General features: G+C 62.2%; 91 protein-coding genes, 1 tRNA gene and 2 riboswitches (2 of these 94 running past the window's edge). Of the genes, 52 read left to right on the top strand and 40 right to left on the bottom strand.

The annotated features are described in order from the left end of the window. Window positions 1–1659 carry the 5' portion of a potassium transporter Kup gene (locus tag JAO85_RS02760; RefSeq protein ID WP_012838282.1) on the bottom strand. It extends 255 nt beyond the left edge of the window, so the window shows 1659 of its 1914 coding nt (coding positions 1–1659); the start codon lies at window positions 1657–1659; its stop codon lies off the left edge, out of view. A 218-nt stretch (window positions 1660–1877) separates the two neighbouring features. Here JAO85_RS02760 and JAO85_RS02755 point away from each other — a divergent pair, with 218 nt between their 5' ends. The 3 genes from JAO85_RS02755 to JAO85_RS02745 all read left to right on the top strand — a co-directional run bounded on the left by JAO85_RS02755 (window position 1878) and on the right by JAO85_RS02745 (window position 4293). Next, a complete protein-coding gene (locus tag JAO85_RS02755) occupies window positions 1878–2660 on the top strand; it encodes a type 1 glutamine amidotransferase (protein ID WP_039048713.1) in 783 nt (260 codons plus the stop codon). 126 nt (window positions 2661–2786) lie between these two features. Then, window positions 2787–3551, top strand: coding sequence for a YwqG family protein (locus tag JAO85_RS02750; protein WP_202787398.1), 765 nt, complete (start codon window positions 2787–2789; stop codon window positions 3549–3551). Window positions 3552–3588: 37 nt separating this feature from the next. After that, on the top strand, window positions 3589–4293 hold the full coding sequence (locus JAO85_RS02745) for a ribosomal protein L7/L12 (RefSeq protein WP_202787397.1): 705 nt from the start codon (window positions 3589–3591) through the stop codon (window positions 4291–4293). A gap of 55 nt (window positions 4294–4348) precedes the next feature. On the opposite strand, the gene JAO85_RS02740 is transcribed toward JAO85_RS02745, so the two are convergent. From JAO85_RS02740 to JAO85_RS02710, 7 genes are all read right to left on the bottom strand, one after another. After that, window positions 4349–5797: an efflux transporter outer membrane subunit gene (locus JAO85_RS02740; RefSeq protein WP_202787396.1), complete on the bottom strand. Its 1449-nt coding sequence runs from the start codon at window positions 5795–5797 to the stop codon at window positions 4349–4351. Beyond that, the gene (locus tag JAO85_RS02735; RefSeq protein ID WP_202787395.1) at window positions 5794–7017 is read right to left on the bottom strand and encodes an HlyD family secretion protein; all 1224 of its coding nucleotides are present in this window, start codon (window positions 7015–7017) and stop codon (window positions 5794–5796) included. Before JAO85_RS02735 ends, JAO85_RS02740 begins: the two co-directional genes overlap by 4 nt. Window positions 7018–7033: 16 nt before the next feature. Continuing rightward, window positions 7034–9214 carry an MFS transporter gene (locus JAO85_RS02730; protein WP_202787394.1) on the bottom strand — a complete coding sequence of 727 codons (2181 nt, stop codon included), beginning with the start codon at window positions 9212–9214 and terminating at the stop codon, window positions 7034–7036. 5 nt (window positions 9215–9219) lie between these two features. Beyond that, window positions 9220–9768: a TetR/AcrR family transcriptional regulator gene (locus tag JAO85_RS02725; RefSeq protein WP_054074182.1), complete on the bottom strand. Its 549-nt coding sequence runs from the start codon at window positions 9766–9768 to the stop codon at window positions 9220–9222. A gap of 85 nt (window positions 9769–9853) precedes the next feature. Further along, complete coding sequence (locus JAO85_RS02720) at window positions 9854–10771, bottom strand: pseudouridine synthase (protein ID WP_202787393.1); 918 nt, start codon at window positions 10769–10771, stop codon at window positions 9854–9856. An 85-nt stretch (window positions 10772–10856) separates the two neighbouring features. After that, window positions 10857–11852 (bottom strand): tripartite tricarboxylate transporter substrate binding protein, encoded by a 996-nt coding sequence (locus JAO85_RS02715; RefSeq protein WP_202787392.1) that lies wholly within the window; start codon window positions 11850–11852, stop codon window positions 10857–10859. Window positions 11853–11880: 28 nt separating this feature from the next. Then, the gene (locus JAO85_RS02710; protein ID WP_202787391.1) at window positions 11881–12996 is read right to left on the bottom strand and encodes an aryl-sulfate sulfotransferase; all 1116 of its coding nucleotides are present in this window, start codon (window positions 12994–12996) and stop codon (window positions 11881–11883) included. A 113-nt stretch (window positions 12997–13109) separates the two neighbouring features. Here JAO85_RS02710 and JAO85_RS02705 point away from each other — a divergent pair, with 113 nt between their 5' ends. Continuing rightward, window positions 13110–14060: a LysR family transcriptional regulator gene (locus tag JAO85_RS02705; protein ID WP_202787390.1), complete on the top strand. Its 951-nt coding sequence runs from the start codon at window positions 13110–13112 to the stop codon at window positions 14058–14060. Window positions 14061–14309: 249 nt separating this feature from the next. Continuing rightward, window positions 14310–16547: an AsmA family protein gene (locus JAO85_RS02700; protein WP_370552194.1), complete on the top strand. Its 2238-nt coding sequence runs from the start codon at window positions 14310–14312 to the stop codon at window positions 16545–16547. A gap of 161 nt (window positions 16548–16708) precedes the next feature. Here the strand turns inward: JAO85_RS02700 and JAO85_RS02695 are convergent, their stop codons facing one another. Beyond that, window positions 16709–17605 (bottom strand): LysR family transcriptional regulator, encoded by an 897-nt coding sequence (locus tag JAO85_RS02695; RefSeq protein ID WP_054074179.1) that lies wholly within the window; start codon window positions 17603–17605, stop codon window positions 16709–16711. A 130-nt stretch (window positions 17606–17735) separates the two neighbouring features. Here JAO85_RS02695 and JAO85_RS02690 point away from each other — a divergent pair, with 130 nt between their 5' ends. Together JAO85_RS02690 and JAO85_RS02685 are read left to right on the top strand one after the other, a co-directional pair. Continuing rightward, a complete protein-coding gene (locus JAO85_RS02690) occupies window positions 17736–18896 on the top strand; it encodes an agmatine/peptidylarginine deiminase (protein WP_237734673.1) in 1161 nt (386 codons plus the stop codon). A gap of 6 nt (window positions 18897–18902) precedes the next feature. Continuing rightward, window positions 18903–20000, top strand: coding sequence for an agmatine deiminase family protein (locus JAO85_RS02685; RefSeq protein WP_202787389.1), 1098 nt, complete (start codon window positions 18903–18905; stop codon window positions 19998–20000). Window positions 20001–20161: 161 nt separating this feature from the next. Here JAO85_RS02685 and JAO85_RS02680 read toward each other — a convergent pair whose 3' ends face one another. From JAO85_RS02680 to JAO85_RS02640, 9 genes are all read right to left on the bottom strand, one after another. Continuing rightward, window positions 20162–21712: a methyl-accepting chemotaxis protein gene (locus tag JAO85_RS02680; RefSeq protein WP_202787388.1), complete on the bottom strand. Its 1551-nt coding sequence runs from the start codon at window positions 21710–21712 to the stop codon at window positions 20162–20164. A 395-nt stretch (window positions 21713–22107) separates the two neighbouring features. Continuing rightward, entirely contained in the window at window positions 22108–24243 is a 2136-nt protein-coding gene (locus tag JAO85_RS02675; protein ID WP_370552188.1) for an autotransporter-associated beta strand repeat-containing protein, read from the bottom strand. A 181-nt stretch (window positions 24244–24424) separates the two neighbouring features. Next, a complete protein-coding gene (locus tag JAO85_RS02670; RefSeq protein ID WP_202787386.1) occupies window positions 24425–27835 on the bottom strand; it encodes an error-prone DNA polymerase in 3411 nt (1136 codons plus the stop codon). Further along, window positions 27828–29324, bottom strand: a complete 1497-nt coding sequence (locus JAO85_RS02665) for a hypothetical protein (RefSeq protein WP_202787385.1) — start codon at window positions 29322–29324, stop codon at window positions 27828–27830. Before JAO85_RS02665 ends, JAO85_RS02670 begins: the two co-directional genes overlap by 8 nt. A 1-nt stretch (window position 29325) precedes the next feature. Continuing rightward, window positions 29326–30249, bottom strand: a complete 924-nt coding sequence (gene imuA, locus JAO85_RS02660; protein ID WP_202787384.1) for a translesion DNA synthesis-associated protein ImuA — start codon at window positions 30247–30249, stop codon at window positions 29326–29328. A gap of 283 nt (window positions 30250–30532) precedes the next feature. Then, window positions 30533–31885, bottom strand: coding sequence for an HD-GYP domain-containing protein (locus tag JAO85_RS02655; RefSeq protein WP_202787383.1), 1353 nt, complete (start codon window positions 31883–31885; stop codon window positions 30533–30535). A gap of 196 nt (window positions 31886–32081) precedes the next feature. Then, window positions 32082–32720, bottom strand: a complete 639-nt coding sequence (locus tag JAO85_RS02650) for a 3-oxoacid CoA-transferase subunit B (RefSeq protein WP_012838252.1) — start codon at window positions 32718–32720, stop codon at window positions 32082–32084. Between the two features lie 30 nt (window positions 32721–32750). Next, window positions 32751–33227 (bottom strand): DUF3806 domain-containing protein, encoded by a 477-nt coding sequence (locus JAO85_RS02645; RefSeq protein WP_202787382.1) that lies wholly within the window; start codon window positions 33225–33227, stop codon window positions 32751–32753. Window positions 33228–33230: 3 nt separating this feature from the next. Further along, window positions 33231–33929, bottom strand: a complete 699-nt coding sequence (locus JAO85_RS02640; protein ID WP_003079441.1) for a CoA transferase subunit A — start codon at window positions 33927–33929, stop codon at window positions 33231–33233. Between the two features lie 74 nt (window positions 33930–34003). Between JAO85_RS02640 and JAO85_RS02635 the strand changes: the two genes are divergently transcribed. Next, window positions 34004–34546: a PAS and helix-turn-helix domain-containing protein gene (locus JAO85_RS02635; RefSeq protein ID WP_003055436.1), complete on the top strand. Its 543-nt coding sequence runs from the start codon at window positions 34004–34006 to the stop codon at window positions 34544–34546. A gap of 342 nt (window positions 34547–34888) precedes the next feature. Beyond that, window positions 34889–37090 (top strand): catalase/peroxidase HPI, encoded by a 2202-nt coding sequence (katG, locus tag JAO85_RS02630; RefSeq protein ID WP_012838250.1) that lies wholly within the window; start codon window positions 34889–34891, stop codon window positions 37088–37090. 106 nt (window positions 37091–37196) lie between these two features. Here the strand turns inward: katG and JAO85_RS02625 are convergent, their stop codons facing one another. Then, window positions 37197–37445: a hypothetical protein gene (locus JAO85_RS02625; protein WP_012838249.1), complete on the bottom strand. Its 249-nt coding sequence runs from the start codon at window positions 37443–37445 to the stop codon at window positions 37197–37199. Window positions 37446–37600: 155 nt separating this feature from the next. Here JAO85_RS02625 and JAO85_RS02620 point away from each other — a divergent pair, with 155 nt between their 5' ends. The 5 genes from JAO85_RS02620 (at window position 37601) to JAO85_RS02600 (ending at window position 43489) form a co-directional block, all read left to right on the top strand. Then, window positions 37601–38071, top strand: coding sequence for a CopD family protein (locus tag JAO85_RS02620; RefSeq protein ID WP_039048689.1), 471 nt, complete (start codon window positions 37601–37603; stop codon window positions 38069–38071). A gap of 219 nt (window positions 38072–38290) precedes the next feature. After that, window positions 38291–38866, top strand: coding sequence for a MarR family winged helix-turn-helix transcriptional regulator (locus JAO85_RS02615; protein WP_202787381.1), 576 nt, complete (start codon window positions 38291–38293; stop codon window positions 38864–38866). A 60-nt stretch (window positions 38867–38926) separates the two neighbouring features. Further along, window positions 38927–40411: an efflux transporter outer membrane subunit gene (locus JAO85_RS02610; protein WP_202787380.1), complete on the top strand. Its 1485-nt coding sequence runs from the start codon at window positions 38927–38929 to the stop codon at window positions 40409–40411. Between the two features lie 150 nt (window positions 40412–40561). After that, window positions 40562–41872 (top strand): HlyD family efflux transporter periplasmic adaptor subunit, encoded by a 1311-nt coding sequence (locus JAO85_RS02605; RefSeq protein WP_202787379.1) that lies wholly within the window; start codon window positions 40562–40564, stop codon window positions 41870–41872. A 15-nt stretch (window positions 41873–41887) separates the two neighbouring features. Then, complete coding sequence (locus JAO85_RS02600; protein ID WP_237734671.1) at window positions 41888–43489, top strand: DHA2 family efflux MFS transporter permease subunit; 1602 nt, start codon at window positions 41888–41890, stop codon at window positions 43487–43489. A gap of 69 nt (window positions 43490–43558) precedes the next feature. Here JAO85_RS02600 and JAO85_RS02595 read toward each other — a convergent pair whose 3' ends face one another. Then, entirely contained in the window at window positions 43559–43888 is a 330-nt protein-coding gene (locus JAO85_RS02595) for a hypothetical protein (RefSeq protein WP_202787378.1), read from the bottom strand. A gap of 150 nt (window positions 43889–44038) precedes the next feature. Here JAO85_RS02595 and JAO85_RS02590 point away from each other — a divergent pair, with 150 nt between their 5' ends. The 16 genes from JAO85_RS02590 (at window position 44039) to JAO85_RS02515 (ending at window position 62738) form a co-directional block, all read left to right on the top strand. Next, a complete protein-coding gene (locus JAO85_RS02590; protein WP_202787377.1) occupies window positions 44039–45121 on the top strand; it encodes an MBL fold metallo-hydrolase in 1083 nt (360 codons plus the stop codon). Between the two features lie 13 nt (window positions 45122–45134). Then, window positions 45135–45725, top strand: coding sequence for an energy transducer TonB (locus tag JAO85_RS02585; RefSeq protein ID WP_202787376.1), 591 nt, complete (start codon window positions 45135–45137; stop codon window positions 45723–45725). An 88-nt stretch (window positions 45726–45813) separates the two neighbouring features. Beyond that, a riboswitch (glycine riboswitch) is annotated at window positions 45814–45924 on the top strand. A 19-nt stretch (window positions 45925–45943) separates the two neighbouring features. Continuing rightward, window positions 45944–46069, top strand: a riboswitch (glycine riboswitch). A 64-nt stretch (window positions 46070–46133) separates the two neighbouring features. Continuing rightward, the gene (gene gcvT, locus JAO85_RS02580) at window positions 46134–47270 is read left to right on the top strand and encodes a glycine cleavage system aminomethyltransferase GcvT (protein ID WP_202787375.1); all 1137 of its coding nucleotides are present in this window, start codon (window positions 46134–46136) and stop codon (window positions 47268–47270) included. Window positions 47271–47392: 122 nt separating this feature from the next. Further along, window positions 47393–47767, top strand: a complete 375-nt coding sequence (gene gcvH / locus JAO85_RS02575) for a glycine cleavage system protein GcvH (protein ID WP_012838239.1) — start codon at window positions 47393–47395, stop codon at window positions 47765–47767. 47 nt (window positions 47768–47814) lie between these two features. Then, window positions 47815–48363: a MolR family transcriptional regulator gene (locus tag JAO85_RS02570; RefSeq protein WP_202787374.1), complete on the top strand. Its 549-nt coding sequence runs from the start codon at window positions 47815–47817 to the stop codon at window positions 48361–48363. Between the two features lie 90 nt (window positions 48364–48453). Next, window positions 48454–51357, top strand: a complete 2904-nt coding sequence (gene gcvP, locus JAO85_RS02565) for an aminomethyl-transferring glycine dehydrogenase (protein ID WP_202787373.1) — start codon at window positions 48454–48456, stop codon at window positions 51355–51357. 242 nt (window positions 51358–51599) lie between these two features. Then, window positions 51600–53780, top strand: coding sequence for a PAS domain-containing sensor histidine kinase (locus JAO85_RS02560; protein ID WP_237734669.1), 2181 nt, complete (start codon window positions 51600–51602; stop codon window positions 53778–53780). Window positions 53781–53800: 20 nt separating this feature from the next. Continuing rightward, window positions 53801–54463 carry an RluA family pseudouridine synthase gene (locus JAO85_RS02555; RefSeq protein WP_202787372.1) on the top strand — a complete coding sequence of 221 codons (663 nt, stop codon included), beginning with the start codon at window positions 53801–53803 and terminating at the stop codon, window positions 54461–54463. A 351-nt stretch (window positions 54464–54814) separates the two neighbouring features. Continuing rightward, the gene (locus tag JAO85_RS02550) at window positions 54815–55936 is read left to right on the top strand and encodes a branched-chain amino acid ABC transporter substrate-binding protein (RefSeq protein WP_004340660.1); all 1122 of its coding nucleotides are present in this window, start codon (window positions 54815–54817) and stop codon (window positions 55934–55936) included. Window positions 55937–56032: 96 nt separating this feature from the next. Continuing rightward, a complete protein-coding gene (gene livH, locus JAO85_RS02545) occupies window positions 56033–56956 on the top strand; it encodes a high-affinity branched-chain amino acid ABC transporter permease LivH (RefSeq protein WP_004340658.1) in 924 nt (307 codons plus the stop codon). After that, entirely contained in the window at window positions 56956–58194 is a 1239-nt protein-coding gene (locus JAO85_RS02540) for a high-affinity branched-chain amino acid ABC transporter permease LivM (RefSeq protein WP_004340655.1), read from the top strand. Before livH ends, JAO85_RS02540 begins: the two co-directional genes overlap by 1 nt. 55 nt (window positions 58195–58249) lie before the next feature. Further along, window positions 58250–59017 carry a high-affinity branched-chain amino acid ABC transporter ATP-binding protein LivG gene (livG, locus tag JAO85_RS02535; protein ID WP_003079486.1) on the top strand — a complete coding sequence of 256 codons (768 nt, stop codon included), beginning with the start codon at window positions 58250–58252 and terminating at the stop codon, window positions 59015–59017. Continuing rightward, on the top strand, window positions 59017–59730 hold the full coding sequence (locus tag JAO85_RS02530) for an ABC transporter ATP-binding protein (protein ID WP_034352393.1): 714 nt from the start codon (window positions 59017–59019) through the stop codon (window positions 59728–59730). Before livG ends, JAO85_RS02530 begins: the two co-directional genes overlap by 1 nt. Before the next feature lie 92 nt (window positions 59731–59822). Further along, window positions 59823–60587, top strand: a complete 765-nt coding sequence (locus JAO85_RS02525) for an SDR family NAD(P)-dependent oxidoreductase (protein ID WP_202787371.1) — start codon at window positions 59823–59825, stop codon at window positions 60585–60587. Window positions 60588–61111: 524 nt separating this feature from the next. Continuing rightward, window positions 61112–62095 (top strand): tripartite tricarboxylate transporter substrate binding protein, encoded by a 984-nt coding sequence (locus JAO85_RS02520; RefSeq protein WP_179626144.1) that lies wholly within the window; start codon window positions 61112–61114, stop codon window positions 62093–62095. 85 nt (window positions 62096–62180) lie between these two features. Continuing rightward, window positions 62181–62738 carry a bacteriohemerythrin gene (locus tag JAO85_RS02515; protein ID WP_229228666.1) on the top strand — a complete coding sequence of 186 codons (558 nt, stop codon included), beginning with the start codon at window positions 62181–62183 and terminating at the stop codon, window positions 62736–62738. Window positions 62739–62805: 67 nt separating this feature from the next. Here the strand turns inward: JAO85_RS02515 and JAO85_RS02510 are convergent, their stop codons facing one another. The 4 genes from JAO85_RS02510 to pobA all read right to left on the bottom strand — a co-directional run bounded on the left by JAO85_RS02510 (window position 62806) and on the right by pobA (window position 66217). Beyond that, the gene (locus JAO85_RS02510; RefSeq protein WP_034352575.1) at window positions 62806–63243 is read right to left on the bottom strand and encodes a universal stress protein; all 438 of its coding nucleotides are present in this window, start codon (window positions 63241–63243) and stop codon (window positions 62806–62808) included. 157 nt (window positions 63244–63400) lie between these two features. Further along, complete coding sequence (locus JAO85_RS02505; protein WP_087865579.1) at window positions 63401–63874, bottom strand: hypothetical protein; 474 nt, start codon at window positions 63872–63874, stop codon at window positions 63401–63403. A 189-nt stretch (window positions 63875–64063) separates the two neighbouring features. Continuing rightward, window positions 64064–64843 (bottom strand): 2OG-Fe dioxygenase family protein, encoded by a 780-nt coding sequence (locus JAO85_RS02500; protein ID WP_202787370.1) that lies wholly within the window; start codon window positions 64841–64843, stop codon window positions 64064–64066. A 198-nt stretch (window positions 64844–65041) separates the two neighbouring features. Beyond that, the gene (gene pobA, locus JAO85_RS02495) at window positions 65042–66217 is read right to left on the bottom strand and encodes a 4-hydroxybenzoate 3-monooxygenase (protein WP_012838227.1); all 1176 of its coding nucleotides are present in this window, start codon (window positions 66215–66217) and stop codon (window positions 65042–65044) included. Between the two features lie 180 nt (window positions 66218–66397). Between pobA and JAO85_RS02490 the strand changes: the two genes are divergently transcribed. Next, complete coding sequence (locus JAO85_RS02490; RefSeq protein WP_012838226.1) at window positions 66398–67186, top strand: IclR family transcriptional regulator C-terminal domain-containing protein; 789 nt, start codon at window positions 66398–66400, stop codon at window positions 67184–67186. A 145-nt stretch (window positions 67187–67331) separates the two neighbouring features. Here JAO85_RS02490 and JAO85_RS02485 read toward each other — a convergent pair whose 3' ends face one another. After that, a complete protein-coding gene (locus tag JAO85_RS02485) occupies window positions 67332–68243 on the bottom strand; it encodes a LysR family transcriptional regulator (protein ID WP_003055493.1) in 912 nt (303 codons plus the stop codon). 188 nt (window positions 68244–68431) lie between these two features. Here JAO85_RS02485 and JAO85_RS02480 point away from each other — a divergent pair, with 188 nt between their 5' ends. Further along, window positions 68432–69430: a tripartite tricarboxylate transporter substrate binding protein gene (locus tag JAO85_RS02480; protein WP_003067198.1), complete on the top strand. Its 999-nt coding sequence runs from the start codon at window positions 68432–68434 to the stop codon at window positions 69428–69430. 117 nt (window positions 69431–69547) lie between these two features. Here the strand turns inward: JAO85_RS02480 and JAO85_RS02475 are convergent, their stop codons facing one another. Next, window positions 69548–70888, bottom strand: coding sequence for an MFS transporter (locus JAO85_RS02475; RefSeq protein ID WP_012838225.1), 1341 nt, complete (start codon window positions 70886–70888; stop codon window positions 69548–69550). Window positions 70889–71226: 338 nt separating this feature from the next. On the opposite strand from JAO85_RS02475, the gene cyoA reads away from it, so the two are divergent. The 9 genes from cyoA (at window position 71227) to JAO85_RS02430 (ending at window position 79156) form a co-directional block, all read left to right on the top strand. Beyond that, window positions 71227–72282 (top strand): ubiquinol oxidase subunit II, encoded by a 1056-nt coding sequence (cyoA, locus tag JAO85_RS02470; protein ID WP_039048674.1) that lies wholly within the window; start codon window positions 71227–71229, stop codon window positions 72280–72282. Between the two features lie 62 nt (window positions 72283–72344). Continuing rightward, on the top strand, window positions 72345–74351 hold the full coding sequence (gene cyoB, locus JAO85_RS02465; RefSeq protein WP_012838223.1) for a cytochrome o ubiquinol oxidase subunit I: 2007 nt from the start codon (window positions 72345–72347) through the stop codon (window positions 74349–74351). Continuing rightward, on the top strand, window positions 74344–74976 hold the full coding sequence (cyoC, locus tag JAO85_RS02460) for a cytochrome o ubiquinol oxidase subunit III (protein WP_003055501.1): 633 nt from the start codon (window positions 74344–74346) through the stop codon (window positions 74974–74976). The genes cyoB and cyoC overlap by 8 nt, the downstream gene beginning before the upstream one ends. Next, window positions 74977–75402, top strand: a complete 426-nt coding sequence (cyoD, locus tag JAO85_RS02455) for a cytochrome o ubiquinol oxidase subunit IV (protein WP_003067192.1) — start codon at window positions 74977–74979, stop codon at window positions 75400–75402. Between the two features lie 8 nt (window positions 75403–75410). Further along, window positions 75411–76193, top strand: a complete 783-nt coding sequence (locus JAO85_RS02450; protein WP_202787369.1) for an SURF1 family protein — start codon at window positions 75411–75413, stop codon at window positions 76191–76193. A gap of 121 nt (window positions 76194–76314) precedes the next feature. Next, window positions 76315–77616 (top strand): ATP-binding protein, encoded by a 1302-nt coding sequence (locus JAO85_RS02445; RefSeq protein WP_012838221.1) that lies wholly within the window; start codon window positions 76315–76317, stop codon window positions 77614–77616. Window positions 77617–77631: 15 nt separating this feature from the next. Beyond that, window positions 77632–78168 (top strand): response regulator transcription factor, encoded by a 537-nt coding sequence (locus JAO85_RS02440; RefSeq protein WP_003069919.1) that lies wholly within the window; start codon window positions 77632–77634, stop codon window positions 78166–78168. Between the two features lie 156 nt (window positions 78169–78324). Further along, window positions 78325–78753, top strand: a complete 429-nt coding sequence (locus JAO85_RS02435; RefSeq protein WP_012838220.1) for a hypothetical protein — start codon at window positions 78325–78327, stop codon at window positions 78751–78753. A 151-nt stretch (window positions 78754–78904) separates the two neighbouring features. Continuing rightward, the gene (locus tag JAO85_RS02430; protein WP_012838219.1) at window positions 78905–79156 is read left to right on the top strand and encodes a hypothetical protein; all 252 of its coding nucleotides are present in this window, start codon (window positions 78905–78907) and stop codon (window positions 79154–79156) included. A 351-nt stretch (window positions 79157–79507) separates the two neighbouring features. Here JAO85_RS02430 and clpA read toward each other — a convergent pair whose 3' ends face one another. The 3 genes from clpA to dnaE all read right to left on the bottom strand — a co-directional run bounded on the left by clpA (window position 79508) and on the right by dnaE (window position 85992). Continuing rightward, window positions 79508–81832 (bottom strand): ATP-dependent Clp protease ATP-binding subunit ClpA, encoded by a 2325-nt coding sequence (gene clpA / locus JAO85_RS02425; RefSeq protein WP_012838218.1) that lies wholly within the window; start codon window positions 81830–81832, stop codon window positions 79508–79510. Between the two features lie 62 nt (window positions 81833–81894). After that, window positions 81895–82260 (bottom strand): ATP-dependent Clp protease adapter ClpS, encoded by a 366-nt coding sequence (gene clpS, locus JAO85_RS02420; RefSeq protein ID WP_034349666.1) that lies wholly within the window; start codon window positions 82258–82260, stop codon window positions 81895–81897. Window positions 82261–82458: 198 nt separating this feature from the next. Next, window positions 82459–85992, bottom strand: coding sequence for a DNA polymerase III subunit alpha (gene dnaE / locus JAO85_RS02415; protein WP_202787368.1), 3534 nt, complete (start codon window positions 85990–85992; stop codon window positions 82459–82461). Window positions 85993–86232: 240 nt separating this feature from the next. Between dnaE and JAO85_RS02410 the strand changes: the two genes are divergently transcribed. Further along, window positions 86233–87024 carry an outer membrane protein assembly factor BamD gene (locus tag JAO85_RS02410; RefSeq protein WP_003069900.1) on the top strand — a complete coding sequence of 264 codons (792 nt, stop codon included), beginning with the start codon at window positions 86233–86235 and terminating at the stop codon, window positions 87022–87024. Between the two features lie 56 nt (window positions 87025–87080). Here the strand turns inward: JAO85_RS02410 and JAO85_RS02405 are convergent, their stop codons facing one another. Continuing rightward, entirely contained in the window at window positions 87081–89159 is a 2079-nt protein-coding gene (locus JAO85_RS02405) for an ATP-dependent DNA helicase (RefSeq protein WP_202787367.1), read from the bottom strand. A 136-nt stretch (window positions 89160–89295) separates the two neighbouring features. Between JAO85_RS02405 and JAO85_RS02400 the strand changes: the two genes are divergently transcribed. Next, on the top strand, window positions 89296–90069 hold the full coding sequence (locus JAO85_RS02400; RefSeq protein WP_202787366.1) for a PP2C family serine/threonine-protein phosphatase: 774 nt from the start codon (window positions 89296–89298) through the stop codon (window positions 90067–90069). A 106-nt stretch (window positions 90070–90175) separates the two neighbouring features. Here the strand turns inward: JAO85_RS02400 and JAO85_RS02395 are convergent, their stop codons facing one another. The 5 genes from JAO85_RS02395 to JAO85_RS02375 form a co-directional block, all read right to left on the bottom strand. Continuing rightward, window positions 90176–90937 carry a hypothetical protein gene (locus tag JAO85_RS02395; protein WP_202787365.1) on the bottom strand — a complete coding sequence of 254 codons (762 nt, stop codon included), beginning with the start codon at window positions 90935–90937 and terminating at the stop codon, window positions 90176–90178. Between the two features lie 67 nt (window positions 90938–91004). Further along, window positions 91005–92102, bottom strand: a complete 1098-nt coding sequence (gene zapE, locus JAO85_RS02390; RefSeq protein ID WP_003069887.1) for a cell division protein ZapE — start codon at window positions 92100–92102, stop codon at window positions 91005–91007. Between the two features lie 152 nt (window positions 92103–92254). Continuing rightward, entirely contained in the window at window positions 92255–93682 is a 1428-nt protein-coding gene (gene lpdA / locus JAO85_RS02385) for a dihydrolipoyl dehydrogenase (protein ID WP_034352346.1), read from the bottom strand. An 81-nt stretch (window positions 93683–93763) separates the two neighbouring features. Then, window positions 93764–95005: a 2-oxoglutarate dehydrogenase complex dihydrolipoyllysine-residue succinyltransferase gene (gene odhB / locus JAO85_RS02380; RefSeq protein ID WP_034352343.1), complete on the bottom strand. Its 1242-nt coding sequence runs from the start codon at window positions 95003–95005 to the stop codon at window positions 93764–93766. A gap of 63 nt (window positions 95006–95068) precedes the next feature. Next, window positions 95069–97948 carry a 2-oxoglutarate dehydrogenase E1 component gene (locus JAO85_RS02375; protein ID WP_012838210.1) on the bottom strand — a complete coding sequence of 960 codons (2880 nt, stop codon included), beginning with the start codon at window positions 97946–97948 and terminating at the stop codon, window positions 95069–95071. A 220-nt stretch (window positions 97949–98168) separates the two neighbouring features. On the opposite strand from JAO85_RS02375, the gene JAO85_RS02370 reads away from it, so the two are divergent. The 8 genes from JAO85_RS02370 (at window position 98169) to JAO85_RS02335 (ending at window position 109087) form a co-directional block, all read left to right on the top strand. Further along, window positions 98169–99344 carry an AI-2E family transporter gene (locus JAO85_RS02370; RefSeq protein ID WP_039048665.1) on the top strand — a complete coding sequence of 392 codons (1176 nt, stop codon included), beginning with the start codon at window positions 98169–98171 and terminating at the stop codon, window positions 99342–99344. A gap of 233 nt (window positions 99345–99577) precedes the next feature. Next, window positions 99578–102643: a formate dehydrogenase-N subunit alpha gene (fdnG, locus tag JAO85_RS02365; protein WP_144267307.1), complete on the top strand. Its 3066-nt coding sequence runs from the start codon at window positions 99578–99580 to the stop codon at window positions 102641–102643. Window positions 102644–102655: 12 nt separating this feature from the next. Further along, a complete protein-coding gene (gene fdxH, locus JAO85_RS02360) occupies window positions 102656–103585 on the top strand; it encodes a formate dehydrogenase subunit beta (protein ID WP_034352334.1) in 930 nt (309 codons plus the stop codon). Further along, window positions 103582–104208 carry a formate dehydrogenase subunit gamma gene (locus JAO85_RS02355; RefSeq protein WP_003066500.1) on the top strand — a complete coding sequence of 209 codons (627 nt, stop codon included), beginning with the start codon at window positions 103582–103584 and terminating at the stop codon, window positions 104206–104208. The genes fdxH and JAO85_RS02355 overlap by 4 nt, the downstream gene beginning before the upstream one ends. An 82-nt stretch (window positions 104209–104290) precedes the next feature. Then, window positions 104291–105256 carry a formate dehydrogenase accessory protein FdhE gene (gene fdhE, locus JAO85_RS02350; RefSeq protein WP_003066497.1) on the top strand — a complete coding sequence of 322 codons (966 nt, stop codon included), beginning with the start codon at window positions 104291–104293 and terminating at the stop codon, window positions 105254–105256. An 89-nt stretch (window positions 105257–105345) separates the two neighbouring features. Then, window positions 105346–106785: an L-seryl-tRNA(Sec) selenium transferase gene (gene selA, locus JAO85_RS02345; protein ID WP_202787364.1), complete on the top strand. Its 1440-nt coding sequence runs from the start codon at window positions 105346–105348 to the stop codon at window positions 106783–106785. 96 nt (window positions 106786–106881) lie between these two features. Then, complete coding sequence (gene selB, locus JAO85_RS02340) at window positions 106882–108807, top strand: selenocysteine-specific translation elongation factor (RefSeq protein WP_202787363.1); 1926 nt, start codon at window positions 106882–106884, stop codon at window positions 108805–108807. 184 nt (window positions 108808–108991) lie between these two features. Beyond that, window positions 108992–109087, top strand: a tRNA-Sec gene (locus JAO85_RS02335). A gap of 17 nt (window positions 109088–109104) precedes the next feature. Here the strand turns inward: JAO85_RS02335 and JAO85_RS02330 are convergent. Then, a complete protein-coding gene (locus JAO85_RS02330) occupies window positions 109105–110793 on the bottom strand; it encodes a long-chain fatty acid--CoA ligase (protein WP_039048661.1) in 1689 nt (562 codons plus the stop codon). Between the two features lie 182 nt (window positions 110794–110975). Here JAO85_RS02330 and JAO85_RS02325 point away from each other — a divergent pair, with 182 nt between their 5' ends. Beyond that, the gene (locus JAO85_RS02325) at window positions 110976–111488 is read left to right on the top strand and encodes a pyridoxamine 5'-phosphate oxidase (protein ID WP_202787362.1); all 513 of its coding nucleotides are present in this window, start codon (window positions 110976–110978) and stop codon (window positions 111486–111488) included. Here JAO85_RS02325 and JAO85_RS02320 read toward each other — a convergent pair. The 4 genes from JAO85_RS02320 to JAO85_RS02305 all read right to left on the bottom strand — a co-directional run. Continuing rightward, the gene (locus tag JAO85_RS02320; protein WP_237734667.1) at window positions 111485–112027 is read right to left on the bottom strand and encodes a hypothetical protein; all 543 of its coding nucleotides are present in this window, start codon (window positions 112025–112027) and stop codon (window positions 111485–111487) included. The genes JAO85_RS02325 and JAO85_RS02320 overlap by 4 nt on opposite strands. A gap of 53 nt (window positions 112028–112080) precedes the next feature. Next, window positions 112081–113481 (bottom strand): MBL fold metallo-hydrolase RNA specificity domain-containing protein, encoded by a 1401-nt coding sequence (locus JAO85_RS02315; RefSeq protein WP_202787361.1) that lies wholly within the window; start codon window positions 113479–113481, stop codon window positions 112081–112083. Between the two features lie 197 nt (window positions 113482–113678). Further along, window positions 113679–115142, bottom strand: coding sequence for an efflux transporter outer membrane subunit (locus JAO85_RS02310; RefSeq protein WP_202787360.1), 1464 nt, complete (start codon window positions 115140–115142; stop codon window positions 113679–113681). Between the two features lie 13 nt (window positions 115143–115155). Beyond that, window positions 115156–115343 carry the final stretch of an efflux RND transporter permease subunit gene (locus tag JAO85_RS02305; RefSeq protein ID WP_202787359.1) on the bottom strand. The gene runs 3043 nt beyond the window's last position, so 188 of the gene's 3231 nt are visible here — the last part of the coding sequence; the start codon falls outside the window, past its right edge — the gene reads right to left on this strand; it ends in the stop codon at window positions 115156–115158.

Raw genomic sequence — 115343 nt, 5'->3', positions numbered from 1 at the left:
GCCGAAATGCATGTCCAGTGCCCAGACCCCATTGCACATGGGCTTCAGCTGCAGGCGCTCGCCATCATGCACATAGGGCGTGTTCTCGTTGATCACGTGGAGAAACACCGTCTGCTCATGCATGACCTTGAAATGCTTGAGATTGTGGAACAGCGCATTCGGCACAAGCTTGGGGTCGGAGGTCAGATAGACGGCCGTGCCGGACACCACCGGCACGCCGCTCATGGGCGAGCTCATCAGATCGCTCATGGGGATATCGAGGCGACGGCGATGTTCGGCCACCAACTGGGTACCGTCGCGCCATGTGGTCAGCGCGATGAAGATGATGGCGCCCAGAGTCAGCGGCAGCCAGCCGCCCTGCTCCAGCTTGGTCAGGTTGGAGGCAAAAAAGCCTATCTCCAGCACCGCAAAACAGGCCAGCGCCGCCAGTGTCACGGCTCTTGCTCGGCTGCGCCCCAGATAGACCACAAAGCCCACCAGCATGGTGGTGATCAGCATGGTGCCCGACACGGCAATGCCATAGGCCGCCGCCAGCGCTCCCGAGGACTTGAAGGCCAGCACCAGCGCGATCACGGCCAGCAGCATCAGCCAGTTCACGCTAGGGATATAGATCTGGCCCTGCTCCTGATCGGAGGTATGCAGCACGCGCACACGCGGCAGATAACCGAGGCGGCTGGCCTGCAGCGTCATGGAATAGGCCCCCGAGATGGTCGCCTGCGAAGCAATCACCGTGGCGGCCGTGGCCAACACCACAAAAATCAGCAGCCAGGACGGCGAGGCCAGCAAGAAAAAGGGATTGCTGGCCGCAGTCGCATCGCGCAACAGCAAGGCGCCCTGGCCGAAGTAATTGAGCATCAGAGCCGGAAACACCAGTCCATACCAGCCCAGACGCACGGCCCGGCTGCCGAAGTGGCCCATATCGGCATAAAGAGCTTCGGCACCTGTCATCGCAAGAAACACTGCCGATAGCAGAAAGAAGGCCTTGTCCGTGTGTTGCACGGCGAAGCGAAGCGCATGCAGCGGGTTGACGGCCTGCAGCACCATGGGCGTCTGCACAATGCTGGCCACGCCCGCCCAGGCAATGCAGAGGAACCAGACAATGGTGACCGGGCCGAACAGCTTCCCCACCACACTGGTGCCCTTCATCTGAATGGAAAACAGTCCGATCAGTATGCCTATCGTGATAGGTACGATGAAATGCTCGAACTCCGGCGTGGCAATACTCATACCCTCCACGGCAGAGAGCACGGAAATCGCCGGCGTGATGATGGCGTCCCCATAGAACAGTGCGGCCGCAAACACGCCGGCCCCGACCACAAAGCGCGAGCGGCGCGACTGATCGCCCATCACGCGGTGGGCCAGCGCCGTCAGCGCCAGCACGCCGCCCTCGCCATCGTTATCGTGGCTGAGCACCACCCACACATATTTGATGGCGACGATGACGATCACGGCCCACAGCAGGGCCGAGAGCGCAGCCAGCACATTATCGGGACCCACCGTCAGTCCATGGGCGCCGGTAAAAGCCTCCTTGAACGCATAGAGCGGGCTGGTACCGATATCGCCAAACACCACCCCCAGAGCCGCCAATGTCAGTGCCGACTGGCTGCTGCCCTGCCCCGTATTCCCAGCCCCCTGAAGCCCGTGTTTGCTTTGTGACATAGCCATGCTTTTGCAGTGATAGAGGCCGCCGCAGTCGGGCGGCGGCAGCCCAGTATGGCACGCTGACGGAAATTGGAAAGCCTGGATGACGCCGGACCGAGCTGTCTTTCTTTATGCAATCTTGATAGCAGCAGCCACAATCCATACCAGGGCTTGACGCCTGATTTTCTAGATTCAAGGCTTCGCAACAACCGGCTTGCCCTTCAAGCCCGCCTCCCATGAAGCCTGTCGCCATCCTCCAGCATGAAGCATCGCAAGGCCCTGGCATCCTGCTCGACCATCTGCGCCAGCAAGACATTGCCCATGTGCTGATAGATCCCTGTGCCGAAGGCGCGGCCCCGGCCAATGCGCGCGACTATCGCGGCATCATCGTGCTGGGCAGCAACCATTGCGCCAACGAGCAGTTGCTCTGGATCGATGAAGAGCGCTGCCTGCTGCAAAGTGCCCTGCAGTACGACATCCCCGTGCTGGGCCACTGCTTTGGCGCGCAGATGCTGGCCCGCGCCATGGGCGCAGGCGTCTGGCGCAACCCCTGCGCGAATATCGGCTGGAGCGAAGTCCGCATCACCCCCTGCGCTCAGCAACTGATGAACCTGCCCGCGCAAGCCACCATCTTCAACTGGCACTACGACACTTTCGACATTCCGACGGCCGCCAGGCGCACCATGTATGGTCAGCATTGCCTGAACAAGGGCTTTATCCACGGCCGGCAATGGGCGTTTCAAGGCCATCTGGAAGTGACCGCAGACAGCGTGCGTCAATGGTGCGGCGAGGGCCACGATGAGCTGCTGCAGGCCCGGGGCCCGGCCGTTCAGAGCGAGGCCCAGATCCTGGCCCGACTGCCGCAACACATAGGCCAGTTGCATGCCATGGCACTGCGCACCTACAAGGCATGGACCGATCAGCTGGACAGGCCGGTTTCTGTTTCGTGCAACAGCCTTTCGGAGACTGTGAGCCGATTTCGCCTCAAATCCAATGAGTACTTGCACATGCAGCGATGAATTCGCAAGCATCAGCCTCCAGCAATGCAACGAACAGACGTTTTGTTGCATCTAGAGGACAGTCTCTGGCAAGGCAGGGCCGCCGTCTGGGCCAGAATGGCCTGCAAACTCACTGCCCCAAGCTTCATGGACTTCACAACGCTTGAAAAACACCTGGATGCCTCGCCGCTGTTGAAGGCGCACAAGCACTACTTCCTGAATCTGGCCCAGCCCGCCGTCGCCATTCGCCTAGGCCCCACCATGGGCGAGCCCTTGCAAAGCCGCTTTGGCGGCCAGCCCATGGTGCCAGCGGGCTTTGTCTGGCCCGAGCATCCGGACGGCCACTACCTGTTTGTCGGACAGATCAACTTTGCCGAGCTCCCCGGCGGACCCGGTCGCCCTGCAGAGCTGCCGGCCAGCGGCCTGCTGTCGCTGTTCCACGGCTTTGACGAGGACGACGCCATCTTCTGGCGCGACCAGGACTATCTCAAGGCGTTCTACTGGCCGGACATCAGCGGCATGCATGAAATCCAGGCTCCCCACCAGTGGGTCACGGACAACCGTGCGCTGCAGTTTGAGAACGGCATCGACCTTCCTCGCCACGAGGAGCTGTGCAAGGACTGGCCCGTGGAGTTCAATGAACTCCAGGACTGGCTCCATGGGCTTGAGGAAAGCGGCGATCTGCCTCGCGACTATCTGCTGGGCCGCCCCTCCTGGGACAGCCTTGGCTACGACCCCACGCCCGACGCCGAGGAATACCCTGGCAGCTCGCACTGGCGCTCGCTGCTGACGCTGCAGTCGCACGAGGAATTCCACTGGTGCTGGCAGGACAGCGCACGGCTCATGGCCTTTATCGAGGATGCCAGGCTGCACGCCAGGGACTTCAGCCACCTGCAAGTGGACTGCGGCTAACGCCTGGTTCAACAGCCACAACCTTGAAGAGCAGCCCATGCCCACACAGATTCCACAAGAGATCCTCAAGCACTGGCAAAACGGTCACAAGATCGAAGCCATCAAACAACTGCGCGAACAAGGCGGGCTGGGTCTGCAGGAGGCCAAGGACCTGCTGGAAGCCAGCGACGAGTCGGACTTTGTCCAGCATGGCGCTGCAGAGCAGACGCAGGCAATACAGCAGTTACGCGAGCAGCTAGAAAAACTGGGCATGAAAGATGCCACGTTGCTGCTGGACCAGCTGAATCGGGACGACGCCGCGCCCGGCAGTTCCTTCTCTTCCATCAAGACCACCACCACGACCGTCAATGGCAAGACCACCACCAGCGTCACCGTGAGCGGCGATCATGCAGAGGCCATAGAGGCGTTGCTGTCCGGCGCAAACGCAGTGCCTGCAGAGACCAGGGCCGAGGTGGAAGACGCCATGGCACGCGGCAACAAGATCGAAGCCATCAAGCTGCTGCGCGAGGCCACGGGCCTGGGTCTGGCCCAGGCCAAGGAACATATCGATGCGGCCATGGATGGCATTGCGCTGGACTGGCAGATCCTGCAACGGCAATCGGTGCGGGCCAGCGCGCAAACCGACTCTCGGGCCACGGCAACCGCGCCCGGCGAAGTCCCCAAAGGACAAGATCAATATCTGTGGCTGCTGGTACTGGCACTGGCTGCTGCCGGCCTTTGGTACTACTTCAAGATGCCCTAAAACCCATAACAGACAAGCGAAGAAAGCTCACTTTTCAGGAGCTTTCGACTCGAACTCAAGGTTGCGGGGCGGTCGTATCCGCTAGTTGCCAGCCGCCACCCAGCGCCTGGTACAGCGCCACGGCGTTTTCGAGCTGGCTCTGGCGCAGGCGCAGCACTTCCTGCTGCACGGCAAACAGATTGCGTTGGGCATCCAGCTCCTCCAGATAGCTGGCATAGCCGGCCTCATAGCGATCCTTGGCAAAGCCCAGCGTACGACCCAGCACTTTTTCGCGTTCCTTGGCATGCTCCCACTGGGCTTGCAACTGCTGGGAACTGACCAGAGCTGTTTCCACGTCGCCAAAGGCCTTGATGACCACACCGCGATAGGCGTAGGCAGCCTGATCGCGCTGCGCAGATGCCGCATCGAACTGGCCCTGCAGGCGACCGCCATTGAACAGCGGCGCCAGAATGCTGCCGCCCAGAGACCAGACCCGGGCCGGGTTGTAATCCAGCGCGTTGATGAACAGGCTGCCGAAGTTCGCACTCAGGCTCACCTGCGGCAAAAAGGCCGCGCGCTGTGCCGCAAGATTGCTGTCGCTGGCCGCCAGCAGCAGCTGGGCGCGTGCAATGTCGGGGCGGCGCTCCAGCAAGCCCGACGGCAAGCCAGGTGCAGGCATGGCGGGCAGGCTCATGGACTCGAGTCCGGCATGGACGCTCAAGCTGGAACGGGCCAGGGCCTGTGCCTGGCCATCACCGCTTCCGCCCGCCAGCTGCATCAGTGCTATGCGCTGGCGCTGCAGCGCCAGAGACAGCTGCTGCACCGATTGCCGCACGCTTTCCAGCTCAGCCAGCGCCTGGCTTTGCTGCAGCTGCGAGATATAGCCCACACGCACCTGGTCAGTGAGCAGACGCACCGCGTCCTCGCGCGACTTCACCGTGTCCTCGGCCACGGCCAGTTGGGCCTGCAGCGAGCGCAGAGCGATATAGGCCTGCGCCACGGTCGCGGCCACCGTCAGACGCATCGCGTCGCGATCCGCCTGGCTGGCCTGCAGGCGCTGATCGGCGGCCCGGCTCAGACTGCCCAGGCGATCCCAGAGATCCAGCTCCCAGCTCGCTTGCAGCACGGGCTGAGCCGAACGCACATGCACCATCTGGCCGGTTCGTGCGCTCAGGCTGCGGTTGGCCGAGCCCGGTGCGCTAAGCGACAGCTGAGGCGCAGCTGCCGAGCCCGTCACATCGAGATTCGCACGTGCCTCCTCCACCCGGGCCAGGGCGGTGAGCACATCGTTGTTGCGCGCAAGCGCCAGCTCCACCCAGCGACTCAGCTGCGCATCACCAAAGGCCTGCCACCAACCGGTCTGAACTGCGCCGGCAGCACCTGCGGCCCGTTCCGTGCTCCAGCTGGCCGGCACCGCAGGCTGAGCGCTGTCCGGGGCCCGGGTCAGACTGGGCACGCTGCAGCCAGCCATCAGCAATGCAAGCGCCAGTGGCAAGGCACGCACGGTATGGAAGGCGTTCTTCATGGCTTGGCCTGTTCGGATGCGGAAACTGCGGGCGCTTGAGATTTTTGAGCCAAATCGACCTCAATCGCTTGATGGGTCTGCGCTGAATGCTCTACTTTTTGTGCAGTATCGAGGCGCACGATGACCGACATCCCAGGGCGCAGGCGCGCCGCATCGGCCTGGCCCTCGTCGATGGCAATCTTGATGGGCAAACGCTGTACGACCTTGGTGAAATTACCCGTGGCGTTGTCGGCCTTGAGTACGCTGAACTCCGAACCCGTGGCCGGCGCAATCTCCAGCACATGGCCCTTGAGGCGCAAGCCGCCCAGCGCGTCCACGCTGAAGCTCACGACCTGGCCGATCTGCACCCGGGCGGTCTGGGTTTCCTTGTAATTGGCCACCACCCAGTAAGTGGGCGGCACCACATACATGAGCTGCGTACCGGCCGCCACGTACTGGCCCTTGCGTACCGATACCTCGCTGACCTGTCCATCGCTGGGTGCATGGACCACGGTGTTGTCCAGATTGATCTGTGCCTGGCGCAGCAGCGCCTCGGCCATCTGCACCTGGGCCTTGAGAGAGTCACGGCCCACGATCGTGGCCTTGATCTTTTCCTGATTGATCGCGATGTCGGCCTGGGCTTTGGCCACATTGGTCGCGGCCAGGCGCGAGGTGGTACGCACCTTGTCGCGTTCGTTCAGAGACACGGAGCCTCGCTCGGCCAGCTCCTGCACACGCTTGAGCTCCGCCTGCGAACGCTGGGCCTCCGCCTCCACGGCAGCCAGACCGGCGCGGCTGGCACTCAGCGTGGCACGGTTCTGGGCCTGTGTCTGTTCGGAATTGCTCAGCTGCGCCTGGGCATTGGCCAGTTGCGCCTGGGCCTGAGCGACGGCCGCTTCATAGCTGCGGCTATCGATGCGCACCAGCGCCTGGCCGGCCTTGACCTGCTCGTAATCCTTGACCAGCACCTCGGTCACATAGCCATTGACCTGCGGAGCCAGCACGGTGACGGCACCACGCACATAGGCATTGTCCGTGGTCACCACAGAGCTGTTGAAAGGCCACAGATTCCAGGCCCGCAACACGAGCAGCATGCCTGCAAGGGCCACGACCAGCATGATGAGCACGCTGCGCAAAGAAGGCTTGATCTTCTTCGGCGTGGGAGGCAATGCTGCAGCGGGTGAAGGGGCAGCTGTCGCCGCAGAGGCTGCGGGGGAATGGGGTTGTTGACTGTCGCTCATGCTCAATCTCTTGCTGTTATCGGTTTGAGTTCCTTGTCTGGTGACCGGAGCCATCCCGGCCGCCATCACCGGCCGCAGGGCTGCTGCGGGCGTTTTTGTCGATTTCCTGCTCCAGTTCGGCCTCGAGTTCGAGCGCCTGGGCGTTGTCCTGCAGGGGATCGCGGCTGGCCAGCACGGCCTGCTCGCGAGTCTCGGCAGCCTGCGCCGCGGCAGCCAGGCGCCTGGCCTCCACGCCTTCGATCACCACGGTGCGCGCCGGACTGGCGGACTCGGTCCGAGCGCCCTCTTCCACATCGCCATAGGCATCGGTGGCCGTGGGCTGCACCACCACCGTGACACGCTGCGATACATCGGGCTCATGGGCGTTCGCTGCCTCAGGCTCTACAACCGGCGCCACCGAAGGTGCGCGCTGGGGCGTACCGTCGGTCCCGGCGGCTGCCGCCACCTGGTTGCCGCTTTGCCTTGTCATGGCGCGCACCATGGCGGCAGCCTGGCGCACGCGCGCCGAGGCTCCCAGGCTCCAGAGCAGATACAGCAAGGCGATGGCGGCCGTCAGCGCAAACACATCGTTATAGGCCCTGACATTGGCTTCGCGCCGCACGATCTGCGACAGCTGCAGCGTTCCCTGGTTGGCGCGCATGGCAGGATCGGGCGTCACCTTGCCGTAGATCTGGTTCTGTATCTTGAGCCGCTCGGCCACCACGGGGTCGGTCGGGTCCATCTGCGCCACCAGGGCCACGGAGTAGATCTGCTCGCGGTAGGTCTGGTAAGTGCTCAGCAAGGCCGAACCCAGCAAGCCGCCCATGGCCTGCGTCATGGAAATCGTGACCACGGCGGTGAGCATGTGGTTGGCGCCGAACTTCAGTCCCTGGATGATGCCGGTCAGCATCAGCGGGCCCATGAAGACGCCCGAGCCCACCGCCAGCAGAAACTGGCTGAAGAAAAAGTCCGAAGGACGGTCCACGCTGCTGCGGTGGTGATCGAGAAACGCTGCCACGGCAAACAGCGCAATCGCCACCACGATCTGCTTGCCCATATTGGGAACACCAAAAGTAATAGCAGACAACGCAATGCCTATAATCGTCCCCAGCAGAATCACCATGAATAGCGGCTGCATCTGGTCGGATGTCATGCCCAACGTGCGCATCAACCCCACCACGCCGTAACTTTGCTCGGCCGTAAGAAAGCGCAGCAAGATGGCTCCGATCACGAAACGGATCGTCGGCATCTGCGCGAACCAGCGCGTGTGGAACATGGGGTTGGCACGATGGTGTTCGATGTAAAGCGCGACGCTGAGCAGCGCGATCGCCGCCACCAGCATCCAGGCCAGCCCCGGCGTATCGAACCACCAGCGCGAGTAGCCCTGGACCAGCACCGCAATCAACAGGCCCAGACCCGGAACCATCAGGCAGAAGGTGACGAAGTCCAGCTTCTCGAAGGTCTTGATGTACAGGCCCGAGGGCAGCTTGAGCAGCACCACGGCGGCAAAGGACATCAGCGCCAGACCGGCTTCAAACAGATAGAGGTTGTGCCACTCGCTTTTATAGAGCAGACCCGGCGACAGAATCCAGGCCAGCGGCGTGGCCAGCTGGACCACGCCCACGCCGATCACCAGCATCTTGAGCACATAGGTGCGCGGTGCCGACTGCAGCATGTAGAGCGTGCTCAGCGAGGAGCACGTCGCCGCTGCCAGGCCGCTGGCCGCACGCAGCAGAATCAGGCTGTCGTAGCTGCCCAGCAGCAGATGCAGCACGCTGAGCGTCGCGTAGCAACCCAGGCCGATCTCGGTGAACAGGCGCATGCCGAACTGCTGGCGGAATTTATAGACCAGCAGATTGGCCGTCATATTGAACATGACGTAGGCGCCCGTCAGCCAGGCGGCCTCGACCGAGGTCAGCCCCATCTGTCCCTGAATCGTGGGCAAATTGGCGGTGAACAAGGCATTGCCCAGGCCACCGGTCAGCCCGACCAGGACCGCAATCAGCCCATAGCAGACGCGGATCCAGGGCTCGTGATGGGGCATGGCCGGCGAGCCGGGCAGCGCGGGCTTTTCATGCTCGGCCCAGTCCGGCGGGCGGCGCAGCAGGATGACGGGCCCCTGCGCAATGGCTGGAGAAGCTGAAGCCTGGCTGCTGGGAGGTTTCGGGCCTTCTTGATTGGCTTGAGCCCCAGTGGCTTGTGCTGCAGCTTGACTCATAAACCTCAGGCCTTGATTCCGTCCAGAATGATTTGCAAGGCACGACGCGCCAGTTGCTTGCGTTGGGCAGGAGTTTCGCCACGCAGGGCACCGCCCAGCATGCCGAACACCAGAGACAAATCCTTGGCATTCAAGGTCTGCTTGCACAGGCCCTTGGCCACCGCACGCTTCATGGGCTCTTCGAACACCAGCCACATCTGCTGGCGGGCATGAATGACTTCTGCATCGCTCTGGTCCACCGTACGCCAATAGTCCACCAGCGTGGCGGACACAGCAATGCGCTCGCCCACCAGAGCCAGCAGCTTGAAGAAGGCCTGGTCGTCGTCCTTCCAGGCGGCTGCGGCGGCGCGGGTCTTCTCGACCGAGCGCTCCAGCAGCGCCAGCATGATGGCGCGACGGTCCGGAAACTGACGATACAGCGTGGCACGGCCCACCTGGGCACGCTCGACGATGAGATCCAGGGGTGCGGTCACGCCATGCTCGGCAAACACGGCATCGGCCGCGTCCAACAACTGGGCGCGGCGTTCGGCGGATGGAGGACGGGTGGTGGACATGGCGCCAATTATCGGACAGTTTTGTCCGATAAACTGCAGCACTCGGCGTTTCCCCTGACCTGGCAAGGGTCGGACAAGACTGCGCTCAGTCGCGCGGCAGCGCCTGCAGGCTGCGCCGGCTGGTGAACTCGCGCCGTTGTCCAGTCAGGGGATCATCGAAGGCCAGGCTGCGCGCCAACAGTTGCAAGGGCCTGGAATAGTCGCCCGGCTCCGGGTCGTTGACCACGGGATAGAAGGCATCGCCCCTGAGCGGCAGACCCAGCGCCGCCATATGCACACGCAGCTGATGGCGCTTGCCCGAGACCGGACTGAGCCGGTAGCGTGCCCAGGCGCTGTTGTGCTCGATGATTTCCATCAAGGTGCGGCTATTGGGTTCGCCAGCCACCTCATGCATGCGAAAGAAATGCCCACTCTCCTCCATGCGGCTCGCGTGCTCGCGCGGAAAGCTCAGCTCCGCGCGGTAAGCCGCCACGGCCTCGTAGACCTTGTGAATGGCCCTGTCCCTGAACAGCCCTTGATAGATGCCGCGTGTGGCGCGCTGCACCGAAAACACCACCAGCCCCGCAGTGTCGCGGTCGATGCGATGAATCGGCGACAGCTCGGGCAGGTCGAACTCGCGCCTGAGCCGCACCAGCAGCGTGTTCTGCAGATAGTGGCCGGCCGGCACCACAGGCAGAAAATGCGGCTTGTCCGCAACGAGCAGATGCGCATCGCGATGGATGACTTCAGCCGCGAACGGAATCTCTGGCTCGGCCTCCAGTTCGCGATAGTAGTAATAGCGCAGCCCCGGCATGAATGCAGCATTCGGACCGGCCTTGTCTCCCGCTTCGCTGACCACTTGACCAGCTGCCATGCGGCGCAGCCAGTCTGCGCGCCCGACAGCGGGCAAGCGTTCGCACAGAAAGTCGATCAGCAGGCCCCCGCCCTGGGAGGGCAAGACCACACAGCTGGGGCTGACGCCATCGCGCACCGGCAGAACCTTGGGATCGTGGGAGTTATGCATGGCGCGGGATTTTAGTGGCTGGCCCGGCTCCTGGCTTTCGTTGCCCCACGGGCCCTGGTCAGACCGTGATGCGACTTCGCGCCGGCTAATCTGTTCGGATATTGGCTTTGCGAATGGTGTTCTCCAGAACTCTTTTCTCCTGCTCCAGATAGGCCAGGAACTGAGGATGCCCCATGCGCATGGGCTTGAAGCCTGCTTCCGTCAGTTTTCTGACCATCTCGGGGTCCGCTTGCAGGATCGCGACTTCATCGGCCAGACGCTTCACGATACGGGCATCCGTGTGCACGGGAGCCAGCAAGCCTTGCCAGGCCTCGACTTCCAGATTGCGAAGGGCCGGCGTCTCCGAAAGATTTGGCGCCTGGGGCAGCGTGGCCAGGCGCTGGCGGGATGTCACACCCAGTGCCTTGACCTTGCCCTCCAGAACAAACGGCTGCGCCAGCGCAACAGGCAGAACGGCAAGGTCGATCTGACCACCTGCCAGCTCGGTCAGCACCTGCGGGCCAGATCTGTAGGGAACATGTACCAGATCGATACCGGACATCTGCTGAATCAGCTCCCCCGTCAGGTGCAGGCTGGTTCCGATGCCATCGGTGCCCAGGGTCAGTCGCCCCGGCTTCTGGCGCGCAAGTTCAATGAGATCGTCCGCACCGCCCGCAGCTAGTCCCCGGCGTGCGAGCAGCACAAAGACCGAAGAGGCTACAGGTGCCACGGGCTTCAGCTCCTGCAGTCCGTCGTAGCGAAACTTGGTCGGCGAGATCAGCGGCGCGACCAGCACAGAGCTGGCCACACCGAAGAGCAAGGTATAGCCATCGGGTCTGGCCTTGATGACACGCTGCGTTGCAATAGTCCCCGATGCCCCGACCATGTTCTCTATGATCACGGGCTGGCCCAGGCGCTCTGCCAGACGCGGCATGACCAGTCTGGCAGCCACATCCACACTGCCGCCCGGTGCGAAGGGCACCACCACCGTCAGTGCCTGGGCAGGCCAGGCCTGTGCCGTCGCCTGGCTAGCCAGTGGCAGTTGCTGAAGCAGTGGAGCGCCCAGCGCCCAGGCTGCAAACTGTCTGCGTCGTATTTGCATGATGATCTTTCTGCGGGATCGCAAGGGTTCAGCGGGACAGCCAGGGCAGTTGCTCTGCCTGATAACGCCAGGTCTGGAACACCGTGTTCACGCGCCCCGGGCCTGTGCGGCGTGCAGCAGCATCGGGGTACTCGCCGAACCAGGGCAGAATGAACTCCCAGACCACCTCGCCCTGCGGCGTCACTTCAAACAATCGCCCCGTGGCCGACTCTGTGATGTGCGTGTTGCCGTTCCAAAGCCGCTGCGCGCTGCCCATGAAGGCGGTGTAGAAGGCGTTGACCATCTCGTCCTGGTAGCTCCATGCGATCTCGTGGGAAACAGGATCTATCTCCAGCACACGCGAGAAAGCCACATGGGCTCCCTGGCGGAAGTTGCCGTTGTCAAAGGTCAGGACATGGCCGTTTGCCAGCGGAACCGGAGCATGCTGGTGCGAGACCACCGAAGGTGGGATATGCAGCTTCACTTTGCCGCTGGACTTGTCCACGCCAATGATTCCCGAGGTCGTGCGCAGACTCATGAGCACCGTGCCATCGGCGGCCAGCCCGAGTCCGTTGACCAGGGGCCAGTGATAGCGGCCGAAGCCCGGGTGAATGGGGAAGTCCTCGGGCTCCAGATGCTCCCAGGCCTTCCATTCCCAGACCAGCCGGCCCGAGCGGTCCACTTCCCGGATCACATCACCATACATCAACTCATCAGCACCAAGCGAGCTGCCGCCCGGCACGCGTTCTGCAAAGCCTTGGGGCACAGGGGCGCAGGCTGCATAGAGCAGATGACCATTGGACAGCCACTGTGCATCATGGTGGTGTGTCGGGTCTTCATAGCGCCAGACCACCTCCCCGTCGGGCCTGACCTCGTAGAAATCACCGCCATGCCACATGGACCAGGGTGCATAGAGATCAGGCGATTCACGGTGGTTGCCGTTGTAGCCGAGATTGCCGTTAGGCAGGATGACGGCATGGCGGCCGGCGCGCACGGGCAGCTTCCACTCATGCGCCACCTGACCGTGGATATCTATGAGGTAGACATGTCCATCGGCCGTCTGGGGGGCGATCAATGTGTAGCCGCCGGCGCTGAGAGCGCTGTCATGAGCGATAAGACCTGTGCCGCGTCGGCGTTGGGTGACCTGGTCAACGGTGGTAGCCATGGGGTTCTTTCTGTGACTTGAGGGATTGATGGCTGCCACTCTAGGAGTTCGTCAGCGTCAGGAATAGCTGATTGTTTTTTAAGAGGTGTCAGAAAAAACTTTACACTTAGCCCATGCCAGCGATTTCACAAGCCTTTCGATGCTTTGACGAGGTGGCGCGCCGAGGCTCGGTGCGAAAGGCCTCGGCAACGCTGCACCTGACCGCCGCAGCGGTCAACCAGCAGATCCTCAATCTCGAAGCGCAGGTCGGTCAGCCTCTGTTCGACCGGTTGCCCAGAGGCATGCAGCTGACCGTGGCGGGCGAGATCGTGCTGGCAGCGGTCAGGCGCAGTCAGCGAGACTTTGACAATGCCCTGGCCCAGGTCGAAGATCTGAATGCCTTGCGACATGGGCATGTCAGCGTGGGTGTTCCCCACGCGACGGCCGAATACCTCGTGCCTCAGGTGATTGCGGCAATGCATCAACGCTATCCCGATATCACCTTCAGCGTGCGCGCCGGAATCGGTGAAGAGCTGCTGCGCCATGTGGCTCAGGGCGAGACCGATGTGGCCTACTGCCTGCGCCGAACACCTCCTGCCGGTGTCGAGGAGATGCGCTCCTGGGCACAGCCCCTGGGCGTGGTGATGGCTCCGGATCACCCTCTGCGGATGCGTCCGCGACTGCTGCGTCTGCGTGACTGCCTGGCCTATCCGCTGATCATGATGACTCCCGACATGGAGTTGCGCAGCATGCTCGAACGTCTGGGCGACGGTGCGCTGAGCCGGATCCAGCCGCTGGTGGAGACCAGCAGCATCCCCATGGCCCGTCGCCTGGTGGCAAGCGGCCAGGCACTGGCCTTCATGCTGCCGGACAATGTGGCGGAAGACATGGCAGCCGAGCGTCTGAGCTGGCGTGCGTTGCACGATGCCGGTTCGCTGCTGCACAGCTGCGCTTATCAGCGAACCGGCTATGCGATGGCAGCCGCAATGGAAATGTTTCTGACCGAGCTGGAACATGCAGCGGACGAGCTGAAGGCGAACTTTGATACCGGTGTTTCCTGGTCCATCGGCAATCTTGCCGTTTGACTGCACTGGTACGACGTGCGCTGGAGAAGCACAAGCGCCAGAAAGTCGATGCTGAAGTCTTTGCGGAGTGGAGCTGCATTTCTTGAAGCGCTGTAGCCATTGCTTCAGACGATTGCGCCCACAACACAAGGAGGCTTCGAGCTGCTGCACCGTTTCCTCGACCGGTGTGGAAACTTCTGAACTCATAGCATGCGGACCTGCATGCGTCAGGCAATTGGATGACGAGGCAGTACCTCTATGCGTAATAGCATGTGGCAAAAGGATGCAACCGCCATGGTCGATAACGCCAGCACTTCAGCCTCTGAACCCAATCCTGCACATCAGCGCCTGACGCGCCACTGGCTGCGCTGGGCGGCCATTGCGATGGCGCTGCTGCTGGCCTTGATTCTGGCAGCGGCACTGCTGATTGCCTTCATGGACTGGAACAAGCTCAGGCCATGGATCAATGAAAAAGTCAGCACTTCCGCGGGCCGCGACTTTGCCATCAACGGTGACCTGCAGCTGCAATGGACCTGGCCACAGCCCCTCGATACGGGCTGGCGCCACTGGGTGCCCGGAGTGGTGCTGCATGCCAGCGATCTGACACTTTCGCAGCCCCAGGGCTGGCTGGTTCGGCAGGCACCTGAAAAAGCTGATGACAAACAGCCGGTATTGCCTGCGACACCCAAGGAGCTCAATAACGGTCGCCTGCCCGAGCAAGACCAGGTAGCGAACGAGAAAAAGACGAGCGTAGATGACGACGACGCCATAGCAGATGCCGGCCGGCAACCGCCCGAGCGCGATGCTCGCACCATGATCACCGCAGCAAATGCCACGGCCAGCCTGCGCCTTTGGCCACTATTGGCGCGCCATGTACAACTCGACTCCTTGCTGTTGCAGGCTCCGGATATGGTGCTGGCCCGCAACGACAAGGGCGAGAACAACTGGACATTTGACAAGCCCGCAAGCAGCGGCCCGAAGTGGAGTTTTGAAATAGGCCAGCTGCGCATCAGCGACGGCGTTCTGGGCTGGTCCGACGCCGTCAAGAACATGGCCGTGCGCGCCCGTTTCGACACGCTGCGCAGACCGGTCAGCGCCGATCAACCTTATGGTGTGCGCTTCGGCCTCGCCGGCTATCTGCATCAAGGCAAGACCCGCGCGCAGATTCAGGCCCAGGGTCTGGCGGGACCGGTACTGGATCTACGTCAGGACAGGCTGCGCTTTCCGCTGCGCATATCGGCCAAGGCCGGCAGCCTGCAAGCGTTTGCCGAGGGGATTCTCGACAATCCCAAGACACTTGACGGACTGGACTTTCAAGTTCAGATACGCGGCAAGAGCATGGCCGACCTGTTCGAGCTCAGCGGCCTGTTGCTGCCCGCCACTCCGCCGTTCGAAACCAGCGGCCGTCTGATCGGCAGCCTAGCGCCGGGCAAGGCCGTCTGGCAGTACGAAAAGTTTCAGGGTAAGCTGGGTCAGAGCGATTTGCGTGGCGATCTCCAATACCGCTCCGCCCAGCCTCGGCCAAAGCTGACGGCACAGCTGCACTCCAAACAACTGCGACTGGTGGATCTGGGACCGGTCATAGGCGCAGCCCCGTCCGGCAGCCCCGACAAGCCCCAACCCGTCAACGGCAAGGTACTGCCACAAGTCCGGTTCCAGACCGAGAACTGGGACAAGATGGATCTCGACCTGCGCTATGAAAGCAGCCATATTCTGCGGCCCGAAGCTCTGCCCCTGCAAAACCTCAGCGTGCATGCGCTGCTGGACAACGGCAGACTCACCCTCTCGCCACTGAAGTTCGGCCTCGCCGAAGGCACGCTGAATATCGATGCCAGCGTGGACAGCCATGCCAAGCCCGTTGCTGCCAAACTCAACGCACAGGTGCAGTCGCTCAAGCTCTCCGCGCTGTTTCCCACGATTGAAAAGATGAAAAAAAGCCTGGGCCGGCTCGATGGCGCAGTCGCGCTCACCGGACAGGGCGAGTCGCTGGCACAGTGGCTGGGCACGGGCAATGGCTCGCTACGCCTGTTTGTACGCGACGGCACTTTCAGCTCGCAACTGCTGGACCTCGCGGGGCTGAACGTAGGCTCCATCGTCATCGCCAAGCTGTTTGGCAGCGACAAGGAAGTTCAGCTGCGCTGTGCCGTGGCCGACTTCAATGTGCAACAAGGCATTGCCCGCCCACGCATGGCCAAGCTGGCCACCACAGAAGCCGTTGTTGAGGCCACGGGCGAGATCAATCTGGCGCAGGAACAGCTCAATCTGCGCATCGTCCCCGAATCGCTGAAGTGGAAGTTCTTTTCGTTGCGCACGCCACTTTATGTGCGCGGCAGCTTTGCCAAGCCCGATGTGGGCCTGGAGCCAGGCCCCCTGGCAGCCCGTGCCGGTGCTGCAGTGGCTGCTGCCGTTTTTGCACCAGCGGCACTGGCTTTGGTACCGCTGACCGTACCTGCCGCTGACGACGATGTGAACTGCAAGCAGTTGCTGACTCAAGTACGCCGTCAGTAAACGAAGGCAAGAGCACGCCGCTGGCTCACGACTTCGAGCCGGAGCTCATTGGTATTTGCTTGTCTGCGCACGAGCAAATTCAGTCATCAACGCACTTGGACTCAGTGGCGGTCTTCATTGTGGAACATCATCGGATGCATCAAATCTCGAATGCCCCAAGCCTAGGAATGAAGCTCAGCACTCTGGGCACGTAACCACTCGAATACCTGCAGGACAATTTCCGAACGCGCCTGCTTCTCCATCCCCGACAACCACCAGGTAGCGCCAGGCAAGCGCGGATATTCCGAAAGTATTTGCAGTTGACCGCGTGCGAGGCTGGCGTCTACCAATAGACGCGGCAGGCAAGCAATACAGCCACCTTCCAGAACCGCCTCGATCATGAGTCGAGCGTCGTCATAAATGGCTCGCTTCCTGAAGCGTGCTAGCGGCCCCAGGAACAGCGGAGCAGTCACGTCACTCGTCAGACTCTCTTCCAGACAGATCAGATCCGCATGCAAATGATGCTGTGTCTGCGGCACTATGGCTAACTTCCGTGCCAGATCGGTGTTCGCGACGAGTACCCATTCATCGTGCAATAGTGGTATTTCCTGCAAGCCAGGCTGCAAAAGAGGCCTGTTGCCGATAGCGATATCAACATCGATTTCGTCGACAAAACGGGCACTCTCATCCACGGACAGCAGCAGACATAGCTCGGGCAGTTGAGCTTGCAGTTCTCGCAATCTTGGCTGCAACCAGCCATGTAGCAAGGGTGCCGGGCATACCAGCACCACCAATCCCGGATCCAGGTACGTGGCGATTCTTCCAAGGCCACTGCGCAAAACGGTCAGTGTACGTTGAACGCTGCGCAGCAGCACTTCACCTGCGACGGTTAGTTCCACTCCCCGCCCTGCCCGGCGGAACAACGGCTGCATGACCTGCTCTTCCAGCTGCTGCACCTGATGGCTGATTGCCGACTGTGTCACATGCAGTTCGTCAGCCGCACGCGAGAAACTGCCATGTCGGGCTGCAGCCTCAAACCCCATCAACAACTTCAGAGAAGGAATGCGATGCTCTGACATATGAGAAAACTTAATACATTTACCAAAATCATATCATTTGTCCTCATGAAACCACCCATCCACAATGCCGTCCATTGCGATGCGGAGGCAATTTCCCTGCATTGATTCTTTTGATTAATAAGGATGGGTGATGAGTACACGTCGATATTTCATGCGTGGTTGTGCATCGGGTGGCGGCGCAATGGCGGTATTGGGTTTGCTAGCGGCGTGTGGCGGAGGTAGTGATAGCGGTCCAGACACCAACCTGGTCACTCCGCCTTTGGACAACGGCAGCACCAGCAATCAGGGCCAGGAGTGGCATATGCCCGACGAGGCTGAAGCACACAAGGCGACTTGGATGGCGTATGGCGCCTCGACCGCCATCTGGACACGTGCGCAAGTACCGCAGGTTCAACTGGCACTGGCGCGCATCGCCAACGCCATTGCAGCCTACGAACCCGTCAACATGCTGGTTCGCCAGAGTGAACTCGAAAATGCGCGGCAGTTGCTTGATCCGCGTGTCACGCTTATTCCCGCCAAACTTGACGATCTGTGGATGCGCGACACTGGCCCCGTCTTCGTACGCAAGCCCAATGGCGAGCGGGCCTGTGTGAAGTTCAATTTCAATGGCTGGGGAAAAAAGCAGCAGTTTGACCATGACGGTCTGGTCGCCGATGTGGTCAGTGCCCATGTGAAATTGCCGCTGCTTGCCACACGCCTGGTCCTTGAGGGCGGAGCATTGGAGGTTGACGGCAAGGGAACGGCCATCATCACGGAAAGCTGCGTACTGAACAGCAATCGCAATCCAGGCTGGAGCAAGGCCGATTGCGAAGCAGAGTTACGCCGTTTGCTGGGTATTCGCAAGGTCATCTGGTTGCCCGGCATCAGGAACAAGGACATCACTGATGCCCACACGGACTTCTATGCTCGCTTTGTACGTCCCGGCGTGGTGGTTGCTCACCGCGACATGAACCCTGACTCCTATGAGTATGCGTTGACCAGGCAACACCTGGATATCTTGCGAAGTGCCACCGATGTCGACAATCAGCCGCTAAAAATCGTCGTTGTTGATGGACCCGGCCAGATTCGCCCGGGAAATAATCCGGACACTTTCGCTGCTGGCTACATCAACTACTATGCAAGCAGCCGCGCCATTTTCTTGCCCGAATTCGGGGATGCGAAAGCTGATTCGATTGCCAAGGAAATATATGCGCAGCTGTACCCAGGACGCGCAGTGATCCAGATCAATATCGACCCGATCGCTGCCGGTGGCGGCGGCATCCATTGCACCACGCAACAGGAAATCATCTAAGACTGGGTGAGCCATATGCAACGACGACATTTCCTGAATGCAGCTCTTGGCCTGACAGCGGGCACAGCCTCTGGCATGCATGGATTGCCAGCTCTGGCGGCCGGTAGCTGGCGCATGCCTGACGAAGGGGAGCGCCACTCTGCCACCTGGATGGCCTTTGGCGCCAATGACGACGTGTGGGGCAAACGTCTGAAATCGGGCGCGCAGGCAAACCTGGCACGCATCGCACAAGCGATTGCCAATGTTGAACCCGTTCACATGCTGGTCAATGAGGAAGACTACGACCTAGCGGCGCGGTTGTGCGGCAACAAGGTCAAGCTGGTGGTGCAGCCCATAGACGACCTCTGGATGCGCGACACGGGGCCAGTCTTCGTGAAAGAGGCTGGCGGATCATTAGCCGGTGTGAACTTCAACTTCAATGGTTGGGGTGAAAAGCAGGACTACGAGGACGATGCGCTGGTGGCGGGCTTCGTCGCAGGGCGCGCGGGCGTCCCCGTTCTGGAAAGCTCCCTCGTGCTGGAAGGAGGCGGAATCGAAGTCGATGGCCACGGCACGGCCATCATTACGGAAAGCTGCGTTCTCAACGCCAACCGCAACCCTGGCGTAGGCAAGGCGCAATGTGAAAAAGAGCTGCGCCGAGTGCTGGGCATCGAGAAAGTCATCTGGTTGCCCGGTATTGCCGGTCAAGACATCACCGATGGCCATACCGACTTTTATGCCCGCTTTTGCGCGCCCGGTGTGGTGGTGGCTGGCTATGAAAGCGATTCGTCCTCGCCCGAGCACACGGTCACCAGGCGCCATCTCGAAATCCTGCGCAAGGCCACGGATGTGCGCGGTCTTCCATTAAAGGTCGTGACCATGCCAGGGCCTGACCATGTTCGACCGCAGTATGAGAACAAGGACTTTGCCGCAGGCTATATCAACTTTTATGTATGCAATGGCGCGGTGCTATGCCCTGAGTTTGGTCATGCGCAAGCCGATCGCAACACGAAAGCGATCCTGCGTGAGCAATTTCCCGGGCGCGACATCGTGCAACTCAATATTGACGCAATCGCAGCAGGCGGTGGCGGCATCCACTGCACTACACAGCAGCAGCCGGCCTGAAATGTTCAATAGACCTGTCCAGAATGCTTTAAGGCAAGATGGTGCTGGATTGTTCCAGCCATTTACTTGAATGCCAGCGATCGGCGGCAGCCAGAAGGCATACAGCCTCCTGTACTGCCGCGGACAGACCTTTAGGCCTCGGCCCCGGTCGTTCTTCAGAATCAGGCGCTCTTGAGGCGGAAGACGCTGACCATCTGCGACAGGTCGCTGGTCTGCTGCTGCATGGATTGCGCAGCAGCGGTGGACTCTTCCACAAGAGCGGCATTCTGCTGGGTCACCAGATCCATCTCGGCCACAGCGCGGTTGATCTGCTCGATGCCGCTGGTCTGCTCATGGCTGGCGGCTGTAATCTCACCCATGATGTCCGTCACTCGCTGCACGCTGCTGACGATTTCATCCATGGTCTGACCGGCCTGGCTGACCTGCGCGCTGCCCTCTTCCACCTTGGTGACCGAGGCCTGAATCAGCTGCTTGATTTCCTTGGCCGCTTCAGCGCTGCGACCGGCCAGAGAGCGCACTTCCGATGCCACGACGGCAAAGCCGCGACCTTGTTCGCCGGCACGGGCCGCTTCCACGGCGGCGTTCAGCGCCAGGATATTGGTCTGGAAAGCAATGCTGTCGATCACGCTGATGATGTCGGAAATCTTGCGCGAGGACTGGCTGATGGCCCCCATGGTCTCCACCACTTGCGACACCACCATGCCGCCCTTGACGGCCACATCGGAGGCTGACAGCGCCAGCTGATTGGCCTGACTGGCGTTATCGGCGTTTTGCTTGACCGTGGAAGTGAGCTGCTCCATGGAGGCAGCGGTCTGCTGCAAGGAACTGGCCTGCTCTTCCGTGCGCGCAGACAGATCATGGTTGCCCGCCGCAATCTGGCCCGACGCTGTGGCAATGCTGTCCGTGCCCTGACGCACCTGCCCCACCAGCCTATCCAGGCTGGTATTCATATCGTGCAAGGCCTGCATGAGCTGCCCGGTTTCATCGCTGCTGCTCACATGGATCCGGGCCGTCAGATCACCATCGGCCACGCGGCGGGCCACGCTGACCGCATGCTTGAGCGGAGCGGTGATGCCTTGCGTCAGACGCCAGGCGCTGACGGTACCGATGGCCAGAGCCAGCAAGGCCAGAACCAGGAAGTACGTCCTGCTGCTGCTCTCGATCTGCTCCACCTCTGCCGCCTTGGCGTCAAGGCTGGCGCGCTGCAGGTTCAGCAGCTCGCCGAGCAGCTTCAGATAGCCCTGGGCGGCCGGCACATAGCTGTTGATCAGCGTGGACTCAGCCTCTTCGGCCATGCCGTCGGCCTTGAGCTGACTGACCTTGTCGCGGCTGGCAATATAGGTTTTGCGCACCTGCATGATCTTGTCCAGGATCTCGCGTTCCGCAGGCTGGGTGATCAGGGGCTCGATCTGCTTTAGAACATTGGCCGTGCTCTTGGTAGTGGCAGCCGCATCCGCCGCCAGAAACTGCACCAGACTTGCGTCGCTGCTCTTGGCGATGGCCGTGGTGCGAGCCACTGCCACGCTGACATTGCTGTTCCAGTCGCTGATCAGGCGTTCCTTGGTCAGTGGCTCCTGCATCATCTGCTGCGTGGCCTTGCCCACCGAGTGCAGCTGCCAGATGCCGATAACCGTGATCACCACGGCAAATGCCAACACCACTGCGAACCCCAGGCCCAGCCGGGCACCAATGTTCAGCTTGGTCAATCTCATCGCTTTCATCCATTCCATAGAAAAGTAAATAGCCGGCAAAGCGGCCACTCCGATACATGAAATGGGGCCACCGCTTGCTGCGTCGCTCGCCTAGCGCAAATAGCAACACAATGTAATTAGTATTATCAGGGGATTACGTCGCTGGATTGAGCTAGCTGGCCAACGGCTGCAGAGGCTTTATAGAAATCACCTCGACGGCTCACCTCCTCGCATCTGCAAATAGCAAAGCCATTGCTTTCGAGCAGACCACTGTTCGAAATCTCGTCACATAGATGAACAGCGGCCACACTCCGGGAAGGTCGCTGCATCATTGCATCCTGAAAAGTGCGGGCCTCTTTGCAAACGCCAAAAGGCCTGCGCCACGAGATCGCGCAGGCCTTCTACCCCAAGCCCGATCAACTGGCCAATGTGATGGTCACAGTGGTGTCGCCATAGCTCGCAGTGGACTTTGCGAAGCCATCCACCACCACACTGGTGAACTTGTTGTGCACGCCTTTGGCGGTCAACACGACAATCTTGTCACCTGCCTTAGGGGTGTAACCACTGATGAAGCTCACGTTCAAAGCACCGGCCAGCGCAGCGTGGTCGGCCACGGCCAACGTACCTGCAGTGCTGCTGGACAGCGCCAAGTTCAACTCCCCCGACTTCTGGGTGTAAGAGCCGCTCACCTTGAGCTGGTCGCCGTTGGTCGCCAAAGTACCACCATCAATGTATACCGCGCCGGTGCCTATCGCGGAGGAAGAGTCCGCACGCAAGGTGCCTGCGGAAACCACGGTGCCACCACTATATGTATTGGCGCCTGTCAATGCCAGGGTGCCGTTTCCGCGCTTGGTCAGTTTGCCCGCGCCGCTGATGTCGTTGCGCCAACGGTCAAAAGTGCAGAAGCCCGAAGCACAAAAGCCTTCGATGCTGTCGTTCATGGTGACGGTCACATCTGCTTCCAGCCGGCCGTAGCCGCTGGCCGCATCGAACAGGTTCAGTCGCCCAAAGCCTTCTTCATCGTCAAGCACTGGGTAGCCGGAATCGATGGCCGTGGTTTTGAGCACGGCTCGCCGCTGGTCAGCCGTCAGATAGGGGAAGCGGGTCTCCAGCAGGGTTTCCATTCCTTTGGGTACAACGGCAGGCTTGCCAGCCTTGGCCTTGTCTTGTGCAAAACCGAATGTCAGCCGCCTGAGATATTCCGCCTTGGTGGTCGCGAAATCCGCAAAGCGGTCTTCACCGGGCTTGGCCGAGTGCGCAACGCTCCAAAGCTCCACGCCGGTATTCACGCCCAGTTTGCTTCGCAACTGCGCTTGTGCTTGCTGAAACACGAGCTGACGCTGTGCTTCGGTATAGCTCAGACCTCGATCGCCAGCGCCCTTCAGAAAAGGCATCCATACGGATGAGCCCAGCATGCGCCCGCCCATGACGCCCAGCGCCGAGTGCATGCCCGCACGAATGCGGTTCTCACCAGCCTCAAGCCCGCGCGCCAGGGCTTCATGGAAACGCTGCGGCGCCATATAGGCAATAGCCATTGAATAGCGCACGAATTCGGCCGTATGGCCGCTAGGGAAATCGGAGTCTTGCTGAGCCTTGACCTGCGCCGCAGCGGCATCGTCACCTGCGGCGCGGCGCGACATCAGCTCCGGCAGCACTTTGACGACAGGCAGCCTGCTGTCGGCTGCCGACCAGCGATACGGACGGGCGAATTTGTAAAAACCTTTGGGCCCATTGTCCGAAGCAATATTGCCGACCGTGGCGTTGTCAACGAACTGAAGCACCGCGCCGAACTCGGGGTTAGTCTGGATATTGGTATCACCCCAGCCTGAGCTGGGATTCTTTGCCAAATCATCCCAGGCCTGGCCCAGCGGCCCCAGCGAGCCACCCATGACCGTGCGCGTGACCTTGTTGCCCGTGTCGTCCAACTTGATCTCTTCCTTCTGCGCATCGGTGTAGATTGTTTGCGTGGTCAGCTTGGACGAGTACGCCATATTCTGCAGGAATAGCTCGTTCTTCTTGATCGTTCCCGTGGTCCCTGCCGCCGGCGCCTGGCCTGGCGTGCTATTGGTGTTGTCTGCTGTAAGCACATGCCAGACACCGTTCCACGTGGTCAGAGCGAAAGCCTCACATCCCTGCTTTCCGGCGACGTTGGTATCCGGTGTGGTCGCGCCAGGCGCGAAGATGCCAGCGAAATCGGATTTCTTGAAGCCGTTCATCTTTCGCTCGGAAGGCTCCCAGATATCGAGGAAGCCCGAAAGAATGCGCAGCGTGCTGTTGGTGGTGTGATCAGCGTAGCAGGAGTTGTTGCCATTGGCCGTTGCATCATGCCTGCCGGAGTTGAAGACGGTGGCATCTTCGCGGTATCTGGGTACATCGGTACGCGACACCGGCATGCTGGTCGCCGCTTGCGCTGTGACGTTGATCGTCTCGGTGCCCAGCCCTGCAGGCGGGCCGGGAATCACGTACTCGGCCACCTGGTCTTGATTGCCGCCGTCACCACCGCCACAGCCAGCCAGAGTCAATATTGTTGCCAGGGCGACGGCACGAAGCACGAATGTTTTCTTGTGTGCGGAAAAATGAACAGGTGTCTGCATACGCAAGCCAATCTCAAAGGGCGGAAAAGCTCGCAATCTTGGTAAGCGATCGTGAATCCGTTATGACATATCAATAAAATGAGATTGAGTTTTCTGCAGCTCCGACTCTGCAATGCGACCGGCTCAGCCCCCTTTGCGCTCAATGAAAATCCCGGCTGTTCAGCCCGACCTCGGCAAACCGCCCCAGCCAGCGGGTCACATCCCTGGCCTTCATCACGACCAGATGGCGAACCGCAGGTTCATCCCCTTTCTTGGCCGCAGGCATATCCCCTGCTGATTCCGGCGCCTCCAGTTGCGGGGCCGTGCTGCGCTGCCAGATGCCCTCCACGGCCAGCAGACGCGAGGCCAGCAACGCAGAGCGCCAGCGCGCAAAGGTCTGGCTCCAGACCACCAGGTTGATGACGCCGGTTTCGTCTTCCAGCGTGATGAACAGCGTGCCGTTGGCGGTAGGCGGTCGCTGGCGCACGGTAACGATGCCGCAGGCGCGGACCTTCTGGCCTGGCAGCATATGACGCAGCTCGGCTGCGGTCTTCAGCCCATGGCGTGCCAGCCTGGGACGCAGCAAGGCCAGCGGGTGGCGGCGCAGGCTCAGGCCCGTGGCGGCATAGTCGAACATGATTTCCTCGCCCTCGGCGGCCTGGGGCAGCTCAAGCCTCGGCTCATGAATCGCGGCCTGCGCAAAAATAGGCGGCAGGCTGGCCTGCGCAGCAGCATCCCACATCTGCTGGCGACGGTGACCGGCCAGGCTGCGCAGCGCATCCGCTGCGGCCAGGGCTTCCATATCCGCCTTGTCCAACCGGGCTCGCATGGCCAGATCGCTCACGTCCTTCCACGGAGCCTGCGCAGCTTCACCCTCGATTCGCAGCGCTGCGGCCTTGCCCAGCCTGGCAACCCGGTTCAACCCCAGGCGCACGGCCGGCTGGGGCTGGGCCACGCCGCGCATGGCTTGCAAAGGAGCTTCGAGCGTGCAATGCCAGTGGCTATGACAGACATCGACGGGCAGCACGCGCACTCCGTGTCGGCGCGCATCCTGCACCAGTTGGGACGGCGAATAAAAACCCATGGGCTGGGCATTGAGCAGCGCCTGCAGAAAGATGGCCGGCTCATGGCGCTTGAGCCAGGCGCTCGCATAGGCCAGCAGCGCAAAGCTGTAGGCATGACTTTCGGGGAAGCCATATTCGCCAAAGCCCAGCATCTGCGCAAAGATGGCCTGAGCGAATTCCAGCTTGTAACCACGCGCCACCATACCGTCGATCAATGGGCGCTCGAACTTGTGTACGCCGCCCTTGCGCTTCCAGGCCGCCATGGAGCGGCGCAGCTCATCAGCCTTGCCGGCCGAAAACTTGGCAGCATCCATGGCGATCTGCATCACCTGCTCCTGGAAAATGGGCACGCCCAAGGTGCGCTTGAGCGCATTTGCAAGCTCCGGCTTCTCAAGCTTGAGCGGCAGCTTGCGGCGCGCGCGCTCACGTGCCAGCAAATAGGGATGGACCATGCCGCCTTGAATCGGGCCGGGGCGCACGATGGCGACCTCGACCACCAAGTCATAGAAAGTGCGCGGCTGCAGGCGCGGCAGCATGCTCATCTGGGCGCGGCTTTCGATCTGGAAAGTACCCACGGTATCGGCCTGGCAGATCATCTCGTAGGTCGCGGCATCCTCCTGCGGAATCTGGTGCAGACCCCATGGCTCGCCACGCCAGCGAGTGCGCTCGTTCAAGGCATTGCGCAACATGGTGAGCATGCCCAAGGCCAGCACATCGACCTTGAGCAAGCCCACGACATCGAGATCGTCCTTGTCCCACTGAATGACGGAGCGCTTGGCCATCGTGGCGGGCTCCACGGGCACCAGGCGCGTGAGCTTGCCCTCGGTCAGCACAAAGCCGCCCACATGCTGGCTGAGGTGGCGCGGGCTGTCCTTGAGCTGCCAGGCCAGCTCTATCCAGAGGCGCAGCCGATGCGCGCCCACAGCACAATTCATTTCGCTCGCCAGCACCTCGGCTTCCTGGAGCTTGCGCTGCCCCCAGTCTTCGGGCAAAGCTTCGGGCGCCTGTTCCTCCTCTGCCGAATCGGCCGCCTCTGCATGCGTCTGTGCTTGCGCCTGGGCATGTTCGCTGAACCAATACTGCCCCTTGGCCAGGGCATCGATCAGATCGGCAGGCAGGCCCAGCGCCTTGCCCACATCGCGCAGCGCGCTACGGCTGCGCCAGCAACTGACCACGGCCGTGAGCGCGGCGCGGTCGCGCCCGTATTTGCCATAGATGTACTGGATGACCTCTTCACGCCGCGCATGCTCGAAGTCCACATCGATATCGGGCGGCTCACTGCGCTCCTTGCTGATAAAGCGCTCGAACAGCAGATTGTTGTTTTCCGGATCTACCGCCGTAATGCCCAGGCAGTAGCAGACCGCAGAATTGGCCGCCGATCCGCGCCCCTGGCACAAAATGCCGACGCTGCGCGCATAGCGCACGATGTCATGCACGGTGAGAAAGTACATCTCGTACTTCTGATCCTCGATCAGCGCCAGCTCTTTGTGCAGTTGATCGTGCACGTCCTCGGGAATGCCCTGGGGATAGCGTCCCGCCGCGCCATCCCAGGTCAGCCAGGCCAGGGTCTGCGTGGCCGTCATGCCGGGCAGCACGCTCTCCTGAGGATAGTGGTAGCGGATCTCGTCCAGGCTGAAGCTGCAGCGCCCGGCCAGCTCCAGCGTCGCCTCCAGCATGACCCTGGGATAGAGCGAAGCCAGCCGCAGACGCGAGCGCAGATGCCGCTCGGCATTGGGCTGCAGCGCAAAGCCGCATTCGGCCACGGTGCGCCCCAGGCGTATTGCCGTGACCACATCCTGCAGCGGCTTGCGCGAGCGCGCATGCATATGGACATCGCCGCAGGCCAGCAGCGGCAGGCCCAGCGCCACGCCAGCCTGCTGCAGGGTCTGCAACCACAGGCTGTCGTCGGGCGCCAGATGCAGCTCCACACCCAGCCACAGGATATTTGTCGAAAAATGCGCTGCAACGTTTTCCAGACAAGCGGTTATAGCTATCAAATCCGATGCATCGAGCTTCCCGCGCTGAGGCAGCAGCAGGCACTCGCAGCCTTGATTCAGCAGTTGCCAGGGACTGGATTCATCGACCAGATACTCCCCTTTGGCAGCCCGGCTGCGTGCAACGGTGATGAATTCACAGAGATTGCCCCAGCCTTGCAGATCACGCACCAGCACCACGACCCTGAGCGGACCCCAGGCGAATTCGCTGCCATGGATCAGGTGCAAGTCGCTGTCTCGCGCCGCCTCATGAGCGCGCACGGCACCGGCCACCGAGCACTCGTCGGTCAGCGCCAGCGCCGCATAGCCCAGGCTTTTGGCCCGGTGCACCAGCTCGGCAGGCGATGAAGCACCGCGCAGGAAGCTGAAATGCGAGAGGCAGTGCAGCTCGGCATAGGCCAGCGGCCCTCTGCCCATGCCCTGGGCCACGGGGCTGGTCGGTATGGCGGCAGGCGGCGGCCCTGCGAGGCGCAGTGCGGGAGCGGGCGGCTCGGCCGTGATCTGCTCAGCCATACACGCCTTGCGCAAACCAGCTGGCGGGGCTGGCTGTCATGCTCATCAGGTGTTCGCTACGGGCGCGCTCGCGGTAAATCCAGACATGGCCGACCACGGCGTTATAGGCCACGAAATAGTCACGCACGGCCAGGCCGGCCGGCGCGCCGGCCTGGGCATCGCCAGCCGCATCCCACCAGCCGGACTCCAGCCTGTAGGGCCCGGCCCTGAGCTGCAGCGGCCCATGCCATTGGGGACGATTTCCCTGCACGGGCAAGGCCTGGGGCTTGGACAACAGCCAGGGCGGCCACAGGGCTTGCCAGGGGTCGGCACAGCCGGTCTGACGGCGCGACCTGAAGCCGGCTCCCGCCTCGGCCCTGGCGCTAGCCCTGGTGTCGCCTGGCTTCTGGCTCTGCAGCAGCTTCGCCGCAGCTTGCCAGCACTGCATCTGCTCGGGCCGGTGATCGGCCAGCGGCCGCACCATTTGCACGGCTTCCTCGCCCCAGCGGGCGCTCAGGCGTTCCACCCATTCATGCCAGGCCAGGCTGTCCGACGGGCTCTGGCCCTGGACGGCAGGCAGACAGCTCAGCGGCTCTGCCGCCCAGGCAACCGTCTCCAGCGCCTGCAACTCCAGCATGTCCACGGGGGCGCGCCAGCGCTGCTGACCCAGGTGCTCACGCAACAGGCGCTGCAAATGCGCCATGCCCTGCGTGGGCTGGGCCGTGCGGATGACAAGCGCTTCCCAGGCCGGTAGCTCCTGGCCGTCGATACGACGCAGATCATGGTGCCAGCGCAATCGCAGCGCCAGCACCGCATGGTGACGGGCCTGCAACCAGGACTGCAGCGCGCGCAACAGCGGCTGCGCCGCATGGAGCACGGCATCGGCATGGTGAGCCGGATAACCCAGGTCGTGGCGCAGCAGGAATTGCTGGGGCAGTTGCAACCACGCAAGCGGCTGGGGCAGCAGACCATAGGCCTCGTCGAGCGCACGCAAGGCCTTGGCTCCAATGCGGCGCGACAGTCCCGCGCGCGGCAGTGCGCGCACATCGCCCCAGCTACGGCAGCCCAGGCGCAGCAGCACGGAGCTGTGCTGCTCCAGGGCGCTCAGCGTCCATAGCGGCAGCGCATCGGCATGCAGCGATGACTCGGACATGGACAGGGAAACAGGGACGGAGCCGCAAGGCTGGCCCTGCTGCAGCCGCAGCCGCGCCAAAGCCTGCCAGGCCGTGCCGCCCTGTCCGCGCAGCGGCTGCAATGCCGCATCGCCGCCCCCGGACTCCGAGGGGCCAGCCTGACAAGCTTGCGCAAAAGCACTGTCCAGCCGCACCAGCAAGACCTCGACTCCGCCCCAAAGACGCTGCACCATGCTGGTCTCCATGAGCAAGGCATCTTCGAGCAAGGCCACACGCGGCGAGAACTCCAGCGCCCACCAGCAGGAACTCTCGGGCACCGGGCTTGACTCGCTCAGGCAGGCCAGAGGCCAGGCCATCCAGTGCTCTGCACTGCCCATCTCATGCCTCCGTCATCCAAGGCGAGGCCGTTGCAGGAGCGGCGGCTGTCATGCGTCCTTGCATGAGCATGGCAGCCTCCTCGCTCTGGCGCGCATGTCTTTGGGCCTGCGCCTGCAGCACGGGCTGCCAGGCCCACTGCGAAAGCGCGAGCTGTATGGGGCGCTCCAGCAAAGGTCCACGGCGCTTCAGTATCTGTATCCGCAAACCCGGCGCCTGCTGGGCAGCGGAGTCTGCCGTAACTCTCTCCAGTCTCAACCGCAATGCGGCGGAGGAGCTGTGCGGCTCGGCCTGCAGCTCCTGCCATAACCACAGAGGCCGGCCCTGCGAAGCGGCGGCCAGCTGCAAGCGGCGCAGCGTGGACGCGGGAAGTTCGGGCAACCAGGCCAGCACCGCCAGCACATCCCGGCAATGCAGAGCCTGCTCGCAGGCCCAGGCCAGATCCTGGGCACTGCGCCCCGGCTGCACCGCGCACAGCCGCTTCGCGTCAATACCGGCGGCCTGCAAGGCCGGGGCAAAAGGCAGATAGGGTGGCGCCACCAGCACCAGTTGCCCCATCCGCGAATCCCCGACTGAAGCCGCATGCTGCCGGACACGGGCGGCCAGCGCGGGCAACAGCAAGGCCCACTCCGCATGACAGTGCGCAGGTTGCTGCAGCTCAATCAAGGCATTGCCGGGCCAGCCGCCGCCCGGCAGCTCGGCATCCAGCGCAGCATGGCCGCTGGGCCAGACCTGAGGGCCGGCGCCGGCCTGCCAGTCCGTGCCGCGCCAGACACCTGGAATCCGTATGGCGGACAAAGGCGGGCTGCCCGCAACGGGCAGACCCGGCCGCACGCCCTGCTCTGCACCTGTTTGCTGCCGGACAGACTCCGTCATGCCGGGCGGTGAGCCAGGATGGGCCAAGGATGTCAGGGGCTGGGTGTACATGCGAAAGCTCTTGAATACTGTACAAATATACAGTCGTTCAAGTTTCCGCGCAAAACAAGGCCTTAATATCGGCAGCAGATACGGTCGACTCTTGTAGATCGGACGTCGTGCGCTATCAAAAATACTTTTTCAGGATGGCGCAAGCAGACGCAGCAAAGCACGCCGCGCTGCGACGTGATGCACAGAGTTTTGAAGAAATACCGGTTTGGCACCTGTCAATCAAGCGCCTGCAGCTATCAAACTTGAGGCCGGCCGTCCCGGGCGGAACTCGCAGTCAATGCCCTCAATTGAGCGACTGCCTGTCGGCATTCATGGCCGAGCTGCGGCCTGCCTGCGGCATCAACTGAGCACAGGCCTCGCACCATTCGGCCACGGCGACTTCCAGCGTGGAGCCGCCCTGCCCCAGCGTGGGCCAGCGGCGCAGGCAGTCGTTCATGATGGCCTGCAACTGCCACAGGGCCTCGCGGTTGACCAGGGCCAGCTCGCTCATGCCCAAGGCGTCGTCCTTGAAATAGCTCAGCACGTCCAGCTGCTGGCTGGGGTGAGAGCCTGCCTCAGCCAGCTGTTTCTGCAGTTGCGCAAGACTGGCTTCCACGGCCACCGCCGCCTGCGCATCGGGCATTTGCTGCCAGTGCTCGGGAAACTCGCGCCTGAGTTCGCTCCATTTGCGCAGCGCAGCCTCCAGGGCCGCAATGCTGTGGGAGAACTCGGCCTGCAGCGGCGCCAGCGGCTTGCCGGGACTGATTTCGTCGTAGAGCAGCGGCAGAATCAGGTGCACCAGATCGGCCGGATAGCTCTTGTGGTTCATGCGCAGCATGAGCGACAGGCGCTGGCCCGGCATGTCCGTGAATTTCTCGAAGAAGGCCGAGACCACCTCGGCCAGCAACAGCACCTGACCCATGGGAGAAATGGCGTTGCCCTTGATGCCGCGCGGATAGCCGGAACCATCCATGCGCTCATGGTGCTCAAGCACGGCGATTTCCACGGCGCGCGAATACAGTTCTGTGCTGCGCACCACCAGCATGGCGGTGACGGAATGCGCGACCAGATGCTTGCGCTCCTCGCCGCTCAAGCGGTGGTCCGGGTCGGTCCAGACCGGGTCCATATAGAGCATGCCCACATCGTGCAGCAGCGCGGCCGTGGCCAGCGGCACGCATTCGCGCTCGGTCCAGCCGTTCTTGAGCGCCAGAAAGATCGCCACCAGCGTCATCTGCAGGCTGTGCTGGTAGAGGTCGCTGCGCTGCTCGCGCATGACGGTGAGCTTGAAGGCAATGGCCTGGGGCAGCAGCAGACTCTTGATCGGCGCCAGCAGACGCTCGATACCGCCGATGGACGCCACCATGCGATGCAGCAGATCGACCTGTTCGCATTGCTGACGCGCCAGGCTGACCAGGGATGCCACATCGACCAGGTCGCCCGTGATCAGGTTGGCATCGATGGGGTCACGCAGCTTGTGCATGACCAGACGGTCATAGAGACGACTGTCAACACGTGTGCCTTTGTCCACCAGTTTCATGCCCTTATCGGTATAGATTGCATCGCCTGTCATGACCTCCGTATGCTCGGCCATATCGGTGACTGCGCGCAAAAAATGTACATCGGTCTCGTGCCCCTGCGCACCAGCGTTCTCACTCATCAAAGCGCTCTTTTTCTGTCTGCTCAATCAAACTCAATTGTTGCAGATTGCAATAATTTGTGGGCCACAATTAAAGCAAAAACAGCTTACATCGCTTGCCCTATCGACTCCGGCAGCTATTAATTCTGCCAATGCTGCAGAAAAAGGCATGAAAAAGAACCGCCGCAGCGGTTCTTGCCTGGGAGCGCAGCGCCGCTTATTTCAGCAGCGTCACACCAGTCTTGGACTGGATCTCGTCAAAGCTAACGCCATCGGCCAGTTCCACCAGCTTCAGGCCTTCGGGTGTCACGTCCATCACACCCAGATCGGTGATGATGCGATCCACCACGCCCAGACCCGTCAGCGGCAGGGTGCAGCTGGGCAGAATCTTCAGGTCGGTCGTGCCGTCCTTTTTCTTGGCCACATGTTCCATGAGCACGATGACGCGCTTGACGCCCGCCACCAGGTCCATGGCGCCGCCCATGCCCTTGACCATCTTGCCGGGAATCATCCAGTTGGCCAGATCGCCTTTTTCGGACACCTGCATGGCGCCCAGAATGGACAGATTGATCTTGCCGCCGCGAATCATGGCAAACGACTGATCAGAGCCGAAAATGGCCGAACCGGGAAGCGTGGTCACGGTCTGCTTGCCGGCATTGATCAGATCGGCGTCGACCTGGTCTTCGGTCGGGAAGGGGCCGATGCCCAGCATGCCGTTCTCGGACTGCAGCCACACTTCCTTGTCGCCCGTGTGGTTGGCCACCAGCGTGGGAATGCCGATGCCGAGGTTGACGTAGAAGCCGTCTTCGAGTTCTTGGGCCGCGCGCGCGGCCATCTGGTCTTGAGTCCAGGGCATAAGAGCCTCCTGAATAAATCTTGATTGACGTTATTGGTAGTCGCCGGAGTCGATCATGGGCTGCAGGTGCGAAATCACACCATCGAGCAAGTGCAGCAGATCGACGCTCTGGCCGTCTTCGAGCCGTTTGAGGACCATGTCGCGAGCCCCCACCTGGATGCTGGTTTCGCGGTAGCGCACAACGGGGTCGGTTCCCCAGTCGTCGCTCACCATATGCCAGTCCATATCGTCCATTTCGCAGCTCAGCGCGTCCCCCAGCACCACACCCAATCCTCGGGCCAGCAGCAGGTTGTCGACCGACACCAGGCCACGATCGAGCAGCGGCTGCAGCTGCGCCAGGCCAGAGCGGTCCATGCTCCAGTCGCTCAGCCCCAGTTCACGGGCCGCAACCTGGCACACCAGCAAGCGTTCGCGCTCCAGTTGCTCCAGCTCCTGCGCAGCCAGCGCACGAAAGACCGGTACGTCGGCCTGGGCGGCAGCCTCGGGCGAATAGGACGTATCCGCCATGTTTCAGGCTTCGCGCACGGTGCGCTTTTCGATGCGCTTTTCGGGATTGGCGTTGTGCACGATGCGGTGCACATAGATGCCGGGCAGATGGATGTCGTCGGGAGCGATCTCGCCCACTTCCACCAATTCCTCGACCTCCACCACGCAGACCTTGCCGCAGGTGGCTGCCGCAGGGTTGAAGTTGCGCGCCGTCAGGCGGAACTGCAGATTGCCGCTCTTGTCCGCGCGCCAGGCCTTGACCAGGGACACATCGGCCACGATCGCGTGCTCCATCACATAGGTCTCGCCATCGAATTCGCGCAATTCCTTGCCCTCGGCCACCAGCGTGCCCACACCGGTCTTGGTGAAGAAGGCAGGAATACCGGCGCCGCCGGCGCGCATCTTCTCGGCCAGCGTGCCCTGAGGCGTGAACTCCAGCTCCAGCTCACCGGCCAGGTACTGGCGCTCGAACTCCTTGTTCTCGCCCACATAGCTGGAGATCATCTTCTTGACCTGGCGGGTGTCCAGCAGCTTGCCCAGACCAAAGCCGTCCACGCCGGCGTTGTTGGATGCCACCGTGAGGTTCTTGACGCCGCTGGCGCAAACCGCATCGATCAGGGCCTCGGGAATGCCGCACAGGCCGAAGCCGCCAACGGCCAGCAATTGCCCGTCGGACACCACGCCCTGCAGCGCCGCTTCTGCGGATGGGTAGAGCTTTTTCACACATGTCTCCTTGAAATTGGATGCGCTACGATACTACGTACTTAAGTAAGTAGTTTTTCGTAAAGAGCAGTACCATGGTTGTGGATTACCGGCTGGCGTTCGACGCCGCCCCTGTAGGTCTCGTCATCTCGCGCAACCGCATCATGATTGACTGTAATCGGCAATTGTGTGAAATGTTCCATGCATCGCGCGAAGTACTCATAGGACAGACCTTTCAAGTGCTTTATCCCAGCGTTGACGAATACGAGCGCCTGGGCGCGCGCATTGCCCCGATTCTCAACACCACAGGCATCTATTCCGACAACCGCATCATGAAGCGCGCCAATGGCGAGGTGTTCTGGTGTCATGTCAGCGGCCGCACGCTGGACCGAAACGATCCCCATGCCTCGGGCATCTGGAGCTTCGAGGACCTCTCGGCCCATCGCCCCGTCAAGGCCGAGCTCACAGGCCGCGAACGCGAAGTCGCTGCACGTCTTCTCGAAGGCATGACCAGCAAGGAAATAGGCAAGGCACTGGCCATCAGTCATCGCACCGTGGAAATCTACCGCGCCCGGCTGATGCGCAAATACGGCGCCTCCACGGCGGCCGATCTGGTGCACAAACTGGTGGCCGGATAAGCCTCAGACGCAGATGACACAGGTAGGTCAAGCACCTGATTTGCGCGCCCCTGCTTGTGCAAACCGGTCGCCTCGCATACGCTCAAAACGTCAGCATCTCAGTCACTTTGCGCAGTCTCCTCGCCCGACTTCCCGTCGGCCAAGGACTCGACCCATATTTCTTCCTATGGCGCTGCTTAGTAATTTCAATAGCACAACACGCCCTTCAGGCCAGCCGCGCATCGATAATTCATCTCAACCAATCGCTAATAGCTATTGAGTTGAATTGATTGATATCAATCATTGATTGATATCTGTTTCCTGGACCTACCGACCTGTCGGATCGTTGAAACGGAGAGCCCCATGACTACTGAATCCAAGTGCCCCTTCCACCAAGGACAGAACAGCGAAACCGCCGCCGCAGGCAACGCCACCAGCAACAAGGACTGGTGGCCCAATCAGCTGCGCGTGGATTTGCTGAGCCAGCACTCCGCCAAAAGCAACCCCTTGGGTGAAGACTTCAACTACGCCCAGGCTTTCCAGAAGCTGGACTATGAAGCCGTCAAACGCGACCTGCGTGCCCTGATGACCGACTCGCAGGACTGGTGGCCTGCAGACTTCGGCCACTACGGCCCCCAGTTCATCCGCATGGCCTGGCACGCAGCCGGCACCTATCGCATTCAGGACGGTCGCGGCGGCGCCGGTCGCGCCCAGCAGCGCTTTGCGCCGCTCAACAGCTGGCCTGACAACGTCAACATCGACAAGTCGCGCCGCCTGCTGTGGCCGATCAAGCAAAAGTACGGCAACCAGATTTCCTGGGGCGACCTGATGATGCTGTGCGGCAACGTCGCACTGGAAACCATGGGCTTTCGCACCTTCGGCTTCGGTGGCGGTCGCGTGGACACCTGGGAACCCGATCAGGACGTGTACTGGGGTGCAGAGAAGGAATGGCTGGCCCCCACCCAGAACCCGCACAGCCGCTACAGCGGCGAGCGCGACCTCGAGAACCCGCTGGCCGCCGTGCAGATGGGTCTGATCTATGTCAACCCCGAAGGCCCGGACGGCAATGGCGACCCCCTCTCGGCCGCGCATGACATCCGCGACACCTTTGCCCGCATGGCCATGGATGACGAGGAAACCGTGGCGCTGATCGCCGGCGGCCACACCTTCGGCAAGACCCATGGTGCGGGCCCCGCCAGCCATGTGGGCGCCGAGCCCGAAGCCGCCGGCCTGGAAGCCCAGGGCCTGGGCTGGGCCAGCAGCTACAAGTCCGGCAAGGCCGGCGATGCCATCACCTCGGGCCTGGAAGTGACCTGGACCCAGACTCCTGCACAGTGGAGCAACTTCTTCTTCGAGAACCTGTTCAAGTACGAATGGGTGCAGGAAAAAAGCCCTGCAGGCGCCATTCAGTGGGTGGCCAAGGACGCTGGCGATGTCATCCCCGACGCGCATGGCGGTCCCAACAAGAAGCCCACCATGCTGACCACCGACCTGTCGCTGCGCATGGACCCCGCCTACGAGAAGATCTCGCGCCGCTTCCTCGAAAACCCGCAGGCTTTTGCTGAAGCCTTTGCCCGCGCCTGGTTCAAGCTGACCCACCGCGACATGGGCCCGCGTGCACGCTATCTGGGCCCAGAAGTCCCCCGGGAAGAGCTGATCTGGCAAGACCCCATCCCGGCGGTCAAGCATGAACTGGTCAACGACGCCGATGTGGCCGCCCTCAAGGCCAGGCTGCTGGCATCGGGCCTGTCGGTGCAGGAGCTGGTGGCCACGGCCTGGGCCTCGGCCTCCACCTTCCGTGGTTCGGACAAGCGCGGCGGTGCCAACGGTGCCCGCATCCGACTGGCTCCACAAAAGGACTGGGCCGCCAACAACCCTGCGCAACTGGCCAAGGTACTGGGCAAGCTCGAGGAAATCCAGCGCGAGTTCAACAAGGCTGCCGACGGCGACAAGCGCATCTCGCTGGCCGACCTGATCGTGCTGGCCGGCAGCGCGGGCGTTGAAAAAGCAGCGGCAGACGCTGGCGTGAAGATCAGCGTGCCCTTCACTCCCGGCCGCGGCGACGCCAGCGACGAGCAGACCGATGCCGAATCCTTTGCGCCGCTGGAGCCCAAGGCCGATGGCTTCCGCAACCACCTGCAAGGACGTTTCCCGGCACCTGCCGAAGCCCTGCTGATCGACAAGGCCCAGTTGCTGACGCTCACGGCCCCCGAGATGACCGTGCTGATCGGCGGCCTGCGCGCCATCAACATCAACACCGCCGGCAACCACGGCGTGCTGACCCAGACTCCGGGCAAGCTGACGAACGACTTCTTCGTCAACCTGCTGGACATGGGCACACAGTGGCAGCCCCTTGAGGATGGCAACTACGAAGGCGTGGACCGCAAGAGCGGCGCCAAGAAGTGGACCGGCACCCGCGTGGATCTGGTCTTCGGCTCCAACGCCATTCTGCGTGCCGTGGCCGAGGTCTATGCCGAAAAGGGCAACGAGCAGAAGTTCTACCGGGACTTCGTCGCTGCCTGGGTCAAGGTCATGGAACTGGACCGCTTCGACCTGAAGAAGTAACAGGGCGCGCCGGGGTGAAAGCCCCGGCTCCAGGAAAATCCAAAAAGAAAAAGCTGCCAGCGCCTGTCAATCAAGCGCTGGCAGCTGTTTTTTCAGGATCAACACATCACATCTCCAGCTCGACCGCTTCCTGCGACAGATCCCAGCCCAGCACAAAGACTTCGTAATGATTTTGCCCGCTGTCATCGCTCCAGACCTCCGGGCCGAACTCGCTCATATTGCCGTTCAGACTCTGTCCTTCACGCAGCGCGCTGGAATCGGTCTGCTCGGCCAGCACAAAGCGGCCGTTGCCGGTGCGCAAGGCGACCCGTCCGGAAGACTGCTTGAAGGCGACGACGGTGGCTTGTTCTGACATAAGGACTCCTGCGCCATTGCTGGCTGTTGTGGATTACAGCCAAGTCTAATCAGACCCGGGCAAAGCGAAAGTCCTGCTATTTCGGCCTGTGTGTTCCACCCGTAGGACGATCTCCGTTAGGCTTGCAATGTCTCCCCAATCAAGCCCCACAAACCATGCTTTTCATCCTGTTCAAACTTCTGCACCTTCTGGCCATCATCATCTGGGTGGGCGGCATGTTCTTCGCACATTTCTTTCTGCGTCCTGCCGTCCAGGGCCTGCAGCCACCCGAGCGCGTGACGCTGATGCATGGCGTGCTGCAGCGCTTTTTTGCCTGGGTCCTCGTGCTGGTGGTCGTCGTGCTGGCCACCGGCATCGGCATGATTGGCAGCATTCACGCCATGGCCGCCCAGGCCGGCGGCCAGTTCAATATGCCGGTCAACTGGATCGTGATGAGCATTCTGGGCCTGGTGATGATGGCCGTGTTCGGTCATATCCGCTTTGCGCTGTTCAAGCGCCTGGATGCGGCCGTGCAGCTCAAGGACTGGCCCGCAGGCGGCAAGGCGCTGGAGAGCATCCGCAAATGGGTCTCCTTCAATCTGGCCCTGGGTCTGGTGATCGTGGTCGTGCTGCGCGTGCCGCTCTGAGCCTGAAGCAGCCTTCAGCAAGCCCGGTCTTCATGGCCGGGCTTTTTTATGAGTCCGACAAGGCTTTAGCGCATACCAACAATGCTCAAACTGCTTTTGTTTTCATAGCAACAAAAACAGAGACTGCGCAGGCAGGTCCGGCTCCATTCAAAACCTTGCTGACATTTTTTTGCAGCTGCACAATAATTGCCGGCTCAATCATTGACCAAGCAAATATTGGTGGCGCCATTGCAAAACCAGACCGACCCCATCATCGACCCGCAGGACGAATCCAGCTTCTTCTACCAGGCAGGGGTCTACGCGCCGGACAAAAGCATTGGCTTTCTCATGCGGCGCGTGCTCAGCTCCATCCTGCAGCTGGCCGACGCCCAGCTGGCCGAGCAAGGACTGACCTATGTGCAATGGCTGCCGCTGTACAAGCTGCTGATCTGCGCCGACACCAATAGCAGCACGCTGGCCAAGGACCTGGGCATGGACCCGGCTTCGGTGACACGCGCGCTGGACCGCATCGAGGCCAAGGGGCTGCTGCGCCGCGAGCGCTCCACCACCGACCGACGCGTGGTGCACCTGGTGCTCACCGAGGAGGGACGCAGCGTCGCCACCCAGGTGCCCAAGGTTCTGACCAAGGTGCTCAACGGCCATTTGCGCGGCTTCAGCCACAGCGAATGCACGCTGATGCTGTCCATGCTGCAGCGCATGCTGGTCAACGGCGATGCGCTTCGAGAGGCCCTGACCCAGGAGCCTGGCAAGCCCCCCATCCAAACGAACGAGGCAGGCCGCGACCCCAGGGACTAGGCTGACCTGCTGCCTACTTTTTTACCGCCCTATTTCAATAAAAACCACTGGCACTTTTCCATGACCTCTAGATCTTCACGCAAACCCGCCGCAGAGCAAGCCCCTGGTCGCCCGCTGCTGGCAACCGCAGCACTGGCCGCCGTGCTCGCGCTGGCAGGCTGTGCCTCGCAAGGGCCGGCGCACCAGCCGCTGACACGACTGGGCTCGGCCGATGTCGGCCTGAACGACTCCGCCAGCCTCAGCGCTGCGAACGCCACGGCACTGGCCTCCTCCCAATGGTGGACAGGTCTGGGCGATGCCCAGCTCGATCAGCTCATCGATCAGGCCCTGGCCGGCAGCCCCAGCCTGGCCGCCAGCAACGCCCGCTTTGAAAAAGCCGCAGCCCTGGCCACGGCCAGCAGCACGGCCAGCGATGTGCGCGGCACGCTGAGCGCCGATGCCACCCGCCAGCGCTACACGGCCAACGGCATGATTCCCGCCCCCATTGCGGGCAATATCTACAACAGCGGCAATCTGCAGGCCGGCCTGTCCTGGTCGCCCGACTTCTTCGGCAAGCATGGCGCGGACCTGCAGGCCGCGCTGGGCCAGGCGCGCGCCGCCAGGGCCGACAGCGCTGCTGCCGCCAACCAGCTGGCCGCACAGGTGGCGCGCAGCTATATCGCCCTGGCCCGGCTGATTGCCCAGAAGGAAGTGGCAGAGCGCACGCTGGGCCAGCGCCAGTCCTTGCTGAGCCTGAGCGAGCAGCGCACCCGAGCGGGCCTGGACAGCCAGGTGGAGCTGACCCAGGCCCAGGCCGGCATGCCCGATGCCCAGACCCAGATCGAGATGCTCGGCGAGCAGATCACGCTGGCGCGCCGCACGATTGCCGTGCTCTGCGCCCAGGCGCCCGATGCGCAAAATGCGCTCTCGCCCAGACTGTCGGTGCTGCGCATCCAGCCCGTGCCGCAGGCTCTGGGCGCGGATCTGCTGGGCCGCCGCCCCGATGTGGTGGCCGCGCGCTGGCGCGTGGAAGCGGCCACGCAAGGCATTGAATCGGCCAGGGCCGACTTCTACCCCGATGTGAATCTGACGGCCTTTGTGGGCCTCAACGCGCTGGGCCTGGACAATCTGCTGCAGGGCAGCTCGCGCCAGATGGGCATCACGCCTGCGCTGCGCCTGCCCATCTTCGACGGCAAGCGCCTGCGCGCCCAGTTGCGCGGCAAACAGGCCGATCTCGACACCGCCATCGCCCAGTACAACGGCGCCGTGCTCGATGCCGTCAAGCAGGCGGGTGATGCCATTGCCTCCGTGCAATCGCTGCAGCGCCAGCAGCAGCTGCAAACCGAGTCGCTGTCCAAGGCCGAGCGGGCCTATGACTTTGCCGTGCAGCGCTATCAGGCCGGTCTGGGTAGCCAGATCACCGTGCTCAACACCGAAACCCAGCTCATCAACCAGCGCCGCCTGGCCGTGGACCTGCAGGCGCGCGAGCTCGATACCCGCGTGGCCCTGGCCGCAGCCCTGGGCGGCGGCTGGAGCGACGACACCCCGGCTGTTGCCGTGCAATAGACATCGAACTCAACAAAATCAATAGCTGCTACCGCTTTACTGCCATTGAATTCAAGGCAAAAACACTCTCAATTCTTTTATTGATAAGCGCTAGCAGCTCCTCTTTTCAATAGCGCAAAACCGCTTCACAGATAACAAAGCGCCAACATCATGACCGACACCAAGCCTACTCAGAACGCTCCCCAAGCTCCTGCGGCAGCTACGCCCAGCGCCAACCCAGCGGGCCGCCGCAAGGGCCTGACCATCGTGGCAGCCGCCGTCGCCGTGGCCGCCATCGCCTGGGGCGGCTGGCACTGGATGGTGGCCCGCAACTACCAGACCACGGACAACGCCTATGTGGCCGGCAACGTGGTGCAGATCACGCCCCAGGTCGGCGGCACCGTGATCAGCATCGGTGCCGACGATACCGACTATGTCCGGGCCGGCCAGTTGCTGGTGCAACTGGACCCTGCCGACTATCTGGTGCAACTGGCCCAGGCCGAGTCGCAGCTGGCCCAGACTGCGCGCCAGACCCGCACCCTGTATGCCAACAACGCCCCGCTGGCCGCCCAGGTGGCCCAGCGCGAAGCCGATCTGCTGCGCCTCAAGGCCGATGCCGCCAAGGCCAACGAGGATGTGGCGCGCCGCCGCCCGCTCACGGCCACCGGTGCCGTGGGCAAGGAAGAGTTTGACCATGCCAAGGCCCTGGCCACGGCTGCCGGCAACGCCGTGGCGGCCGCAGAAGCCGCCGTGCGTGCTGCCAAGGCCCAGCTGACGGCCGCCGAAGCCCAGACCAAGGGCACGACCGCCGAGGACTTCCCCGCCGTCATGGCGGCCGCAGCCAAGGTGCGCGAGGCCTATCTGGCCCTGCAGCGCACGCGGCTGATCGCGCCCGTGGACGGTTTTGTGGCCAAGCGCGGCGTGCAACTGGGCCAGCGCGTGGCCGCCGGCTCGCCGCTGCTGACCGTGGTCGATCTGCACAAGCTCTGGGTGGATGCCAACTTCAAGGAAAGCCAGCTGGCCGATCTGCGCATGGGCCAGAAGGTGGAGCTGACCGCCGACGTCTACGGCGACAAGACCACGTACGAAGGCAAGGTCGTGGGCCTGGGTGCGGGCACGGGTGCGGCGTTTGCGCTGCTGCCCGCGCAGAACGCCACCGGCAACTGGATCAAGGTGGTGCAGCGCGTTCCCGTGCGCATCAGCCTGGAGCCCGAAGCGCTCAAGCAGCACCCGCTGCGTGTGGGCCTGTCCATGGACGCGAAGGTCGATATCCGCGACAAGGACGGCCAGGCCCTGGCCAGCACGCCGCGTACCGAGCCCGTAGCCCAGACCACGGTCTATGACGGCAGCCTGGCCCAGGCCGAGCAGCGCATCCAGCACATCATCGCGGGCGACAAGCTGCCGGCACTGACCCAGCTGGCCGGTCTGCCCGCTCCGGCCCCGGCTGCGCCCGCCCAACCCGCTGCCCAGCCTGCGCAATAAGACGCGGAATCAGCCATGACTTCCTCGACTTCTGCCAATCCCGGAGCGGGTGCCTCGCCACCGGCTCCGGCGGTGCCTGCCATCGCCCCGCTCAAGGGCGCACAGCTCGCCCTGGGCACGCTGGCGCTCTCGCTGGCCACCTTCATGAACGTGCTGGACTCCTCCATCGCCAACGTGGCCATTCCGGCCATCTCGGGCGATGTGGGCGTCAGCCCCAGCCAGGGCACCTGGGTCATCACCAGCTTCGGCGTGGCCAATGCCATCTCCGTGCCGCTGACGGGCTGGCTCACCCAGCGCTTCGGTGCCGTGCGCCTGTTCACCATGAGCGTGCTGCTGTTCGTGCTGACCTCCTGGCTCTGCGGCTTTGCCTCCTCGCTGGAGATGCTGGTGCTGTTCCGCGTGCTGCAAGGCGCCGTGGCCGGCCCCATGATTCCGCTGTCGCAGACCCTGCTGCTGTCCAGCTATCCGCCCGCCAAGGCCGGTGTGGCGCTATCGCTATGGGGCGTGACCACGCTGGTCGCTCCCGTGGTGGGGCCGCTGCTGGGCGGCTGGATCACGGACAATATTTCCTGGCCCTGGATCTTCTACATCAATGTGCCCGTGGGCCTGCTCTCGGCCCTCATGACCTGGAGCATCTACCGCAACCGCGAAACGCCCACGCGCAAGCTGCCTATCGACACCGTGGGCCTGTCCCTGCTTGTGCTCTGGGTGGCGGCACTGCAGCTGATGCTGGACAAGGGCAAGGAGCTGGACTGGTTTGCCTCCAATGAAATCATCGCCTTTGCGGTGATCGCCGTCGTGGCCTTTGCCGTGTTCGTGGTCTGGGAGCTGACCGACGCCCATCCCGTCGTCGATCTGCGCCTGTTCAAGAGGCGCAACTTCGCGGCCGGCTCGATCGCGCTGTCCATCGCCTACGGCCTGTTCTTCGGCAATGTGGTGCTGCTGCCGCTGTGGCTGCAGCAATGGATGGGCTACACCTCCACCTCGGCCGGCCTGGCTCTGGCGCCGGTGGGACTGCTTGCCATCCTGCTCACGCCCATGGTGGGCCGCAAGGTCGGTGTCTGGGATCCGCGCAAGATGGCCACGATTGCCTTCATCGTGTTTGCCATGGTGCTGTGGATGCGCTCGAAGTTCACCGTGGAGACCGACTTCGCCCATATCCTGATTCCCACGCTGATCCAGGGCGGCGCCATGGCCTTCTTCTTCATTCCGCTGACCACCATCACGCTGAGCGGACTGACGCCGGACCGCATTCCGGCCGCCGCAGGCCTGTCCAACTTCGTGCGGATCACGGCCGGCGCCATGGGCACCTCGATTGCCACCACGCTCTGGGAAAGCCGGGCTTCCATGCACCATGCCCATCTGACCGAGTTGCTGGTGCAAGGCCAGGGCACGTTTGCCAGCACGGTCAAAAATCTGCAGGCAGCGGGCATGAGTGCCGAGCAGGCCTATGTCCAGATCAACCGGCTGATCGATCAGCAGGCCTTCACGCGGGCTGCCGACGACATCTTTCTGGCATCGTCCTTTCTGTTCCTGAGCCTGATCGTGCTGATCTGGTTCACCAAGCGCCCGGCCTCTGCCGCAGGAGCCTCCGACGCGGCCGCTGGCGCACACTGATTAACTTCAGACAAAATTGGCTGAAAATTCTTGAATCACAAGCGTTTTCAGCTATTTTTTTGATAGCCCCTAAGTACCATCAGCTTGCTTGTCCAGGCGTCGCAAAAACACCTGCAGCTCCTTGACGACCTGGGCATCGCCCTTGGTCTGGGCGCAGCTCAGCCCTTGCTGCCAGGCGGCGCGCGCGGCCTGTGCATCGCCCAGCGCCAGCTCCACCTTGCCCAATTGCTTCCAGGCGACGGAGTATTCGGCATCCAGTGCCGTGGCCTTACGCAGATGCTCGCGCGCCACGGCCATCTGCTCGTCGTCGGCATAGGCCTTGCCCAGGGTATAGCGCAGCAGCGCACCATCCTTGCCGGCCGCCAGCATGCTCTCCAAATTGTGAACCATGGGATTCATGTGCATTTGCTCCTCAGACAGCGAGTGTCGCATCCGCCCCGAGAAAGCAGCTGAATGGCCGTGCCTGTGTTACGGCCTCTTGCAAGCCGGCTCTTGCAGCGCTGCAAACCGTCCCAAACTGCGGCCAATGTCTCAATAAGGCGCCTGATCTTGTTTCGCAAACCAAGTCTCTCCACCTCCATCACCGACTACGAGGACTCGCCTCAGTATTCGGGCGGGCGTTTTCGCAACACGCATCCGCGTCCGGTCAACAGCCCCAAGCCAGATGCCGGGACGCTATGGAAGTTCTTCTTCAACAAGCCGACCGATTCCCAGCCGGGCAAGGCGCTGCCCATTTTGCCGCTGAGCACGACCGAGCTGAACCTCGCGCCCGAACGCAGCCTGTATCGCCTGGGCCATTCGACCTTGCTGATGAAGCTGCGCGGCGGCTGGTGGTTGACGGACCCCGTGTTTTCCGAGCGCGCCTCGCCGCTATCGTTTGCCGGCCCCAAGCGCTTTCATGCCCCGCCGATTGCCCTGGACGAGTTGCCTGCCTTGCGCGGCGTGCTGCTCTCGCATGACCACTACGACCATCTGGACCGCGCCACCATTCGCGTGCTCGCGCCCAAGGTGGGAGTTTTTCTCTGCCCCTTGGGAGTGGGAGACAGACTGGTGGCCTGGGGCGTGCCGGCCGACAAGATCGTGCAGCACGACTGGTGGCAGGGCAGCGAGGTCGACGGCCTGCGCTTCACGGCCACGCCGGCCCAGCATTTCTCGGGACGCAGCCTGCGCGACGGCAACCGCACGCTCTGGGCGTCCTGGACCATAGAAGATCGCCAGGCCGACAGGCCGCTGCGCGTCTTCTTCAGCGGCGATGGCGGCTACTTCGACGGTTTTGCCGAAATCGGCAGGCACTTCGGCCCCTTCGATGTCACGTTGATGGAGACCGGCGCCTACGACGCCCACTGGCCCTATGTCCATATGCATCCGGCGCAGACCGTGCAGGCACACCGGGATCTCGGCGGCCAATGGCTGCTGCCCATACACAACGGCACTTTCAACCTCGCCATGCATGCCTGGTGGGACCCCTTTGAGCAGATCCTGAATCTGGGCAGGCAGCACGGCATAGAGATCGCCACACCCATGATGGGCGAGCGCCTGGACCTGGATACCCCCCATGCCGGATCGCCCTGGTGGCGCGCCTGCGCCGAGGCCGACAGCAAGGGACTGGATCTGCGCCCCGCGCAACCCTGAAGGTGCAACCCGCATGGCCGACAATGTCCTCATGGACATTTCGCGCACCTCACACCTTGCCGCCGCCTGCGCCGCGTCTCTGACCGCCTTGCTGCTCGGAGCCTGCTCCCACCTCTTCGATGGCAGCCAGCCCAAGCAACCGCCGACTGCCGGCATCTCGAGCACAGTTTCCGGGCAGCCGGAGCCGACGCCGGCTCCGCCACTGGACACGCAGCACAGGCGGCCACAGAGCATGGAATGGCCTGCCTGGATCAAGGCAGACTGCACACCCCCCGCCCAGCTCGATCGGCAACCGCAGCCACGCCGCCATACCACGCCTTTCATCAGCGCCCACTGGTTTCCGAACGGGCTGGAGACCACGGTGGTCTTCCGCCTGGAAGTCACGGTCCAGGGCGAACTCGGCCGTGTGGCCTACCAGCCCGCCGATACCGATCCCCGCATCGTGAAGTCCATCATGCGCTCGCTCGAACGCTGGAAGTTCAAGCCCGGCATGCGCCAGGGCCAGCCCGTGACGTCCTGCTTCGAGCAGCCCTACCAACTGGTGTTTCCGCGCCAGGAGATCGATGTTCCTCGAACGCCCGCCATGAACACAGAACCGCAGTGAGACCGCAAGCTCAATTCCAGCGATCTGTGCTCGAAAACCCCAGAATCCATCCGATTCGGTGGTGCAAGCCCCTTGCCCACCGCTAGAATCGCCAAGGTCAGGAGAGAGTGCCTGCAGCTTGAAGCTGCCTCGCACCGCCGAAGGCGCAGACCCCCAACCCGGTGTCAAAACGCTCAGGCAAAAGGACTGACAAGCGCTGCAAGGTGTGCAAACCTGCAGCGTCCCTTGCTGGAGAGAGATGCAGGCCGTCATTTCGTATGTGCGCCGGCATCCACCGAAGGAGCAAACTGCCCGATGCAATGCGTGCAGTGAATCTCTCAGGTAAAGCGGACAGCAGGGCAAGCCCGCCACGCATGGCCCAGCCATGCATGGCCACTCATTTTGGTTTGACCACCGGAGCGCTTGCCTGTGACTGCTGCTGACACCTCTTCCGATCTGCGTTCCACACCGCTGTTTGCACTGCACCAGAAACTGGGTGCCCGCATGGTGCCGTTTGCCGGCTACGCCATGCCCGTGCAATACCCTCAAGGCCTGATGGCCGAGCATCTGCACACGCGCAAGGCTGCCGGCCTGTTCGATGTCTCGCACATGGGCCAGTTGCTGTTGCGCGGCCCCGATGCCGCCGCCGCGCTCGAATCGCTGATGCCCGTCGATGTCATGGACCTGGGCCTGCACAAGCAGCGCTACGGCCTGCTGCTCGATGAACAAGGCGGAATTCTCGACGACCTGATGTTCGTCAACCGCGGCGAAGATCTGTTCCTCATCGTCAACGGCGCCTGCAAAGAGGCCGATATCGCTCATATCCAGAGCCGCATCGCCAGCCGCTGCGAGGTCGTCCCATTGCCCGATCGCGCCCTGCTGGCCCTGCAAGGTCCGCAAGCTGCCACAGCCCTCTCGCGCCTGATTCCCGGTGTGACACAACTGGTCTTCATGACCGGCAACCACTTCGACTGGCAAGGCCATGCGCTCTACATCACGCGCAGCGGCTATACGGGCGAGGACGGCTTTGAAATCTCCCTGCCCGGCGAAGCTGCCGAAGCCTTTGCCGAAGCGCTGCTGGCACAGCCCGAGGTGGCCCCCATCGGTCTGGGCGCGCGCAACTCGCTGCGCCTAGAAGCCGGACTTTGCCTGTACGGCAACGACATCGACACCAGCACCACGCCGGTCGAAGCCGCGCTGAACTGGGCCATGCAGAAGGTTCGCCGCACCGGCGGCGAGCGCGAGGGCGGTTTTCCCGGTGCGGCCATCGTGCTGGAGCAATTGCAGAACCCTCAGTCGCTGCGCCGCAAGCGCGTGGGCCTGATCGCGCTGGAACGCATTCCCGTGCGCGAGCCCGCCGTGCTGGAAAACATGGATGGACAGCATATCGGCCACATCACCAGCGGCCTGCTCAGCCCCACGCTCAACCAGCCTGTGGCGCTGGCCTATGTCGAGCCCGACTATGCCGCCATCGATACGGAAATCTTCGCCATGGTGCGCGGCAAGCCCGTGCCCATGAAAGTGGTCGCCACGCCCTTCGTTCCCACCCGCTACTACCGCGGCTAGGTCTGCCGCCGCGCATGAGACGGGCCAGTTTGCCAAACAGCGGCCAGAACACCGCTAAAGTGCGAGCTGGACCTTTCTCAAACAACACCCGATTCCCCTGAATCCCCCATCTGGAGCCTTCCATGAGCATCAAGTATTCCAAAGAACACGAATGGATCAACGCCGCTGACACCAATGCCGCCATCGTCGGCATCACCGTACACGCACAGGATGCACTGGGCGATGTGGTGTTTGTGGACCTGCCTGCCGTGGGCTCCACCTTCAAGGCCGGCGATGTGGCTGGCGTGGTCGAGTCCGTCAAGGCCGCTGCCGATGTCTACATGCCCGTGACCGGCGAGATCGTCGAAGTCAACGAAGCCCTGCGCGACGACCCGTCGCTCGCCAACAGCGCCCCCCTGGCCGCTGGCTGGTTCTTCAAGGTCAAGATGAGCAATGTGGGCGAGCTCGAAGGCCTGATGGAAGAGACTGCCTACAACGACTTCGCCAAGGACAACTAAGCGTATCAACGGCCCTCGCATTGCGAAGGCCGTTTTTGCATGCAGCCATGAGCACCATTCTGTATTTCGACGATCCGGACGTCGGTCTCGCCCGCGAGACCAGCCACCCGACCTTTGCGCGCATCGCAGCCCAGGACTTCTATTACGACGGCGGTGACGACTTCAGCCCCTTCGGCAGCGATGATGGCAGCGACACACTGGCCGCTCTTCAAGAGTGGTACCAGGAGCAAACAGGCGGCAACGCCAAGGCCCTGCGCTTTTTGCAGCAGCAACTGAGCGACTGGGATCTGCCCGTGCCCGAGGGCATGCTGACTCATGACGATGCGGCCAAGGCCCAGTGGCTGGCCAGCGATGACATGAACCAGATCTATCTGCGCTCGGTCTGTCGCGCCCACGTGGCCACCGCCTTTGGTCAGCTCAAGATCACAGGCAGCATCGATGCCGATCTGCAACAGCAAGCCCTGCTTGCCCTGGCCTGCCAGCAATGGCTGAACACCGTGGCACGCAGCAAATATCCCGATTGGGAATATGCCGACCAGGAAAGCGAACGCCTGGCTCTGATGAACACCGCGCTGGAACAAGCCAGCGCTGCTTGAAGCACCGGCCGCATGCCTTCAGGCATACGGCATTCACGCATGCCTGGCATGCAAACCGTCAGTCACAGTATTTGAGAATAGGTCCCTCCCATGCTGATGTCGCCTCCCGCCCCCGTCGCTTCCCTGCAAGCGCTGGAAAACAGTCACGAATTCATCCCCCGTCATATAGGCCCGGATGCCGATGAGCAGCAACAAATGCTGGCCGCCATCGGCAAGCCCTCGCTGGACGCCTTGATTCGCGATGTGATGCCCGACTCCATCGCACGCGCCAGGCCCATGGATCTTCCGGCGCCGATTACCGAAGCCGCGGCGCTGGCCGAACTCAAGGCCATCGCCAGCAAGAATCAGGTGCTGAAGAGCTTTATCGGCCAGGGCTACTACGGCACGCACACGCCGGGCGTCATCCTGCGCAACATCTTCGAGAATCCAGCCTGGTATACGGCCTATACCCCCTACCAGGCAGAAATCTCACAAGGCCGCATGGAGGCGCTGGTCAACTTCCAGACCATGGTGACCGACCTGACCGGTATGCCTATCGCCAATGCCTCGATGCTGGACGAAGCCACGGCCGCCGCCGAGGCCATGACGCTGGCCAGGCGCTCTGTCAAATCCAGAAGCCATCGCATCGTGCTCGCCGGCGATCTGCACCCACAGACGATTGAAGTCATCGAGACCCGTGCCCGGCCGATCGGCATCGAAGTGGTGATCGCCAACAGCCAGCAAGAGTGGGAGGCCGCGCTGGCAGGAGATCTGTTTGCTGCCGTCATCCAGTACCCCGCGTCCAGCGGCTGGATCGTGGACTGGAAGGCCGATGTGCAAGCCATTCACGCCAAGCAGGCCGCCGCCATCGTGGCCACCGACCTGCTGGCTCTGACCCTGCTGACACCGCCCGGCGAATGGGATGCCGATATTGTCGTGGGCAACAGCCAGCGCTTCGGCATGCCCATGGGCGCAGGCGGCCCGCACGCAGCCTTCATGGCCTGCCGCGACGAATACAAGCGCAGCCTGCCCGGCCGTCTGGTGGGTGTCAGCGTCGATGCGCATGGCAAGCCCGCCTACCGCCTCGCGCTGCAGACGCGCGAACAACATATCCGCCGCGAGAAAGCGACATCCAATATCTGTACGGCCCAGGTCCTGCCGGCAGTGATTGCCAGCATGTATGCCGTCTACCACGGCCCCCAGGGGTTGAGGCGCATTGCCCAGCGTGTGGCACGCTTCACAGCGATTCTGAGCCGTGGCCTGGCCCAGTTGGGCTTCAGCGCCCATCACCACGACACAGCCTTCGACACCGTGAGCCTGCACACCCGGGAGGCCACCGACGCCCTGGCGGCTCGCGCCGTCTCCCGAGGCGTCAACCTGCGCAAAGCCTGGGATGAATATCTCTGCATCAGCCTGGACGAAACCACGACCCGGGCCGATGTCGAGCTGCTCTGGAGCATCTTTGCCCAGGAGGGCCAGGCCCTGCCCACCATCGAAGCCATGGACGAAGGCCCGACCTCGCTGATCCCCGAATCCCTGCAGCGCAGCACGGCCTATCTGACCCACCCGGTCTTCAACACCCACCACTCCGAAACCGCCATGCTGCGCTATATACGCAGCCTCAGCGACAAGGACCTGGCGCTGGACCGCAGCATGATCCCGCTGGGCAGTTGCACCATGAAGCTCAATGCCACCAGCGAGATGATTCCCATCACCTGGCCAGAGTTCGCCGACATCCACCCGTTTGCGCCCGCCAACCAGCTGCAAGGCTATGCCGAGCTGGACCGGCAACTGCGCGACTGGCTGTGCCAGGCCACGGGCTACGCGGGCATCAGCCTGCAGCCCAATGCAGGCAGCCAGGGCGAATACGCAGGTCTGCTGGCCATCAAGGCCTTCCATGAATCACGCGGCGAGGCACACCGCAATATCTGCCTGATTCCCAGCAGCGCCCACGGCACCAACCCGGCCAGCGCGCAAATGGTGGGCCTGCAGGTCGTGGTCACCAAGTGTGATGACAACGGCAACGTGGACATGGCGGATCTGAAGCTGGCCTGCGAGAAGCACAGCGCCAATCTGGCCTGCATCATGATCACCTACCCCAGCACGCACGGCGTGTTCGAGACCGAGGTCAAGGAGCTGTGCCAGCTGGTGCACAGCCATGGCGGCCGCGTCTATGTGGACGGCGCCAATATGAACGCCCTGGTAGGTCTTGCCGCACCCGGCGAGTTCGGCGGCGATGTCAGCCACCTGAACTTGCACAAGACCTTCTGCATTCCTCACGGCGGCGGCGGCCCCGGCGTCGGCCCCGTGTGCGTGGTCGAGGATCTGGTGCCCTTTCTGCCGGGGCATGCCACCGCAGGCGACGCCCGCCGGGTGGGAGCTGTCAGCGCAGCCCCTCTAGGCAATGCAGCCGTGCTGCCTATCAGCTGGATGTATATCCGCATGATGGGCGAGCCGGGCCTGAAGCTGGCGACCGAGACCGCCATCCTCAACGCCAACTACATCAGCGCGCGGCTCAAGGAGCACTTCCCCACGCTGTATGCGGGCGAGTATGGTCACGTGGCCCATGAGTGCATCGTGGATCTGCGCCACTTCAAGGACAGCTGCGGCGTGATGGCCGAGGACGTGGCCAAGCGCCTGATCGACTACGGCTTCCACGCACCGACGCTGTCCTTTCCCGTGCCCAACACGCTGATGGTGGAGCCGACCGAGAGTGAAAGCCTGTCTGAGCTGGACCGCTTCATCGAAGCCATGATCGCCATCCGTGCCGAGATTGCCGAAGTGGAGGCCGGCAGACTGTCCAGGGATGACAACCCGCTCAAGAACGCGCCCCATACGGCAGAGGCCTTGCTGGCCGCAGACTGGCAACATGGCTACAGCCGCGAAACCGCCGCCTATCCCGTGCCTGCCCTGCGCCGCGCCAAGTATTGGAGCCCCGTGGGCCGCGTGGACAACGTCTATGGTGACCGCAATCTGTTTTGCAGCTGCGTGCCCATGGACGCTTACGAAGACTGATAGCCAGGGTCTCCCCCAAGCCAGTGCGCTCCGCCGCACTGGCTTTTTTATGCTCAATCAATGTCGAACACCAGCCCGCCCGTTACTGTTCGCCGGCAGTGAATGCATTCACGACATCAATGCAATCGGCGTTGCTGCCGCCAAACCGAGCATCGAGTTGCCTGAATACCGGTTGACTGCCCGCCTTTTTCAAGGGCAGGTGCAGGGACCGGCTTACACTGCCGAGGTCTTCTGCCTGTCTCATGAGCTCCTCTGAACCCACTCCCCCTCCCTTGCTGCCTGTCATTGATGGCGGCCTGCCTCTGCATGCCCTGCTGGCCCCCGGTGCTGCGCCGCTGGGCCTGAGCGCCAACACCCAGCCATTGGTGCCGGAGGATGAAGACCCGCTGCAGGCCCTGGTGGCGGAGTTGCGCAACTACCAGCACGAGCTGGAGCTGCAAAACGAGGTACTCAATTACAGCCAGGCCGTAGCCGAGAGCGCATCGGAACGGTTTGAAACGCTGTTTGCAAGCATTCCGCTGCCGCTGCTGGTGGTTGATGAATACGATATGGTGGTCCAGGCCAATGCCATGGCTCACCGCGCATTTCAGCCCACCGAAAAAGACCGGCTGCTGATCAACTTCAAGCCCTTTGTGCATGTCAACGACGCAGAGCGCGTGACCACGGCCTTCGAGCAGGCCAAGGCGATGGGACGCGCCGAGGTGCACGAGGTCCTGTTCCAGATCACCGAAGAATTCGAGCTCTGCGGCGACCTGCATGTGGCCGGCGTGGTCGTGCCCCAGCAAAACGGTCCGGCCACCTGGCAGTATTTGTGTGCCGTTGTCAACCAGGGCCCGCTGCTTGCCGAGCGCAAGGCGCTGCAAGAGCGCAACCAGCAGCTTTATGCCAGCGAGAGACGGCTGGAGTCGGTCATCAACTCCGCGCTGGACGCCATCATCTGCGTCGATCAGCATCAGCGCATCACTGTCTTCAACCCCACGGCGGCAGCCCTGTTTCTGTGCTCGCCTCAGGATGCCCTGGGCAGCCCGCTGGAGCGCTTTTTACCCGATGCCGCTCGGGCACTGGCTTTTTCCTCGCTGACCACACAGGCCGTGCTGGGCGAGATGACGGGGCTGACTCTGTCGGGGCGTGAGATTCCCATGGAAATCAGCGTCTCCTTCGAACACCACAGCAGCGGCGACACCACCACCATCTTTGCGCGCGACCTGACCAGCCGCAATCGCGCCGAAGCCCAGCGCAATGCGCTGGAAACCCAGCTGCGCGAATCCCACAAGATGCAGGCCGTAGGCACCATGGCCGGCGGGATTGCCCACGACTTCAACAACATCGTGGGCGCAATCCTGGGTAATGTGGAGCTGGCCAAGGCCGATAGCTGCGGCAACCCGGCTGCCATGGAAAGCCTACGCGAGATCGAAAAAGCCGGTCGCCGCGCCCGCGATCTGGTGCGCCAGATTCTGACCTTCAGCCGCAATGACCTGCCCGAACGCCGTCCGGTTCAGGTGCAGGAAGTCATGTCCGACACGGCTCGCCTGCTGCGCGTGACTCTGCCTCCCTCCATAGAGCTGCAGGTGCAGGAGTCCAACGATCTGCCGCCGCTGCTGGCCGACCCCACTCAGGTGGAACAGGCGCTGTTCAATCTCTGCAACAACGCCATGCAGGCCATTGGCAGTCAGCGCGGCATCATCCAGATGCGTGCCATGCGCATTGCTCCCGACAGCTACCAATGCGAACGCCTGGGTCTGGCCGTGGCCGAATACCTGGTCTTTATGGTGCAGGACTCTGGCCCAGGCATGGACGTCGCGACTCAGCGACGCATCTTCGAGCCTTTTTTCACCACCAAACCGGTCGGCCAGGGAACAGGCCTGGGCCTCTCGGTCGTACATGGCGTGATGCGCACCCATGGCGGCGCTGTCGATGTGCACAGCGAACTGGGCCAGGGCAGCTGCTTCACGCTGTACTTTCCTCTCAGCGACCCGACTTCCAGCCACTCTACGCTGCCGCCCATGCGCATGGACAAGCCCGAAGCCCCGCTGCCCGAACCTGTCCTGGCCACGCGCGCCAGCCATGTCATGTATGTGGACGACGATCAGGCTCTGGTCTTTCTGTTTCAGCGCCTGCTGCGCCGTCGCGGCTATGAAGTCTCGGGCTTTACCGATCCCCATGAGGCCATGGCCGCCCTGCTTGAGGAGCCACAGCGCTTTGACCTCATAGTCACCGACTACAACATGCCCGGTTTCAGCGGACTGGACCTGCTCAGACAGGCTCTGCAGATCAACCCTCAACTGCCGGTTGCACTGGCCTCCGGCTATGTGACGGCCGAAATCGAGCAGGCTGCGATTGCAGCCGGAGCCAGAGCCTTGATCCACAAGCCCAACGATGTGCAGGAATTCTGCGCCACGGTGCATGAACTGCTCAACCCCTGAAACAATCGATAGCTGTTTGAATGAGTGCGTTGAACTGTGTGTATGAAGACGAGCACCTGCTGGTGCTCGACAAGCCCTCGGGCCTGCTGTGCGTGCCCGGTCGCGGCCCGGACAAGCAAGATTGCCTGAGCCAGCGCGCCCTGCAGCATTTCGGCGATGCGCTGGTGGTGCACCGCCTCGATCAGGCCACCTCGGGCCTGGTCATCATGGCGCGCAATCCGGGCGTACAGCGGCAGCTCAGCCAGGCCTTTGCCGAACGCCAGGTCGACAAACGCTATATCGCCGTGGTGGCCGGTGATCTGCAGGCGGGTCCGGAAACCGCAGATGCCAAGGGCTGGCAGCTGATCGATCTGCCGATCGCGGCCGACTGGGAACGCCGCCCTCTGCGAGTCATCGACCACGAAACCGGCAAAAGCAGCCAGACGCTGTGGCAGGTGATCGAGCACACCGTCCAACCAGGAATACCCCGCACCCGGGTTTTGCTGAGCCCGCTGACGGGCCGCACCCATCAATTGCGCCTGCATATGGCGGCCATAGGCCACCCCATGCTGGGCGATGCGCTATATGCCAGCGAAGCCGTGGCCTGCGCCAGCCCACGCCTGTTGCTGCATGCGGCAGCACTGGAGCTGGTGCACCCGGTCACCGGCGGACTGCTGCAGCTAAAAAGTGATCCACTTTTTTAATCCCCCTCAAATCGGCAGCAACCGTCAAGCTCTCAAAGTTGCCACGCCGCAACAGAAAACCCTTCAGTACAGTGCTGAGGCAGGACAGGAATCTGCGCAAAAAGACCGCTGATGCAGACACTTGCCGCACAGTTCAGGCATGGACTGCGCATATACATCACAAATGCAGGCTGCGCCATAGCCCTTGCGTACTAGCTGCTATGCACGACATAGCAAAAACCGAAAGCCTGCACCAGCCCCTGCATACCCTGTTGCCTTCGTTGACCACTCGATTAACCTGAGCTTCTTTGCGCGAACTGCTATGGCAGCAATCGCGCTTTTCGAACATCTCTCGAGATTAAGGAAGTCCTCATGAGCATTCCGTTCCGCATGCAAACCGTTGTTGCCGCCCTGGGCCTGGCTGGTGCCGCCCTGGTCTCCACCGCGCATGCCCAAATCAAGATCGCCCTGGTCATTCCCACCACTGGTGCGCTGACCCAGTACGGCGACATGGTCAAGGAAGGTGCCACCACCGCCGTTGAAATGGCCAATGCCGCTGGCGGCGTCAATGGCAAGAAGATCGAGCTGGTACCCGTGGACGATGCCTGCGAACCCAAGCAAGGCCCCGTCGCTGCCAACCGCGTGGTCAACAGCAAGATCGGCTATGTGGTCGGCCCCGTCTGCTCGGGTGCCTCGATTGCCGCAGCGCCCATCTACAACAACGAAGGCGTGGTGGTCGTCACTCCTTCTGCCACCTCGCCCGCTCTGACCGACGGCAAGAACTACCACTTCATCTTCCGCACCATTGGCCGTGACGACCAGCAGGGCCCGGCAGCCGCCAAGTTCATTGCCGAGAAGCTCAAGCCCAAAAAGGTTGCCGTGCTGCACGACAAGCAGTCCTACGGCCAGGGCATTGCCTCTTCCGTGCGTGACGACCTGAAGAAGGCCAAGATCGACGTGGCACTGTTTGAGGGCATCAACGCAGGCGACAGCGACTACTCCGCCGTCATCACCAAGCTCAAGGGCGCAGGCGTGGACTTTGTCTATTACGGCGGCTACCACCCCGAAATGGGTCTGCTGCTGCGTCAGGCTGCCGAGCAAGGTCTGAAAGTCAAGATGATGGGTCCTGAAGGCGTGGGCAACCCCGAAGTCAACGCCATTGCCGGCCCTGCCGTCGAAGGCATGCTGGTAACCCTGCCCGCCGACTTTGCCGCCAATCCCAAGAACGCCGCCGTGGTCAAGGCCTTCCAGGACAAGAAGCGCAATGCTTCGGGCGCCTTCCAGCTGACCTCGTTTGCCGCCACCCAGTCTCTGCTGGCCGCCATCAAGGCCGCTGGCGACAGCCCCGCCAAGGTGGCCGACTGGATGCACAAGACCACGGGCGTGGACACCGTGCTGGGCCCTGTGTCCTGGAACAAGCAGGGTGACCTGAACTCCTTCGATTTCCAGGTCTTCCAGTGGCACAAGGACGGCAGCAAATCGCTCGCCAAGTAATTCCACCACTCTCTCCGGAGGCAATGGCAGGGGCCATGCCTCCGGATGTTTGTTATCTGGCCCTCGGGCCTTTTCCTGTTTCAAGGGTGGCGTTACATGTCAGACTTTCTCCCCCAGCTGATACAACAGCTATTCAACGGGCTCTCACTCGGAGCCATTTACGCCCTGATCGCCATTGGCTACACCATGGTCTACGGCATCATCGGCATGATCAATTTCGCACACGGTGACATCTACATGATCGGGGCCTATATAGGCCTCGTGACGCTTTCGGCGATTGGCACGCAAAGCGGTCTGCCCATATGGGCCATCATCGGCCTGATGCTGGTGGTGGCCGTATTCGTAACCGGCGTCTATGGCCTGGTTGTCGAACAGGTGGCCTACAAGCCCGTGCGCCAGAGCCCGCGTCTGGTCGCGCTGATCTCGGCCATCGGCATGTCCATATTCCTGCAGAACTGGGTGGCTCTGGGCCAGGGCGCGCGCGATATGGCCGTGCCTTCGCTGCTGCCGGGAGCCATCAATTTCCACATGGGCAATTTCGAGGTCTTCATCCCCTATACCCGCGTGCTCATCATCGCGGTGACCGTGGTGCTGATGATTGCACTGACCATGTACATCAAGCATTCGCGCATGGGCCGTGCCTCGCGCGCCTGCGCTCAGGATATGCATATGGCCAATCTGCTGGGCATAGATACCAACAAGGTCATCTCCTTCACCTTTGTGCTGGGCGCCGTGCTGGCCGCCGTGGGCGGCGTGCTGATTGCGCTGGCTGTGGGCAAGCTCAACCCCTTCATCGGCTTCCTCGCCGGCATCAAGGCCTTCACGGCCGCCGTGCTGGGCGGCATAGGCTCCATCCCCGGCGCCATGCTGGGCGGTGTGATTCTGGGCGTAGCCGAGACCTTTGCAGCCGCCTACATCTCGTCGGAATACAAGGACATCGTGGCTTTCGGCCTGCTGGTGACCATATTGATGTTCCGCCCCTCGGGCCTGCTGGGCAAACCTGAAGTGGAGAAAGTCTGATGAAGTACAGCTTTTCCGCCGCTTTGCGCGATGCGCTGATCGCCACCGTGATGACGGCCATCGTCGTCACGCCCATCTTCAGCCTGCACCTGGAGCGCGCCGGCGTGCGCACCATCATCACCCCCGACTGGAGCATGACCGGCTGGGCCTGCCTTGCCATCTTCGTCGTGCAGATGCTCAAGCCCCTGCTCGCTGGCAAGCTGCCCAAGGTCAATCTGCCGGCTGTCCCGCAGATGAAGTCGGGCACGCGCAACGTCGTCATCTTTGTGGTGCTGATGATGGCCGCCTCCTGGCCATTCTTCGCGGGCCGCAATGCCGTCGACATCGCGACTCTGGCCATGATTTACGTCATGCTGGGCCTGGGTCTGAATGTGGTGGTCGGCTTTGCCGGCCTGCTGGACCTGGGCTTTGTGGGCTTCTATGCCGTGGGTGCCTACACCTATGCGCTGCTGTTCCACTGGGCTGGCTGGACGTTCTGGGAAGCGCTGCCGCTGGCTGGCGCAGCCTCGGCTCTGTTCGGCTTCGTGCTGGGCTTTCCCGTGCTGCGCCTGCGCGGTGACTATCTGGCCATCGTGACGCTGGGTTTCGGTGAGATCATCCGCCTGCTGCTGACCAATCTGACCAGCTTCACGGGCGGTCCCGACGGCATCTCCAGCATTCCCAAGCCTACGGTGCTGGGCCTGCCCATGACCCGCTCGCCCCTGACCGAGGACGGCACGACATTTCATCAGTTCTTCGGTATGGAGTTCAACTCCATGCACATGGTGATCTTCGTCTACCTGATGGCCTTGCTGCTGGCCATGGTGACGCTGTTCATCAGCAACCGACTGATCCGCATGCCCATAGGCCGCGCCTGGGAAGCGCTGCGCGAGGATGAAATCGCCTGCCGTTCGCTGGGCCTCAACCCCATGAAGATCAAGCTCTCGGCCTTCACGCTGGGCGCCATGTTCGCGGGTTTTGGCGGCGCCTTCTTCGCCGCTCGCCAGGGCATCGTCAATCCCGAGTCCTTCACCTTCATCGAGTCGGCCCTGATTCTGGCCATTGTGGTGCTGGGCGGCATGGGCTCTCAGCTGGGCGTGATCGTGGCTGCCATCATCCTGACCGTGCTGCCCGAGCTGGCACGCGAATTCTCCGAATACCGCATGCTGATCTTCGGTCTGGTCATGATTTTGATGATGGTCTGGCGCCCTCAGGGCCTGCTGCCCATGAAGCGACACCAAGTGGAGGTGAAGTCATGAAGCTGCACCTGAACGCTATTATTTCAATAACTACAACCACAGGCAGGGCAAACGCATGAGCGAGTATTTGCTGGAAGTCAAAGACCTGTGCATGCGCTTCGGCGGCCTGCTGGCCGTGGACAACGTGGGCTTTAACGTACGCCCTCAGGAAGTGTTTGCCATCATCGGCCCCAACGGCGCGGGCAAGACCACGGTATTCAACTGCATCAGCGGTTTCTACCAGCCCTCGGGCGGCTCGGTCGTTCTGGACGGCCAGAGCATTGCAGGCCACAGCAGCCACCAGGTCGCCAACCACGGTGTGGTGCGCACATTCCAGAACGTGCGCCTGTTCAAGAGCATGACGGCGCTGGAAAACCTGCTGGTCGCACAGCACCGCCAGTCGCGCGCCACGCTGCTCGGCGGCCTGTTCAACACGCCAGGCTATCGCCGTGCCGAACAGGAAAAGATCGACAACGCGCTCCAATGGCTGGACGTGATGGGCCTGCGCCAGTTTGCCAACCGCGAGGCCGGCAATCTGGCCTACGGTCACCAGCGCCGGCTGGAGATTGCGCGCTGCATGATCACCAAGCCTCGCGTGCTGATGCTGGACGAGCCCGCCGCCGGCCTGAACCCGCAGGAGAAGAAAGACCTGCAGCATCTGATCGACGATCTGCGCAAACAGTACGGCGTGGCCGTGCTGCTGATCGAGCACGATATGGGTCTGGTCATGGGAGTGTCCGAGCGCATTCTGGTCATGGAATACGGCAAGCCCATCGCCATGGGCCTGCCCGAGGCGATTCGCAATGATGAACGGGTCATCAAGGCCTATCTGGGAGAGGCCTGATGAGCCAGCATATGTTGCAACTGGAGCAGGTCTCCACCCATTACGGCGCGATCTGCGCGGTCAATCATGTCAGCCTGCATGTCGATCAGGGCGAGATCGTCACCCTCATCGGCAGCAATGGTGCTGGCAAGACATCGCTTCTGATGACGGTCTGCGGCAACCCTCGTGCCAGCGGCGGGCGCATTCTGTTCGAGGGCGAGGACATCACCCAGATGTCCACCCATCACATCATGCGCCGCGGCATTGCCATCTCGCCCGAAGGCCGTCGTGTCTTCAAGGACCTGACGGTGACCGAGAACCTGCAGATGGGCGGCTTTTTCCTGAGCAAGGCCGAGATCGCCGACGGCGTCGAGCATGTGTTCAAGCTCTTTCCTCGTTTGAAGGAGCGCGCAGCGCAACGCTCGGGCACCATGTCGGGCGGCGAGCAGCAGATGCTGGCCATAGGCCGCGCACTGATGAGCAAGCCGCGCCTGCTGCTGCTGGACGAACCCACACTGGGCCTGGCGCCGCTCATCATTGCGCAGATCTTCGAGATCATTCAGACCATCCGCGCAGCGGGTGTGACGGTGTTCCTGGTCGAGCAGAATGCCAACCGCGCCCTGCAGATTGCCGACCGAGGCTATGTGCTGGAAACCGGCAAGGTGGTGCTGGAGGACAGCGGTGTCAACCTGCTGAGCAATGACGAGGTGCGCAAGGCCTATCTGGGTCATTGACAGCTCGCTGAGCTCATCTGAGGTCATCGCCAGGCCCCGCCGGACGCAAGTCTTGCGGGGCTTGCTCTTTTCGGTCTTCAATCAACCGTAAGATGCTTCGCATGACAAAGCACTTAACGATTCTGACCGGTGGCTCTCGCGGCATGGGCCTGTCCATGGGACAGCAACTGCTGCAGCAAGGCCATCAGTTGCTGAGCATTGCCCGCAAGACCAGCGCCGCCCTAGCCTCCAGCGCCAGCAAGCCTGCACAGCTATTGCAATGGGAGCAGGACCTGGCACAAAGCGCTGCTGCTGCGCAGCGCCTGGCGACCTGGCTAGGCACGATAGATCCGCTTGAATGGGCCAGCATCACCCTGATCAACAATGCGGGCGTCATCCCGCAGATTGCGCCGCTGTCCCAGGTGCCTTCAGCCGACATGATCAATGCCCTGCGCGTGGGTCTTGAGGCTCCCATGGCCCTGACCGGAGCCTTTCTCGGTGCAACCGAGAGCTGGAGGATTCCCCGCAAGGTGCTCAATATCTCCTCGGGCCTGGGCCGCCGCGCGATGGCCTCGCAAGCCAGCTATTGCACGGCCAAGGCCGGCATGGACCAGTTCAGCAGTTGCGTGGCGCTGGAAGAGGCTGCCAAGCCCAACGGCGCACGCATTGTGTCTCTGGCGCCAGGCGTCATCGACACCGATATGCAGGTACAACTGCGCAGCGCAGCTTCAACCGACTTCCCTGACGTGGGGCGTTTTGCTGGTCTGCACAGCAACGGGCAGCTGACCTCGGCCGATGACGCCGCAGCCCGCGTGCTGGCCTGGCTGGCACGACCGGACTTCGGCGACCAGGTGGTTGCCGACGTACGCCAGGCTTGAGATAGCACTCAGAACGGCTGGACTCCAAAACATGGCTGCAGCCGCCTTATCCAAACCGATGACCAAAGGCACCTGCAGCTCTTGTTGCCGTGAACTACCGGACCCGAGCAAAAAATCTGGAAACAGGCGCAGCCTATTCTCGAACCAAGCCCTGGCAAGTCTTTCATGCGTGGCAGAATGTTTCCACTGGTCTGCAGCAGCCTCCGTGGCTGTGCGCAGAACCACAATCCGCACCCGTGGGCCACAAAGACAGCGACACCCGATCGGTACGCTGCCTCCGTGCTAGCAACGGCAGCAACCCTGTCGTGCAGCGCGTGCGGATGGCGATCATGTCCGTACGGCATGGCTCGCGCTCCCCGGTAAAGACAAATACCCATTGATGGCGGAACCACCGTCCCCGATCATCGAAAAGCCCACCTTCCGTGACTCTGGCTGCCGAGCTCAAGGCTCAGGCACCAGCCGCGACTGCGCCGCCCTTGTTTGCGGGCCAGCGCTCCCCCGTTCGTCTCTGGAGCTTCTTTTTCATGATTCGCCAAATTCTCATCAGCACAGCCGTGATCGCAAGCGCGGGCCTGAGCTTTTCAGCCGCTGCACAAGACCCCGCAGCCGACTACCCCAACAAGCCCGTGCGCATGATCGTGCCGTTCCCACCTGGCGGCGGCACCGACATCCTCTCGCGCGTGATTGCCAGCAAGCTCACCGAAGTCAGCAAATGGACCGTGGTGCCCGACAACCGTGCGGGTGCAGGCGGCACCATCGGCATCACCGAAGCCGTCAAGGCAGCGCCCACGGGCTATGACATGGTGATGGGCCAGAAGGACAACGTGGTCCTTGGCCCCTACCTCTACAAGAACCTGCCCTGGAACCCCAGCAAGGATCTGACCCCCGTGGCTCATGTGGCCTACACCCCCATCGTGATCGCCACGGCCGCCAACTCGCCATACAAGACGCTGGCCGACGTGGTGGCTGCAGCCAAGAAGAACCCGTCCAAGATCACCTACGGCTCGCCCGGCAACGGCACCAGCATCCACCTGGCCGGCGTGATGCTGGAAAAGGCCTCGGACATTCATCTGACTCACGTGCCCTACAAGGGCTCCAACCCCGCGATGATGGATGCACTGGCCGGCAATGTGGATCTGCTGGTGTCCTCCGTACCCTCGGCCATAGCCCAGATCAAGGCCGGCAAGCTGCGCGCCATCGCCGTGACCTCGGCAAAGCGCTCGTCCTCGCTGCCAGACACCCCGACACTGGCCGAGTCCGGTCTCAAGGGCTTTGATGTGAGCACCTGGTACGGCCTGTTCATGCCCAAGGGCACACCCGCAGCCATCGTGACCAAGGTCAATGTCGAAGTGAACAAGCTGCTGGCCATGCCCGAGGTGCGCGAGGCCATTCTGACCCAGGGCGCCGAGCCCCAGTCCATGAGCGTGACCAACTTCGACAAGATGTTCCAGGCCGACTTCAAGCAATCCAAGCAGGTCGTCGAATCCTCGGGCGCCAAGATCGAGTGACATCCCGACGCGGCGCGCAGGATTCGCGCCGCCCTGCCTGGCGCGGATAGGCCTGATCTGCATCAATGCGGCATATGACAGGCTCGTGAATACTTCTCCGGAAACCCTTGAATTTCTGGAGAACATCATGGCATTGCTGGTCTGGGTCCCCGAACTGGACACCGGGATTGCGGAGATCGACCGGCAGCACCGCCGCATCGTCGATTACATCAACCGGCTTTATGAGTTGCGCAGCTCGCCAGATCGCGAAGGGCTGGGCGATGTCATCGGCGAGATGATCGACTACACCGTCTCGCACTTCGTCTTCGAGGAAAGCCTGATCGAGAGCGCCGGCTATATGTTCGCAGGGCCGCACAAAAAAGTGCACGAGCTGTTCACGCGCCGCGTGATCGAGATGCAGACCCGCTTCGATGCGGGCGAGGATGTGGCCGCCGAACTGCATGGCATGCTCTCGCGCTGGCTGTTCAACCACATCCGCAACGAAGACCATGGCTATGTGGACTCAGCCAAGGTCTATCTGCGCATGATGTCCAAAGAGAGCGGACACACGGCAGAAAAAGAACGACTCAAAGCGGAAGTGCTGCAGGAGCTGGAATTGCAGCGCAAGAAAAAAGGCTGGCTGGCCCGGCTGCTCAATCGCTGAGCACCCTTGCTCACAAGAAAAACGGCTCCCAGAGGAGCCGTTGCTTCATGGGGCAGCCGCCTGACGCTCACTCGCGCACGACCAGCACCGGCACACGCACGGCGCCCAGCACGCGCTGCGTGACGCTGCCCAGCATCAGCTTCTCAAGACCGCGTCGCCCCTGCGAGCCCATGACGACGAGATCGGCTCCCACGCTTTCCATGGTGCGCACAATGCCTTCATGCACCGCATGGCCCTCGCCCACCAGCGTCTTCACGGGCACGCCCGCCTCATCCATGATGGCCTTGACCGCATCCAGGGCGGTGTTGGCTTCGGCGGTGGCCGCGCTCAGATACTGTGACTGGCCGTAGGCAAAGTCGGCGCCCACGCCGGTGAAAGGATAGGGATCGACCACATACACCGCCGTCACGGCGCTGCCGAAGACCTTGGAAAGCTCTGCGGCCTTGTGCGCCGCCAGCATGGAGGGCTTGGAGCCGTCGACCGGAACCAGAATGTGATTGAACATGGACATATGTTTCTCCTTTCAGGTTGCAGGCGACAAGGACCTCAAGCCAGAGGCCCGGGGCAGATGCCGCTCTTGAAATAGCGTTGAGTCTGCCTTCATCATGCCTCAGCGTGTTGACATGAATCAACCCTGAAGTTCACGCTGACTGAGGTCAGGCTCAGATACAGACATGGGCCGTCTGGTATTCGTAGCATTTGTCCAGCAGAGTGTCGGACTTGTCGGTGATCGTGATGCGAGTGCCGTCTGGGCGCAGCAGGGATACATTCTTGAAGGCTGGCTCATGGGGCTTGCTGGGCGCATCGCGGCGCACGGTCCATTCTTCCCGGACGATGCCGCCAGGCATGTCCAGCATCACGACGATCCGCTCGGTATCGTCCGAGAGTCGAATGCACTTGGCATCATTGAGCTCGACCACGGCTCCGGCCGGCGCGGCCAGACCATAAGGGCATTCCTCCACGCCGTGAATCGGTACCGAGGCATCGCCGAGGGTAATCTCAAGGCCGTTGCGAAAGTAGATCGTGGGCTCCTTGGTGTAGGCCGCCTGCGCCGGACGGTCTTGCGAAGGCTTGCAGGCCGCTACTGTGACAAGAGCGGTCAGCACTGGAATACTAAGGGCGTAAAAGCGATTCATATAAAAAACCACGCTCTGCAAGGCGTGGTGTTGGCCAGCTGATCTGGCTTGTTGGATGCAGGGAAGACTCGAAGAGGCGAAAGCTTCGCCGCGACAAGCCTGCATCATGCAGTGTTGATGACGTCACTTTGACGTATTGAGCACGTTACAGTTTTGCTCAAATTTTCCGAACAAAGTCGTCCGCATCAATCAAGCAGCCTGACCCTGCTGCTCCTGGAGCTCGGCGCCCTGGAAGTTGCCACGACGATAGGTCAGCACCAGCGTGTCGCGCACGCCACCGGGCTCGGCAGGTTGAATCGGCGTGGTCTCATGAATCATGCGTGCGTCGTCGAGCAGCATCACGGACCAGGGCTCGGTCAAGGTAAAGCGCTGGCCATTGGGGCCGGTCGCTTCGAACACGCGGGTCTCGCCCCCTTTGACGCCCTTGCGTCCCACCAGCAGCACGGCGACCAGATCGACGCCGTCGCGGTGAGCGCCTTCGGGCGTGGGACGGCCGATGCCGTCCGTGGTGTCGATGCGGAACTGGTGCGCCTCGACAAACCAGCGCTCATGCAGCTCGTCAGTGCAGAACACCTGATCCGCCAGCTGCCCCAAGGCATTGATCATCTCCAGCCATGCCGCACTCGTCGTCGTGCTGTCCAGCATGGGCTCGAACATACGCTGCATGCCGCCATGCAGAGCGTTGTATTCCACGGGCTGCCAGTGGGCGCGGTGGGGCACCTGCTGCACCTGATCGCCTTCGCTGACAAAGCAGGAATGGCGGCGGCGGCGATAGCGGCCTCCATCCTTGAGGAAGGCATCGGGCGGCAGACACTGCCAGTCCGCATCCATGGCGTGCAGATCGGCCACACTCAGGCCCATCCACTGGGCGAAGTCCTCGGGCTGCAGCACGGCATAGCCGCGCGTGCGCAAGGACTGGGCTGCCTCGGCAGCGGCAATATAGGGAGGGGAAAACATGATGTGCGCCATAAGGTCGGCAAGCTTACTCCTCGCAGGCCCCGCTGGCTTGTGCCCCGGCATCAAAATTTACGCAAGGCAGCATCAACCAAATTGCATGGATGAAAAAAATGCCTGCATCGCACACAGCAATGCAGGCAGAACGCGAGGCGCCGTGATCGGGCACCGGGCCTTCATCACCACGGTGACGAAGGCAAGGCGGTCTCGGGCTTAAACCAGAGGCAGACCCACATAGTTCTCGGCCAGCGAGGTCGAGCCGGCTTCGGAGTGGACGATGTAGTCCAGCTCGGCTTCCTGTACCTTGGTGTTGAACTCGCCCTCGCCGGGGAAGTTGTGCAGCATGGAAGTCATCCACCAGGAGAAGCGCTCGGCCTTCCAGACACGGCGCAGGCACTGCTCGGAGTAACGGTCGATGCCAGCCTCGGACTGCTCCTTGTAGTACTCGACAAAGGCTTGCGACAGATAACCCACGTCGGAAGCTGCCAGGTTCAGGCCCTTGGCGCCGGTGGGGGGCACGATGTGCGCGGCGTCGCCGGCCAGGAACATGCGGCCGAAGCGCATGGGCTCGGTCACAAAGCTGCGCAGCGGCGCAATGCTTTTTTCCAGCGATGGGCCGGTCACCAGATTGGCGCGGGCTTCGGGGTCCAGGCGCTTCTTGAGCTCTTCCCAGAACGCTTCGTCGCTCCAGTCCTCGACCTTGTCGGTCAGCGGCACCTGCAGATAGTAGCGGCTGCGCGTGGCGCTGCGCTGGCTGCACAGGGCAAAGCCGCGCTCGGTGTTGGCATAGATCAGCTCGTGCGACACGGGCGGCGTATCCGAGAGCAGGCCCAGCCAGCCGAAGGGGTAGACCTTCTCGAAGGTCTTGATCTTGTCCTGAGGAGCGCTGGCGCGGCAGATGCCGTGAAAGCCGTCGCAGCCAGCGATGAAGTCGCACTCGATCTCGTGCACCTGGCCGTCTTTTTCGTAACGCACCTTGGGCTTGTCGCTCTCGAAGTCCACGGGCTGCACATGGCTGGCTTCGTAGACCGTGGTCAGGCCCTCCTGGGCGCGCACTTCCATCAGATCGCGGGTCACCTCGGTCTGGCCGTAGACCATCACGCGCTTGCCACCGGTCAGGTCATGCAGATTGATGCGGTGGCGCTTGCCCTTGAACAGCAGCTCGATGCCGTCATGAGGCAGACCTTCCTCATTCATGCGCTTGTCGGCACCCGCCTGCTTGAGCAGATCCACCGTCACCTGCTCCAGCACGCCGGCGCGGATGCGGCCCAGCACATAGTCGGCGCTGCGCTGCTCGATGATGATGTTGTCGATGCCCGCCTTGTAGAGCAGCTGCCCCAGCAGCAGACCCGAGGGACCGGCACCGATGATGGCGACTTGTGTACGCATGAATATGACTCCTTGTTATGGCTCAAAAACCTCTCAACCGGCGAGCGTGACGACGCCGGTTGCGCTGTGCAGCAAGACTAAGTTTTGTGCTGCATCAAGACAAAGGAGAGAATCGTTGTTTGCGCGATAATCGCACAATGAGAACGATGATCGCGCAAAACAAGAACTGCGGAAGCCTCCATGAATGACCATGGCTCACCCTCCATCGCCCCGGCAGACTTCATTGCCGGCCTGGCCAAGGGTCTGGCCGTACTGGAAAGCTTCGACACCGAGCGCCAACGCCTGAATGCCACCATGGCGGCCGAGCGCGCAGGCATCACGCGCGCTGCCGCCAGGCGCCATCTGCTCACCCTGGCCTATCTCGGCTATCTGGAATCCGACGGCAGCTATTTCTGGCTGGCTCCCAAGGTGCTGCGCCTGTCGGGCAGCTATCTGGCCTCGGCCCGGCTGCCGCGCATCGTGCAACCCGTGCTGCACAGACTGGCAGCGCAGACCGGACTGTCCTACTCCTGCGTGGTGCGCGAGGGCCGCGAAGTCGTCATCGTCGCGCGCAGCGCCGTTCATGAGAAGGGCGAGCGCCTGATGGCCCACGGACTGCATCTGGGCACGCGCCTGCCGGCGCACGCCACGTCCACGGGCCGGGTGCTGCTGGCCTCGCTCTCAAGCTCGGAGCTCGACGACTGGCTGGCCAGCTATGACCTGCCCAAGCTGACGGCACACACGGTGTCCGATGGTGCGGCGCTGAAGACCTTGCTCGACGAGGTGCGCCGCCTCGACTACTGCATGGCGCTTGAGGAGCATGAACTGGCGATTCAGGCCGTGGCCGTGCCGCTACGCAATATGCGCGGGCGCACCGTGGCAGCGCTGAATGTGGTGACATCGGCCAAGCGCATGAGCCCGCAAACCATGCAGCAGGAAATACTGCCGCTGCTGCAGGAAGCCGCGAGAGCCTTGCGCCCCCAGCTTTGACGCTATCAATATCAAAGCTTATTGCACTTACCCTTCATTGATTTCATGTACAAATAAGTTTGAAATCCTTATCCAACAAGCGTAACCAGCTCCCCTAACAGGAGCATGAACCAGCAGCGGCCATGCCCCGGAGCAGGCCAGTCGTTCAGATATGCCCGCTTTCCACCGAGCACACCTGCATGCTGAGGCGGCGCAGCAGCTCGGCCGTGCGGCGCATCAGCGGCGTGGACTTCTTTTTGGCGGGCTGCACCAGGCACAAGGTGCTGACGATATGCGGCGACTTGATGGGCACCTCCACCAGCGATGCATCCGTGGCATGACTGTGCATGGCGCTGTCGGTCAACGCCGCATAGCCATAGCCGCCGCGCACCAGATCCAGAATGGCGGGCACGCTGGAAACCTCCCAGACCACATTGAGCTTGACCTGGGACAACGTGGCCTGGGCCTCCATCAGCTTGCGGAAAATCTGCCCGTGCTGGGGCATGATCAACGGAAACTCGGCCAGATGCTCGAACGGAATGCTGGTGCGCCCTGCCAGCGTGCTGGCCGGGCCGATCAGGCACAGGCGCTCTTCGAGCACGGGCGAGACCTCGATCTGCGGGTGTGGCTCCGGCGTGTAGACCAGACCCAGATCCATGCGCCCCGAGGTCAGCCACTCCGAGATATTCATCGAAAAACCTTCGACCACCGCCAGCCTGGCCTTGGGCATCTCACGGCTGAAGCCGTCGATCAGGGGCAAGGTCAGGCGCCGCGCCAGGCTCGGCGGCAAGCCGACCGTGATACGCCCCACGGGCTCGTCGCGCTGACTGCCCAGGTCTTCCTTGGCCATGGCCACGCGCTGCATGATGGCATGGCCATGCTCGAGCAGGCGGCGCCCCGCATCGGTCAGCGTCACGCCGCGCCCGGTGCGGATCAGCAAGGTCTCGCGCAACTCGGTTTCAAGGGCCCGCACCTGACGGCTGAGCGCCGGCTGGGCGGTGTCCAGCAATACCGCAGCCTTGCTGAAGCTCCCCACTTCGGCCACCCGAACAAAGGTCTCTATCTGCTGCAGATTCATGCTCACACCTTTCAAAACAAGCTATGCTATTTTGCTATAGCTGCTAGCCTCAGCTAGACCTAGGTGTTTATGCCCCAAGTGACACAATGTAATCAACTGGGCCTGAATATCTAAAAATAACAGCCGACGATATCAACAATGCGTGGTCCACACGCAATTCATCATCGACATCCTTCCAGGGAGACAAAATGACCCATCAGCTCAATATGAGCCGTCGCCAAGCTGCATTCGCACTCGGCGCCATTGCCGCAGCCGTGGCAGCCCCCTCTTTCGCCCAGAGCGACAAGTGGCCCACCAAGTCCTCGCGCATCATCAACCCCTTCCCCGTAGGCGGTGGCCCCGATGGCCTGTCGCGCCTGGTGGCCGACAAGCTGGGCCGCGCCTGGGGTCAGCCCGTGGTGGTGGAAAATCGTCCCGGCGGCAACGGCTTCATCGCCATCAATGAATTCAAGCGCGGCGCCACCGACGGTACGGACATGATCCAGCTGGACAACGTCCATATCGCCGCCTACCCCCACCTGTTCAAGAAGCTGCCCTATGACTTGAACAAGGACTTCGAAATCCTGATGCCCTTGTTCCGCAACTTCTTCTTTGTCTGCGTGCCCGTCAACAGCCCTTACAAGACCATCGGCGACCTGATTGCCGATGCCAAGGCGCACCCCGGCAAGCTGAACTACGGCTCCTGGTCCGTGGGCAACCCTGTTCACCTGGGCTCGGCCCTGCTGGAAAACCAGACCGGCACCAAGATGGAGCATGTGATCTACAAGGAAACCAGCCAGCTGTACCAGGGCGTTGCCAATGGCGAGCTGACTTTTGCCCTGGGCTCCCTGGGCACGGCAGGCCCGCTGGTGCGTGGCGGCAAGCTGCGCTTCCTGGCCGTGGCAGCTCCCAGCCGTATTGCCGGCTTCGAGAACGTGCCCACGGTGTCCGAATCGGGCGGCCCCAAGGACTTCACTGCCATCGGCTGGAATGCCCTGGCCGTGCGTCCCGGTACACCCCCCGCCGTGATCGAAAAGATCCGCACCGATGTGCGCCAGGCACTGACAGGGCAGGACGTCAAGGACAAGTTCGCAGCCTTCGGCTACGAATCCTTCAATCCCACGCCTGCCGAGTTCAAGGCCTTCATGGCCTCCGAGAGCAAGCGTTTCGGTGATGTCATCAAGAAGGCCGGTCTGGCTCTGGACTGATCCGTCTTCCAATCGATAAAAAGCCGCCTCTTGCAGGCGGCTTTTTCATGTCCTCTGGTATCAAGAAAAACGCCCGATGCAAGCACCGGGCGTTTTGCAGGGAAGTTCACTGACTTCTTATTGGTCGCGCGCCTCGATGGCACGGTTGATGCCCAGGGCCGCCAGCGTGCACAAGGCGCCCGACAGCAGATAGATACCCAGAGCCACCAGTCCGAACTTTGCCGAGACACCCAAGGCCACCAGGGGCGCAAACGCCGCACCGATCAACCATGCCATATCGGTGGACAAGGCTGCACCGGTGTAGCGGAAATGAGGTGAGAAGTTGGAGGTCACGGTACCCGATGCCTGCCCGTAGGACAACCCCAGAAGGATGAAGCCCACAATGATGAAGACATTGTTTCCCACCGTACCGCTGCCCAGCAGCCAGGGCGCCAGGAAGCTGAAGATGCCGATCAGACAAGCCATGGTGCCCAGCGTATTGCGGCGGCCCACACGGTCGGCCAGCCAGCCAGAGAGCATGATGGCCATCCCCGCCAGAAGTGCGCCGATGATCTGCACCACCAATACATCGGTCACCGACTGATTCGAGTACATCGAGATCCAGGACAGCGGGAACACGGTGACCAGATGGAACAGTGCAAAGCTGGCCAGCGCTGCGAATGCGCCGATCATCACATTACGGCCTTCGCTGGCCATCAAACGTGTGACGCTGACAGGCTCCAGTTCGCGCTCCTGCAGCGCCTGTGTATAGGACTGGCCCACAACCAGGCGCAGACGAGCAAACAAGGCCACCACGTTAATCGCAAAGGCAACGCAGAACGGGAAGCGCCAGCCCCAGCTGAGAAAATCGTCGGCACTCAGGCTCGAATACAGATAGGCGAACAGCGCTGCGGCAATGATGAAGCCCAGCGGAGCCCCCAACTGCCCGATCATCGAATACCAGCCGCGCTTGTCCTTGGGTGCCGACATGGCCAGCAGCGAAGGCAGACCGTCCCAGGTACCGCCAAGAGCCAGGCCCTGCCCGACGCGCAGGATCACCAGCGCCCAGACCGCTTTCATGCCAGCGACTTCATAGCTGGGCAGGAAGGTCATGCCCACGGTGCAGACGCCCAGCAGCAACAAGGCCAGAGTGAGCTTGGTGGCTCGCCCCCAGCGGCGCTGCACGGCCATGGATAGCGCCGTGCCGACAGGACGGGCCACAAAGGCCAGCGAGAAAATGGTAAATGCCGCCAGCGTGCCATCGAGCTTGGACAGATCGGGAAACAGCAGTGACGGAAACACCAGCACGCAGGCAATGCCGAACACAAAGAAGTCGAAGTACTCGGAAGAGCGCCCGATGATCACCCCCACGGCAATCTCGCCGGGGGTCACATCCTCGTCGGTATCCGCATAGGCCAGGGTTTCCGAGTTCTCATAGTCTTGCTGAGTAAGACCAACGGACGGGTTCATGCTTGTCATAAAGGTACAACTCCTTGTCTTACTTTTCAGTCCCGGGGACGCTTTCCGTTCTACGCCCAAGCATGTGCAGCTGCAATAGAGTTTTTGCCCTGAACACTGTCAGCCCAGCCCTGTGCAGGCCCCGTTTCTGAGGGCTGATTTGACAATTTCAAGCCCTGTCAGCTCAAAGTTTGTCCACACGCCAAAGCCGCTAAACCCTTGTCGCATAGCGCATTTCCAATCCCGAGCTGTTGACCTTGGACAAAATGTCCAATGGACAAGCCCCTGTTTGGTATTACATTTGCCGAGATCCAGTAATCCGCGTTTACACCTAAGCGCGACTTTGTCACGCCCAAAGCATGTTAAAAATCAAGGAAATCCGTGGGCCCGCGTGGCTCTCAGCGGCCGCTTTGACCGCAACCCTCGCCGGTTGCAGCAAGGCCGTCGTCCTCAACCCAGCTGGCGATGTCGCCAAGCAGCAAGGCGACCTGGTCATTACGGCCACTTTGCTGATGTTGCTCATCATCGTCCCCGTCATCTTTTTGACGCTGCTGTTTGCCTGGAAATACCGCCAGTCCAACACCGAAGCCAAGTACGACCCCGAATGGCACCACTCCACTGCGCTGGAGCTGGTGATCTGGACGGTTCCCCTGCTCATCATCATCGCTTTGGGCGCCATTACCTGGATCAGCACCCACAAGCTCGACCCCTATCGTCCCCTGGACCGCATCTCCGCCACCAAGGCTCTGGACCCCAACGTCAAGCCTCTGGAGATCCAGGTCGTGTCGCTGGACTGGAAATGGCTGTTCTTCTACCCCGAACAAGGCATTGCCACCGTCAACGAAGTGGCTGCCCCGGTGGATCGCCCCATTCACTTCAAGCTGACCTCCACCCACACCATGAACGCGTTCTACGTTCCTGATCTGGCCGGCATGATCTACACCATGCCCGGCATGCAGACCGAGCTGAACGCCGTGATCAACAAGCCCGGTGTCTATGGCGGCAAGTCCTCTCATTACAGCGGCGCTGGTTTTGCGGGCATGACCTTCAAGTTCCACGGCCTGGAAAACGAGCAGTTCGATCAGTGGATTGCCAAGGCCAAGACCGAAGGCAAGGTTCTGACACGCGACGCCTATATCGATCTGGCCAAGCCCAGCGAGCGCAACCCCGTTGAACGCTTCGCCAGCGTGGACGAAGGCCTGTACCACAAGGTCCTCAACCGCTGCGTGGAAGACGGCAAGATGTGCATGAACGAAATGATGGCCATCGACGCCGCCGGCGGCAAGCCACCTGCACACCACAGCAAGACCTCCAGCGTGGCCCTGCCCCTGGATGTCTGCACTTCCAAAGACGCTGACCGCGTTGTCGCCCTGCTCGACGAAGTCGCCGCCTCCGGAGCTGTCGCACAGCAATAAGTAGTTCACGGTGCGGATGCGCTCACCGCCCAGCCGCTCCAATACGACAAAAGAGACTCAACATGTCTGAAACAACAACCCCGGCCTCCCACTGGCTGTTGGGCCGTATCACATGGGACCAGATTCCCATGACGCATGAGCCCATCGTGCTCATGACCTTTATTGCCGTGGTGCTTGGCGGCCTCGTCGTGGTCGGCGGCATCACCAAGTTCCGCCTCTGGGCTCCGCTGTGGAACGACTGGATCACCTCCATCGACCACAAGAAGATCGGCATCATGTACATGATCCTCGGTCTGGTCATGTTCCTGCGCGGCTTTGCCGATGCCGTGATGATGCGTCTGCAGCAGTCCATGGCCTTCGGCGACAACATGGGCTACCTGCCTCCTCACCACTACGACCAGATCTTCACGGCCCACGGCGTGATCATGATCTTCTTCGTGGCGATGCCCTTCGTGACCGGCCTGATGAACTACCTGGTTCCTCTGCAGATCGGCGCACGTGACGTGTCCTTCCCGTTCCTGAACAACTTCAGCTTCTGGATGACCACCGGCGGCGCCGTGCTGGTGATGATCTCCCTGTTCCTGGGCGAGTTCTCGACCTCCGGCTGGCTGGCTCTGTCCAATCTGGGGCACCAGAGCGGCAGCACGGGTCTTGATTACTACATCTGGGGCCTGCAGGTCGCCGGTGTGGGCACGACCTTGTCAGGCATCAACCTGATCGTGACCATCATCAAGATGCGCGCTCCCGGCATGAACCTGATGAAGATGCCCGTCTTCACCTGGACTGCCCTGTGCACCAACGCCCTGATCGTGGCCTCCTTCCCCGTGCTGACCGCAGCCCTGGTGCTGATGTCGCTGGACCGCTACGTCGGCACCAACTTCTTCACGAACGAGCTGGGCGGCAACCCCATGCTGTACGTGAACCTGATCTGGATCTGGGGCCACCCCGAGGTCTACATCCTGATCCTGCCCTGCTTCGGCGTGTTCTCCGAAATCGTGGCAACCTTCAGCCGCAAGCGCCTGTTCGGCTACACCTCGATGGTTTACGCCACCGTGTGTATCACCATCCTGTCCTACCTGGTGTGGCTGCACCACTTCTTCACCATGGGCTCGGGTGCCAGCGTGAATACCTTCTTCGGTATCACCACGATGATCATCTCCATCCCCACGGGCGCGAAGATCTTCAACTGGCTGTTCACCATGTACCGCGGCCGCATCCGCTTCTCGGTGCCCATGCTGTGGACGGTGGGCTTCATGGTCACCTTCGCCATCGGCGGCATGACCGGCGTGCTGCTGGCCGTGCCTCCCGCAGACTTCGTGCTGCACAACTCGCTGTTCCTGATCGCCCACTTCCACAACGTGATCATCGGCGGCGTGGTGTTTGCCGTGTTTGCCGGCATCAACTACTGGTTCCCCAAGGCTTTCGGCTTCCGACTCAACGAGTTCTGGGGCAAGGCTTCGTTCTGGTTCTGGCTGGTCGGCTTCTGGGTTGCCTTCACTCCCCTGTACATCCTGGGTCTGATGGGCGTGACTCGCCGTGCCAACCACTTTGACGATCCCTCGCTGCAGATCTGGTTCATCATCGCTGCCTGCGGTGCCGCCCTGATCGCTGCCGGTATCGGCTGCTTCTTCATCCAGCTGGCCGTGTCCATCTGGAAGCGCGACGAGCTGCGTGACGTGACCGGCGACCCATGGGAAGGCCGCACACTGGAATGGGCCACTTCCTCGCCCCCTCCCCAGTACAACTTCGCCTTCACCCCCGTGGTGCACGACATCGACGCCTGGACCGACATGAAGAAGCATGGCTATCAGCGTCCGCTGAGCGGCTTCGAACCCATCCACATGCCCGCCAATACCGGCGCCGGCGTGGTGATTGCCGGCCTGTCCACCGTTCTGGGCTTTGCTCTGATCTGGCACATGTGGCCTCTGGTGATCGCTTCGTTCGCCGCGACCATCCTGGCTTCGATCATTCATACCTTCAACTACAAGCGTGACTACTACATCCCTGCGGCCGAAGTGGCCACATCGGAAGAAGCACGTACCAAGCAGCTTGCAGCAGCCCATGTCTAATACACATATCAACGCCGGCGGCGCAGCCGCCCTGGCTACTCGCGAGTACCACCTCGCGCACGAGCCTCATCCGGAAAACGGCACCTCGCTGGGCTTCTGGCTCTACCTGATGAGCGACTGCCTGATCTTTGCCGCACTGTTCGCCACCTATGGCGTGCTGGGCCGCAGCTATGCAGGCGGCCCCTCGGGCAAGGATCTGTTCGATCTGTCGCTGGTGGCCGTCAACACGGCTTTCCTGCTGATGTCGTCCATCACCTTCGGCTTTGCCATGCTGCAAAAGCAGAAGAAGAACGTGAACGGCACTCTGCTGTGGCTGGCCGTCACCGGCCTGCTGGGCGCAGCCTTCCTGGCCGTGGAACTCTATGAGTTCCACCACCTGATCCATCAAGGTGCGACGCCTCAGAGCAGCGCCTTCCTGTCGTCATTCTTCACGCTGGTGGGCACCCACGGTATCCACGTGACCTTCGGTCTGGTCTGGCTGATCACCCTGATGATCCAGATCAAGAAGCACGGCCTGATCAACGAGAACGTGCGCCGTATCAACTGCCTGTCCATGTTCTGGCACTTCTTGGACGTGGTCTGGATCGGTGTGTTCACCTTTGTGTATCTGATGGGGGTGCTGTAAATGAGCGCACACGATATCCACGCCGGTCATGACGATCACCACGATCACGACGACCTGCACGTCACCATGGGCGACTATGTGAAGGGCTTCATCCTGGCCGTCATCCTGACCGCCATCCCCTTCTACCTGGTCATGAACAACATCATCACCGACCGCACCACGGCCGTGGCCGTGCTGGGCCTGTTCGCGGTGATCCAGGTGATCGTGCACATGGTGTACTTCCTGCACATGAACGGCAAGATCCAGGGCGGCTGGACCATGCTGTCCACCATCTTCACGGTGATCTTCCTGGCGATCGCGATCTCCGGCACGCTTTGGGTCATGTTCCACATGAACACCAACATGATGCCCGGTCATGAAATGCACCAGGCTGCAGGCCATGCAGATCACGCAGGTCACACGGCTCCCGCTGCTGTCACACCTTGACTGACCTCATGAAGAACCAGAGCGCTGCGCGGCAGCGCTCTCCCTTCGCCAAGGCGATGCTCGCGTTTGTGGGCATCGCCTTGTTTTTAGGCTTCATGGCTCTGGGCACCTGGCAGGTGCAGCGCCGCGCCTGGAAGCTCGATCTCATCGAGCGCGTGGAGCAGCGCGTGCACAGCGCCCCCGTGGCGGTTCCCGAGCCCGGCCAGTGGCCGCAGATCAATGCCGCCAGCCACGAGTACCTGCCTGTCAAGGCACAGGGCCAATGGCTGGACAAGCAAAGCGTGCTGGCCAAGGCCTTGACCGAGGCCGGCGCGGGCTTCTGGCTCATGACGCCGCTGCAGCTGGGCGATGGCACACAGATTCTGGTCAACCGCGGCTTCACGCCCGAGAAGCTGCGCGGCCAATGGCTCAAGCAGATTGCCGAAGCCGGCCCGTCCGCAGCGACCGTCACCGTCATCGGCCTGATGCGCATGAGCGAGCCCGGCGGCGGCTTTTTGCGCAAGAACGACCCGGCCAACGGCCAGTGGTACTCACGCGATGTCGCCGCCATTGCCCAGGCCCAGGGCCTGAGCAGGCCCGCCCCCTACTTCATAGACCAGGGTGTGCCCGCCAGCAACCCGGCCTATGCCCGGGCAGAGGCCGGCACCGAAGTCCTGCGCCCCGGCATGACGGTCATCCGCTTCCCGAACAGCCATCTGGTCTATGCGCTTACCTGGTATGGGCTGGCCATCATGGTGATCGGAGCGGCCTGGCTGGTACGCCGGCACGACAAGGCGGTTGCCAAAAGCTGATGCCTCCCCCTGAAAAGCGCTCCCCGGAGCGCTTTTTTTCGGCCCTTTAAGGCCGCGCCTACATCAGGAACGCATAGCCCCAGAGGCGTCCGTGGCAGGCATGCTCGGTGACAATTGCGCGGTGAGCCAAATTTCCGATTCCCTGTTTCGCGTACAGCGCCTGACCGAGCGGCAGAACATGCAGCTGCTGATTCAGCTGCGCTGGATTGCCGTGGTCGGCCAGGTCGTCACCATCTCGCTGGTGCACTACGGCTTTCAGATTGCACTGCCCTTGCTGCCCATGGCGCTGGTGCTGGTGGCCCTGGTGGCCACCAACCTGGCCTATATCTACTGGAGCCAGGGCCTGCACCGCCCCGTGACCTCGCGCAGCGTCTTCTATGCGCTGCTGGCCGATGTGCTGGCCCTGACCATTCAGCTGTACCTGAGCGGCGGTGCCAGCAACCCCTTTATCTATCTGTATCTGCTGCAGGGCATTCTGAGCGCCGTGCTGCTGCCCGCCCACTACACCTGGTGCGTGGTCGCGGCCTCTTTTGTCGGAGTCCTGGGCCTGACCCTGTTTCACCAGCCCCTGCATGTGCAGTTCGTGAGTCAGGAAGGCCTGCCCAGCCTCTACGTCGTGGGCGTGCTCATCAGCTTTGCGCTGACCAGCATCCTGACCATCGTCTTTCTGACGCGCATCGTCGAGAACACGCGCCGCCGCGACAAGCGCATCTCCAATATGCGCCAGCGCGCCAGCGAGGAAGAGCACATCGTGCGCCTGGGCCTGCTGGCCACCGGCGCGGCCCACGAACTGGGCACGCCCATGGCCACCATGTCCGTGATCCTGGGCGACTGGCAGCATATGCCGGCCCTCATGCAGGACGAGGATCTGCGCGAGGACCTGCAGGAAATGCAGCGCCAGCTGCTGCGCTGCAAGTCCATCGTCTCGGGCGTGCTGCTGTCGGCCGGCGAAACCCGGGCCGAAGGCACGGAAAGCACCACCTTCGCGAGCTTTGTGCAAGGCGTGGTCAGCCACTGGCAGACCCATAACAGCCTGCAGCACTTTGCGCTGCACCAGCAGGGCGTGAAGGACTTCGCCATGCTCTCGGATACTGCATTGCAGCAAATGATTTGCAATTTGCTGGACAATGCCCTCGAAGCCTCGCCCGACTGGGTGGAGCTGACCCTGAGCAGCGATCACGACCAGATACGCATCCAGGTGCGCGACCATGGTCCGGGCTTCGATGCCGCCGTGCTGCAGCAGCTGGGCCAGTGCCATGTCTCCACCAAGCAGGAGCGTCCTGGCCGCGGCCTGGGCCTGTTTCTGGTGACCAACGTGGCCCGCGCCCTGGGCGGCCGCGTTCATGCCGGCAATCTGCCGGCTCAGCAAGGCGGAGGTGCTCTGGTGGAGGTCAGCCTGCCCCAGTCCGCTCTCGCGATTTAAGACATTGTGGTTTGCATGGAAGAAGACCGTTTACTGCTGCTGGTTGAAGATGACGCGGCATTTGCACGCACCCTCAAGCGCTCTTTCGAGCGCCGGGGCTACCGCGTGCTGCATGCCACCAGCGGCGAGGAAGTGCAGCTGCTGCTGACCCAGCACCGGCCGCAATATGCGGTCATGGACCTGAAGCTGGCCGGCAATGCCTCGGGCCTGAACTGCGTGCAGATGCTGCATCTGCACAACCCCGATGCGCTGATTGTCGTGCTCACCGGCTACGCCAGCATTGCCACGGCGGTGGAAGCCGTCAAGCTCGGAGCCTGCCACTACCTGGCCAAGCCCTCGAATACCGACGATATCGAAGCCGCCTTCGGGCGGGTCGAAGGCCGCACCGACGTGGAGGTCAGCAGCCAGACCACCTCCATCAAGACGCTGGAATGGGAGCATATTCACGAGACCCTGGCCGAGTCCGGCTTCAATATCTCCGAGGCCGCACGCCGCCTGGGCATGCACCGGCGCACGCTGGCGCGCAAGCTGGAAAAGCGCCAGGTCAAGTAACTGGCGTCTGGCGCAAGCAGCAATGTTGATAGCTGACTCCGCTCTTCAGCATTGCCTTTCAAATATGAAAGTATCTGAAATCGTCATGCAGCAAGCGATAACAGCTCCTTTTTTCATTGGTTTCGCGACCTCGTTCCAGCGCACCGGCAGACGTCCATGAAGCAGCAGCAACAGCGGCAACCCCGACTCATAGGAGCCACCGGCCTCGGCCTGCTGGTTCTGTCCTATGCGACGGCCCTGCCCTGGCTGCTACGGGGCGAAGCCGTGGACCTGGTGCCTTTTCTCTGCGCCCTGGTCTTTGGCTGCTGCCTGATCCGCCCTGTCACGCTCGCCTTCGAGCGCGCATCCAAGCGTGCCAAGGCCCTGGCCGTCACGCTGCTGGCCCTGCTTGCCGCAGCCATCGCGACCGCCGTGGCCGGCGGCCATGTTCAAAGCTGGCTCGCACATCTGCGTACCATGCCGCTGTGGCAGGCCAACCACCTCTTCTTTCTGTTCTTTGCCTTGCTGCCTCTGACCAAGGGCATCATCGTCGCTGCGCTCAACTTCATCAGCCAGGCCGCACGCGGCACAACAGGCAGGCCCTAGGCATGCTCCAAAGCCGTTTTCTTGCGGCAGTCCGGCTCAGCAACCTCGGCCGGCCGTCACGACAGGGCAGCGCACCGGGTCCGGTCCGAGTCGGCCGCGAAGCCCCGCATTCACGGCTGAGCCATCTATAGTTGCCGCGGAGATGCACGATATGAAAACCCTGAGCCGACTTGTTTTCTCCACCTTTCTGGCACTGCTTGCCAGTCTCGCCGTGGCGGCGCTTTTTCTGCCGTTTCACAGCATCTTCCTGCCGCCCGACGGGGTCAGCTGCCTGAATGAAGGCATAGCGGAATGCATGCGCGCCCTGGAGATAAGCCTGCTCGTCTACGGCCCCCTGTTCTCCATCATCGGCGTTCTGATCGGCACTCCGATCTTCATGCTGCTTCTGTACCTGCGCGATTGATCAGGCAGCCCTGCCTGGGCATTGACGTGCGGCCCTATCGTGGTCCGCAGGACAAAACATCCTGCCAAAGCCTGCGCCCATTCAGGCTACAAGCACCGAAACGACCTCATTGGCAGCTGCTGCATCCGCCAGGACCAGTCCATAGAACCTGATGGGCGAATCATCATTCATAGCCGACTTCGCCCGCGACCAGCAGTACTCAGGCACAAAAGCACCTGAATTACATGCCAAACAAGCGATAAAAGCTCTCATAAAGAGAGCAAACACAGGCCAGGCGGACAACAAAAAACCGGCAGTGTCGCCACTGCCGGTCTCTGGTTTCAGCACCCCATACGGGCGCCGACGAAGGCCTTATTCGGCCACGGCCTGCTCGGGCTCGGCCTTGGGCGCGTCCTTGGGCAGCTCGGTAATGGTGAGCTTGACATCACCCTTGCCTTCGTTGCCCGCTTCGTCCCACTCCACTTCCAGGCGCCCGCCATTGGTCAGACGACCGAACAGCAGCTCATCGGCCAGCGAGCGGCGGATGGTGTCCTGGATCAGGCGCTGCATGGGGCGTGCACCCATGAGCGGATCGAAGCCCTTCTTGGCCAGATGCTTGCGCAGGTTGTCGCTGAAGGTGACCTCCACCTTCTTCTCGGCCAGTTGCTGCTCGAGTTGCAGCAGGAACTTGTCGACCACGCGCAAGATGATCTGCTCGTCCAGCGGCTTGAAGCTGACGATGGCATCCAGACGGTTGCGGAACTCGGGCGTGAACAGGCGCTTGATATCGCCCATTTCATCACCGGCTTCACGCGGGTTCGTGAAACCGATGGTGGCCTTGTTCATGGTCTCGGCACCCGCATTCGTGGTCATGATGATGATCACGTTGCGAAAGTCGGCCTTGCGTCCGTTGTTGTCGGTCAGCGTGCCGTGATCCATGACCTGCAGCAGCACGTTGAAGATGTCCGGATGCGCTTTTTCGATTTCATCGAGCAGCAGCACCGAATGCGGCTTCTTGGTCACGGCCTCAGTCAGCAGACCTCCCTGGTCAAAGCCCACATAGCCGGGAGGAGCGCCGATCAGGCGGCTGACCGCATGACGCTCCATGTACTCGGACATGTCGAAGCGGATCAGGTCCACGCCCAGGATATAGGCCAGTTGCTTGGCAGCTTCCGTCTTGCCGACGCCCGTGGGGCCGGAGAACAGGAAGGAGCCGATCGGCTTGTCCGGCTTGCCCAGACCCGAGCGAGCCATCTTCACGGCAGACGACAGCACTTCCAGTGCCTTGTCCTGACCGAAGACCACGCTCTTCAAGTCTCGCTCCAGCGTCTGCAGCTTGCTGCGGTCGTCGTTGCTGACATTGGCCGGCGGAATGCGGGCGATCTTGGCCACGATGGCTTCGATCTCGGCCTTGCCGATGGTCTGCTTGCGCTGGGCTTCGGGCGCGATACGCTGGGCAGCACCGGCCTCATCGATCACGTCAATCGCCTTGTCGGGCAGGTGACGGTCGTTGATGTACTTGGCCGACAGCTCGGCAGCAGCCTGCAGGGCTTCCTGCGCATAGGTGATGCTGTGGTGTTCCTCGAAGCGCGACTTCAGGCCCTTCAAGATGTCCACGGTCTCGGCCACGGTAGGCTCGACCACATCCACCTTCTGGAAACGGCGCGACAGGGCCGCGTCTTTCTCGAAGATGCCACGGTATTCCGTGAACGTGGTCGCACCAATGCAGCGCAGCTGGCCGCTGGACAGCGCGGGCTTGAGCAGATTGGACGCATCCAGCGTACCGCCCGAGGCCGCACCGGCGCCGATCAGCGTGTGGATCTCGTCGATGAACAGGATGGCATGCGGCTTGTCCTTGAGCGACTTGAGCACGCCCTTGAGGCGCTGCTCGAAATCGCCGCGGTACTTGGTGCCGGCCAGCAGCGCGCCCATGTCCAGCGAGTAGACCACGCCTTCCTTGAGCACCTCGGGCACCGTTCCCTCGGTGATGCGCCAGGCCAGACCCTCGGCAATCGCGGTCTTGCCCACACCGGCCTCGCCCACCAGCAGCGGGTTGTTCTTGCGACGGCGGCAGAGGATCTGGATGGTGCGCTCCACCTCGTACTCGCGCCCGATCAGCGGATCGATCTTGCCTTCCTTGGCGGCCTGGTTCAGGTTCAGCGTGAACTGCTCCAGCGGCGAGGCCTTTTCATTGCGCTCGCCAGCCGCGCCTTCTTCGCTCTCCGAGGGAGATTCGGCCTTGGCAGGCTCGGGCGGCTCGCCCTTCTTGATGCCATGAGCAATGTAGTTGACCACGTCCAGGCGTGTGACGCCCTGCTGGTGCAGGTAGTACACGGCATGGGAGTCCTTTTCGCCGAAGATGGCCACGAGCACATTGGCGCCCGTCACCTCCTTCTTGCCATTGCCTGTGGACTGCACATGCATGATGGCGCGCTGAATCACACGCTGGAATCCCAGCGTGGGCTGCGTATCCACCTCCTCGGTGCCGTCCACCTGAGGTGTGTTGTCCTTGATGAAGTTGGACAGCGATGAACGCAGGTCGTCGATATTGGCCGCGCATGCGCGCAGCACTTCAGCTGCACTGGGGTTGTCCAGCAGGGCGAGCAGCAGATGCTCCACGGTGATGAACTCGTGGCGCTGCTGACGGGCCTCGACAAACGCCATGTGCAAGCTGACTTCCAGTTCTTGAGCGATCATGTGCGACTCCTTTCGGCTTGCTTGGTTGACTCTCTGCTAACTAATCTGAGGGCGGACTGCGCTTATTCAACAGGCTCGAATGTGGCCTGCAAGGGATGGCCCGCTTTCTGGGCCGCCTGCAGCACCTGCTCGACCTTGGTCGCCGCCACATCCTGGCTGTAGACGCCGCAGACACCGCGGCCGTCCAAATGAATCTTGAGCATGATCTGCGTGGCCGATTCTCGGTCCTTGCCGAACAGCTCCTGCAGCACGGCAATCACGAACTCCATGGGTGTGAAGTCGTCGTTGAGCATCACCACCTGATACATGCGTGGCGGCTGCAGCCGCTGGCGGCGCCGCTCGAGCACCAAGGAATCTCCATCGTCAGGCGTTCTGATCGCTGGCGAGACCGGGGGAATTGATGGGAGTTGGGTAGCCATGAAATCCATTCTAGCGAGCCGTTGCAATGTTTTTGCGCTGGCATATGCATAGCATTGTTAGGGATTTCAAGGCGGCCGGAAGCAAATTTGGCAAAACCAAGGGAAATCCATGGAAATCCCTTAACCAGCAAGCGCTCTGCGCTATCAAAAAATCAGGCTCTTATCCGACATTCGAGTGCAATCGGCTCTCAAGGCCAGCCATGATGTCTATTCATAAACCACTTTGACCTGGCCTGCCGCGGCCGAGCCATACCAGGCAGCCAGTGCGGCATCCGAGGGATAGAAGCGGCTGCTCTCGCCCAGCGCCAGCTCGCAACTGGCCGAGCCACGCTCGTCGCGGCATATCAGGTCCAGACGTACCTTGACGCCATGGTTGATATTGCCGCTCTCGGTTTCCTCGACCTTGGCCGGGAACTGGCGCAGCAGCGCCGGCACATCGGGCATCTTCTCCCCGACGCTGACCTGCAGATAGCGCGCAAAACGGCAGCGTGCATCGGCCAGGCTCCACATCTGCTGCACCTTCATGCGCAGGCCGCCGCTGAAGCGGTCGGGCTGGAGACGGCCCGAAACCACGACAAACTCGTCTTCCTTGAGCACATCGGCGCAGGCTGCCATGGTCTTTTCGTCGACCGAGGCCTCGATCACCGCCGATTTGTCGTCCAGCGTGAAGATGCTGAGCCTGCCGCGCTGGCCGTTGATGGTGCGCAGCCCCCCGATGATGCCGGCCATGGTCTGCGGCTCGCGGCTGTCGCGCATCTCGCCGATAGGAGTGCGCACAAAGCGGCGCACTTCGGCCTCGACCTCGTCGAACAGATGGCCTGTCAGATAGAAGCCGATAGCCGTTTTTTCCAGCGTCAGCTTTTCCTTGACGCCCCAGGGCAGCACATCGGCCATGGGCGGCTCCGCCGTGCTCGAGCCCAGCGCGTCATCGCCCATCATGTCGAACAGACCACCCTGGTCGGCGTTGGCGATCGAGGTGGCCGCAAAGCCGAAGGCCGTGTCCAGCGTCGCCATCAGCGAGGCGCGGTTCATGTCTATCGTGTCAAAGGCGCCGCCCTTGATCAAGGCTTCCACGGTGCGCTTGTTGATGCGGCTGCGATCCACGCGCAGGCAGAAGTCGAACAGGCTCTTGAACGGGCCTTTCTCGTGGCCGTTGGGGCCTGTGCCCTCGCCGTTGCGCGCGGCCACAATGGCTTCGATGGCCGCCTGCCCCGTTCCCTTGATGGCTCCGAGGCCGTAGCGTATGACCTTGTCGGTCACCGGCTCGAAGCGGTGCACGCCGCGGTTCACATCGGGCATCTCGAAAGTGATGCCCATCTTGAGCGCGTCCTCGTACAACACCTTGAGCTTGTCGGTGTTGTCCATTTCCACGGTCATATTGCCGCAGTAGAACTCGGCCGTGTAGTGCACCTTGAGCCAGCCCGTGTGATAGGCCAGCAGGGAGTAGGCTGCCGCGTGCGACTTGTTGAAGCCGTAGCCCGCGAACTTCTCCATCAGGTCGAAGACCTCGTCGGCCTTTTCCTCGCTCAGTCCGTTCTTGGCTGCACCTTCGCGGAAGATGCCCCGGTGCTTGACCATCTCCTCGACTTTTTTCTTGCCCATGGCCCGGCGCAGCAAGTCGGCGCCGCCCAGCGAGTAGCCACCCAGCACCTGGGCGGTCTGCATCACCTGCTCCTGGTAGACCATGATGCCGTAGGTTTCGGCCAGCACCGACTCGACCAGCGGATGCGGGTACTCCACGACTTCCTGCCCGTGCTTGCGGGCAATGAAGGTGGGAATCAGATCCATGGGGCCGGGACGGTAGAGGGCGTTCAGCGCAATCAGGTCTTCCAGGCGCGAGGGCTTGGCCTCCTTGAGCATCTGCTGCATGCCGCGCGATTCAAACTGGAAGACGGCTTCGGTCTTGCCGTCGGAGAACAGCTTGTAGGTCGGGTAGTCGTCCAGCGGAATGTTCTCGAACTGGAAGTTCTCCTGGCCCTTGTGGCGCTTCATGATGAATTCGCGCGCAATCTCCAGGATCGTCAGCGTGGCCAGGCCCAAGAAGTCGAACTTCACCAGGCCCACGGCCTCCACGTCATCCTTGTCGTACATGGCCACGGCCGAGGTACTGCCGGGCTGCTGGTACAGCGGACAGAAATCGGCCAGCCTGCCCGGAGCAATCACCACGCCGCCGGCGTGCATGCCGATGTTTCGCGTCATGCCCTCCAGGCTCTGCGCCATCTCGATCAGGGTCTTGACGTCTTCCTCGCGCTCGATGCGCTCGGCCAGAATCGGCTCCTCCTTGATGGCATAGGTGTATTTATCGCCTTCCTTGGGCGGATTGGGCGGGTACTTGAGCGTGACATGCAGGCCGGGCTTGTTCGGGATCAGCTTGGAGATGCCGTCGCAGAAGGTGTAGCTCATGTCCAGCACGCGGCCCACGTCGCGGATGGCCGCACGTGCGGCCATGGTGCCGAAGGTGGCGATCTGGCTGACGGCATCGCGGCCGTAGCGATCCTTGACATAGTCGATCACCCGGTCGCGGTTCTGCTGGCAGAAGTCCACGTCGAAGTCGGGCATGGACACGCGCTCGGGGTTGAGGAAACGCTCGAACAGCAGGTTGTATTCCAGCGGATCCAGGTCGGTCACCTTGAGCACATAGGCCACCAGCGAGCCGGCACCCGAGCCACGGCCCGGCCCCACTGGGCAGCCATTGGCCTTGGCCCACTTGATAAAGTCCGACACGATGAGGAAGTAGCCCGGAAAGCCCATCTTCATGATGGTTCCCAGCTCGAACTCCAGCCGCTCCACATAGCGCGAGCGCTGGGCGTCGCGCTTGGCCGCATCGGGATAGAGGTGGACCAGGCGCTCCTCCAGCCCCTGGTAGGACTCGTGGCGGAAGAACTCGTCCATGCTCATGCCGGACGGCACGGGGAAATTGGGCAACTGCGGGTTGCCCAGCTCCAGCGTCAGGCTGCAGCGGCGGGCAATTTCCACCGTGTTCTCGATCGCGCTCGGAATGTCGGCAAACAGCTGCTCCATCTCGGCAGCGGTCTTGAAATACTGGTCGCGCGTGAACTTGCGCACCCGCTTGGCATTGCCCAGGATCTCGCCTTCGGCAATGCAGACGCGGGCCTCGTGGGCCTCGTAATCGTCGGGCTTGGCATACTGGATCGGGTGCGTCGCAACCACCGGCAGATTCAAGCGGCTGGCCAGCTTCACGGCCGCCAGCACATGCGACTCGTCATCGGCACGGCCCGCGCGCTGCAGCTCGATATAGAAGCGGTGCGGGAACATGGTGGCCAGGCGCTGGGCAATCTCGGCCGCCCCTTTTTCATCACCACGCGTCAGGGCAATGCCCACGGGGCCGGCTTGCGCACCGGACAGCACGATCAGCCCCTCGCCCAGTTCCTGCAGCCATTCCCACTTGTGCTGCGCCTGATCACGCACTACATTGCGCGTCCAGCCACGTGCCAGCAGCTCGGCAATATTGTGGTAGCCCTGCTTGCTCTGCACAAGAACGATGATCCGCGAAGGCGGCGCGTCACCCAGCCCTTCGAGCATGATCTCGGCGCCCAGCAGGGGCTTGACGCCTTTGCCACGGCCTTCGCGATAGAACTTGATGCCGCCAAACAGATTGTTGAAGTCGGTAATGGCCATCGCCACCTGCCCGTCTTCGGCGGCGGCCTTGATCATGGCATTGACGCGGGTGGTTCCGTCGACGACGGAGAATTCGGTGTGCAGGCGCAGATGGACAAACATGGCCGCTATTGTAGGAAGAGCGCTTCGTCCCTGCGGACTCAATGCCTCTAGATTCGCTGCGGCCGTAGCGTAAAGACGCCAGCAACTTGCGAGCGCGATCCGGCGGCCCATTACAATGCGTCGATCCTTTTTCAGGAAGGTCCGGGCCTGGTGGTGTATGGTGTAGGTTTTGCGCCTTGCCGCCAGATGCGACGGGCCTGCCTCCTATTACCGCTAATGATTGTCAGAAAACTGTCCACCATGCCGCGTATTTCACTGACTCTAGTCCCTGCCGTGTTAATCGCCGCCACGCTGGCGGGATGCTCCAGCACCAAGGACGACCCGACGGCCAAGTGGACACCCGAGCGCATCTATACCGAAGCGCGCGATGAATCTTCCTCCGGTGCCTATGACAAGGCCGTGCCGCTGTTTGAAAAGCTCGAAGGCCGTGCCGCCGGCACGCCACTGGCCCAGCAGGCTCAGCTGGAAAAAGCCTATGCCCAGTACAAGGCCGGCGAAAAAGTGCAGGCTCTGGCCACGCTGGACCGTTTCACCAAGCTGCATCCTGCCAGCCCCGCCATGGACTATGCCCTCTACCTCAAGGGCCTGGTCAACTTCAATGACAACCTGGGCATGTTCGGCTGGCTGACCCGCCAGGATCTATCCGAACGCGACCAGAAAGCCGCCAAGGACTCCTTCGAGTCCTTCCGCGAACTGGTGACCCGCTTTCCAGATTCCAAGTACTCCGATGATGCCCGCCAGCGCATGCAGTACATCGTGAACTCGCTGGCCCAGTACGAAGTCCATGTCGCCAAGTACTACTACAGCCGAGGCGCCTATGTGGCGGCCATTGCCCGTGCGCAGGCTGCCATCAAGGACTACCAGAACGTGCCTGCGGTGCGCGAAGCCATGGTGATCCTCGTCAAATCCTATGACGCCCTGGGCATGACTCAGCTGCGTGACGACGCGCAGCGCGTGCTGGAGAGCAGCTATGGCGCCAACACCGAGCAAAGCGTAGAGAAGAAAAAAGAATCCTGGTGGAAGCTCTGGTAAGCAGCGTTTGCCGCCCAAGGGACAAAAGGATGCGTCAAGCGCATCCTTTTTCATTTCTACACCTCTGAATCCTGCACCGGCGCCTGCTCGCCGTCACGCCCGGCATGTTGCGCCGACAACTGCTCCAGCGCCGCCTCGAACTCCGGCTGACTGCCCAGCACGCGCATGGGAGGCAGCGCCGACATCAAATCCGCTCCATAGCCCATAGTCATCAAGCGGCTGTCGCAGATGACCAGCACGCCACGATCGGCTTCACTGCGGATCAGACGCCCGGCCCCTTGCTTGAGGGCCAGTGCCGCCTCGGGCAGCATGTAATCATGAAACGCTCCTCGCCCCACGCTTTCCAGCAGTCGCGAGCGGGCTTCGACCAGCGGGTCGTCAGGTGGCGGAAACGGAAGCTTGTCGATCACCACCAGCTGCAGCATGTCGCCGGGCAGGTCCACCCCCTCCCAGAAAGTGGCGGAAGCCACCAGAACAGCTCCTCGTCCGGCGACTGCTCCGGCGGCCATAAAGCGCTGAATCAAGGCCAGCTTGGGCGCCTCGCCCTGTACCAGCACATCGAGATCAGCAAACAGGCCCAGGCTGGTGCGCAGCGATGCGCTGATCGCGTGCAGGGCCTTGAGGGTGGTAGTCAGCACCAGGGTGCGGCCGCCTATGCGCTGCGCTGCATCCAGCACCAGCTGGGCGACCTGCTGGCTGTGCTGTGCGCTGCCGGCCGCAGCAAAGGGCTGGGGCACATAGACACCGGCTTGCCGATGGTAGTCAAACGGGCTTTCCACCTGCAGCACCTGTGCTCCGCGCAGGCCGCAGGACTCGACAAACCAGCTCAGCTGGGCGTCATTGCCCAACGTGGCCGAGGTGAAGATCCAGGCCTTCTTCCTTGAAGAATCGGGCTCCTCGCCCTGGTCCGTGCCGGCATCCTCCAGCGAGCGCTGAAGCAGCCTCTGCTGCATGATGCGGGCAATCGACAGCGGAGACTCCAGCATGCGCAGATACTGCGCCCCGACCTCCAGCCAGCGCACGCATTCATCATCTGCAGGAGCAGCAAAGCGTGCCAGTCGCGCGAGCAACTCTGCTCCGCGCTCATACAGACGCTGCAGCTCTGCCCCTGCCCCCTCCAGGCTTGAGAGCGGAATCAACAAGGCACGCAGGCTCTGCCCCAGCCGCACCAGTGCCGCACGCCATTTCACCGCATCCAGTCCCTGCGGGGTCACCGCTTGCCACGCAAGCCGTCCTCCGACCGGAGGCTTGCCGGCCTGCAGGCGCAACTCACGCATGGCCTGCTCCAGCGTGGCACAGAGCACCAGCCAGTCGGCCATGCCGCGTGCATGTTCCTGCGTCAGCCTGAGGGCATCGCGTGCATACCCCACCAACTGCTGACTGGACAGAGCCTCTCCGGCAAACTGCACGCCGATGTCGTTGAGCCGATGGGCTTCATCGATCACCACCACGCCGGTGTTGGGCAAAAGATGAGCCATGCCGCTGTCGCGCACATCGAGGTCGGCAAACAGCAGGTGATGATTGACCACCACCACGTCGGCCTCCAACGCCTGCTGACGCGCCTGATTGACATGACAGCCCTGCCAGTGCGGGCAGTCAGACCCCATGCAATTGTCCTTGGTGGAGCTCACCAAGGGCATCACAGGGGAGCGCTCATCCAGCGCCGTCAGCTCGGCAAGATCGCCGGTACGCGTGACCCTGGCCCAGCGTTCCACATCGGCCACGGCGCGCAGCACCTGCGGATCCTGGGGAGCCGTGCGACCCTGGCGCACACGCTCCAGCCGCTCCGTACATAGATAGGAAGAACGCCCCTTGAGCCTGGCCATGCGCAGAGGCAGGCCCAGACCATGAACCAGGCGCGGAAGATCACGGGCAAACAACTGGTCCTGCAGCGCCTTGGTGGCCGTGGACACCAGCACGCGCTGACCGCTGAGCAAGGCAGGCACCAGATAAGCGTAGGTCTTGCCAACACCCGTGCCGGCCTCCACCACCAGCACCCCGCCCTCCTCTATGGCCTGAGCCACCGCCAGCGCCATGCGGGTCTGGCCCGGGCGCGGCGTGAATGCGGGCTCAGCCAGCGAGAGCGCACCTTGCTGTGCAAACACCTGCGCGACCGCCTCCTGCAAATGAGTCAAAACCGTTTCACCTTCCAACAAGCCAAGTCAGCGCAAGCTCACATAAGATCACAAATATTCGCCGAGGCCCAGCCTCCGCTCGATAAAATGTAACGCAACGTTAAATCTCGCTCCGCGAGCGCATTCGCACACACTCATGTCATCCAGCTACCGCATTCAGGCGGCCACCGGCATTCATCGCGGTGACCGAGAATACCAGCAGGACCAGGTTCTCCTCATGGCGCATCCCTATGCCAAGGGCTGCATTCTCGGCGTGGTAGCCGATGGCATGGGCGGGCGCAGCGGCGGGAGAAAGGCATCCGATCAGGTCATGCTGACGGCCCGCCAGGTTTTCGAGCGCTTTGAGCCCGCCAAGGAAGACTGCACACGCATGCTGCGCACCATTGTGCAGGATGCCCACACCGTCATTCGCCTTACCGCAATAGCAGCGGAACAGGAGCCCCACAGCACCATCGCGGTCTTTGTGGTCCTGCCCGACAGTCGCTGCCACTTCATGCACTCCGGCGATTCGCGGCTCTACCATTTTCGCGGCTCTTCCCTCGTGCACCGTTCGCTTGATCACTCCTATGTACAGGCACTGGTCGACCGCGGCGAGCTCACCGAAACCGAGGCTCAGCACCACCCACAGTCCAATATCTTGCTGGGCTGCCTGGGTGCCGAGCCGCCGCCGCCCATGAGCCACCACATGATTGAGAAACTGCTGCCGGGCGACAGCTTGATGGCCTGCTCAGACGGCCTGTGGCATTACTTCACCGCACAGGAGCTGGGCACTGTGCTCGACGGACTCTCGCCACGCGAAGCCTCGCAATTTCTGATTGAAAAAGCCAGGCGGCGCGCGACCGGGGGTGGTGACAACCTCTCGCTGGCAATACTCAAGCTGGACACCTCAGCCGCAGCGGCAAACGCTTGAAGAGCTATTCAGTCCAGCCAAGACTGCTTGAGCGCCTTGGGCGCAGGCGCTTGCAGCAATTCTCCCGGCAACACCCTGCTGTAGAGCACTGCCGATCCTCAATGTATCAGGGAGCAGGTGCTGGCAGCGGCGCCGCCGTCTGACCGCGCTCCTTGGCCTGCTGCAAAGCCCTGGCTTTGTGTTCGGCTGCAGCCTTTAGCTTGGCCTCATGATCTGCCCGGGCCTTGGCTTCACGCTCGGCTCGCCCCTGATCGGCTTGTGCACGGTTTTGCTCGTGGCGGCGCACATAGTCGGCCTGCTTGCTGGCACGCTGCTGAGCCTCGGTCTGGCGCTGTGCCTGCGCCGCCTGCTCGTCAACCGCAGGTTTGGCACCCGGGCCGGTGGGCAGGGGCTGGCTCTTGCCATTCTTCTCGCGTTGCTGAGACTTCATGGGAACGGCAGCGTTTTCGGCTTTTTTCTCTTCAATGGCCTGCAGCTTGGCCGCCGCCTTTTCCTTGCGCTCCGCGTCGTTGATTTCCAGCTCGCGCGCACGCAGCGGCGCATCTTTTTCACGTGCCGCCCTGCGGGCATCGGCCAGACAGCCCTCCACGGCAAATTTCTGGTAGCAGAGCTTTTCATCAGCCACCCGCTGCTGCTCGATAACGGCGCGCTTGCCGAGAATCTCGTCGCGCTCGGCTTCGCGCTGCTGGTGCAATTGCTGGCGCGCCTTGTCGGCAACTTCCTTCTGCGCCTGCTTGTCGGTCTGCTGCGCCGAATCCACCTTTACCTGGGCCATGGCCGGCACACAAGCCAGCCAGATGGCGGCCAGGGGCGCCAGTGCAAAGCCTGCAATGCGGTGGCGGATCGGCTGGGCAAGGATAGTGGGCATCGTCATCAACTCAGAACTCGAAGTACAGGCTGGCATCTTAAGGCCGCAGGCAGTTGCCCGCAGGCGATCAGGTCAAGCTGGTGTCCACCACGCGGCGCTCAAGCGCCAGATATTCCTTGGAGCGCATCTCATTCAGGCGCGAGACGGTGCGCGGGAACTCGTGGGACAGAGGACCTTCGGTATAGATCTTCTCGGGCGGCACGGCAGCCGACAGAATGAGCTTGACATGGCGATCGTAGAGCACGTCCACCAGCAGCGTAAAGCGCCGTGCGGCCGAAGCCATGTTCACATGCAGCTCGGGCACATCGGACAGCAAGATGGTGTGAAACTGCGTGGCAATTTCCAGATAGTCATTTTGCGAGCGCGGGCCGCCGCAGAGTTCGCGGAAGTCAAACCACACGACGCCGCCGGCACGGCGCTTGGCTGCAATCTTGCGGGTTTCGATCTGCATCACCGGCTCTTCGTCATGGGCTTCGGCCAGGCGATCGAAGGTCTCCTGCATCGCAGCATCGGCGTCCGGGCCCAACGGGCAATGATAGAGCTTGGCATCTTCGAGAGTGCGGCGGCGATAGTCGGTGCCGTTATCCACATTCACCACTTCCATGCGCTCCTTGAGCAGGGCAATCGCAGGCAGGATCCGGTCGCGGTGCAAGCCACCAGGATAGAGACCGTCAGGCTCGAAGTTGGAGGTCGTCACAAAGCCCACGCCGTTGGCAAACAGCGACTCGAGCAGCTTGTAGAGAATCATGGCATCGGTGATGTCGGCGACATGAAACTCGTCAAAACAGATCAGCTTGTACTTCTTGGCGATCTTGGCGCCAAGGGCATCGAGCGGATTCTGCGTGCCTTGCATGAGATGCATCTCGCGGTGCACCTCGCGCATGAATTCGTGAAAGTGCAGTCGCACCTTGCGCTTGAGGGGCACGGCATTGAAGAAGCATTCCATCAGAAAGCTCTTGCCGCGCCCCACCCCGCCGTACATATAGACGCCCTTGGGCAGATCGGGGTGATTGATCAGTTTCTTGAGAGCATTGGAGCGCTTGCCCTTGTACACGGCCCACTCGTCGGCACAGCGCTGCAACGCATCGACTGCACGCAACTGCGCGGGATCGCTTTTGAAACCCTTGGCGGCCAGTTCCGCCTCGTAGGCTTGTCTTACATTCACCGTCTTGTCTCCAGATGCTCAAAAAAACAATAGCTGCTACCGCTTATGCACTAAGCGTTAGCAGCCATTTTGTTCTGAATTCTAAAAGAAACTCAGCCTGCGCGCGGGCACTTCACAGCCATGTCAAAACCTGCGCGCAAGACTGAAAAAACTTAGAAGTTCAGGGTACGCTTGTCCACGGCCAGAGCCGCTTCCTTGGTGGATTCGGACAGCGAGGGGTGAGCGTGGCAGATACGGGCGATGTCTTCGCTCGATGCCTTGAACTCCATGGCCACCACGGCTTCGGAAATCAGCTCGGACACCATGGGACCCACCATGTGCACACCCAGGATTTCGTCAGTCTCGGCGTCGGCCAGGAACTTGACCATGCCGGTCGTGTCGCCCAGTGCACGCGCGCGGCCGTTGGCCAGGAAGGGGAAGGAGCCAGCCTTGTACTTGACGCCTTCAGCCTTGAGCTGCTGCTCGGTACGACCCACCCATGCCACTTCGGGGCTGGTGTAGATCACCGAAGGCAGAGTGGCGAAGTTCACATGGCCGTGCTGGCCGGCAATGCGCTCGGCCACGGCCACGGCTTCTTCCTCGGCCTTGTGCGCCAGCATGGGGCCACGCACCACGTCGCCAACAGCCCACACGCCAGGCAGATTGGTCTTGCACAGATCGTCCACCACGATGGCGCCGCGCTCGTCCAGAGCCAGGCCCACGGCTTCTGCGTTCAGGCCGATGGTGTTGGCGGTACGGCCGATCGACACGATCAGCTTGTCCACTTCCAGGGTCTGGGCTTCGCCCTTGGCGTTGGTGTAGGCAACGGTCACGCCCTTCTTGCCGGACTTGACTTCACCGATCTTCACGCCCAGCTCGATCTTCAGACCTTGCTTGTCGAAAGCCTTCTTGGCTTCCTTGGCGATCTGCTCATCCACCACGGGCAGGAACTTGTCCATGCCTTCGAGCACGGTCACTTCCGTACCCAGACGGCGCCAGACCGAGCCCATTTCCAGACCGATCACACCGGCACCGATCAGGCCAAGCTTCTTGGGAGCCTTGCCCAGGCTCAGAGCGCCGTCGTTGGACAGGATGTTCTCTTCGTCGAAAGCCACGCCGGGCAGGGCACGGGCGTTGGAGCCAGTGGCCACCACGATCTGCTTGCCGGTGATGACTTCCTCTTCCTTGCCGGCAACCTTGATTTCATAGCCGCCTTCGACAGCCTTGACGAAGGAGCCGCGGCCGTGGAAAAAGGTGACCTTGTTCTTCTTGAACAGGTACAGGATGCCGTCGTTGTTCTGCTTCACGATCGCTTCCTTGCGGGCGATCATTTTGGCCACGTCCATCTCGACCTTGCCGGTGGAGATGCCATGGTCGGCAAAGTGCAGCTTGGCATGCTCGAAATGCTCGGAAGACTGCAGCAGCGCCTTGGAGGGAATGCAGCCCACGTTGGTGCAGGTGCCGCCGGGAGCAGCGCCGCCAGCGGCGTTCTTCCACTCGTCGATACAGGCGACGTTGAAACCCAGTTGTGCAGCGCGGATGGCAGCGATGTAGCCGCCGGGGCCTGCGCCGATCACGACGACGTCAAATTGCTTGCTCATGATTTGAATCTTTTCTCTGTTTAACTCGAAAAAAGCCCACCGCTTTTGGTGGTGGGCTTTGTAGAAGCTCGATCTGCTGAATTACAGATCAAACAGGAGGCGAGAAGGATCTTCCAGCGCGTCCTTCATGGCCACCAGGCTCAGCACGGCTTCGCGGCCGTCGATGATGCGGTGGTCATAGGACATGGCCAGGTAGTTCATGGGACGGATCACGATCTGACCGTTCTCGACCACGGCGCGATCCTTGGTGGCGTGCACGCCCAGAATGGCGGACTGAGGGGGGTTGATGATGGGGGTGGACATCATCGAGCCGAAGGTGCCGCCATTGGAGATGGAGAAGGTGCCGCCGGTCATTTCTTCAATGCCCAGCTTGCCTTCCTTGGCCTTCTGACCGAATTCGACAATCTTCTTTTCGATGTCGGCAAAGCTCATCTGGTCTGCATTGCGCAGGATGGGCACCACCAGGCCGCGAGGCGAGCTCACAGCGATACCGATGTCGAAGTAGCCGTGGTAGACGATGTCGTTGCCGTCGATGGAGGCATTGACTGCGGGGAACTTCTTCAGGGCATGCACTGCAGCCTTGACGAAGAAGGACATGAAGCCCAGCTTCACGCCATGTTCCTTGGTGAACTGGTCCTGGAACTTCTTGCGCAGTTCCATCACGGGAGCCATGTTCACTTCGTTGAACGTGGTCAGGATGGCGTTGGTAGCCTGGGATTGCAGCAGACGCTCGGCAATACGGGCACGCAGACGTGTCATGGGCACGCGCTGCTCGGGACGGTCGCCCAGGTTTTCCTTGGTCACGGGAGCTGCCACCTGAGGCAGAGCCGCCTTGGGAGCGCCGGTGGGGATGGCTGCGCCAGCCTTGATGGCACCCAGAGCGTCACCCTTGGTCACGCGGCCGTCCTTGCCTGTGCCGGCCACGTTGGCAGCGGACAGGTTGTTGTCGGCCAGGATCTTGGCAGCAGCAGGCATGGCCACGCCGCTCTTGTCGGCGCCGGCAGGAGCGGCGGCCACGGGGGCAGCAGCAGGAGTCGCAGCAGCAGCGGGGGCGGCAGCAGGAGCAGCGGCGCCTGCGACGGCTTCGGAGTCGATCTTGGCGATCACTTGCTCGGCAGCCACGGTTGCGCCGTCGCCTTGCAGGATTTCGGTGATCACGCCAGCCGAAGGAGCGGGCACTTCCAGCACGACCTTGTCGGTTTCGATTTCGATGAGGATTTCATCGACGGCCACTGCCTCGCCGACCTTTTTCTTCCAGGTCAGCATGGTGGCTTCAGTGATGGATTCGGACAGCTGGGGGACTTTAACTTCAACGATTGCCATTTTGAATTCTTTCCAAAGATGTTTCTTGTGCCCCCTGTCCTCGGACAGGGGGTGTCGCCTGTATTACTTGGTCAGGACAAAGCCCTTGAGCTTGGCGAATGCGCCTTCCACCAGTGCCTTTTGTTGCTCTTGGTGCAGATGTGCGTAGCCAACGGCGGGCGAAGCGGACGCAGCGCGACCGGAGTAGCCCAGCTTCTGGCCTTCACGCATGTTCTCGTGGATGTTGTGCTGGATGAAGAACCAGGCACCCTGGTTCTGAGGCTCATCCTGGCACCACACGATGTCAGTAGCGTTGGCGTACTTCTTCACTTCGGCGGCGAACGCCTTGTGGGGGAAGGGATACAGCTGCTCGACGCGGATGATGGCGACGTCCTTGGATTCCTTCTCGGCACGCTTCTTGACCAGATCGTAGTACACCTTGCCCGAGCAGGCGATGATGCGCTTGACCTTGGCAGCGTTCTTGACGATGGTTTCGTCCTGCTCGGGGATCACGGTCTGGAAACCACCAGAGGTGAATTCGGACAGGGGCGACGTGGCGTCCTTGTTACGCAGCAGCGACTTGGGAGTCATGATGACCAGCGGCTTGCGCAGGCCACGAACCATCTGGCGACGCAGCACGTGGAAGATCTGGCTGGCCGTTGTGGGCTGCACGATCTGCATATTGGTGTCGGCAGCCAGCTGCATGAAACGCTCCAGACGCGCCGAGCTGTGCTCGGGACCCTGGCCTTCATAGCCGTGAGGCAGCATCAGTGTCAGGCCGTTGACACGACCCCACTTCACTTCACCGGATGCGATGAACTGGTCGATCACCACCTGGGCGCCGTTGGCGAAGTCGCCGAACTGGGCTTCCCACACCACCAGGGTGTTGGGATCGTTCGATGCATAGCCGTATTCAAAGCCCAGCACCGCCTCTTCGGACAGGATGGAGTCGATCACGACAAACGGAGCCTGATTCTCGGCCACGCTCTGCAGCGGGATGTAGGTGCCTTCGTCCCACTTCTCGCGCTTTTGATCGTGAATCACAGCGTGACGGTGCGTGAAGGTGCCGCGACCCGAGTCTTCACCCGACAGGCGCACGGGATAGCCCGAAGCGACCAGGGAGCCGAAGGCCATGGTTTCACCCATGCCCCAGTCCACGTTCACATCGCCGCGGCCCATGGCTGCGCGGTCGTCGTACACCTTCTTGACCAGAGCGTGAGGGTTCACGCTGGCAGGCAGGGTGGTGAGCTTCTCGGCCAGACGCTTCCACTCGGTCAGAGGGATGGCAGTGTCGCCGGCGTCGGTCCAGGTCTTGCCCACGAAGGGGCTCCAGTCCACAGCGTACTTGCTCTTGAAGTTGGTCAGCACCACGTCCTGGGTGTGACGGCCTTCGTCCATGGCTGCGCGATAGGCCTTGACCATGTCGTCGCCCAGCGTGTCGCCCAGGCCCTGGGTCGCCAGCTTGTCAGCGTACAGCTTGCGCGTGCCGGGGTGGGCAGCGATCTTCTTGTACATCAGAGGCTGTGTCAGTGCAGGTGTGTCCTGCTCGTTGTGACCCAGCTTGCGGAAGCAGATGATGTCGACCACCACATCCTTGGAGAACTCCATACGGAATTCCAGGGCCAGCTGCATGGCCAGGCACACGGCTTCGGGATCATCGCCATTCACGTGCAGCACGGGCGACTCGATCATCTTGACGATGTCGGTGCAATACAGCGTGGAACGCAGGTCGCGAGGGTCAGAGGTCGTGAAACCGATCTGGTTGTTGATGATGATGTGAACCGTACCGCCGGTGGTGTAGCCACGGGTTTCGGACAGTGCCAGGGTTTCCTGGTTCACGCCCTGGCCGGCGAAGGCTGCGTCACCGTGCACCAGCACGGGCAGCACTTGCTTGCCCATGGGGTCGTCGCGACGGTCCATGCGCGAGCGCACCGAACCTTCCACCACGGGGTTGACGATTTCCAGGTGCGAGGGGTTGAAGGCCAGCGACAGGTGAACGGGGCCGCCCTTGGCAGACACGTCGGAGCTGAAGCCCTGGTGGTACTTCACGTCACCGGCAGGCAGATCTTCGGGAGCGGTATGGTCGAACTCGGCAAACAGATCCTTGGGCGCCTTGCCCAGGGTATTGACCAGCACGTTCAGACGGCCACGGTGAGCCATGCCGATCACGACTTCCTGCACGCCCTTGGCGCTGGCGGAGTTGATCAGCTCGTCCATGGCGGCAATGAAGGACTCGCCACCTTCCAGCGAGAAGCGCTTCTGGCCCACATACTTGGTATGCAGATAACGCTCCAGACCTTCGGCAGCGGTCAGGCGCTCCAGGATGCGCTTTTTCTCGTCGGCGTTGAAGACGGGCTTGGAACGGATCGATTCCAGGCGTTGCTGCCACCAGCGCTTCTGATTCTGATTGGTGGCATACATGTACTCGGCACCCAGGGTGCCGCAGTAGGTTTCGCGCAGAGCATTCATCAGCTCGCGCAAAGTCATGGTTTCCTTGCCGAAGAAAGTGTTGCTGGTGTTGAACACCACTTCCTGGTCGGCGTCGGTGAAGCCGTAGAAGGAAGGCTCCAGCTCGGGAATTTCGGGGCGCTCGGTGCGCTTCAGAGGATCCAGATCGGCCCAGCGTTGACCCACGTTGCGGTAGGCTGCAATCAACTGCTGCACGGCCGTGCGTTTGCGACCCAGCTCGGAGTCAGCGCCGGAAGCCACCACCACCTTGGTACCGCCCTGCTTTGCGCGCTCTGCAAAAGCATTGATCACGGGCAGATGGGGAACGTCCTTGTTGTCGGTGCCGTCGACTGCAGGCACATGCTGCAGGGCATCGAAGTATTCACGCCAGGAATCGGGAACGCTGCCGGGGTTGGCCAGGTAGTTCTCGTACATCTCTTCGACATAGGGCGCATTGCCGCCGAACAGATAGGTGTTGCCTTGATAGGCTTGATAGATCGTTGACTGATCGCTCATATCTCGCTGACCTCCGCTTTCCTTCGGAAAGCATTAGCTGGTTTGTAGAACCTCCCGCGACACGGCTGTACCGATTGGCGGATGCGACTGTGGCTGGGGAAGGGCCTTGAGTTGCGGCAGCCATTGTGCCACTGTTCAAAGTCTTGGTCTTATAAAAGACAAGATGTTTACACCCCTGGGAGTCGCTTACATTGCGGGAACTCCATAAACAAGGACTCGCATGCCGCTTTTGCCGCTTCACAAACGTGCATTCATTCTTCTTTTAATAGCAGTAACCGCAGGATTCGGCTTGGTTCTAGAGGAATATGCCGTGGCCATCTTCTGGGGCGTGGTGTTTGCCATCGTCTTCGCCCCCCTGCACCGCAAGCTGCTGATGCGCATGCCCAACAAGCCCACGCTGGCCGCGTTGGCAACCTTGCTAATTAGTCTGGTAATGGTCATTTTGCCGCTGTCTCTGATAGGCCTCTCGCTCATCAAGGAGACTGCCGCCATCTACGATCGAATCAGCAGCGGCAACCTGTCCGCCGGCAGCTACGTGGAGCAAGTCTTCAATGCACTTCCCTCCTGGCTGACGCCATGGATGGAAAAACTGCACCTGGGCACTCTGGAGGAAATCCAGACCAAGCTCTCCAACATCGCCCTGCAGGCCAGCAAGCTCGCCGCCACCAAGGCTGTGGGGCTGGGTCAGAACACCCTGGGCTTTGTGGTGGGCTTTGGCGTCATGCTCTATCTGATCTTTTTTCTGCTGCGTGACGGCAAGGAGTTGGTCGCACGCATCTGGGCAGCCACGCCGCTCGCGCCCGAACACAAGCGCGAACTGGCCATCAAGTTCATTACCGTCATCCGGGCCACCGTCAAGGGAAATCTGGCCGTTGCAGCCGCCCAGGGCGCGCTGGGGGGGCTGATTTTCTGGCTTCTGGGCATTCAGGGCGCAGTACTCTGGGCCGTGGTCATGGCCTTTCTGTCGCTGCTGCCAGCAGTGGGGGCAGGCCTTGTCTGGGGGCCGGTGGCCATCTACTTTCTGGCCACGGGCGCCGTCACCAAGGGACTGATCCTTGCCGCTTATGGTGTGCTGGTCATCGGCCTGGTGGACAACGTGTTGCGCCCCCTGCTGGTCGGCAAGGACACCAAGATGCCCGACTATGTGGTTCTGATCTCCACCCTGGGAGGCATGGCCTTGTTCGGTCTTTCGGGCTTTGTGCTCGGTCCCGCCATTGCCGCCCTGTTCATGGCGGCCTGGGAGTTGTTTGCCACCATGCAGGAGCAGGAGGAAAAGCTGCTGAACCGGGAAATCGCGCAAAAGCGCACAACAACCGATCCGCAACAACCTGTAGAAGGCCCTGCCCCCACCGTCGCTCCCCCTCCTGCCGAAACACGCAAAAGCGACACAGATTAGGGATTTCCTGTTCAACCCGGCCTGCTGACCGATGGCTTTTCGAGCAGAAAGTTGATAGGTTGAGAGGTGCAGGTTGAAAACTATCGCCGTCATTAAGAAAAACAAAAACGAAACATAAAACTCAAAGTCGCTCAACGTTACTCAAGAATTAAGGGTTTGTAACTGCTATCAAAAATGGGGGGGGTCGTAAAATTTGCTTTCACATAAGCGTTCATACGAAAAGGTACCCCACAATGGACCAATTCTCCAGACGCCAGTTCATGAAAGTGACTGGTTCGACTCTGGCGGGTTCAAGCTTGGCGCTGATGGGCTTCTCACCCACAGCCGCCCTTGCTGAGGTGCGACAGTACAAACTGTCAGCCACCACCGTAACCCGTCAAACCTGCACCTACTGCTCCGTAGGCTGCGGCATCCTCATGTACTCCCTGGGCGACGGCGGGAAAAACTCCCGTCTGTCCGTGATGCACGTGGAAGGCGACCCGGATCATCCGGTCAATCGCGGCACGCTGTGTCCCAAGGGTGCATCGCTGCTGGACTTTGTCCACAGCCCCAGCCGCCTCAAGTACCCCGAATACCGCGCCCCCGGTTCGTCCGAGTGGAAGCGCATGTCCTGGGACGAGGCACTGAACCGCATCGCCAAGCTGCTCAAGGAAGACCGCGACGCCAATTTCGTTGAAACCAACGAAAAAGGCCAGAAGGTCAACCGCTGGCTGACCACCGGCATGCTGGCCGCTTCGGCCTCCAGCAACGAAGCCGGCTACATCACGCACAAAGTGGCCCGCTCCTGGGGCCTTCTTGCACTCGATAACCAAGCACGTGTCTGACACGGCCCGACGGTGGCAGGTCTTGCCCCGACGTTTGGCCGTGGAGCGATGACGAACCATTGGGTCGACATCAAGAACGCGGACGTTATTTTGATCATGGGCGGCAATGCCGCCGAAGCACACCCCTGCGGCTTCAAGTGGGTGACCGAAGCGAAGGAGCACAACAAGGCTCACTTCATGGTGGTCGATCCGCGCTTCAACCGCTCGGCATCCGTGGCTGACTTCTATGCGCCGATCCGCTCCGGCTCGGACATCGTCTTCCTCGGCGGCGTGATCAATTACCTGCTGACCAACGACAGGATCCACCACGAGTATGTGAGGAACTACACGGACTTCTCATTCATCGTGCGCGAGGACTTTGCGTTCGACGAAGGTATTTTCTCCGGCTACAACCCTGAAAAGCGTACCTATGACAAGGCGTCGTGGGACTACGAACTGGGCGAAGACGGCTTCGTGAAGGTGGATCCCACTCTGGAACACCCTCGCTGCGTCTATCAGTGGCTCAAGAAGCACTACGCCGGCTATACCCCCGAGAAGGTGGAATCCATCTGCGGCACACCCAAGGAAAAATTCCTGCACGTGTGCGAGAAGCTTGCTTCGACCGCCGAAGCCGGCCGTGTTGCCACCATCCTGTACGCACTGGGCTGGACCCAGCACACCACGGGTGCGCAGATCCTGCGTACCGGTGCCATGATCCAGCTGCTGCTGGGCAATATCGGTATCGCTGGCGGCGGCATGAACGCGCTGCGCGGCCACTCCAACATCCAGGGCCTGACGGACCTGGGCATCCTGTCTGCTTCGCTTCCCGGGTACCTGACGCTGCCGAACGAAGCCGAACAGGACTACAACCAGTACATCGCCACTCGCACGCCCAAGCTGCTGCGTCCCGGCCAGATGAATTACTGGTCGAACACGCCCAAGTTCCATGTCAGCCTGATGAAGGCGTGGTGGGGCCCGGCGGCAACTGCTGAAAACAACTGGGCGTTCGACTATCTGCCCAAGTTGGACAAGCAGTACGACATGCTGCAGATCTTCGAGATGATGACGCAGGGCAAGGTCAACGGCTATATCGCTCAAGGCTTCAACCCCTTGGCGGCGCTGGCCAACAGCAACAGCGTGCGCGACGGTCTCAAGAAGCTGAAGTTCCTGGTCATCATGGATCCGCTGGTTACGGAAACTTCGGAATTCTGGAAGAACCACGGCGAATTCAACGACGTGGACTCGGCTTCGATTCAAACCGAGGTGTTCCGCCTGCCTACCACTTGCTTCGCTGAAGAAGACGGTGCCGTGGTCAGCTCCTCGCGCGTGCTGCAGTGGCACTGGAAGGCTGCCGAGCCCCCAGGAGAGGCCAAGACCGACATTGCCATCATGTCCGGTCTGCACCTGCGCCTGAAGGCTCTCTATCAGAAGGAAGGCGGCAAGTTCTCCGAGCCCATCACCAACCTGTACTGGCCTTACGCTGAAGCCGATCATCCCTCTTCCGAGGAAGTGGCCAAGGAATACAACGGCCGTGCGCTGGTGGATCTGTTCGATCCCAAGGACCCCACCAAGCTCATCCGCAAGGCCGGCGAGCAGTTGGCGGGCTTTGGCGAAATGCGCGATGACGGCACCACCCTGGGTGGATGCTGGATCTGGGCTGGTAGCTGGACCTCTTCCGGCAACCAGATGGCTCGTCGTGACAACAGCGACCCGACAGGCATAGGCAACACGCTGAACTGGGCCTGGGCCTGGCCTGCGAATCGCCGCGTGCTTTACAACCGCGCGTCTTGCGACCGCCAGGGCAAGCCCTTCAACCCAGAACGCGTGCTGATCAAGTGGAACGGCAAGCAGTGGGGTGGAGCGGACGTGCCGGACGTGGCCGTGGGCCTGGATCCCGAGGTGATCAATCCCTTCATCATGAACCCCGAAGGGGTGGCCCGTCTGTTTGCCCGCAAGGGCATGGCAGAAGGTCCGTTCCCCACGCACTACGAGGCGTTTGACAACCCGCTGGGCTACAACCCCATGTACCCCAACAACAAGCAGGCCGTCATCAGCCCCGTGATGCGCATCCTGGCAACTGCCAAGGACACGCAGGGCGACCCCAAGGACTACCCGCATGTAGGCACGACCTACCGCCTGACCGAGCACTTCCATTACTGGACCAAGCATGTTCAGCTGAACAACATCGTTCAGCCCGAGCAGTTCGTGGAAATCGGCGAGGCACTGGGCAAGGAACTGGGCATAGAGACCGGCCAGAAGGTCAAGGTTTCGTCCAAGCGCGGTTTCGTGAAGGCGGTTGCCGTGGTGACCAAGCGCATCAAGCCCATGAAGATCGATGGCAAGACCATCCATCACGTGGGTGTGCCGATTCACTGGGGCTTCTCCACGACGGGACGCAAGGGCTATCTGGCGAACAACCTGACAGCCTCCGTGGGTGACGGTAACAGCTTGACCCCTGAATCCAAGACCTTCCTCGTGAAGGTGGAAAAGATCTAAGGAGCCACGCTGATGTCCTCAACCATGTCTCTCGATATCAAACGCCGTTCGGCCACGACAACCCCCTCACCGAGCGCACGCGGTGCGCACGCGGGGGAAGTCGCCAAGCTGATCGACGTCTCCAAATGCATTGGCTGCAAGGCTTGCCAGACCGCCTGCATGGAGTGGAACGACCTTCGCGACGAAATCGGCACGGTTGCCGCAGGCGTCTACGACAACCCGACGGATCTGACGTCGGAGTCTTGGACCGTGATGCGCTTTGCCGAATACGAAAACGAAGCCACAGGCAATCTGGAGTGGCTGATCCGCAAGGACGGCTGCATGCACTGCGAAGACCCGGGCTGCCTGAAGGCCTGTCCCTCGCCTGGCGCCATCGTCCAATATGCCAACGGCATCGTGGACTTCCAGCAAGACCAGTGCGTGGGCTGCGGCTACTGCGTCACGGGCTGCCCCTTCAACATTCCGCGCATCTCCAAGAAGGACAACAAGGCGTACAAGTGCACCTTGTGTTCGGATCGCGTGGCTGTTGGCCAGGAGCCCGCCTGCGTCAAGACCTGCCCCACGGGCGCCATCCAGTTTGGCACCAAGGAAGCCATGCAGGAGCAAGCGTCCCGCCGTGTCGTGGACCTCAAGGAACGCGGCTACGAAAAGGCAGGCCTCTACGACCCGCAAGGCGTGGGCGGCACGCACGTGATGTACGTTCTGCATCACGCGGACAAACCTTCGCTGTACAAGGGCCTGCCGGACGATCCGTCCATCAGCCCCATGGTGTCGCTGTGGAAGGGTGTAGCCAAGCCTCTGGCCATGGCCGCACTGGGTGCAGCCGCAATCGGCAGCCTGTTCCACTACATCACCAAGGGACCCAACGACGTGTCCAAGGACCTTGAGGATGAAATGGAACGCAAGGACGCCGAAGCGCTGAACAAGGAGAACGGCAAATGAAACGCAATCCTCGCGACCTCGTGCGCTACAACGCATCGGAGCGCGCCAACCACTGGGTGGTAGGCATTTGCTTCATCTTGCTGGCCCTGTCCGGTCTGGCGTTCTTTCACCCGGCCTTCTTCTGGTTGACCAATCTGTTCGGTGGCGGTCCCTGGACCCGCATCCTGCACCCCTACATCGGGGTTGTCATGGGCGCATTCTTCGTCATCATGGCCTGCCGTTTTGCCAAGCTCAACATCGTTGAGCCGCGCGACATCGAATGGCTCAAGAACGTCAACAAGATGATCGATGGCGACGACCACGACATGCCCGAACAGGGCAAATACAACGGTGGTCAGAAGCTGTTGTTCTGGGGCCTGGTAATCGGCATGCTGCTGATCGTGATCACCGGCTTTCTGATGTGGCGCGCTTGGTGGACATTGCCGGTCAACGTGGTGCGAGCGGCTTCGGTGGTTCACGCCATCGCTGCCGTGTGGATGATCGGTCTGATCATCATGCACGTGTATGCCGCCATCTGGACTCGTGGCACCATTCGCGCCATGCTTTATGGCACAGTAACGCGAGCCTGGGCCAAGCAACACCACCGCGGCTGGTACCGCAAGATGACGGGTGACAACGACTAAGGTTTTTAGTCCTCTCCCCTAACAACCCAGCCGCCAAGCGTTTATCGGCGCTCGGCGGCTGATTCATTTGGAAACCCTGTCAATGCAACGCATTCTTCAACCCGGTGAAATCGAAGCACTGGATCACACCAGCTTTCCCCGCATCTTGCTGCCCCAGGTAAGCAGTCTGTTCGCCGAACGTGCTGCACGCCTGCGCCAGCTGGCCAATGGCAATCCCATTGCAGACTATCTGCTGTTCGTGGCCCAGATCATGGATGCGCAGCACAAGGCAGCCGCCACCATCGAGATATCTGCGCCCGATGCCGAACTCATGGCGCGTGCTCAGGAGCACTCCATGCCCCTGCTGCCCGCAGTGGACACCATCGATCCCGCCTGGCAAGCCGTACTGGACAATATGCTCGACACGCTGCAGGGCAGCGAAGGCCTGCCTGCACCGCTGCAGCCCCTGCTCAAGGAGCTGCGTGCACTGACTCCCGAGACCCGTGCAGACATTGCCAAAAAGCTGTTGCAAAAGGAAGTCGCCGCCCGCCATGTGGGCATGGCACCCTTCATCATGGCTGCGCTGCAAGTGACCTTTGCCAAGCGCTCGGCCAGTCTCAGTGGCCGCGACGTTCCCTACACCGACCCCGCCAGCATCTGCCCCGTCTGCGCCAGCGAGCCTGTGGCCAGCGTCATCCGCATTGGCGGCAAAGTGGCCGGTCACCGTTACGCTCATTGCGGCACCTGTGCCTGCGAATGGCATATGGTTCGCGTCAAGTGCACGCACTGCGAATCGACCAAGGGCATCCACTACCAGGGCATTGACGGTTCGGGCGAAGAAGTTCTGGCCGAGACATGCGACGAATGCGGCAGCTACCGCAAGATCGTGAATCAGGAAAAGAACCCCATGGTCGAACCTCTCGTCGACGATCTGGCCAGCCTGATGCTGGATCTGCTGATGAGCGAGACCCAGTTCCAGCGCGCCAGCGCCAATCCTCTGTTGTTTGTGGCCGTGGCCGAAGAGCAGCAAGGCGAGGCCGATCACGAACTGGTGGACCCTGCGGCGTAAACCTGCCGGCTCCAACCGCCACCATAATGAAGGCGGCAGGAACTCCTGCCGCCTTTTTCATTCTTTTGACGACCCGACACACCTTGGCCATGAGCAATACCGCAGCGACCGCCCCTGAAATTTCGCACCCATCTCAGCTTCCCGCCGTGGACAAGGTCTTGCTCGCGGTCGAGATGCAGGTGCTGCGCGAGTCCTACGGCCTCGATGCCTGCACCAAGGCAGTCCGCGATGTGCTGACGGGGTTGCGCCAGCAGCTCCTGGGTTTTGCCGATCAGCCCGGCCAGAGCGTGCAGGCCGACATCGCCAGCATCGTGCAAGCTGCGCAGCGCCAGCTTCAGGCCCGGTTTGCGCCACGCCTGCAAGCCGTCTTCAATCTCACCGGCACGGTGCTGCACACCAACCTGGGCCGCGCATTGCTGCCGCAGGCCGCGATCGATGCCGTGGTACAGGCCATGAACTCCCCGGCCAATCTGGAATATGACCTTGAAGACGGCGGTCGCGGCGATCGCGACGATCTGGTCGAGTCGCTGATCTGCGAGCTGACCGGCGCTGAAGCCGCCACCGTTGTCAACAACAACGCCGCAGCCGTGCTGCTGGTGCTGTCCACCATGGCCACGGGCAGGGAAGTCGTGGTCTCGCGCGGCGAGCTGGTGGAAATCGGCGGCGCCTTCCGCATTCCCGATGTCATGACCCGCGCCGGCGCCAGGCTCGTCGAGGTCGGCACCACCAACCGCACGCATGAGAAAGACTATGCAGAGGCCATAGACGAGAATACGGCCGCGCTCATGAAGGTGCACTGCAGCAACTACGCCATCACCGGCTTTACCAAGGCGGTGAGCGACGCCGATGTCGCCCGCATTGCGCACGACAGCAATCTGCCGATGATTGTCGACCTGGGCAGCGGCACGCTGATCGACATGCGCGACTGGGGACTGCCCTATGAGGTCACGGTGCGCGAGACGGTCGAGTCCGGTGCCGACATCGTCACCTTCAGCGGCGACAAGCTCCTGGGCGGCCCGCAGGCCGGCATCATCGTCGGCAAAAAGGAGCTGATCACCCAGATCAAGAAGAACCCGCTCAAGCGCGCGCTGCGCGTGGGCAAGATCACGCTGGCGGCACTGGAGCCCACGCTGCGCCTGTATCTGAACCCCGAAAAGCTGGCCCAGGAGTTGACCACGCTGCGCCTGTTCACGCGCCAGGCCGCCGACATGCAGATCCAGGCCGAGCAGCTGCAGCCTCTGCTGCAGCAGGCACTGGGCCAGGACTATGTGGTGGAGATGGCGGCCATGAACAGCCAGATCGGCAGCGGCGCCCTGCCCGTGGAAAATCTGCCCAGCTTCGGCCTCAGGATTTATCCGGCCAGCGGCAAGCATGCGGGTCGCCAGCTGACCCGGCTCGAAGCGCGCTTTCGCGCCCTGCCCCGGCCCGTGATCGGGCGGCTGCATGACGATGCTCTGTGGCTGGATCTGCGCTGCCTCGAACACCCGGCGCAGGCCCTGTTTGCCGCGCAACTGCCGCAGCTGGCCTGAGGCAGCCCCATGGCCCCGCCCCCCGGAATTCATACAAAAACACCTTGCATCGCTTGATACACAAGCGCCAGCAGCCAACAAAACTACAAGCACACCATGATCATCGGAACCGCAGGCCATATCGACCACGGCAAAACCACGCTGGTGCGTGCGCTCACGGGCGTGGAAACCGACCGTCTCAAGGAAGAGAAAGCCCGCGGCATCTCCATAGAACTCGGTTATGCCTACAGCCCGTTGCCCAACGGCGATGTGCTGGGCATCATCGACGTGCCGGGCCACGAGAAATTCGTCCACACCATGGCCGCCGGAGCCGTGGGCATTGACCACGCCCTGCTGGTCGTGGCTGCCGACGACGGCGTCATGCCCCAGACCCTGGAGCACCTGGAAATTCTGCAGCTGCTGGGTGTCAGGCGTGGCAGCGTGGCGCTGACCAAGGTCGATCGCGTGCTGCCGCAGCGCATTGCCGACGTGCATCGCGAAATCAACGCCATTCTCGGCGTCACTGCACTGGCGGACAGTCCCATCTTCGAGACCAATGCCGCAGAACCCGGCAATGCCGGCGTACAGGCCCTGCGCGAACATCTGCAGGTGCAGGCCCAGATGATGCAGGCGCGTCCCCGAGACGGATTGTTCCGGCTCGCCGTGGACCGCGTCTTCACGCTGCCGGGCCAGGGCACGGTGGTCACGGGCACGGTCTTCAATGGCCAGGTGCGGGTGGGCGACACGCTGGCGCACTCGGCCAGTGGTCAGGCCGTGCGTGTGCGCAGCATTCATGCACAGAACCAGAGCAGCGACAGCGGCGTCGCCGGCCAGCGCTGCGCACTCAATCTGGCGGGCATAGGCAAGGACGAGATCGAACGCGGCGACTGGATCATGGACCAACGTCTGCTGCAGGCCACGGACCGCCTCGACATTCATCTGCACCTGCTCGGCGAAGCGCCCTTGCTGGCCCAGTGGACGCCCGTCCATGTGCACCTGGGCACCAAGCGCACCACGGGCCATGTAGCGCTGCTACAGGACGAGGCCATAGAGCCCGGCACCGAGGCCCGCGTGCAGTTGGTGCTCGATGCGCCGGTCTTCGCCCTGCCCGGCGACCGCCTGATTCTGCGCAACGCCCAGGCCAGCCGCACCATCGCCGGCGGTATGGTGCTCGACCCCTATGCCCCGAGCCGCAAGCGCCGCAGCGCAGAGCGCATGGCCTACCTCGACGCCATGGAGCAGCTAGTCGCCCGCAGCGACTTCAGACCGCTGATCGCACAGGCCCCGCACGGCATTGCGCGTTCGCAGCTGGTGCGTCTGAGCGGCCATGCCTTCCCCGAGGCCAGCCTTGCCGACACCATCCAGTTGCCCATCGCCGGCGGCGATGCCCTGGTGCTTGGCCTGCAGCGCTGGCAGCAGTTGCAGACCCAGCTCATCGACAGCCTGGCGCGCTTTCATGAAAAATCGCCCGACGAGCCCGGCGTCAACGCGGCCAGACTGAGGCGCATGGCCTTGCCCGGCCTGCAGCAAGGCAGCTACGACGCGCTCTATCAGGGCCTGGTCGATGCCCTGCTCAACAGCCAGTTGCTGGCCAGCACCGGCGCCTGGCTGCATTTGCCGCAGCACAGCGTGCAGCTGAGCAGCGCCGAGCAGACGCTGGCCGAAAAACTGCTGCCCGCCATTGCTGCAGGCCGCTATGACCCGCCCTGGGTGCGCGATCTGGCGCGCGACCATGCCGCTGGCGAAGAGCCGGTGCGCCAGCTGCTCAAAAAGCTTTCGCGCCAGGGCCAGCTGTTCCAGGTCGTCAAGGACTTGTTCTATGCACCGGTGCGCATGGATGAACTCGCCGCCCTGGTTGCCGACATCGCCAGCCAGCACGCCAGGGGAGAGGTGGAAGCCAGCGCATTCCGCGACGCCACTGGTCTGGGCCGCAAGCGCGCCATCCAGATTCTCGAATTCTTCGACCGCACCGGCTACACACGCCGCGTGCGCGACGCCCATCTGCTGCGCCCTGACGTACAGTGGAATAGCACGCCACGCTGAGCCTGCAAGGAAAACCAGCGGAAATCAGTCCAGGTTCCTTATCCCGCTTGGGCAACAAGCTATCAAATCAGGGTAGAGCCGGATATGCGGCCTTGACGTGCTGTTTGTCATCAGCTGCCGGATTGCTGGCTACAATCACCGTCTTATCTTCTACAAGAGTGGCAACTTCCACTCTTGACTCAAAGGAAGGCAATCGTGCCCGGTGGCGCGGCCGGGCTTCAAACCCGGTGGGGGGCGTCAGCCGCTCCCGGGTTGGTTCGACTCCAGCTGCTTTCCGCCACTCCCCCTCTTTGCATTTCAGACCGCGGCTTCCTGCTCCTGCAGCATTCGCCACATCACCTTGCCGCTGCCGCTCTTGGGCAAAGCCGTCACGAATTGCACCCGACGTGGGGCCTTGTAGACTGCCATATTGTCATGGCACCACTGGATGATCTGCTCTGCCGTCGTCGCCTCATGGCCGGCACGCAGCACCACCACGGCCTTGACGGTCTCGCCGCGATAGGCATCCTTGGCGGAGATCACGCAGGCCTCCTGAATCGCCGGATGGCGGAACATCAGCGACTCCACCTCGGCGGGCCATACCTTGAAGCCGCTGGCATTGATCATGCGCTTGAGCCGGTCGGTGATGAAAAAGTAGCCATCCTCATCCACGCGCCCCAGGTCCCCGGTGCGGAAAAAGCGTTTGCCATCGAGCTCCATAAAGCTCTGCTCGGTCGCCTCGGGGCGTTGCCAGTAGCCCTCGAACACCTCGGGGCCGTTGACCACGATCTCGCCCTGTTCGCCCTGGGCCACCTCTTCCAGCGTGTCGGGGCTGATCACGCGCGCATCGGTGCTCATGAAGGGGATGCCCAGACATTGCTGCTTGGGATGGTCGGGCGGATTGCTGTGCGAGGGTGCGGCGGTTTCGGTCAGGCCATAGCCCTCGCAAAAACGCAGCCCGTACTGTTCCAGCAGTCGCTGGGCCACGGCCTGGGGCATGGCGGCGCCGCCGCCGCCGATGTATTTGAGGCTGGACAGATCGAAGGACGCAAAGTTGGGACTGGCCAGCAGATCGATCACCATGGTCGGGATATTGGTCCAGCTGGTGACCTGATAGTGCGAGATCAGGCGCCCTGCCAGCTCACGCTCCCAGCGCGGCATGATGATCAGCGTCGCCCCCATGTAGATGGCACTGTGCAGCACGGAAACCATGCCTGTGATGTGAAACATGGGCACGACGGCGAGCACCACGTTCTCGCTGCTGCCCGTGCCCCACATCGCGCCGGAAACGGCGTTGTGGTTGATGCTGCGGTGCAGGTGCATGCAGCCCTTGGGCTGGCCCGTGGTGCCGCTGGTATAGGGCAGCAATGCCAGGTCGTCACGACCCGCGGTATGCGGCGGCGGCAGCTCGCTGCAGGCCAGTGCCTGCGTCCAGGCATGGACCTTGCCATGGCTCAGGCTTGCGGGTTCGCGCTCGCCGAGCAGCCAGTTGCGCCAGGCTTCGGGCGGTGCATCCGGCCCTTGCACATCGGCATCAAAACCGTCGGTGAATCGGGTGACCAGCAAGTGCTGCAATGCTTCGGACTGCGGCAAGGCATTGCTGGCCTTGGCCAGCTCCGGCGCCAGATCGGCCGTGGTAATGGCCACCTTGGCGCCCGAATCCGTGATGTAGTGCTTGAGCTCCTCCGCCGTATTCATGGGGTTGACCGGCACCACCACCGCATTGGCTCGAAAGATGGCGTAATGCGCCAGCACCAGTTGCGAGCTGTTTTGCATCAGCACGATGACGCGGTCGCCTTTTTGCACGCCCAGGCCATGCAGATAGGCGGCCATGCGCTCCGTTCCCTCGCAGAGTTGCCGATAGGTCGTGGTGCGTCCCAGAAACACCAGCGCGGCCTTGTCCGGATAACGCCTGGCATTGATAGCGAGGTTTTCCCAGACACTGGTTGCTGGGACGGTGATGGAATATGGCAGCCGATTGGGCCAAAACTTGTGGTGAGCGGGCATGAGTCAGGCAATCAGAAAAGCGTATACATAGTCCGGGTGGACTAATCAGTCCGCAAGACTAGGCCTGCAACCTCGGCCCGGCATCCGGGATGGCCCCAACAGTCGGTCACGCAGGTGACGCTCGACGCGGCCTGGCGCGGTTCAAGCTGGTCCGGCCCCGCGCTCTGGCTTACCATGCGCAAATGCCTCATGAATCACGCTTGCAGCAGTCGCTGCGCCAGCTACTCGCCAGTCAGCGTACTGCCGCCCTGGCCGTTCAGCCACAGGCCGGTTCATCAGCGCCCGGTTATCTCCCCGCCCCGGGCCTGTCGCTGGTGCCATGGGCCTGGAGTGGCGAATTCAGCTGTCTGATACTGCATGTCAGTGCGCTGGCTAGCCACACACAGGCCATGGAGCTGCATCCTGCCGTCAGTCTGCTGATGAGCAGGCCAGAGTCCGCTGGCGAAGCCGTGCATGCGCTGGAGCGCATCAGCATTCAGGGCGTGGCTTCCACTCCCCCACGCGACAGCGGCCTGTGGCAAGGCGCCCGTGCCAACTATCTGGCGCGCTTTCCCGAAGCCGAGCCCATGACGGCGCTGGGCGACTTTCGTTTTGTCTGCATCACGCCGCAAAGCGGCAGGCATGTCGCAGGCTTCGGCGCGGCGCGCGATGTGGACGAGCACGATCTGATAGCCGCACTCAACCCGGCTGCCTAGCCTTTGCTGGCTCGGCCCGGCCTGGTCCGGCCGGCTTGAGCCTTGAGCACATGCTCGGCAATCAGGCACATGCAGGCCAGAGGCTGGCCCTGCACCAGGGCCTGAACATGATCCTGCCAGATCTGACCCTGCTGCTCCACGCTTGCGTCCGGAAAGCACTGCAGCATCTGCTGCGGATCTGCACAAGCCTGATAGTGATAGGGATCGCGCCGCAGGCATGCCGCGCGCAGATGCAGGCCGAACGCCTCCCAGGTCACCGCCCTGCCTTGCAGGCGCTGCCACTGATGCAGCAGCTCATGGGCGAAGACGCCAGCCACCACAGGGTGGGCAAGCCGCAGCGGCTTATGCGGGTCCCGGTGCTCAAAAAAGCTGCGCGGCAGATAGATGCGCCCGCCGCCCAGGGACAGCGCGCGCCTGGTATCGCCCAGACGCCGCACATGCAGACGCATGCCGGGCAGCAGTTCATCCAGCGTAGTGCCGAAAAGCCGCTGCGCGAAACCGGCCTCGACCGGCATCAGGCTTCGCCGCCAGAACATCATGCAACAGGCCGTGCGCAAGACGGATTCAGCATCTCGGAGACTCCCGGCACGCTCTAGAACTCGAAGACCTGAGCCGGCTGCGGAACCTGCACCGTGAAATGCAGGCGCTCGTGCAGCAGCGTGGCCAGGGCCAGGGAGGCATGCGACTCGCCATGCACCACAAAGGTCTGCTGCGGCGGGCGGGTAAAAGCGGCCGCCCAGTCCAGCAAGGCTTGCTGGTCTGCATGGGCCGAAAAGCCGCCCAGGGTATGGATGCCGGCACGGACCTCGACGTCATCTCCAAACAGGCGCACCTGCCTGGCACCGTCGACCAGCCTGCGGCCCAGCGAACCTTCAGCCTGAAAGCCGCAGATCACCACCGCACACTCGGGCCTGGGCAGATTGTTCTTCAGATGATGCAGCACCCGTCCCGCATCGCACATGCCGCTGGCCGAGATGATGACCGCGCCGCTCTTGATGCGGTTGAGCTTGATGGAGTCCTCCACATCGCTGATGAAGTGAATGTGCGGCGACTCCTTGAGTCTCCTGACGCTGCCCAGCAACTGCCTGGCCTCCTCGTCGAACACGCCGAAGTGCCGCAGCGTGATATCGGTGGCCGCCACCGCCATCGGCGAATCCACAAATATCTCTACCGGCGGCAGGCGCTGCTGCTGGATCAGCTGCAGAAAGTGATAGAGCAGCTCCTGCGTGCGCCCCACGGCGAATGCCGGGATGACCACATTGCCATGAGGAACCGTGCGCGTGACCACATCGACCAGCTCTTCCAGGGTATCGCCCGTGCTCTTGTGCTGCCGGTCGCCATAGGTGGACTCGATGAGCAGCAGATCGGCCTCCAGGATCGGCGTGGGATCGCGCAGAATCACCCGCCCCGGCTGGCCCAGATCGCCGCTGGCCACCAGCTTGCGCGTGCCGCCATGGCCATCTGCCAGCCATAGCTCCGCAATGGCCGAGCCCAGAATATGCCCGGCATCCTGAAAACGTACCGTCACCGCAGGATGGGGTTCGAAGCTGTGGCCATAAGGCACGGCCTGGACCTGCTCCAGCGTGCTCGCCACATGGGCCAGCGAATACAGAGGAACCGTCGGCTCACGCTCGTGCCCCCGGCCTTCACGCCGGCGCCGCGCCGCCCGTTCGGCATCCATCATCTGGATATGGGCGCTGTCCTTGAGCAAGACCTCGAGCAAGTCCTTGGTGGCCAGCGTGGCATAGATAGGGCCCTTGAAGCCCTGGGCCACGAGCTTGGGCAGCAGGCCGCTGTGATCGATGTGCGCATGGGTCAGAACGACGAAATCCAGACCTGCGGCATCAAAGGCAAAGGCTTGCTGGTTGTGCTCGTCAGCCTCGCGGCCGCCCTGAGCCATGCCGCAGTCGATCAGAAATCGGCAGCCATGCGCCTCAACCAGGAAACAGGACCCCGTGACCGACTGCGCCGCACCGTGAAAAGTGATGTTCATGAAGCATCCATTGACGATCCACATGGACCGTCAATGAATCTAGCACCACTGGCGCCTGCGTTTCCAGAGCCTCAAGTCTTGCCTTGATGCCCATCAAACCGCTGAGCCTGTCCGGGCGCCGCAAGCACCGGCTGGCTGTGCAGCAGGAGTCACCAGCCGGCAAATCGGCCGCCAGGGCGGACGGGACTGCTCTCGCCTCAGCTGCTTGCCGCCACAGGCTCTCCGCTGTCCCAGCCGCCGCCCAGCGCACGGATCAGCGCCACCGTGGCCGTGTACTGCGCGGTACGCACCTGCAAAGCCTGACGCCGGTTGCGCAGCTCGTTGCGGCGCGCATCGAGCAGCTCCAGCTGGCTCACCAGACCGTTGCGATAGCGCACGTCCGAGAGGTGCGTGGCACGCTCCGAGGATTGCACGGCCTGCCCCAGCACATGGGCCTGGCCCGAGAGCAGGCGCAAGGCACTGAGCTGATCCTCGACCTCCCTAAAGGCCGCGAGCACCTGACCGCGCTGGGCGGCCACTGCAGCCTCCAGGCGCGCACGGGCGCCCTCTTCCTGCGCGGCGCGCTGGCCGCCGTCGAAGATGGGCAGGGACAGCAAAGCGCCTATGCCCCAGGAGCGCGCCGACCACTTGAACAGATCGCCAAGCTCCGGCGAGGCATAGCCTCCATTGCCCGTGAGCGTGATGGCCGGAAACCATGCGGCCTGGGCCACGCCCACGCGCGCCTGGGCCGCCAGCACCGATGCCTGGGCCGCCGACACATCGGGGCGGCGCGCCAGCACCGTCGCGGGCACGCCTGCCGGAATCACGGGCAGCGCTGCCAGCACCGGCTGCGCGGCCAGCGTGAAGCCAGTGGCGACATCGCCGACCAGCACGGCCAGCGCATGCGTGAGGGCCGCCTGCTGGCGCTCCAGCGCCAGCGTCTCGGCCTCGGTGGCCGAAACCTCGGTCTGCATGCGCGCCACGTCCAGCTCGGCCGCATCGCCGGCACGGAAGCGCTTCTCGATCAGCATCAGCGTCTCGCGATAGGCCGCCAGACTCTGCTCGACCAGCTGGCGCTCGGTCTGCAGCGAACGCAGCTGCAGATAAGTCTGCGCCACATCGGCCTGCACCATCAGGCGCGTGCTCTGCAGCAGGGCTTCGCGTGCATTGGCATCCTCGCGCGCTGCTTCGCTGGCCCGCGACAGCCTGCCGAACAGATCCGCTTCGTAGGAGAGGTTCAGGCCGGCCGTGACCAGGGTGGCGGGCTGCAGGCCGTTCGCGGTGTTCAGTCCGGCCTGGCGCACAGCGCCGCCCGAGGCCCCGATCTGCGGCTGCCGCTGCGCATCGGCCGAGCGCAGCAGCGCGCGGGCTTCGGCCAAACGTGCCGCAGCAGTCTGCACATCGGTATTGGCTTCACCCGCACGCTCCACGAGAGCGCTGAGTTCGGCGTCGGCAAATACCCGCCACCAGGCACCGCGCGACTGGGCCTCGGCCGGGGCGGCCTGCGTCCAGCCCGCGGCTGCGGCCTCGGCGCTGAAGCTTGCGGGCATGGCAACGCCGGCATGCTGGTCCACCGTGGGCGGAGCGCTGGCGCAGCCCGCCAGCACCAGGGCTGCCGCCAGTGCGCTCAGGGAGGGCATCAGGGATCGAATGCCTTGCATCGTTTTCATATCGGAATCCATGGTTGATTGGGGCTTATTCGTCATGGCCGCGCGGCGCGGCAGGCATGGGCAGGGCCGAGGCGCCGTGACCGGGCTCGCTGATCGGCGCCACATGGCTGCCGTGCTGCTGCAGCGGACGGTTGCCGGCCAGGCGGCGCAGCACCACATAGAACACCGGCGTGAGGAACAGGCCAAAGGCCGTCACACCGATCATGCCGGCGA

The sequence above is a fragment of the Comamonas sp. NyZ500 genome, from assembly GCF_016772095.1.
Taxonomy (GTDB): Bacteria; Pseudomonadota; Gammaproteobacteria; order Burkholderiales; family Burkholderiaceae_C; genus Comamonas; species Comamonas thiooxydans.
The sequence above is the reverse complement of the archived record's forward strand: the minus strand, read 5'-3'. Positions and strand labels throughout refer to the sequence as shown.

Coding starts and splice junctions, on each gene's coding strand:
- JAO85_RS02560 (WP_237734669.1), top strand. CDS start 51,600: ATGAGCTCCTCTGAACCCACTCCCCCTCCCTTGCTGCCTGTCATTGAT.
- JAO85_RS02585 (WP_202787376.1), top strand. CDS start 45,135: ATGGCCGACAATGTCCTCATGGACATTTCGCGCACCTCACACCTTGCC.
- JAO85_RS02625 (WP_012838249.1), bottom strand. CDS start 37,445: ATGTCAGAACAAGCCACCGTCGTCGCCTTCAAGCAGTCTTCCGGACGG.
- JAO85_RS02710 (WP_202787391.1), bottom strand. CDS start 12,996: ATGGCTACCACCGTTGACCAGGTCACCCAACGCCGACGCGGCACAGGT.
- dnaE (WP_202787368.1), bottom strand. CDS start 85,992: ATGTTTGTCCATCTGCGCCTGCACACCGAATTCTCCGTCGTCGACGGA.
- JAO85_RS02510 (WP_034352575.1), bottom strand. CDS start 63,243: ATGTTCAATCACATTCTGGTTCCGGTCGACGGCTCCAAGCCCTCCATG.
- clpS (WP_034349666.1), bottom strand. CDS start 82,260: ATGGATTTCATGGCTACCCAACTCCCATCAATTCCCCCGGTCTCGCCA.
- JAO85_RS02410 (WP_003069900.1), top strand. CDS start 86,233: ATGCCGCGTATTTCACTGACTCTAGTCCCTGCCGTGTTAATCGCCGCC.
- JAO85_RS02370 (WP_039048665.1), top strand. CDS start 98,169: ATGCCGCTTTTGCCGCTTCACAAACGTGCATTCATTCTTCTTTTAATA.
- JAO85_RS02530 (WP_034352393.1), top strand. CDS start 59,017: ATGAGCCAGCATATGTTGCAACTGGAGCAGGTCTCCACCCATTACGGC.
- JAO85_RS02310 (WP_202787360.1), bottom strand. CDS start 115,142: ATGGATTCCGATATGAAAACGATGCAAGGCATTCGATCCCTGATGCCC.
- JAO85_RS02645 (WP_202787382.1), bottom strand. CDS start 33,227: ATGGCGGATACGTCCTATTCGCCCGAGGCTGCCGCCCAGGCCGACGTA.
- JAO85_RS02620 (WP_039048689.1), top strand. CDS start 37,601: ATGCTTTTCATCCTGTTCAAACTTCTGCACCTTCTGGCCATCATCATC.
- JAO85_RS02440 (WP_003069919.1), top strand. CDS start 77,632: ATGGAAGAAGACCGTTTACTGCTGCTGGTTGAAGATGACGCGGCATTT.
- JAO85_RS02395 (WP_202787365.1), bottom strand. CDS start 90,937: ATGCCCACTATCCTTGCCCAGCCGATCCGCCACCGCATTGCAGGCTTT.
- JAO85_RS02520 (WP_179626144.1), top strand. CDS start 61,112: ATGATTCGCCAAATTCTCATCAGCACAGCCGTGATCGCAAGCGCGGGC.
- JAO85_RS02330 (WP_039048661.1), bottom strand. CDS start 110,793: ATGCCCGCTCACCACAAGTTTTGGCCCAATCGGCTGCCATATTCCATC.
- imuA (WP_202787384.1), bottom strand. CDS start 30,249: ATGTACACCCAGCCCCTGACATCCTTGGCCCATCCTGGCTCACCGCCC.
- JAO85_RS02750 (WP_202787398.1), top strand. CDS start 2,787: ATGGACTTCACAACGCTTGAAAAACACCTGGATGCCTCGCCGCTGTTG.
- JAO85_RS02555 (WP_202787372.1), top strand. CDS start 53,801: ATGAGTGCGTTGAACTGTGTGTATGAAGACGAGCACCTGCTGGTGCTC.
- clpA (WP_012838218.1), bottom strand. CDS start 81,832: ATGATCGCTCAAGAACTGGAAGTCAGCTTGCACATGGCGTTTGTCGAG.
- JAO85_RS02690 (WP_237734673.1), top strand. CDS start 17,736: ATGAGTACACGTCGATATTTCATGCGTGGTTGTGCATCGGGTGGCGGC.
- JAO85_RS02525 (WP_202787371.1), top strand. CDS start 59,823: ATGCTTCGCATGACAAAGCACTTAACGATTCTGACCGGTGGCTCTCGC.
- JAO85_RS02670 (WP_202787386.1), bottom strand. CDS start 27,835: ATGGCTGAGCAGATCACGGCCGAGCCGCCCGCTCCCGCACTGCGCCTC.
- cyoA (WP_039048674.1), top strand. CDS start 71,227: ATGTTAAAAATCAAGGAAATCCGTGGGCCCGCGTGGCTCTCAGCGGCC.
- livH (WP_004340658.1), top strand. CDS start 56,033: ATGTCAGACTTTCTCCCCCAGCTGATACAACAGCTATTCAACGGGCTC.
- JAO85_RS02735 (WP_202787395.1), bottom strand. CDS start 7,017: ATGAGCGACAGTCAACAACCCCATTCCCCCGCAGCCTCTGCGGCGACA.
- JAO85_RS02490 (WP_012838226.1), top strand. CDS start 66,398: ATGAATGACCATGGCTCACCCTCCATCGCCCCGGCAGACTTCATTGCC.
- cyoC (WP_003055501.1), top strand. CDS start 74,344: ATGTCTAATACACATATCAACGCCGGCGGCGCAGCCGCCCTGGCTACT.
- lpdA (WP_034352346.1), bottom strand. CDS start 93,682: ATGAGCAAGCAATTTGACGTCGTCGTGATCGGCGCAGGCCCCGGCGGC.
- JAO85_RS02430 (WP_012838219.1), top strand. CDS start 78,905: ATGAAAACCCTGAGCCGACTTGTTTTCTCCACCTTTCTGGCACTGCTT.
- cyoB (WP_012838223.1), top strand. CDS start 72,345: ATGTCTGAAACAACAACCCCGGCCTCCCACTGGCTGTTGGGCCGTATC.
- JAO85_RS02665 (WP_202787385.1), bottom strand. CDS start 29,324: ATGGGCAGTGCAGAGCACTGGATGGCCTGGCCTCTGGCCTGCCTGAGC.
- JAO85_RS02475 (WP_012838225.1), bottom strand. CDS start 70,888: ATGACAAGCATGAACCCGTCCGTTGGTCTTACTCAGCAAGACTATGAG.
- katG (WP_012838250.1), top strand. CDS start 34,889: ATGACTACTGAATCCAAGTGCCCCTTCCACCAAGGACAGAACAGCGAA.
- JAO85_RS02740 (WP_202787396.1), bottom strand. CDS start 5,797: ATGAAGAACGCCTTCCATACCGTGCGTGCCTTGCCACTGGCGCTTGCA.
- JAO85_RS02500 (WP_202787370.1), bottom strand. CDS start 64,843: ATGGCGCACATCATGTTTTCCCCTCCCTATATTGCCGCTGCCGAGGCA.
- gcvP (WP_202787373.1), top strand. CDS start 48,454: ATGCTGATGTCGCCTCCCGCCCCCGTCGCTTCCCTGCAAGCGCTGGAA.
- JAO85_RS02400 (WP_202787366.1), top strand. CDS start 89,296: ATGTCATCCAGCTACCGCATTCAGGCGGCCACCGGCATTCATCGCGGT.
- JAO85_RS02570 (WP_202787374.1), top strand. CDS start 47,815: ATGAGCACCATTCTGTATTTCGACGATCCGGACGTCGGTCTCGCCCGC.
- JAO85_RS02695 (WP_054074179.1), bottom strand. CDS start 17,605: ATGTCAGAGCATCGCATTCCTTCTCTGAAGTTGTTGATGGGGTTTGAG.
- fdxH (WP_034352334.1), top strand. CDS start 102,656: ATGTCCTCAACCATGTCTCTCGATATCAAACGCCGTTCGGCCACGACA.
- selA (WP_202787364.1), top strand. CDS start 105,346: ATGAGCAATACCGCAGCGACCGCCCCTGAAATTTCGCACCCATCTCAG.
- JAO85_RS02730 (WP_202787394.1), bottom strand. CDS start 9,214: ATGAGTCAAGCTGCAGCACAAGCCACTGGGGCTCAAGCCAATCAAGAA.
- JAO85_RS02315 (WP_202787361.1), bottom strand. CDS start 113,481: ATGAACATCACTTTTCACGGTGCGGCGCAGTCGGTCACGGGGTCCTGT.
- JAO85_RS02600 (WP_237734671.1), top strand. CDS start 41,888: ATGACTTCCTCGACTTCTGCCAATCCCGGAGCGGGTGCCTCGCCACCG.
- gcvH (WP_012838239.1), top strand. CDS start 47,393: ATGAGCATCAAGTATTCCAAAGAACACGAATGGATCAACGCCGCTGAC.
- odhB (WP_034352343.1), bottom strand. CDS start 95,005: ATGGCAATCGTTGAAGTTAAAGTCCCCCAGCTGTCCGAATCCATCACT.
- JAO85_RS02550 (WP_004340660.1), top strand. CDS start 54,815: ATGAGCATTCCGTTCCGCATGCAAACCGTTGTTGCCGCCCTGGGCCTG.
- JAO85_RS02725 (WP_054074182.1), bottom strand. CDS start 9,768: ATGTCCACCACCCGTCCTCCATCCGCCGAACGCCGCGCCCAGTTGTTG.
- livG (WP_003079486.1), top strand. CDS start 58,250: ATGAGCGAGTATTTGCTGGAAGTCAAAGACCTGTGCATGCGCTTCGGC.
- cyoD (WP_003067192.1), top strand. CDS start 74,977: ATGAGCGCACACGATATCCACGCCGGTCATGACGATCACCACGATCAC.
- JAO85_RS02480 (WP_003067198.1), top strand. CDS start 68,432: ATGACCCATCAGCTCAATATGAGCCGTCGCCAAGCTGCATTCGCACTC.
- JAO85_RS02610 (WP_202787380.1), top strand. CDS start 38,927: ATGACCTCTAGATCTTCACGCAAACCCGCCGCAGAGCAAGCCCCTGGT.
- selB (WP_202787363.1), top strand. CDS start 106,882: ATGATCATCGGAACCGCAGGCCATATCGACCACGGCAAAACCACGCTG.
- JAO85_RS02755 (WP_039048713.1), top strand. CDS start 1,878: ATGAAGCCTGTCGCCATCCTCCAGCATGAAGCATCGCAAGGCCCTGGC.
- JAO85_RS02320 (WP_237734667.1), bottom strand. CDS start 112,027: ATGATGTTCTGGCGGCGAAGCCTGATGCCGGTCGAGGCCGGTTTCGCG.
- JAO85_RS02720 (WP_202787393.1), bottom strand. CDS start 10,771: ATGCATAACTCCCACGATCCCAAGGTTCTGCCGGTGCGCGATGGCGTC.
- JAO85_RS02700 (WP_370552194.1), top strand. CDS start 14,310: ATGTGGCAAAAGGATGCAACCGCCATGGTCGATAACGCCAGCACTTCA.
- JAO85_RS02595 (WP_202787378.1), bottom strand. CDS start 43,888: ATGAATCCCATGGTTCACAATTTGGAGAGCATGCTGGCGGCCGGCAAG.
- fdhE (WP_003066497.1), top strand. CDS start 104,291: ATGCAACGCATTCTTCAACCCGGTGAAATCGAAGCACTGGATCACACC.
- JAO85_RS02650 (WP_012838252.1), bottom strand. CDS start 32,720: ATGCCCTGGACTCAAGACCAGATGGCCGCGCGCGCGGCCCAAGAACTC.
- JAO85_RS02450 (WP_202787369.1), top strand. CDS start 75,411: ATGAAGAACCAGAGCGCTGCGCGGCAGCGCTCTCCCTTCGCCAAGGCG.
- JAO85_RS02505 (WP_087865579.1), bottom strand. CDS start 63,874: ATGAATCGCTTTTACGCCCTTAGTATTCCAGTGCTGACCGCTCTTGTC.
- JAO85_RS02680 (WP_202787388.1), bottom strand. CDS start 21,712: ATGAGATTGACCAAGCTGAACATTGGTGCCCGGCTGGGCCTGGGGTTC.
- JAO85_RS02705 (WP_202787390.1), top strand. CDS start 13,110: ATGCCAGCGATTTCACAAGCCTTTCGATGCTTTGACGAGGTGGCGCGC.
- pobA (WP_012838227.1), bottom strand. CDS start 66,217: ATGCGTACACAAGTCGCCATCATCGGTGCCGGTCCCTCGGGTCTGCTG.
- JAO85_RS02325 (WP_202787362.1), top strand. CDS start 110,976: ATGCCTCATGAATCACGCTTGCAGCAGTCGCTGCGCCAGCTACTCGCC.
- JAO85_RS02435 (WP_012838220.1), top strand. CDS start 78,325: ATGAAGCAGCAGCAACAGCGGCAACCCCGACTCATAGGAGCCACCGGC.
- JAO85_RS02635 (WP_003055436.1), top strand. CDS start 34,004: ATGGTTGTGGATTACCGGCTGGCGTTCGACGCCGCCCCTGTAGGTCTC.
- JAO85_RS02375 (WP_012838210.1), bottom strand. CDS start 97,948: ATGAGCGATCAGTCAACGATCTATCAAGCCTATCAAGGCAACACCTAT.
- JAO85_RS02540 (WP_004340655.1), top strand. CDS start 56,956: ATGAAGTACAGCTTTTCCGCCGCTTTGCGCGATGCGCTGATCGCCACC.
- JAO85_RS02355 (WP_003066500.1), top strand. CDS start 103,582: ATGAAACGCAATCCTCGCGACCTCGTGCGCTACAACGCATCGGAGCGC.
- JAO85_RS02745 (WP_202787397.1), top strand. CDS start 3,589: ATGCCCACACAGATTCCACAAGAGATCCTCAAGCACTGGCAAAACGGT.
- JAO85_RS02485 (WP_003055493.1), bottom strand. CDS start 68,243: ATGAATCTGCAGCAGATAGAGACCTTTGTTCGGGTGGCCGAAGTGGGG.
- JAO85_RS02655 (WP_202787383.1), bottom strand. CDS start 31,885: ATGAGTGAGAACGCTGGTGCGCAGGGGCACGAGACCGATGTACATTTT.
- JAO85_RS02605 (WP_202787379.1), top strand. CDS start 40,562: ATGACCGACACCAAGCCTACTCAGAACGCTCCCCAAGCTCCTGCGGCA.
- JAO85_RS02715 (WP_202787392.1), bottom strand. CDS start 11,852: ATGCAAATACGACGCAGACAGTTTGCAGCCTGGGCGCTGGGCGCTCCA.